Annotated in this window: 90 protein-coding genes, 1 rRNA gene, 1 pseudogene and 1 riboswitch; of the genes and pseudogenes, 60 read left to right on the top strand and 32 right to left on the bottom strand. The window is 37.5% G+C overall.

Annotation, left to right across the window (positions count from 1 at the left end):
• Positions 1-92, top strand: a 5S ribosomal RNA gene (gene rrf / locus ACOZBY_RS19910); the annotation flags it as partial.
• Between the two features lie 91 nt (positions 93-183).
• On the opposite strand, the gene ACOZBY_RS19905 is transcribed toward rrf, so the two are convergent.
• Positions 184-855 carry a LytTR family DNA-binding domain-containing protein gene (locus tag ACOZBY_RS19905; protein ID WP_422762626.1) on the bottom strand — a complete coding sequence of 224 codons (672 nt, stop codon included), beginning with the start codon at positions 853-855 and terminating at the stop codon, positions 184-186.
• Between the two features lie 214 nt (positions 856-1,069).
• Here ACOZBY_RS19905 and aceA point away from each other — a divergent pair, with 214 nt between their 5' ends.
• A complete protein-coding gene (aceA, locus tag ACOZBY_RS19900; protein ID WP_036217981.1) occupies positions 1,070-2,353 on the top strand; it encodes an isocitrate lyase in 1,284 nt (427 codons plus the stop codon).
• A gap of 103 nt (positions 2,354-2,456) precedes the next feature.
• Positions 2,457-4,055, top strand: coding sequence for a malate synthase A (aceB, locus tag ACOZBY_RS19895; protein WP_031418044.1), 1,599 nt, complete (start codon positions 2,457-2,459; stop codon positions 4,053-4,055).
• Positions 4,056-4,277: 222 nt separating this feature from the next.
• On the opposite strand, the gene ACOZBY_RS19890 is transcribed toward aceB, so the two are convergent.
• Positions 4,278-4,946, bottom strand: coding sequence for an O-methyltransferase (locus ACOZBY_RS19890; RefSeq protein WP_012292406.1), 669 nt, complete (start codon positions 4,944-4,946; stop codon positions 4,278-4,280).
• A 127-nt stretch (positions 4,947-5,073) separates the two neighbouring features.
• Here ACOZBY_RS19890 and ACOZBY_RS19885 point away from each other — a divergent pair, with 127 nt between their 5' ends.
• From ACOZBY_RS19885 to ACOZBY_RS19860, 6 genes are all read left to right on the top strand, one after another.
• Entirely contained in the window at positions 5,074-5,964 is an 891-nt protein-coding gene (locus ACOZBY_RS19885; RefSeq protein ID WP_422762627.1) for a LysR family transcriptional regulator, read from the top strand.
• A gap of 73 nt (positions 5,965-6,037) precedes the next feature.
• Entirely contained in the window at positions 6,038-6,433 is a 396-nt protein-coding gene (locus ACOZBY_RS19880) for a GntR family transcriptional regulator (protein ID WP_012292408.1), read from the top strand.
• A 3-nt stretch (positions 6,434-6,436) separates the two neighbouring features.
• On the top strand, positions 6,437-7,531 hold the full coding sequence (locus ACOZBY_RS19875) for a DUF1648 domain-containing protein (protein ID WP_031418049.1): 1,095 nt from the start codon (positions 6,437-6,439) through the stop codon (positions 7,529-7,531).
• A 73-nt stretch (positions 7,532-7,604) separates the two neighbouring features.
• Complete coding sequence (locus ACOZBY_RS19870) at positions 7,605-8,276, top strand: response regulator transcription factor (protein WP_012292410.1); 672 nt, start codon at positions 7,605-7,607, stop codon at positions 8,274-8,276.
• Positions 8,273-9,646, top strand: coding sequence for a HAMP domain-containing sensor histidine kinase (locus tag ACOZBY_RS19865; protein WP_198695991.1), 1,374 nt, complete (start codon positions 8,273-8,275; stop codon positions 9,644-9,646). Before ACOZBY_RS19870 ends, ACOZBY_RS19865 begins: the two co-directional genes overlap by 4 nt.
• A gap of 73 nt (positions 9,647-9,719) precedes the next feature.
• Positions 9,720-10,124 carry a hypothetical protein gene (locus tag ACOZBY_RS19860; RefSeq protein ID WP_012292412.1) on the top strand — a complete coding sequence of 135 codons (405 nt, stop codon included), beginning with the start codon at positions 9,720-9,722 and terminating at the stop codon, positions 10,122-10,124.
• A gap of 52 nt (positions 10,125-10,176) precedes the next feature.
• Here the strand turns inward: ACOZBY_RS19860 and ACOZBY_RS19855 are convergent, their stop codons facing one another.
• The gene (locus ACOZBY_RS19855; protein ID WP_422762625.1) at positions 10,177-12,096 is read right to left on the bottom strand and encodes an SEL1-like repeat protein; all 1,920 of its coding nucleotides are present in this window, start codon (positions 12,094-12,096) and stop codon (positions 10,177-10,179) included.
• Positions 12,097-12,262: 166 nt separating this feature from the next.
• On the opposite strand from ACOZBY_RS19855, the gene ACOZBY_RS19850 reads away from it, so the two are divergent.
• From ACOZBY_RS19850 to ACOZBY_RS19835, 4 genes are all read left to right on the top strand, one after another.
• On the top strand, positions 12,263-12,976 hold the full coding sequence (locus tag ACOZBY_RS19850; RefSeq protein ID WP_036166515.1) for a glycosyltransferase family 2 protein: 714 nt from the start codon (positions 12,263-12,265) through the stop codon (positions 12,974-12,976).
• Between the two features lie 85 nt (positions 12,977-13,061).
• On the top strand, positions 13,062-13,322 hold the full coding sequence (locus tag ACOZBY_RS19845) for a metal-sensitive transcriptional regulator (protein WP_004233098.1): 261 nt from the start codon (positions 13,062-13,064) through the stop codon (positions 13,320-13,322).
• Between the two features lie 217 nt (positions 13,323-13,539).
• A complete protein-coding gene (locus tag ACOZBY_RS19840; RefSeq protein ID WP_422762624.1) occupies positions 13,540-14,679 on the top strand; it encodes a transglutaminase domain-containing protein in 1,140 nt (379 codons plus the stop codon).
• A gap of 89 nt (positions 14,680-14,768) precedes the next feature.
• Entirely contained in the window at positions 14,769-16,064 is a 1,296-nt protein-coding gene (locus ACOZBY_RS19835) for a transglutaminase domain-containing protein (protein WP_031418055.1), read from the top strand.
• A 25-nt stretch (positions 16,065-16,089) separates the two neighbouring features.
• On the opposite strand, the gene ACOZBY_RS19830 is transcribed toward ACOZBY_RS19835, so the two are convergent.
• The 7 genes from ACOZBY_RS19830 to ACOZBY_RS19800 form a co-directional block, all read right to left on the bottom strand.
• Positions 16,090-17,037 (bottom strand): N-acetylglucosamine kinase, encoded by a 948-nt coding sequence (locus ACOZBY_RS19830; protein WP_036160585.1) that lies wholly within the window; start codon positions 17,035-17,037, stop codon positions 16,090-16,092.
• Complete coding sequence (gene argH / locus ACOZBY_RS19825) at positions 17,034-18,548, bottom strand: argininosuccinate lyase (RefSeq protein WP_012292418.1); 1,515 nt, start codon at positions 18,546-18,548, stop codon at positions 17,034-17,036. The genes ACOZBY_RS19830 and argH overlap by 4 nt, the downstream gene beginning before the upstream one ends.
• 27 nt (positions 18,549-18,575) lie before the next feature.
• Positions 18,576-20,297 carry an ABC transporter permease gene (locus tag ACOZBY_RS19820; RefSeq protein WP_031418059.1) on the bottom strand — a complete coding sequence of 574 codons (1,722 nt, stop codon included), beginning with the start codon at positions 20,295-20,297 and terminating at the stop codon, positions 18,576-18,578.
• Between the two features lie 12 nt (positions 20,298-20,309).
• A complete protein-coding gene (locus tag ACOZBY_RS19815; RefSeq protein ID WP_036160587.1) occupies positions 20,310-21,380 on the bottom strand; it encodes an ABC transporter ATP-binding protein in 1,071 nt (356 codons plus the stop codon).
• A 95-nt stretch (positions 21,381-21,475) separates the two neighbouring features.
• Complete coding sequence (locus tag ACOZBY_RS19810) at positions 21,476-22,582, bottom strand: extracellular solute-binding protein (protein ID WP_031418061.1); 1,107 nt, start codon at positions 22,580-22,582, stop codon at positions 21,476-21,478.
• A 199-nt stretch (positions 22,583-22,781) separates the two neighbouring features.
• Complete coding sequence (locus ACOZBY_RS19805; protein WP_036166527.1) at positions 22,782-23,699, bottom strand: EamA family transporter; 918 nt, start codon at positions 23,697-23,699, stop codon at positions 22,782-22,784.
• A 15-nt stretch (positions 23,700-23,714) separates the two neighbouring features.
• Positions 23,715-24,278 carry a GNAT family N-acetyltransferase gene (locus tag ACOZBY_RS19800; RefSeq protein WP_031418063.1) on the bottom strand — a complete coding sequence of 188 codons (564 nt, stop codon included), beginning with the start codon at positions 24,276-24,278 and terminating at the stop codon, positions 23,715-23,717.
• 145 nt (positions 24,279-24,423) lie between these two features.
• Here ACOZBY_RS19800 and ACOZBY_RS19795 point away from each other — a divergent pair, with 145 nt between their 5' ends.
• From ACOZBY_RS19795 to ACOZBY_RS19775, 5 genes are all read left to right on the top strand, one after another.
• Positions 24,424-25,371, top strand: a complete 948-nt coding sequence (locus tag ACOZBY_RS19795) for a carbohydrate kinase family protein (protein ID WP_012292424.1) — start codon at positions 24,424-24,426, stop codon at positions 25,369-25,371.
• A 20-nt stretch (positions 25,372-25,391) separates the two neighbouring features.
• On the top strand, positions 25,392-25,823 hold the full coding sequence (locus ACOZBY_RS19790) for a protein-tyrosine phosphatase family protein (RefSeq protein ID WP_012292425.1): 432 nt from the start codon (positions 25,392-25,394) through the stop codon (positions 25,821-25,823).
• 212 nt (positions 25,824-26,035) lie between these two features.
• Positions 26,036-26,239 (top strand): PLDc N-terminal domain-containing protein, encoded by a 204-nt coding sequence (locus ACOZBY_RS19785; RefSeq protein WP_012292426.1) that lies wholly within the window; start codon positions 26,036-26,038, stop codon positions 26,237-26,239.
• Positions 26,236-27,120 (top strand): ATP-binding cassette domain-containing protein, encoded by an 885-nt coding sequence (locus tag ACOZBY_RS19780; protein WP_375827953.1) that lies wholly within the window; start codon positions 26,236-26,238, stop codon positions 27,118-27,120. The genes ACOZBY_RS19785 and ACOZBY_RS19780 overlap by 4 nt, the downstream gene beginning before the upstream one ends.
• Entirely contained in the window at positions 27,117-27,893 is a 777-nt protein-coding gene (locus tag ACOZBY_RS19775) for an ABC transporter permease (protein WP_422762623.1), read from the top strand. The genes ACOZBY_RS19780 and ACOZBY_RS19775 overlap by 4 nt, the downstream gene beginning before the upstream one ends.
• Before the next feature lie 219 nt (positions 27,894-28,112).
• Here ACOZBY_RS19775 and ACOZBY_RS19770 read toward each other — a convergent pair whose 3' ends face one another.
• Both ACOZBY_RS19770 and ACOZBY_RS19765 read right to left on the bottom strand, forming a co-directional pair.
• Positions 28,113-28,559 carry a GNAT family N-acetyltransferase gene (locus ACOZBY_RS19770; protein WP_422762622.1) on the bottom strand — a complete coding sequence of 149 codons (447 nt, stop codon included), beginning with the start codon at positions 28,557-28,559 and terminating at the stop codon, positions 28,113-28,115.
• A 198-nt stretch (positions 28,560-28,757) separates the two neighbouring features.
• Positions 28,758-28,976, bottom strand: a pseudogene (locus tag ACOZBY_RS19765) (MerR family transcriptional regulator); the annotation flags it as partial.
• Positions 28,977-29,135: 159 nt separating this feature from the next.
• Here ACOZBY_RS19765 and ACOZBY_RS19760 point away from each other — a divergent pair.
• Complete coding sequence (locus ACOZBY_RS19760) at positions 29,136-29,840, top strand: CBS domain-containing protein (protein WP_012292431.1); 705 nt, start codon at positions 29,136-29,138, stop codon at positions 29,838-29,840.
• A gap of 17 nt (positions 29,841-29,857) precedes the next feature.
• Here ACOZBY_RS19760 and ACOZBY_RS19755 read toward each other — a convergent pair whose 3' ends face one another.
• Entirely contained in the window at positions 29,858-30,577 is a 720-nt protein-coding gene (locus ACOZBY_RS19755; protein ID WP_012292432.1) for a YetF domain-containing protein, read from the bottom strand.
• A gap of 106 nt (positions 30,578-30,683) precedes the next feature.
• Between ACOZBY_RS19755 and ACOZBY_RS19750 the strand changes: the two genes are divergently transcribed.
• Positions 30,684-31,889, top strand: a complete 1,206-nt coding sequence (locus ACOZBY_RS19750) for an MFS transporter (protein WP_422762621.1) — start codon at positions 30,684-30,686, stop codon at positions 31,887-31,889.
• Between the two features lie 209 nt (positions 31,890-32,098).
• On the opposite strand, the gene ACOZBY_RS19745 is transcribed toward ACOZBY_RS19750, so the two are convergent.
• Positions 32,099-32,785: a universal stress protein gene (locus tag ACOZBY_RS19745; RefSeq protein ID WP_012292434.1), complete on the bottom strand. Its 687-nt coding sequence runs from the start codon at positions 32,783-32,785 to the stop codon at positions 32,099-32,101.
• A 549-nt stretch (positions 32,786-33,334) separates the two neighbouring features.
• Here ACOZBY_RS19745 and ACOZBY_RS19740 point away from each other — a divergent pair.
• From ACOZBY_RS19740 to ACOZBY_RS19690, 11 genes are all read left to right on the top strand, one after another.
• Complete coding sequence (locus ACOZBY_RS19740) at positions 33,335-35,746, top strand: Na+/H+ antiporter subunit A (RefSeq protein ID WP_031418069.1); 2,412 nt, start codon at positions 33,335-33,337, stop codon at positions 35,744-35,746.
• Positions 35,736-36,158 carry a Na(+)/H(+) antiporter subunit B gene (locus ACOZBY_RS19735; RefSeq protein WP_012292436.1) on the top strand — a complete coding sequence of 141 codons (423 nt, stop codon included), beginning with the start codon at positions 35,736-35,738 and terminating at the stop codon, positions 36,156-36,158. The genes ACOZBY_RS19740 and ACOZBY_RS19735 overlap by 11 nt, the downstream gene beginning before the upstream one ends.
• 3 nt (positions 36,159-36,161) lie before the next feature.
• Positions 36,162-36,500 (top strand): Na(+)/H(+) antiporter subunit C, encoded by a 339-nt coding sequence (locus ACOZBY_RS19730; RefSeq protein WP_012292437.1) that lies wholly within the window; start codon positions 36,162-36,164, stop codon positions 36,498-36,500.
• Entirely contained in the window at positions 36,493-37,998 is a 1,506-nt protein-coding gene (locus ACOZBY_RS19725; RefSeq protein ID WP_031418072.1) for a Na+/H+ antiporter subunit D, read from the top strand. The genes ACOZBY_RS19730 and ACOZBY_RS19725 overlap by 8 nt, the downstream gene beginning before the upstream one ends.
• Positions 37,998-38,480 (top strand): Na+/H+ antiporter subunit E, encoded by a 483-nt coding sequence (locus ACOZBY_RS19720; protein ID WP_012292439.1) that lies wholly within the window; start codon positions 37,998-38,000, stop codon positions 38,478-38,480. Before ACOZBY_RS19725 ends, ACOZBY_RS19720 begins: the two co-directional genes overlap by 1 nt.
• Positions 38,480-38,764, top strand: coding sequence for a Na(+)/H(+) antiporter subunit F1 (locus ACOZBY_RS19715; protein ID WP_025116881.1), 285 nt, complete (start codon positions 38,480-38,482; stop codon positions 38,762-38,764). Before ACOZBY_RS19720 ends, ACOZBY_RS19715 begins: the two co-directional genes overlap by 1 nt.
• Complete coding sequence (locus ACOZBY_RS19710) at positions 38,742-39,101, top strand: Na+/H+ antiporter subunit G (RefSeq protein WP_422762620.1); 360 nt, start codon at positions 38,742-38,744, stop codon at positions 39,099-39,101. Before ACOZBY_RS19715 ends, ACOZBY_RS19710 begins: the two co-directional genes overlap by 23 nt.
• 304 nt (positions 39,102-39,405) lie before the next feature.
• Positions 39,406-40,197: a transporter substrate-binding domain-containing protein gene (locus ACOZBY_RS19705; RefSeq protein ID WP_012292442.1), complete on the top strand. Its 792-nt coding sequence runs from the start codon at positions 39,406-39,408 to the stop codon at positions 40,195-40,197.
• A 120-nt stretch (positions 40,198-40,317) separates the two neighbouring features.
• Positions 40,318-40,977, top strand: coding sequence for an amino acid ABC transporter permease (locus ACOZBY_RS19700; RefSeq protein ID WP_031418079.1), 660 nt, complete (start codon positions 40,318-40,320; stop codon positions 40,975-40,977).
• Positions 40,970-41,692 carry an amino acid ABC transporter ATP-binding protein gene (locus ACOZBY_RS19695; protein ID WP_012292444.1) on the top strand — a complete coding sequence of 241 codons (723 nt, stop codon included), beginning with the start codon at positions 40,970-40,972 and terminating at the stop codon, positions 41,690-41,692. The genes ACOZBY_RS19700 and ACOZBY_RS19695 overlap by 8 nt, the downstream gene beginning before the upstream one ends.
• Positions 41,693-42,014: 322 nt before the next feature.
• The gene (locus ACOZBY_RS19690) at positions 42,015-42,830 is read left to right on the top strand and encodes a metallophosphoesterase (RefSeq protein ID WP_031418081.1); all 816 of its coding nucleotides are present in this window, start codon (positions 42,015-42,017) and stop codon (positions 42,828-42,830) included.
• Positions 42,831-42,851: 21 nt separating this feature from the next.
• Here ACOZBY_RS19690 and tatC read toward each other — a convergent pair whose 3' ends face one another.
• The 4 genes from tatC to ACOZBY_RS19670 are packed head-to-tail and all read right to left on the bottom strand — an operon-like array spanning position 42,852 to position 46,427.
• Entirely contained in the window at positions 42,852-43,697 is an 846-nt protein-coding gene (tatC, locus tag ACOZBY_RS19685; RefSeq protein ID WP_012292446.1) for a twin-arginine translocase subunit TatC, read from the bottom strand.
• 11 nt (positions 43,698-43,708) lie between these two features.
• Entirely contained in the window at positions 43,709-43,912 is a 204-nt protein-coding gene (gene tatA / locus ACOZBY_RS19680; RefSeq protein WP_012292447.1) for a twin-arginine translocase TatA/TatE family subunit, read from the bottom strand.
• Positions 43,913-43,952: 40 nt separating this feature from the next.
• Positions 43,953-45,665 (bottom strand): GMC family oxidoreductase, encoded by a 1,713-nt coding sequence (locus tag ACOZBY_RS19675; RefSeq protein ID WP_031418085.1) that lies wholly within the window; start codon positions 45,663-45,665, stop codon positions 43,953-43,955.
• A 12-nt stretch (positions 45,666-45,677) separates the two neighbouring features.
• Positions 45,678-46,427, bottom strand: coding sequence for a gluconate 2-dehydrogenase subunit 3 family protein (locus ACOZBY_RS19670; protein ID WP_031418087.1), 750 nt, complete (start codon positions 46,425-46,427; stop codon positions 45,678-45,680).
• A gap of 327 nt (positions 46,428-46,754) precedes the next feature.
• On the opposite strand from ACOZBY_RS19670, the gene ACOZBY_RS19665 reads away from it, so the two are divergent.
• The gene (locus ACOZBY_RS19665) at positions 46,755-48,752 is read left to right on the top strand and encodes a methyl-accepting chemotaxis protein (RefSeq protein WP_422762619.1); all 1,998 of its coding nucleotides are present in this window, start codon (positions 46,755-46,757) and stop codon (positions 48,750-48,752) included.
• A 47-nt stretch (positions 48,753-48,799) separates the two neighbouring features.
• On the opposite strand, the gene ACOZBY_RS19660 is transcribed toward ACOZBY_RS19665, so the two are convergent.
• Positions 48,800-49,978: a serine-tRNA(Ala) deacylase AlaX gene (locus ACOZBY_RS19660; protein ID WP_031418091.1), complete on the bottom strand. Its 1,179-nt coding sequence runs from the start codon at positions 49,976-49,978 to the stop codon at positions 48,800-48,802.
• 156 nt (positions 49,979-50,134) lie between these two features.
• Here ACOZBY_RS19660 and ACOZBY_RS19655 point away from each other — a divergent pair, with 156 nt between their 5' ends.
• From ACOZBY_RS19655 to ACOZBY_RS19625, 7 genes are all read left to right on the top strand, one after another.
• Positions 50,135-50,422 (top strand): DUF6509 family protein, encoded by a 288-nt coding sequence (locus ACOZBY_RS19655; protein WP_031418093.1) that lies wholly within the window; start codon positions 50,135-50,137, stop codon positions 50,420-50,422.
• 253 nt (positions 50,423-50,675) lie between these two features.
• On the top strand, positions 50,676-51,821 hold the full coding sequence (locus ACOZBY_RS19650; RefSeq protein ID WP_031418095.1) for a VanZ family protein: 1,146 nt from the start codon (positions 50,676-50,678) through the stop codon (positions 51,819-51,821).
• Between the two features lie 13 nt (positions 51,822-51,834).
• Complete coding sequence (locus ACOZBY_RS19645; RefSeq protein WP_012292454.1) at positions 51,835-53,169, top strand: FAD-dependent oxidoreductase; 1,335 nt, start codon at positions 51,835-51,837, stop codon at positions 53,167-53,169.
• Between the two features lie 17 nt (positions 53,170-53,186).
• Positions 53,187-53,660 carry a glutathione peroxidase gene (locus tag ACOZBY_RS19640; protein WP_036160600.1) on the top strand — a complete coding sequence of 158 codons (474 nt, stop codon included), beginning with the start codon at positions 53,187-53,189 and terminating at the stop codon, positions 53,658-53,660.
• A gap of 173 nt (positions 53,661-53,833) precedes the next feature.
• On the top strand, positions 53,834-54,601 hold the full coding sequence (locus tag ACOZBY_RS19635) for an ABC transporter ATP-binding protein (RefSeq protein WP_012292456.1): 768 nt from the start codon (positions 53,834-53,836) through the stop codon (positions 54,599-54,601).
• Positions 54,588-56,456: an ABC transporter permease gene (locus ACOZBY_RS19630; protein WP_012292457.1), complete on the top strand. Its 1,869-nt coding sequence runs from the start codon at positions 54,588-54,590 to the stop codon at positions 56,454-56,456. The genes ACOZBY_RS19635 and ACOZBY_RS19630 overlap by 14 nt, the downstream gene beginning before the upstream one ends.
• Position 56,457: 1 nt before the next feature.
• Positions 56,458-56,817, top strand: coding sequence for a YxeA family protein (locus ACOZBY_RS19625; protein WP_012292458.1), 360 nt, complete (start codon positions 56,458-56,460; stop codon positions 56,815-56,817).
• Positions 56,818-56,842: 25 nt separating this feature from the next.
• Here the strand turns inward: ACOZBY_RS19625 and ACOZBY_RS19620 are convergent, their stop codons facing one another.
• Together ACOZBY_RS19620 and ACOZBY_RS19615 are read right to left on the bottom strand one after the other, a co-directional pair.
• The gene (locus ACOZBY_RS19620; RefSeq protein ID WP_422762618.1) at positions 56,843-58,231 is read right to left on the bottom strand and encodes a sensor histidine kinase; all 1,389 of its coding nucleotides are present in this window, start codon (positions 58,229-58,231) and stop codon (positions 56,843-56,845) included.
• Positions 58,228-58,950, bottom strand: a complete 723-nt coding sequence (locus ACOZBY_RS19615; RefSeq protein ID WP_422762617.1) for a response regulator transcription factor — start codon at positions 58,948-58,950, stop codon at positions 58,228-58,230. Before ACOZBY_RS19615 ends, ACOZBY_RS19620 begins: the two co-directional genes overlap by 4 nt.
• A 214-nt stretch (positions 58,951-59,164) precedes the next feature.
• Here ACOZBY_RS19615 and ACOZBY_RS19610 point away from each other — a divergent pair, with 214 nt between their 5' ends.
• The 4 genes from ACOZBY_RS19610 (at position 59,165) to ACOZBY_RS19595 (ending at position 63,664) form a co-directional block, all read left to right on the top strand.
• The gene (locus tag ACOZBY_RS19610) at positions 59,165-59,779 is read left to right on the top strand and encodes a PH domain-containing protein (RefSeq protein WP_031418105.1); all 615 of its coding nucleotides are present in this window, start codon (positions 59,165-59,167) and stop codon (positions 59,777-59,779) included.
• 121 nt (positions 59,780-59,900) lie between these two features.
• Positions 59,901-61,256, top strand: coding sequence for an acetamidase/formamidase family protein (locus tag ACOZBY_RS19605; protein WP_012292462.1), 1,356 nt, complete (start codon positions 59,901-59,903; stop codon positions 61,254-61,256).
• 192 nt (positions 61,257-61,448) lie between these two features.
• The gene (locus tag ACOZBY_RS19600; RefSeq protein WP_012292463.1) at positions 61,449-62,003 is read left to right on the top strand and encodes an HPP family protein; all 555 of its coding nucleotides are present in this window, start codon (positions 61,449-61,451) and stop codon (positions 62,001-62,003) included.
• Positions 62,004-62,218: 215 nt separating this feature from the next.
• A complete protein-coding gene (locus ACOZBY_RS19595; protein ID WP_227256957.1) occupies positions 62,219-63,664 on the top strand; it encodes a hypothetical protein in 1,446 nt (481 codons plus the stop codon).
• A gap of 46 nt (positions 63,665-63,710) precedes the next feature.
• Here ACOZBY_RS19595 and ACOZBY_RS19590 read toward each other — a convergent pair whose 3' ends face one another.
• On the bottom strand, positions 63,711-64,895 hold the full coding sequence (locus ACOZBY_RS19590; protein ID WP_031418107.1) for a CaiB/BaiF CoA transferase family protein: 1,185 nt from the start codon (positions 64,893-64,895) through the stop codon (positions 63,711-63,713).
• 486 nt (positions 64,896-65,381) lie between these two features.
• On the opposite strand from ACOZBY_RS19590, the gene ACOZBY_RS19585 reads away from it, so the two are divergent.
• Entirely contained in the window at positions 65,382-66,959 is a 1,578-nt protein-coding gene (locus ACOZBY_RS19585) for a sensor domain-containing diguanylate cyclase (RefSeq protein ID WP_422762616.1), read from the top strand.
• Between the two features lie 434 nt (positions 66,960-67,393).
• Positions 67,394-71,647, top strand: a complete 4,254-nt coding sequence (locus tag ACOZBY_RS19580; RefSeq protein ID WP_012292468.1) for an S-layer homology domain-containing protein — start codon at positions 67,394-67,396, stop codon at positions 71,645-71,647.
• Between the two features lie 379 nt (positions 71,648-72,026).
• Here ACOZBY_RS19580 and ACOZBY_RS19575 read toward each other — a convergent pair whose 3' ends face one another.
• The 5 genes from ACOZBY_RS19575 to ACOZBY_RS19555 all read right to left on the bottom strand — a co-directional run bounded on the left by ACOZBY_RS19575 (position 72,027) and on the right by ACOZBY_RS19555 (position 77,749).
• Positions 72,027-72,818 carry an alpha/beta hydrolase gene (locus ACOZBY_RS19575; RefSeq protein ID WP_099806270.1) on the bottom strand — a complete coding sequence of 264 codons (792 nt, stop codon included), beginning with the start codon at positions 72,816-72,818 and terminating at the stop codon, positions 72,027-72,029.
• Entirely contained in the window at positions 72,815-73,807 is a 993-nt protein-coding gene (locus ACOZBY_RS19570) for an ABC transporter substrate-binding protein (protein ID WP_422762615.1), read from the bottom strand. The genes ACOZBY_RS19575 and ACOZBY_RS19570 overlap by 4 nt, the downstream gene beginning before the upstream one ends.
• A gap of 45 nt (positions 73,808-73,852) precedes the next feature.
• Complete coding sequence (locus ACOZBY_RS19565; protein WP_422762614.1) at positions 73,853-75,040, bottom strand: AraC family transcriptional regulator; 1,188 nt, start codon at positions 75,038-75,040, stop codon at positions 73,853-73,855.
• Positions 75,041-75,066: 26 nt separating this feature from the next.
• Positions 75,067-76,695, bottom strand: coding sequence for an AraC family transcriptional regulator (locus ACOZBY_RS19560; RefSeq protein WP_422762613.1), 1,629 nt, complete (start codon positions 76,693-76,695; stop codon positions 75,067-75,069).
• 97 nt (positions 76,696-76,792) lie between these two features.
• On the bottom strand, positions 76,793-77,749 hold the full coding sequence (locus ACOZBY_RS19555) for an ABC transporter substrate-binding protein (protein ID WP_099806266.1): 957 nt from the start codon (positions 77,747-77,749) through the stop codon (positions 76,793-76,795).
• Positions 77,750-78,334: 585 nt separating this feature from the next.
• On the opposite strand from ACOZBY_RS19555, the gene ACOZBY_RS19550 reads away from it, so the two are divergent.
• The gene (locus ACOZBY_RS19550; protein WP_012292475.1) at positions 78,335-78,922 is read left to right on the top strand and encodes a hypothetical protein; all 588 of its coding nucleotides are present in this window, start codon (positions 78,335-78,337) and stop codon (positions 78,920-78,922) included.
• Positions 78,923-79,620: 698 nt separating this feature from the next.
• Here the strand turns inward: ACOZBY_RS19550 and ACOZBY_RS19545 are convergent.
• On the bottom strand, positions 79,621-80,577 hold the full coding sequence (locus tag ACOZBY_RS19545; protein ID WP_031418119.1) for an ABC transporter substrate-binding protein: 957 nt from the start codon (positions 80,575-80,577) through the stop codon (positions 79,621-79,623).
• A gap of 98 nt (positions 80,578-80,675) precedes the next feature.
• On the opposite strand from ACOZBY_RS19545, the gene ACOZBY_RS19540 reads away from it, so the two are divergent.
• Both ACOZBY_RS19540 and ACOZBY_RS19535 read left to right on the top strand, forming a co-directional pair.
• Positions 80,676-82,241 (top strand): ABC transporter substrate-binding protein, encoded by a 1,566-nt coding sequence (locus ACOZBY_RS19540; RefSeq protein ID WP_012292477.1) that lies wholly within the window; start codon positions 80,676-80,678, stop codon positions 82,239-82,241.
• A 100-nt stretch (positions 82,242-82,341) separates the two neighbouring features.
• On the top strand, positions 82,342-83,286 hold the full coding sequence (locus ACOZBY_RS19535; protein ID WP_099806264.1) for an ABC transporter substrate-binding protein: 945 nt from the start codon (positions 82,342-82,344) through the stop codon (positions 83,284-83,286).
• A 513-nt stretch (positions 83,287-83,799) separates the two neighbouring features.
• Here ACOZBY_RS19535 and ACOZBY_RS19530 read toward each other — a convergent pair.
• The gene (locus ACOZBY_RS19530) at positions 83,800-85,098 is read right to left on the bottom strand and encodes a hypothetical protein (RefSeq protein ID WP_036166572.1); all 1,299 of its coding nucleotides are present in this window, start codon (positions 85,096-85,098) and stop codon (positions 83,800-83,802) included.
• Positions 85,099-85,556: 458 nt separating this feature from the next.
• Here ACOZBY_RS19530 and ACOZBY_RS19525 point away from each other — a divergent pair, with 458 nt between their 5' ends.
• Positions 85,557-86,711, top strand: a complete 1,155-nt coding sequence (locus ACOZBY_RS19525) for a response regulator (RefSeq protein ID WP_031418123.1) — start codon at positions 85,557-85,559, stop codon at positions 86,709-86,711.
• A 300-nt stretch (positions 86,712-87,011) separates the two neighbouring features.
• Here ACOZBY_RS19525 and ACOZBY_RS19520 read toward each other — a convergent pair whose 3' ends face one another.
• The gene (locus tag ACOZBY_RS19520) at positions 87,012-88,655 is read right to left on the bottom strand and encodes an S-layer protein (RefSeq protein WP_422762612.1); all 1,644 of its coding nucleotides are present in this window, start codon (positions 88,653-88,655) and stop codon (positions 87,012-87,014) included.
• Positions 88,656-88,909: 254 nt separating this feature from the next.
• Between ACOZBY_RS19520 and ACOZBY_RS19515 the strand changes: the two genes are divergently transcribed.
• The 3 genes from ACOZBY_RS19515 (at position 88,910) to thiC (ending at position 94,474) form a co-directional block, all read left to right on the top strand.
• Positions 88,910-91,009: a methyl-accepting chemotaxis protein gene (locus tag ACOZBY_RS19515; RefSeq protein WP_422762611.1), complete on the top strand. Its 2,100-nt coding sequence runs from the start codon at positions 88,910-88,912 to the stop codon at positions 91,007-91,009.
• A 427-nt stretch (positions 91,010-91,436) separates the two neighbouring features.
• Positions 91,437-92,366 carry an AEC family transporter gene (locus ACOZBY_RS19510; RefSeq protein ID WP_422762610.1) on the top strand — a complete coding sequence of 310 codons (930 nt, stop codon included), beginning with the start codon at positions 91,437-91,439 and terminating at the stop codon, positions 92,364-92,366.
• A 73-nt stretch (positions 92,367-92,439) separates the two neighbouring features.
• Positions 92,440-92,554, top strand: a riboswitch (TPP riboswitch).
• Positions 92,555-92,695: 141 nt separating this feature from the next.
• Positions 92,696-94,474, top strand: coding sequence for a phosphomethylpyrimidine synthase ThiC (gene thiC, locus ACOZBY_RS19505; RefSeq protein WP_012292485.1), 1,779 nt, complete (start codon positions 92,696-92,698; stop codon positions 94,472-94,474).
• 170 nt (positions 94,475-94,644) lie between these two features.
• Here the strand turns inward: thiC and ACOZBY_RS19500 are convergent, their stop codons facing one another.
• Both ACOZBY_RS19500 and ACOZBY_RS19495 read right to left on the bottom strand, forming a co-directional pair.
• Complete coding sequence (locus ACOZBY_RS19500; protein WP_012292486.1) at positions 94,645-96,150, bottom strand: catalase; 1,506 nt, start codon at positions 96,148-96,150, stop codon at positions 94,645-94,647.
• A gap of 298 nt (positions 96,151-96,448) precedes the next feature.
• On the bottom strand, positions 96,449-97,903 hold the full coding sequence (locus ACOZBY_RS19495) for a response regulator transcription factor (RefSeq protein WP_012292487.1): 1,455 nt from the start codon (positions 97,901-97,903) through the stop codon (positions 96,449-96,451).
• A 277-nt stretch (positions 97,904-98,180) separates the two neighbouring features.
• Between ACOZBY_RS19495 and hutH the strand changes: the two genes are divergently transcribed.
• From hutH to ACOZBY_RS19455, 8 genes are all read left to right on the top strand, one after another.
• Positions 98,181-99,695, top strand: coding sequence for a histidine ammonia-lyase (gene hutH / locus ACOZBY_RS19490; RefSeq protein ID WP_031418128.1), 1,515 nt, complete (start codon positions 98,181-98,183; stop codon positions 99,693-99,695).
• A gap of 154 nt (positions 99,696-99,849) precedes the next feature.
• A complete protein-coding gene (hutU, locus tag ACOZBY_RS19485; protein ID WP_012292489.1) occupies positions 99,850-101,520 on the top strand; it encodes a urocanate hydratase in 1,671 nt (556 codons plus the stop codon).
• A 38-nt stretch (positions 101,521-101,558) separates the two neighbouring features.
• A complete protein-coding gene (gene hutI / locus ACOZBY_RS19480; protein WP_206701070.1) occupies positions 101,559-102,794 on the top strand; it encodes an imidazolonepropionase in 1,236 nt (411 codons plus the stop codon).
• Positions 102,795-102,990: 196 nt separating this feature from the next.
• The gene (locus ACOZBY_RS19475; RefSeq protein WP_031418130.1) at positions 102,991-103,791 is read left to right on the top strand and encodes an NUDIX domain-containing protein; all 801 of its coding nucleotides are present in this window, start codon (positions 102,991-102,993) and stop codon (positions 103,789-103,791) included.
• Between the two features lie 83 nt (positions 103,792-103,874).
• Positions 103,875-104,426, top strand: a complete 552-nt coding sequence (locus tag ACOZBY_RS19470; RefSeq protein WP_031418131.1) for a cysteine hydrolase family protein — start codon at positions 103,875-103,877, stop codon at positions 104,424-104,426.
• Positions 104,427-104,435: 9 nt separating this feature from the next.
• Complete coding sequence (locus ACOZBY_RS19465) at positions 104,436-105,914, top strand: nicotinate phosphoribosyltransferase (RefSeq protein WP_036218016.1); 1,479 nt, start codon at positions 104,436-104,438, stop codon at positions 105,912-105,914.
• 26 nt (positions 105,915-105,940) lie between these two features.
• Positions 105,941-106,555 carry a nicotinate-nucleotide adenylyltransferase gene (gene nadD, locus ACOZBY_RS19460; RefSeq protein WP_031418133.1) on the top strand — a complete coding sequence of 205 codons (615 nt, stop codon included), beginning with the start codon at positions 105,941-105,943 and terminating at the stop codon, positions 106,553-106,555.
• A 144-nt stretch (positions 106,556-106,699) separates the two neighbouring features.
• Positions 106,700-108,553, top strand: a complete 1,854-nt coding sequence (locus ACOZBY_RS19455; protein WP_012292495.1) for an SLC13 family permease — start codon at positions 106,700-106,702, stop codon at positions 108,551-108,553.
• Positions 108,554-109,109 lie beyond the last annotated feature (556 nt).

The raw sequence follows: 109,109 nt of genomic DNA, 5'->3' as shown, positions 1-109,109 counted from the left end.
ACACCCGTTCCCATACCGAACACGGAAGTTAAGCTCTTTAGCGCCGATGGTAGTTGGGGGCTTCCCCCTGTGAGAGTAGGACGTCGCTAGGCACTAGAAAGACCAGAGAATCTTTTCTCTGGTCTTTTTTCGTTTTCAACAGAAAAAATTAAAGCTGTCTCTTGAGTAAGACAGCTAATATATTTAAAACTCAAGCGCACTTCTCAGGTTATTAATATACGATTGACTCACTGGTAACTCACTACCATCCATTAATGTAATAATAAAGTTTGATGTCAAATCACGCGCCATTTTTTTTATAAAATAAATATTTACGATATAGGATCTATGAATACGAATAAAGTATGATGGCAATCTTATTTGAAGTTCTTTAAGGGTGATGTTTGTTTTAAATTGTTCGCGCTCTACATAAAACCATGTCTTTTTTTGAAGACTTTCAATATGAGATACTTTATTAATGGCTACAGGATTCCATTCTTCATCTTGTTTTCCTGTTATAAACTCAAATGCTTCTGTCTTTTTAGTAGTGAAAGTAGATGGCAGTATGACTACTAGAGCAGCTGGTTCATCCTGAATGAGTATCGGATAGCCGATACCGTAAAAGGGTGTATCGCATGACAAATTATCTAAAATTGTTTCTGTTTTTTTCTGTGTGCGCAAGACTTGATCAGCAATACTTCCAGGTAACACTTGTTGACCCACCTCTAAATGGACACTATGATGCCTAGGATGAATAAAGGTATAAGAATTATCGACAGCAATTGCAACGGATGAATCAGTAGGAATCCAGTCTCTTAACATTGTAATATATTGTTCTAAAATATCTTTTGTGCAAGAATTTAACTCATTGCTCATTGTGAATTTCCCCCTTGTTTGTAAATAATCATCCAAATTTCGTCGCGGAAAAGAATAGCTTTATCATGGAAATTTGGTCTTTTATCAAAAAATAATGAAAATTCAAATACTCTGTTATATATTAATTTACAACAAATAAACCTGTTATGGAACAGTTATTTAAAAGTTTTTTAACAGAGTATATTGTACACAAAGGGGAAGGTGGAATTTCAATATGTCAACTCGTCAAGAAAGAATCCAAGCTTTAGAAAAACAATGGGCTGAAAACCCTCGCTGGGCTGGTATTGAACGCACATATTCGGCTGAAGAGGTTGTTAAACTACAAGGTACTGTAGTAATTGAACAAACTTTGGCAAGAAAAGGTGCCACTCGACTATGGAATTCATTACATGAGGAACCGTTTATTAATGCACTGGGTGCATTAACAGGTAATCAGGCAGTACAGCAAGTTAAAGCTGGACTCAAAGCTATCTATCTATCGGGCTGGCAAGTAGCTGCGGATGCAAACCTTTCGGGTCAAATGTATCCAGATCAATCACTATACCCAGCCAATTCTGTACCAGCAGTAGTTAAACGAATAAATCAAGCACTTCAACGAGCAGATCAAATTGATCATGCTGAAGGACGTGTCGATCAATTTGACTGGTTTGCTCCAATTGTAGCAGATGCAGAGGCAGGTTTCGGAGGACCTCTTAATGTATTTGAGCTTGTTAAAGGCATGGTGGAAGCAGGGGCAGCTGGTGTTCACCTTGAAGATCAGTTAGCTTCAGAGAAGAAATGTGGTCATCTAGGCGGTAAAGTTTTACTTCCAACACAAAACGCTGTACGTAATTTAGTAGCTGCGAGATTAGCAGCTGACGTTATGGGTGTTGATACAATTCTAATCGCTCGTACAGATGCTGATGCTGCAGATATGGTTACTTCAGATATCGACCCACGTGATGCAGAGTTTATTACTGGTGAACGTACTCCTGAAGGTTTTTTCCGTACAAAGGCAGGCATCAAACAAGCAATTGCTCGTGGCTTAGCTTACGCACCATACGCTGATTTAATTTGGTGTGAAACTTCTAAACCATCACTTGAGGAAGCTCGTGAATTTGCAGAAGCTATTCATGCGGAATTCCCAGGTAAAATGCTTGCATACAACTGCTCACCTTCATTTAACTGGAAAGCAAATCTTTCAGAAGAGGAAATTGCAGAGTATCAGCGTGAGCTTGGTAAGCTAGGTTATAAATTCCAGTTTGTTACTTTAGCAGGATTCCATGCATTAAACCACTCTATGTTTGAGTTGGCACATGATTATAAAGATAATGGTATGGCTGCATATTCTAAGCTACAGCAAGCTGAGTTTGCTTCCGAATCTAAAGGCTATACAGCGACACGCCATCAACGCGAGGTAGGTACTGGATACTTTGATGAAATTTCTCAAGTTATTTCAGGTGGTACATCTTCAACAACGGCAATGGCTGGATCGACAGAAACTGAACAGTTCGTATAAAAAATGCGTGTCTTCCTAAATTCATAATCATAGAGTCGTCTCCTCCGCTCCTCCTAAAGCGGAGGAAGACAAAACTAAAATCGCAAAGGTGGGTAAACAACTAATGAAACAAGCAACGACAGGTAAGCTTAAAATTGTTGGAGAACAAAATGAGCAAACAAATGAAATTTTAACACCTGAAGCTCTTGAGTTTGTTCTTGCCCTGCACGAGAAATTTGATGCTCGCCGTAAAGAGTTATTGAATGCTCGGCAGAAACGCCAAAAGCGTCTAGATGCGGGAGAGAAACTAGATTTCTTACCTGAAACAAAGCATATTCGTGAAGGAGATTGGTCAATTGCACCTCTTCCACAAGATTTGCAGGATCGGCGTGTTGAAATTACAGGGCCGGTTGACCGTAAAATGGTTATTAATGCTTTAAACTCTGGAGCAAAGATGTTTATGGCTTGCTTTGAGGATGCTTCTTCTCCAACATGGGAAAATATGATTGGTGGTCAAATTAATATGCGTGATGCTATTAATAAGACGATTGAATTTACACAAGCATCCAATGGTAAAACGTATAAGCTAAATGCTGAAACAGCCGTGTTACTAGTTCGTCCTCGAGGCTTACATCTGCTTGAAAAGCACGTACTTGTTCAAGGTGAACCGATTTCCGGAAGTTTCTTCGACTTTGGTTTGTATCTATTCCATAATGCTAAAAATGCACTGGCAAAAGGAACAGGACCTTATTTCTATCTACCGAAGCTTGAAAGCCATTTAGAAGCTCGACTATGGAACGATGTCTTTGTATTTGCGCAAGATTATATTGGCATTCCACAAGGTACTATAAAAGCAACTGTATTAATCGAAACTATATTAGCGGCATTTGAAATGGATGAGATTTTATATGAGCTACGTGAACATTCGGCTGGCCTGAATTGTGGACGTTGGGACTATATTTTCAGTTACATTAAACGCCTTCGTAATCAAGCTGATGTCATTTTACCAGACCGAGGTCAAGTTACAATGACCGTTCCATTCATGAAGGCTTATACATCTTTATGTATTCAAACTTGTCATAAGCGTAATGCACCAGCAATGGGTGGAATGGCTGCACAAATTCCGGTTAAAAATGATGATGAGGCGAATGCAGTGGCATTTGCAAAGGTTGCTGAAGATAAGCGACGTGAAGCAACAGAAGGTCATGATGGTACTTGGGTAGCACATCCAGGTATGGTGGCAACAGCAATGGAGCAATTTGATGCCATTATGCCGACACCTAACCAAATTCATAAAAAGCGAGAGGATGTACACGTTACTGCGGAAGATTTAGTAGCTGTACCAGAGGGCACGATTACCCTTGAAGGGCTTCGTGTTAACTGTAGTGTTGGTGTACAATATATTGCTTCATGGCTTCGTGGTAATGGTGCTGCACCCATTAACAATTTAATGGAGGATGCTGCAACAGCAGAAATTTCTCGTACACAAGTGTGGCAATGGATTCGACATCCAAAAGGTATTTTAGATGATGGACGCGGTATTACTTTAGCGTTTGTCCTTGAAATTCTGGAAGAAGAGCTTACGAAAATTAAAGAGGCTGTTGGGGAACAAGCCTATAACTGCGGTCGCTTTGACGAAGCTGCTGAACTGTTTAAATCTTTAATTGCGCAAGATGAATTCGCGGAATTCTTGACACTTCCAGGCTATGAAAAATTAGCGTAAATGTAAATCTACTAAAGCACATTCAGCTTTCCTATTAATAAAATGTGACGGGGTCTGTTCCCCCGTTACTAAAGAGATGAGCACTATTGTATTAAAGGGGTCTACTTATAAAAGTAATTTATAGGAAAAAGATGTCTTACAAGCTTAGATGGGGAGCTTAAAAGACATCTTTTTTAATTAATCCGCGTAACTGTTTTTCAAGCTACGCGGATTTTGCTTATATCAGTCGACTATGGCTAGGACAAAGCCATCATAGCCCTTGACGCCAACCGTTTGTATAGCTGTTGCTTCAATACGGGGCTCCAATTTTAGCAGATCTATAAATTGCTGTACGCCTCTAACACGTTCATCCTCACTATTTATATCTGTGACAGCTCCATTCCGCACTACATTGTCTGCAATAATAATAGCACCTGAATTCGCTAGCTTTAATGCCCACTTCAAATACTCAGGATTATTGGGCTTATCTGCATCAATAAAAATAACATCAAAAAATTGCCCTCTTTTTTTCAAATCTGGCAACGTATCCAATGCATGACCAACGATAATTTCAACCTTTTCCTCTAAGCCTGCATGTCGAATATTTTGCCGAGCAACAGAGGCATAGTCTTCATTTATTTCTAAAGTCACCACTTTCCCTTCTTTTGAGAGAGCTTGTGCTAAGCAGATACTGCTATAGCCACCAAGTGTGCCAATCTCTAATACATTAACGGCTCCTTTCAATTTTGTGAGTAAATACAAAAATCTCCCTTGAGTGGGGGATACATCAATTTCAGGTATACCGGCAGCTTTATTAGCTAGTAGTGCAGCATTAAGACAGCTGTTTTCTGGTAGTAGCTTATTGGTAAAATAATTATCTACATTATGCCAACTATTCAACTCTGTCATCATTGAGCCCTCATTTCTATATCGTTTAAAAGTGCAAGCTTGCATATAGAGTGTATGATAAAGTGAATCATAAAAAAAATATATTATAATTATTTATATATAACTAAATGTTATGGAAAGGGGTTAAATGATGAATATTCATGGCTTAAAATTGTTTTATCATGTTGCTACTACTGGTAGTTTCACAAAAGCGGCTGAATTATTATGTATTAGCCAGCCTGCTGTTTCGAGCCAAATTAAACGATTTGAGCATGAAATAGGTGTACAACTTTTTAAGCAGCAGGGGCGAGGGGTCGTACTTACGGAGTTTGGCAAAGCTCTAGCAGAGAAAGCTCAACATTTTATGGCCCTCGAACAGCATATAAAATCATTTGTAGAAGATTACCGCCTAGCAAAAGCGGGGGATTTACATATAGTAGCTACTTACCTACCAGCTAATTTTTTAATTCCCAGATGGGCGGCTGCATTTAAGGCTATGAATGAACATGTAAATTTAATGATTACAACAACGAATACCAAGGATGCCTTCGAGCAGCTTATACACTATAAAGCTGACATTGCCATATATGGTGGAGGAATTTCTGAGAGGCCTAAAGAAATATGGTGGGAGGAGATATACGAAGATGAATTATGGTTTGTAGTGTCGCCCCATCATAGGTATGCTCATCAAACCATTACATTAATTGAAATGTTTCAGGAGCCATTTATTATGAGAGAGAAAGGGAGTTCGATGAGGGAGCATCTTTTTTCCTTATGTCAAACGTACCAAGTAGAGCCCCCTAAAATTGCATTACAATTTAATGGGATTAATGAAACAATACGTTCCGTTATAGCAGGATATGGTGCGAACTTTATTTCCTCTCTTGCAGTTAGGGAATATGTGGAGAGTGGTCAATTGGCAAGAGTTATTATTAAAGATATACATCCGGTTAAACATAAAATTTCCATTTGTACGAGGAAGAATGAAAAGCAAAATTTACTGGTGCAAAATTTTATCGAGACGATTAAGCGCTCACTATAAATAATTTGTACTTCATGTACATTTAATAAATATTTGTTATACTAAGCATATAACAAATATGGAGCTGATAAACATGTTTATTCAAATAGAGACGCAATCGGAAGTTCCCATCTATGAACAAGTGACACGTCAAATCATTGAAGGGATAGCAAGAGGTGATATGAAGCAAGGGGAGACCTTACCATCTGTTCGGAGTTTAGCTGCTGACTTAGGTGTTAATATGCATACTGTTAATAAAAGCTATCATGAATTAGAGGCTAAAGGAATAATAGTTATACGAGCGAAATCGGGGGCCATTATACGTTCAACGGAGGAGAGGGCTTTGACGCCTGAGCAGCTACGACAAATTGAAAAGAATTTAAAGCCTGTTGTGGCAGAAGGTATGGTGCTCGGCGCAACAGTAGAACAAATTGAGCACATGATGAAAAAGGTGTTCGCAGACTTGCATATTCCAGCAGAGGGAGTGTAGCAAATGCTACTTGGTGTTTTTATATCTATATACATCATGACATTAGTTTTACAAATGATCGTTCCTTTTATCGTACGTGATACCATTGTTTTCGGTGTCACTGTGCCCGATCAAAACATTAAGCACCCTGCTCTAGCTAATTTGAAAAAACGTTATGCTCAAATAGTCGGAGGCACAGGTATTGTGTTTTTAATCGTTATGATTATTAGCTACAACTTATTTACCTCTGAATCCGTTCGAGGTATATTTTTACTCGGGTGTTTATGGAGCATGCTTACAGTGAGTATGGGGCTATACTGGGTATATCATCAAAAGATATCAGTCCTAAAAAGGCAGGAGCAGTGGGGCGTTAATATTAAACAAGTGCGTGCAGTCGATCTCACAGCAAGAAGCCGTGATGAGATGCTTCCTTGGTCATTCTTTGCTGTGCCTTTAGTGATATCAGGATTTTTAATTATTTATACAATCCTTCATTACGATAAAATGCCAGCTAATATAGCCGTACATTGGGGACCAAGTGGAGAAGCAGATGCGTGGAGAAACAAGACGTATTTAACAGCCATTTCTTTGCCCCTTATTATGCTAATGATACAATTCATGATGTGGGGCATTATTGATTCAATAAAACGTTCTGCCATCAAAATTGCGGTAAATCGCAAGGAGGAATCGCTGGAGGATCAGCTAAAGACTCGAAAATATATAAGTTGGCAAATTTTATTGGTAAGCTATGCTATAACAGTGTTATTAACGGTGTTGCAACTTAGTAATATCTATCCTGCTATGACTGTAGGCTATAAGCTACTACCGCTATTTATTTTATTTTTAGCTGTTGTGCTTGGTTCACTCTTAATTTATGTGGTGAAAAAGCGCAAATATAGAGTTCGGTACGAAAAAAATAGTGATTCACAGGTCATGGATGTGGATGAAGATCGTTATTGGAAGGGCGGTTTAATTTATATGAATCGACAAGATCCTTCAGTTTTTGTAGAGAAACGATTTGGGGTAGGTTGGACGATGAACCTTGCCAATCCAAGAGGATATATTGTCATTGGATTACCCTTTCTCTTATTACTGTTGATTTGTATATTTTCGTTATAAAATAATAGGGATCTATGATAAAAAATTCGTTCCAAGTGAGCGGGTTTTTTTCATATTGACTGGAGGTAAGTAGATGAGAATTCTTGTTGTCGATGACGATGTACATATTTTACAGCTAGTAAATATTTATTTAACAAGAGAAGGCTATCAAGTATTACGTGCAGAAAATGCCCAGCAAGCACTAGCATTACTTAACGGGAATTTACCCGATTTAGCAGTTGTAGATGTGATGATGCCAGGAATGGATGGATTCACACTAACCGAAACGTTAACACAAGATTACGATATCCCTGTTTTATTATTAACAGCAAAGGGTGAGCTTGAAGATAAAGAGCGAGGTTTTTTAGCTGGCTCAGATGATTATGTTGTGAAGCCCTTTGAGCCAAAGGAATTATTGTTTCGTATAGCAGCTATATTACGTAGAATGGATAAGAAAAATCAAATCACCATCCAAGTTGGCCAATTAGTCATTGATCGTCGTAGCTTCGAGGTTATTATTGGAGAAGAGACTCTTATCCTACCTTTAAAGGAATTTGAATTACTGGCCTTATTGGCATCACGACCTAATCAAGTATTTACAAGGAGCTATATCATGGAGCAAGTATGGGGCTATGATTATGATGGAGACGAACAAACATTGAATACGCATGTGAAGCGGGTTCGAGAGAGATTAAATCGTTTTGATACGGCTGTGGAAATCATCACGGTACGAGGCGTTGGCTATAAGCTAGAGGCAACGTCATGAAAACTTTATACAGTAAATTTGTAATGACAACATTGCTAGTGATGATTGGGAGCTTGTGTATTGGTTTTTTAGCGACGAATACCTATTATCATCAAGTTGTAAAAGAAAAAAATGATACAAAAAACGTTATTATCGCACAGGGGATTGCGCAATATATTGAGACTGCGAAGCCAGAGGACTTAAATAGTTATTTCATGACACTTGGCGAAATTGGTTATCAAATATATGTAACAACTGGAGAACAAGGAAACTTCTTTGGTGGAGAATATCGTGATAAGACATTATCAGAATCGGTTGTAGAGCATGTTCTAAACGGTGAAGTCTACCATGGTATGCGAGATTTCCCAAAAGAAACTTTTATGACAGGCTTTTTTGCTAATGAGTTGGTTAATACAATCGGTGTGCCATTTACGTATGAAAATAAGTCCTATGCATTGTTCATAAGACCAGATATTCGCTTATTGTTTTCGGAGGTGCATACATTGCTTGGTGGATTAATGCTTGCGATGATAGTACTGAGTTTACTGGCTATGCTGCTATTTGCGAAGGCATTAATTCGTCCCATTACAAAGCTAACAGCGGCGACTCGACAGCTTGCACATGAAAAGTTTGATACCGTTTTAGACATTGATCGTAATGATGAATTAGGCCAATTGGCTACTAGTTTTAATATAATGACAGAAAAATTACAGGAAAATGATCGCGTGCGTAAGGAGTTTATAAGTAATGTATCGCATGATTTTCAATCCCCTTTATTAAATATTCAAGGATATGTTGACTTACTAAAAAATCCTTTACTGAAGGAGAGGGAACGACAGGAGTATGCAGCCATTATCGAATTAGAAACTAAACGCTTATCAACTTTAACGAAGCAATTATTGTTATTAACATCGCTTGACCAATCGACACGAATTGTCAAACGTGAGCGCTACCGATTAGATGAACAGTTAAAGGAAAGCGTACGAAAATATCGCTGGCAAATGGAAGAGGCTCAGCTCCAAATCACATACAAACTGGAGCAGGTTATTTTTAATGGGGATGCAGGGCTTCTACAAAATGTCTGGGACAACTTGCTGACAAATGCGATTAAGTACAATATCCAGGGAGGTCAAATACATCTATATTTACAGCAAAAACCTGCTTCGCTTGAAATCCTTGTTGAGGATAATGGAATAGGTATGACTGCAGCTCAATTAGCAAAAGTCTATGACCGTTTTTATCGAGCAGACACTTCTAGAACGAAGCAAGGGACTGGATTGGGGTTAGCGATAGTTAAACAAATCGTAGAGCTACATGGAGGTACTGTGCATATAGAAAGCACAGTCAATGCGGGGACAAAGGTTTATATAGATCTCCCCATTTTGTCATAAGGAGTTCATGTAAAGTTCATGTTCTCCCGATAAACTGCTACTTAGTTGAAACAAACTAAGGGGGAGTTTTCTTATGGAACAGAAGTGGAGCATACGCCTTATTCGATTGGCAGCCATTTTTGCTTTAATCGGGACCTATTTAGGCTCACATATGTCTGGTTCAGGTAGCTACGAATATAGACCGATACATGCCCATATTTTACTTGTTGGTTGGCTGAGTATGTTTGCGTGGGGTATTTTTTATCGAGCTTTTAAAGTCAAATCACAAAAATTAGTGAATATACATGGTTGGACAGCTATTCTTGGCGTTTTTGGCTTAACATTAGGGATGTGGTTTTACAATATCAATCCATTTCATTTTGGCAGCACATTTACTTTAGTGTTCTTTATTGTAGGTGGAACTACATTATTGATTAGCTTTGCTTTGTTCATTGTAGTAACATTTATGATTAAACAACAAGAGGATTTAAAAAATTAAAAAAACCTACCGTGTTACATAAGCTAGTCGTGACGCGGTAGGTTTTTTATGTTTATTGGATATCTTGCAGCGATTTTTTCAGCCATTTTGTAGCTTCTTGATAATCTTGGGCAACACCTTGTCCTTTTTTATAGAGCAGACCGAGTTGGAATTGTGCCTTTTGGTGCCCCTGATTAGCAGCTAATCTATAGAGTTGGGCAGCTTTAGCAAAGTCCTTTGGGACGCCTTGCCCATGAATGTGCATTTGTGCTAATTGGTACTGTGCCTTTATATGCTCTTGTGCCGCAGCTTGCTCAATCCATTTGGCAGCTTCTGTGTAATCCTGTGTAACACCCTTGCCTTTATCAAATAAATTACCAAGCTGATATTGGGCACCAGCATGCCCCTGAATAGCAGCTAAGCGATAGCATCTGCGTGCCTCTTCAAGATCTATAGAAACCCCTAATCCTTGCTCATATACTAGGCCTAATTGATATTCAGCCTGAATATGCGACTGGTCAGTTGCCGCTCTCCACCATTGTACTGCCTCTGGATAGTTAACCGGAACACCATCTCCTGCAGTTAATAAAAGTCCTAGCTCATATTGAGCATCCACATAGCCCTTTTCAGCCGCAGCCTTCAGATAGGGTAGAGCTTTATCTGGTTGATGAAGTTGATAAACATATAGACGCCCAAGCTCGAAGCCAGCGCTAATATGTCCTTTTTCAGCAGCTAAGAGTAGCCATTTCTCAGCTAACACCATATCCTGTTCTTTTTCATAGAGAAGACCAAGGTAAAATTGTGCATGTAAGTGTCCTTTATGTGCTGCTAGCTTAAACCATTTTAAAGCCTCAAGGTGATCCATAGGTATTCCTTGGCCAGTGTTGTAGAGCATGGCAATTTGAAATTCTGCATTCATATGGTCTTGTAAAGCGGCCATATGAAACCATTTGGCTGCCTCTGTAAAGTTTTGAGGAATGCCACGACCTTTCAGATGCATATAGCCCAGATTATATTGAGCACTTGCATCTCCAGCTAAGGCAGCCATTTCAAAATAAGTGCTGGCCTCCACATAACTTTGTTCTACACCTGTACCATTATGATAAAGAAATCCTAAATTGTTTTGTGCACTGGTATTTCCTTGATCTGCGGCTAAGGTGTACCATTTGGCTGCCTCGAGGAAATTTTGCGACATGCCTAGCCCTTGATTATAAAGAACACCAAGATTGTACTGAGCATCTGCATTCCCTAAATCTGCAGCTATTTGGTAGTGATGGGCGGCTTCTGTATAATTTTGTTCTATACCTTGTCCTAGATGAAAGAGTACGCCGAGACTATAGTGTGCATTGGGATCGTTTTGAGCTGCGGCTCGTTCATACCACATTTTCGCAAGCGCATAATCTTTTTTAACCCCTCGACCTTGGTTGTAAAGAGCCCCTAAATTATATTGGGCACTTGCATCTCCATTTTGTGCCGCAATTTCAAACCATTCAGCCGCATGCTTATAAGCATCTGGTGAGTGGTCTCGCTGATATAGGGTGTTATCCAACATCAAATCTTTCTCTTCTGCGACATTCGAATTAAAGCTACGATCATAGCGCTTTATAAACCATTCAACAATATCACTTGTATAATCGAGAACAATTTTAGCCGCCTTTGCCTCCACAAGTTCATTACTAGTATGGCTCGTCATTTTATATACGAGATTCATTAATAGGGAAATCCGTCGAGGATGAATATGAGCTGTAAAACTCCGATTATTTAACAGCATGCGAACATTTTTTAGTTTGGGCGTAGTATGCATTTCCAATTGATAAACCTCATATAAAATTTCCTCTACTACTAGAAGAGATTTCTGTAAAGAAACTTGAGGGTTTGAAATGGCGAAAAAACTAGCTTCCTGTAAATTTTTAGCTAATGCCGCGTCCGACAACTGTCTTAACTTGTGACATTGTTCTTCAAGAATTCCGTAGTGTATGACGATAGTGCTCACCCTCTTTCGTGGTACTCTCTTTTTTCATATATCGGAGAAATATCGATATTATTGATATGTTTTCATGGGATTCATCAGTTGAATTGTTGCTGTTACATGATACTATTTGATATAAGGGAAATTCATAAATATGAAGAGCCTGACAGCCTATAGGTGGAGGATAGAAATGAAAAATATTGCAGCTATTATTCCAGCATATAATCCGCAACAATCACTCATTACCTATGTACATCAATTACTAGCAACGACCATTACACAAATTATTATTGTCAATGATGGAAGTGATCAGAAATATAAAGAGATTTTTGAAGATCTAAACAATATAGAAGGATGCCAAGTCCTTCAGCATCGAGACAATATTGGAAAAGGTGGTGCACTAAAAACAGCCTTTACATATATTCGAGAGCAAAAGAGAATATTTCATGGGGTACTCACAGTAGGGGCACATGGTCAGCATACATTACAAGATGTGAAGCTTGTTTTAACGATGACGAAGGTCTTTTCAGAGGGTATTGTGCTAGGCGTACGAAACTTCCATTCAGTTGATAGTACCTTTCTTTCATATTGGGGAAATCGTGCAACAAGCCTCTTTTTTGAACTGCTATATCACAGGAAATTAATGGATACTCAAACCGGTTTACGTTATATTTCGATGAATGAATTGCCGTGGCTAATGAAGGTGAAAGGTGAACGCTATGATTATGATACAAATATGCTAATTGCTGCACTTAAAAGAAAATGCCCTATTTTCGAGGTAGAGATTGGGCAGTTACGAATAAAAAAGAATTCCATTATTCAGTATGATGAAGTAACTAATGCAAGGTCCATTATAACGAGGATGCTTATGAATTATTTACGACCAAGAAACAATAATAATTAGCGTTTAAAATTAAAATAAAGAGCTAGGATAAAGTATAACAATTACTCAATAGAACGTAGCGAGTATAGAAAGAAGGAGCATATTTATGGAATATTCAGATCAAGTTAAAAATCGTGTAAAACGGATGGAAGGTCAGCTACGTGGTATTTTAAAGATGATGGAGGAGGAAAAAGACTGTAAGGCAGTAATTACGCAACTATCAGCCGTTCGCTCAGCTGTAGACCGAACAGTTGGTGTGATTGTTAGTACAAATTTATTGGAATGTGTGCAAAATGCTGAAGGAGATGGCGAAAAGATGAACGAGGCCATTCAGGAAGCGGTTAACTTAGTAGTGAAAAGTCGTTAATCATCGTAAAACTCACTGGAATGTAGTGAGTTTTATTTTTTTACAATTTAATAGTTATAATCGACGCCTATATTCTATTTTTAGGTAATTATTATTATAAGGTTAATCTTATTTTTATAGTTGAAGGTCTTAGTTGGGGAACTTGTCTCATAGCCTAGTAGTCACTTTCTTTGTTATGCTAATAATAACGATAGCGTAAAGGGAAGGTGATAGTGTTATGAAGAAATGGTTATTATGTGGCGCTACTTTACTCATGTTAAGCCCTAATGCTGCTTATGCACAGCAAAGGGAAACTACTTCCGTAATAAATCCTGTTATAGCAAATTCAACAGTAACAACCTGGGAGCAGTTTACAAAAGAACTAATAAAGAAAATTAATAGTTTTGAGACAGATATAAATATTACATATACTGGGCCGATGAGCGATTTCAAAAAAGAGATTATGGAAGCCTTAGATCAAGCTAAAAAGCAGACTGTATATGCAAGTGGACATATGGAAAGCATTAAAATTTCGGCAGATTCTGTAGGGAACGTATCCTATAAAATAAAGTATCTGACAAATCAAACACAAGAAGCAGCTGTACAAAAAAAGATTGGTCAAGTACTGAAAAATATTATAAAACCGTCTATGACTGAATTTGATAAAGTAAAAGCCATTAATGATTATATTGTATCGAATACTAGTTATGGGACTAAAACAAAAGCAAGCCCCCATAGTGCCTATGCATTGCTATTTGAAGGACAAGCTGTTTGCCAAGGTTATGCCTTAGCTGCACAGGCAATGTTATCACAGAGTGGAATTGAAACAAAATATGTGGTGGGATTTGTAAATGGAAATGAAGCCCATGCTTGGAACTTGGTAAAAGTAGATGGTAAATGGTATCATTTGGATACAACATGGAATGATCCACTACCAAATCGCATTGGTGCTGCATCATATGATTACTTTTTAGTGACGGATGAAGTGCTTAAGAAGGATCATTCTTGGATTCAGACAGATTATCCTGCTGCCTTAAGCACTAAATATAACTTTATGCAAAATGTTCATTTTGCGTATCCATTAAATAATGTCGTCTATTTTAGTAATACGGCTGATCACGATAAATTATATAAGCTAGAAATGGCAACTGGTAAAAAAACAAAAGTGTTGGATAAACGAGCGTTGTATATTACTGGAATGGGCCAAAATCTATATTACAGTGATTATAGTAACAGCGGTTATTTAACAAAGCTAAATCTGAAAACATTAAAGGCTGAAGTATTGGTTAAACAGCCAGTAACGAATCTAAAGATTAGTGACAATTATTTAATCTATAACATGAATGCTAAAGAGCATAAACTTAAATTAAATCAATAACAATTATTAACAGGCATAAAAGGACTTTGAACGGGTTCTTTGTGCTTGTTTTTGTATATAATGAAAGAAGAAGGTTGGAGGTGAGGAGTTTGTGGAAGAAATTAGCTATTATTGTGATAATCATTATTTTCATTGACCCCATTTATACGGCTGGTAAAGCAGTTGTCCGGCAGGTGGCGGACTGGACAAATAATGATGAAATAGAAACAATGCTTCTTTCAACAAAGGACAAAATCGTTGATGTTACTGCTAGACTTTCAGACAATGCCTCAATAGAAACGGCCATACCTATAGAAGACATGCATGATATGGAGGTAGCACCTACTGCTCAAGCAATTCAGAAGCCAGAGACGAAGTTAGTTGTGACAAACGTTAAGGAAATGACTGATGCAATGTATGCGTATTATAGTAGTTTCTCACCGAAATTTGAAATTCAATATAAAGGGAATACACAACGAATTGAACAAATTGTAGAAGAGGCCTATAACAATGCAATCGAACGAGATGATTATGTGTATGGCCATATTAGTAAACATTCAATTCGTTTTGAATATGGAAGAAACCAGGCAACAATATTTGGGGAGCAAAGCTATTTAATGACGCCAGAACAAGCTGCCTACGTCGAGATGAATGTCCAAGAGATCATCGCCAAAATCAGTAATAAATCTATGTCAGACGTAGAAAAGGTACGAGCTGTTAATGACTACATTGTGGCGAATACGGCCTATACCGATCAAACGAATTCTAGTCCCCATAGTGCCTATACTGTTCTTGCAGAGCAGGGAGGGGTTTGTCAGGGCTATGCATTACTTGCTCACTCCATGTTACAAAAGCTTGGGATTGAGACTAAATATATTGTAGGATATGTAGGTCAAGAAGGACATGCGTGGAATTTAGTGAAGTTAGGTGGTCAATGGTATCACCTCGATACGACCTGGAATGATCCAGTCCCAGATCGTAAGGGTGCGATTCGTTACCAATACTTTTTAGTGGATGACCGCACAATGGCAAAAGATCACTCATGGATTGCTGAAGATTATCCAAAAGCAACGAGCACACTTTATAGCTACTATCATGATATAGACTTCCCAGCACAGGTTGACGATCAATTATATTTTAGCAACATCTCTGATGACAATAAGCTATATGTGCTTGATATGAAGACAGGTAAGACGAAACGAGTAACAAATTCACGTGTACAATACGTCGTTTATGCAGATGGATGGCTCTATTATAGTAATTATTCCCGAGGCGCTTATTTAACAAAGATTCGTCCAGATGGTAGCGGGGAACAGCCCCTAAACCGCGAAGAGACAAAGGATTTATTTGTGAAAGATGGCTATCTTTATTTCACAACGAATGAGTTAAAGAAAATGGCCCTATAAATGGGGACATAAAAAAGGGCAGGACTTATAAACAGTCAGAGGCCCTTTTTGTTCGTTCAATTAAATAAGCAATTGGTGGCTGCTCACAAAGAGAAATGGAAACCTGCGGATAGGTTAATGCTAAAATATCTGTAAATGTTTTTAAAATAAGTGGATTATGCTTGATGGCACCTCCATTACAATATAGAGGAAACAGTCCATTCTGATAGCCTACTTTTTTTAAGACGGCTTTTGCTAAAAAAGCTAATTCTTGAGCTGCCTGTCGGGATATATGAATGGCACAAGCATCCTGTTGTTCAACGGCTTGAGCAACAAATGATCCCATTTTGGCTAACTGTGCATTTGTATAGGATGGATGAAATAACCATTCAGCCAGCTCGGTTACATTTTGTATACCTAAAGAATGAAAGACAGCCTCCTTTAAAATGGTTGTCTCACCTCGACCATCCTCCATTTTAAAGATGGCTCTTACCACCTCTTGCCCTAGCCAAAAACCGCTACCTTCATCCCCAGCTCGGTGTCCCCATCCACCAGCACGAACCATTTGCTGTCCATCATAGGCGTAAGCAATAGCTCCTGTTCCAGCAATAAGTAATGCACCTGCCTGTCCAGCGGTCACCCCAAGTAGTGTGGCTTCAGCGTCATTTTCAATAATAAGATTAGCAATAGAAAGCTGTGTGGCTGATAGGGCATTTTGAATAATGGCTGTAACCATTTCCTTGTCTTTTGGTGAATCAATACCAGCTAAGGCAAAGGTAGCTACAGCAATTTGAGAGCCGGCATGTTTTTGTAAAAAAGTATCTACCTTTGCTAAAAGCTCTTGTAATATTGCTGTAGCTGCTTCCATACCAATGGCTTGATAATTGGAGCCCTTTGTTGAAGCTGAATATTCCATAATACCAGTTTCTGCGTGAACGACTGCACATGCCGTTTTTGTCGCACCGCCATCAATAACTAGAAGCCATTTCATCATTGGCTCCATTCCTCAAGAAAGACTGTTAATTCTTTCTCCGCTTCAATAATGGAGTTTTCCTTTAATTGAATCCATTCATAAAGATTTTTCGTATTCATTTTTGCCTGTTCAAGTGCCGCTTTCATTGTGGCTGGAGCTGGACCACCTGGTAGTGTACGAACACCAACAAAAGATTCTGGTTGTAAGGTTTTATAAAAGTCCTCTTCTGAAATATTTAATTCTTTTCCTGTAATTAATTTAGATTGAGTATTAACGAGTCCCCATGTAAGGCTTGCTAGTGATTCCTCACTATGTGCAAGTAATACTTTAATACACTTACTAACAATGCTATGTGCTTGGCGGAAGGAAATATCCTCTGAACGTACTAATGTATCAGCCAGCTCGGTAACATTAGCAAAGCTATTCTCTGCACGATTTCTTAATTTTTTTTTGTTCACATCCATTGTGACAACAAGTGAGCCAAATAATTTATAAATCCCAACTAAGCGGTCGATGGCACGCCATAAATAGGGTTGCATATCATCCTCAGTATCTACAATATCTCCAAACGGTGTATTATGTACCATCTGTAACACAGTGCTTGCATCTCCAACAACAGCCGATAGTAATGAACGGGTATGCTCAATTGAAACAGGGTTACGCTTTTGGGGCATAATAGAGCTTATTTGAACATATGGACTTGCGAGTGTGAAGGCATTGAACTCCTGGGTAGCCCATAATAAAAAATCTTGTGAGGTACGACCAAGGTTGAGTGCCGCAAGCTGTACAATACTTGCTGCTTCAGCAATATAGTCAGCCCCTGCCACTGCATCCCACGCATTTTCGATAATATCGTCGAATGCCAACAAATCGCGCATTCGTTCTCGGTTTATATTAAACCCTGTTGTAGTTAAGGCTGCAGCCCCCATACTGCTACGGTTAACAGTTTTATAGACGTGCTGCATGCGCTCAAAATCTCGTTCAAGCTGGTCGATGACAGCCTTTAAATAATGGGCAAAGGTTGTAGGCTGAGCCTGCTGCGTATGTGTGTAGCCAATCATAATAGTATCTACATGCTCTTCAGCTGCAGCGATTAAATCATCTCGCAATGTTAGTAACTCTCGCATTAATAGCAGCAATTTTTGTCTGAGTGTCATACGATAAATGGCGATGCCCATATCATTACGACTTCGTCCAATATGAAGATTTCCAGCAACATCACCAGCAAGCTCTATTAATTTATTTTCAATGCGGAAAAATAAATCTTCGTATTGGGGGCTATAATCTTCTAAACGATAATAATTTAAATCTATTTTCTTTAGTGCTGCCCCAATCTGTTTCGCTTCCTCTTTTTTAACAAGTCCTTGTTCCTCTAACATTTTTAAATGAGCTATATTGATTTGCAGCATAATAGTTAGAAAATTTTTCTTTGCCTCTTCATAAGCTGGCTGTAACACAATTTTCCGATAGATGTTAGAAGGGAAAATCATCCCATCTTCCTGCTGCGTTTTGTTGCGAAAATCTTCAAACATTATCATGGCCTCCTAATAGATTAGCAGTTAAATAGCTGTACCAGCACTGCCTTTTGATAGTTTTTCAGAAATAATAAGGACAACTAAAATTAAGCAAATTTGTAAAACACCATAGGCACAGGCGGTCCCAAACTTAAATGCATACAATTTTTGAAATATAGCAACAGACAATGGAATAGTAGATGTACTGTATATAAGGATGGATGCAACAAATTCACCAAAGCTTTGTACTAGGGCTAATAGTGTCCCCGCTAATATTCCGGTGAATGTTAATGGTACGACGATACGTCTAAATGTATACCACCAATTGGCTCCTAATCCCCGTGATGCCTCTTCAATTGACGGATCCAGTTGTACAAGAGAGGCAGATGTTGACCGAAAAACAAGTGGCAAATGTCGGATGAAATAGGCTAATGGCAAAATCCAAAATGTACCGATTAATACTTGATTAAAGGCAAAGATGTTTTCCGTGCTAAAGGCGGCGATTAAATTGACTGCCACAACTGTCCCTGGTAAAGCCCAAGGTACCATTATTAACATATCGAGCAATGTCTTTCCTTTAAAATTTAAACGGACCATCGCATAAGCGGCGGCAACACCAAAGATAATATTGCCAAATGTTGCGACGATACCCATCTGTATAGAATTCCAAATAGGTCGCCATGTACGCTCATCGGTAAAAAGGGCCATGTAATGATCCATTGTATAGTCTGTAGGGAGTATTTGAGTCTTCCATGCCCCATCAACAGAAAAGGATATTAATATCAGCACTAATATTGGTAAAATCAAAATCAAAGTGCCGATAAAGGAGGCAATAGTTGCCGCTATTTTTATTTTCTTGGAGGATACCTCCGAGCGGTGGACACTGATCCCTTTACTGAGATTTTGATAATTTCTGCGATTTTGATACCAACGCATTATAATTAAAAATGTAATAGAGACAAATGACAGTATCATCGACTGAGTTGCGGCCATCTCAAGATTGCCATTAGTGCGCGATAAGTAGATTTGCATGGTCATAGTTCGTTCCACACCAAACATTAAGGGTGCTGTGTAAGAGGCCATGGATATCATAAACACTAATAAGGAGGAGGCAACAATGGAAGGGGTCAGCATGGGTAAAATAACCTTTGTCCACACGCGAATACGCCCTGCACCTAAACTAGTTGCAGCTTCCTCAAGAGCAGGGTCTAGCCCCTTGATGGCAGCTGATGCGGTTAAATAAAAATAAGTATACATGGTGAAAGTATGAACAACGATGACTCCCCAAATGCCTTTCAATGAAAAAGGTACATGATCTAAGCCGAATAAATGCTGAAAGATTCGAGGGAAAATACCACTATCTCCGTATAAAAAGGAAAAGGATAGCACACCGACTAGGGGGGGGAGTGCCATAGGGACCAATACTAAAATGGCAAGTATTCGTCTCCCAGGGAAGTTATAGCGTTCAAGTAAAAAAGCCATAGTTACCCCAACGATAGCGCAGCATAGGACGCTAATAATAGAAATATAAATACTGGTCCACAAAGCCTCTAAATTTGCTGGGCTTGCTAAATTGAAAAATTTTTTATAGTGAAGGAACCGTTCATCCCCAGCAAAGCTTTGAGTAAATGTTTGATAGAAGGGATAGACGACATAGGCGAACAACACTAAAAATAATGGCGATATTAATACATAGATAAACCAATTGGAATGAAAAATTCGTGTCCGTATACTTTCTTGAGAAGCATTGGGAGTTTGCTTTTTCATATCGGCTTCCTCCTATTCCCCTAAAAAATACAGCGAGTCATGTGAAATAGTAATGGTAATATCCTCGCCAATCTTTTTTATTTGGTCATAAGAATTAATAAGCATTACTTTAAGGGAAAAGGCGTTACAATCTACAATATAATTGACGCTAATGCCTGTGAATTCAACAAAGGTTATTTTTCCTGTTAATGTATTATCCCCAGTCCCTAAATGAATAGATTCTGGACGAATTGAAATAAATACTTTGTCTCCAATCATATGCGTTAATGCTGGAGAGCTCTGTTGCTTTCGCCCAGTAAAAATATGTCCATTTGCTGTTTTCACTTGTAGTTCTTCGTCTTCCATTGCTTCTATTGTGCCTTCAATTAAATTGGTTTCGCCAATAAAGTTAGCTACAAAGCGATCTACAGGTCGGTGATATATTTCCTGAGGAGTCCCAATTTGCTTGATATAGCCGTTTTCCATGACCATGATTCGGTCAGACATCGCCATGGCCTCCATTTGATCATGGGTAACATAAATCGTCGTGACACCAAGCTCAGATTGAATGCGTTTGATTTCAATACGTGTTTCCTCACGTAATTTTGCATCTAGATTGGATAATGGTTCATCAAGTAATAAAATATCTGGCTCAATGACTAGTGCTCGAGCCAAAGCTACCCGCTGCTGTTGCCCACCAGAAAGCTCATTTATTTTTCTGTTTCCGTAATTTGACAGTTTTACTTGTCCTCTAATTCGATCAACCTTGTGCTGGATCTCTGCTTTAGAAAATTTACGAACCTGTAAACCAAATGCGATGTTTTCATCAACAGTCATATGGGGGAAAAGGGCATAGTTTTGAAATACCATACCGATATTGCGTTTATTGGGCTGAAGCCGAGTGACATCTTGTTCATCAAATAGAATCTTACCTTTAGTAGGATAATAAAAACCAGCAATCATTCTTAATGTAGTGGTCTTGCCACAGCCGCTAGGGCCGAGAAAAGTGAAGAATTCACCAGCTTTTATTTCGAGATCTACATCTTTCACACCATACAACTGACCAAATTGCTTTGAGACATTTTCGATTGTGACTCTTTTCAATAAAAAGCTCCTCTCTAACAAAGGATTCATAGCTATATAGGGGATGAGATTGTAGATGAAAATCCACTAAAAAAGCTGGATTTTCACCCGAATACTTATTTACCACGGCCTTTAATATTGTTATCCCAGTATTCCATCCATTCAGTCTCTTTGTCAGACATTTGCTGCCAGTCTATATCGAATGTTTTTAAATCTAATTCTTGATACCACTCAGGCATGGAGGCCTTATCGATATCAGATCGTGTAGGAATTTGATAATAATCATTTGCTAATTGTGTCACCATCTCTTTTTCAAATAAAAATTCGACAAATAGTTTGGCATTCTCTAGATTTTTCGCATGGTTGACAACTGCAACACCATCTACCAAAATAGGTGCTCCGCTTTTTGGATAAATATAATCAAAGGGATAATCAGTTGTGTATTTTTTTAATAAAATATCTTGTAGATTCCACAAGGAGACACTGCCTTCTTGTCGTGTTAGCTTTAAGTACAGAGCATTAGGATCTTGCGTATATTCCTTCGTATTAGCATCTAATTTTAATAGCCATTCATAGCCTTTATCAGGTGAGTGGGCATCTTGTCGTACAATCATTGAAGAATATATGGTGCGCATTGTACCTGAAGCTAGCACGCCCCGAATTAAAATTTGATCCTTCCATTTAGAATCCAGGAGGTCATCCCAATCCTGTGGTCCATCTTCCTTTGTCAATAAATCACTATTGATCATAATGACCTCTGGTAGCAGCATCTCTCCAAACCAGCGGCCTTCTACATCTTTATGTGTAGCATCAATAGAGTCGATAAAGCTAGGCTGCCAGGCATGTAATAAGTCTTCATTTGCCCCAACGATAAGGGCTGATTGTGTGCCACCCCACCAAAAGTCAGCTTGAGGATTAGCCTTTTCGCCACGTAAACGCTCTAAAATTTGCTGGGCTCCCATTGTTAGAAACTCTACTTCAATGTCTGGATATTTTTTATTAAACTGGTCGATTACATTTTGCACCATTTCTTCGTCACGCCCTGTGTAAATAACAAGCTTACCGGATGGCGTTGTTGCCGCTACTTCTGTTTTGTCGCCATCTGTCGTTTTATCGTTATTGGCAGCATCATTTGTAGTTTTTTGGTCATCATTCCCGCTACATGCGGCTAAAACAAACAATATAAACACAAGGAAAAAACTAAGAATATGTGTTTTTTTCATCCACTTCCCCTTTCTTAAAGTAAGGTACTTACATAGTGCAGTATAATACGAAGAGGTAACTTTAATGTTAGAATTTTTAAAAAATTACTTTTTCCTTTATCATAACGAAGTGCCAATCCATTAGCAACGGGATTTCAGTAACATTCAAAAAAACTCCTTAAAAAGGAATACTTCCATTTTTAAGGAGTTGTCTAGCTGTTTAAGTTTGTACATCCAATAAGCTATCATTTTGTCGCCTTTGTGCAATAATTGTCGGCAATAACATACCAACTATTACTAGAACAATCCCCATAATTTGCATTGCAGTTAAAGGTTCATGTAGGACAATAACGGAAACGGTAACCGCAACAGGTAATTCGATCGCGCTTAAGATGGACGCGAGTGCACCACCAATTTTCGGAATGGCAATGGAGAATAAGTATATAGGTAAAATGATACCGAATAAACCGAGGGCTAATCCGAACTTCCATAAGCCTTCCATAAACAATTTGCCGTTCCAAATCACTTCTGGACTTAAGAAAATACTAATCATCATAAGGGCTACAAAGGAAACAATTAATACCCTTGATGTGGTTGTAACACCTTCTACTGGTCGAGAGTTGAATTGAATGAAGCAGGCAAAGGTAACGGCAGCAGCAAAGCCGAATAACCACCCTTGGAGAGGGATTCCACTTAAATCAACATTTAAAACCCCGGCAGCTAAAATCGTTCCTACAAATAAGATGATGATAGAAATTACTTCAGGTCGACTTGGTAATCTTTTATGTAGAGCACAATCAATTAACAAACCAATCCATGTAAATTGGAACAGCATTACTACCGCAAGAGAAGCGGGTAAATATTTGAGAGATTCTCCGTACACTATACCTGTGGTCCCGGTAAAAATACCAGCGAATAATAATATAAATATGCCTTTTTTAGATGGCTTAGGTAGTTTTCTATCTGTCAACATAAACATAACTAAAACGAGTATAAAGCCAATAATATATTGGCTCGATACAGCCTCAGCAGATGTAAAGCCATGCTGCATCGCTACTTTGACAATAGTCGACAAAATTCCGTAGCTACTAGAGGCAATGACAATCAAAAGAGGATAAATTAAATTTGTTTTCTTCAATACAATCTTCACTTCCTAAAACTGTTTCACCATATGATGAAATGGTTCATCGATAATGGACCATGGCTCAGTTATAACAAAGCCTAAACGTTCATAAAGACGACGAGCATCTTCTTTTTGAATTTCTACATTTAAGGATAACTTTGTATAGCCACGCTGCTTTGTCAGCTCTTCAGCATATTGTAAAAGTAATGTGCCAATGCCTTTACCTCGTGCTTCTGGTGTTACACAAACCGTATCGATATAAGCTTCATCTTCGTGGGCTTCTTGATCGACGATGATGGATGGAGCATTTTTAGCCTCTAACCATTTCACTAGGTTAGCGTCCATAGCAATGGCATGTGAGCCGTAATAATAAACGAGAATTCCTAATATTTGCCCATCTTCCGTAGCGACATAGGTATTTAAATAAGAATGTCGATTGTCATCTCGCTGAAAAAGAGTTGTCAGTTCTTGATGAACAGCTTCTGTCGATTGCTCGCCAGTTAAACGATTAGCAATATCACCAATCGCATCAATAATTAAAGGCACAACGGCATGGGCATCTTGTGGTTGCGCTTGTCGAATTGTAATACTCATCTTGAAAATCCCTACCTTTCTATAGGCAAGTATAACAAAGTTAATGGATGACACAAATTTTCGGACATACTCTCAAAAGTTAAACCTTTATAGAATGACAATTTTCGTGTTAATCTATAATGACTAGACTTTCAGGAGGACAATCATGACGAAGCAAGATAAGGATTTTATTTTAGTCTATGGAGATGCATTTATTGACTATATTGCTGATGATGTAACAAATACATCATTTACAAAATATATGGGTGGTGCAACAGTGAATGTTGCAGCAGGTATTAGCCGAATTGGGGCGCCTTCTGCCTTAATTACAATTACAGGGGATGATGAGGGTTCTCAGTTTGTGCGTGATGGGCTTGTAGAGGAAGGTGTTAAGCTGGACTATGCCATATTTGACCCAGCTAAGCGAGTAAGCGGTGTTTATGTGCATTTGACAGAAGCCTGTGAACGAATTTTTAAAGATTATGTGGATGAAACACCTGATTTACAAGTGGAGCCACTACAGTTAAATGAAGCCGCATTTAAACATGCTTCTGCTTTAACGGTATGTTCAGGGACCATGTTCCACCCGACGGCTCTAGCAACAACTCGAGCTGCTGTAGAAATGGCGAAGGACAAAGGTGCAATCATTGCGATGGATGCGAATATTCGTCCATTACGCTGGAGTAGTGAAGAAATTTGTCGAGAAACAATTACGTCGTTTTTTGAGGATGTAGATATTTTAAAAGTAACAGATGATGAGTTATTCTTCCTGACGGAAACGACTAGTTTAGAAGAAGGAATTGAACAATTAAGTAGCTATTTAGTGCCTATTATTTTAGTAACAGTAGGAGAAAATGGCACTTATGCCGTGCTGAATGGAGAGGTCATCCATGTACCAACTGAAAAAGTGATACCTGTGGATACTACTGGTGCAGGGGATGCATTTATGGCAGGGGTATTACGTGATGTTCATTACAATGGCTTACCTACAACAAAAGAAGAGCTTGTTCGCTGTACAAGCTTCGGCAATAAATTAGGAGCATTTGCAGCAACAAAGGCAGGAGCTTTAACGGCTTTACCATATTACGAGGATATTAAGCATTTACTGAAATAATCCTATGGAGTGTGACCAATATGGAAAAAAACTATGATGTTTTAGTAAAGGATCAAATCTTCTTTGGTGGTGCAAAAGATGCAGAGACGGCTTTTGAGCAAGAAGCTGTAGATGTTGTAATAGATGTTCGTGTGCAGGGACTTACTTCAGAAGAGCAAGGGGCCATTTCTTATTCATACAAGCATATGCCAATTGCAGATGAAGAAATTGCGGTAGCATCATCTATTCAGCATGTAGCTAAGGAAATTGCTTCGTCCTATGAGGCAGGACAGAAGGTGTATGTTCACTGTGGAAGTGGCGGTGGTCGTGCTGGTGTAGCAGCTACTGCTGCGCTAATAGAGCTAGGGCTGGCTAATTCCCTAGAGGAAGCGGAGGCAGCGGTCAAAAAGGCTCGTCCACAAGTAACAATTCGTCCTAAAATGGAAGAGGCTCTACAAAAACTTTATAAATAAAGGTAAAGATGTACTGATTAAGGTACATCTTTTTTGTTTTTAAGAGAAACAGCGCGTATAGAAGATAAATAAGAGACTACATTATCCTTTGAAAAATAGCGAGAATATTTAGGAGAGCTGTTTTAGAGTTTGAAAAAAACAACAATTTTGTTCTATACATGTTAGAACAAAATTGTTATAGTTAATGTATAACAACTAATGGGGTGATCTGTATGATGGAGGAATTAGCAAAAGTTCCATGGGCAGTGATAGCACCGCTCATCGTCGTTCAATTAATATTAATGATCGTAGCACTTATTGATTTGCGAAAAACACATGCAACAAATGGACCTAAAATTTTATGGGTATTTATTATTTTATTTACAAATATAATAGGGTCAATTGCGTACTTTATAGTTGGGAGAAAGCAGGCATGACAACATTACTTCAAGTAACTGGTTTGACCAAACGATTTGCAGAGCACAATGTTGTAGATGATGTTCAATTTATGTTAGAGGAAAAGACTTCAACGGCGTTAATAGGCCCAAATGGTGCAGGTAAGACAACCACATTATCCATGTTAACAGGGCTCTTAACACCGACTGCTGGAAGTGTGAAAATGCTAAATGGGGACTTACGTGAAAATTTAGGTTTTTTACCCCAATATCCACAGTTTCATCCTTGGCTAAGCGCATTAGAATTTACTGAGATGGCTGCTCGGTTAAATGGTGTATCAGCAAAAAATGCTAAATTAGAAGCGCAAAAAACATTAGAGTTTGTCGGGCTAGGAAATGCCCAACATAAAAGAATAGATACTTTTTCTGGTGGGATGAGGCAACGCCTTGGTATTTCCCAGGCAATTGTGCATAAGCCAAAATTACTGTTATTAGACGAACCTGTTTCAGCATTAGACCCTGTTGGTCGTAGGGAGGTTCTTGATTTATTAAAAGGCTTACAACAAGAGACAACCATTTTATATTCAACTCATATTTTAAACGATGCGGAAGAAATGACGGATCAGTTGTTATTCTTACAAAATGGAAAACTAGTAGAGCAAGGAACATTACGAGAGGTACGACAGCGTTTTGATGAGCAAAATTATATAGTTGAGTTCTCTAGTGAGGAAGAGGCAAAGCTTTTTGCAAGCTCGACTGATCATGTAGTAGGCTGTTATGTCTATATTGAGATATTGAATGAGGAGCCAACGATGAGGGAGCTGCTCCATCGTTTAAGTAATTGTCCTTATACAATAAGAAAGGTAGAACGACAAACAGCATCGTTGGAAGAAATTTTCATGAAGGTGGCGAAAAAAGCATGAGAGGATTCAATGTACTTCTACAAAAGGAATTTAGAGAGGCATGGCGAAGCTGGAAATTTTTGTGGATACCTCTTGTGTTTGCACTGCTGGGAATGAATGACCCCCTAATAAATTATTATATAATGGATATTTTAAATGCTGTTGGAAATGTGCCAGAAGGCTTTGAAATGTTGATGCCCGAATTAATGCCCGTTGACCTATTACAGGCATCTATAGGACAGTTTCAAACGATAGGGTTATTGGTGATAATGGCTTCTTTTGTGGGGATCATAAGTAAAGAACGTGCAAGTGGTATGGCTACCTTATTATATGTAAGGCCGATTTCCTTTGGAGCCTATTTTATGAGTAAATTTATTGTGATGAGTGCAGTTTGTTTTGTGAGTATTTTAGCAGGCTTTGCAGCAAGTGTGTATTACACTAGTATTCTATATGGAACATTAGAAATTGGACCTTTGCTTGCGAGCTTTTGTACGTATTATGTTTGGTTGTTATTTGTAATTGCTGTCACATTAATGATGAGCGCTAGTTTTAAAACGATTATAGCTACTACATGTGCCTTTATGGTTATCTTTGGCGGACAAATAGTCGATATGGTAGTAGGCCTATTCTGGACTATATCCCCTTGGAAGCTAGCAAACTATGGACCTTTACTAGTCCGTGGAACAATGGAGATGTCTGATTACTGGTGGAGTTTAATCATGACATTAGCACTGATAATTCTTTGTATTTGCTTGGGAATCATCATGATGAAAAAAAAATGCAGCTATGACTAAAATTTAGAAAATATAGGACGGAAAATCTGGTACGTACTGATTTTTCCGTCCTTTTGTGTTAGAGTATTCCACCATTGATAATTGATAAGCAGAATAAGCCCAACAAAGAGCATGATCCTAATAACGTTGATAAAGATCATGGAAAAGAGCGTATTTTGAAAAATGATTGATCAAATTTACTTTAAAAAGACTATTAGTCATTGTGGTAAATTCATGTGCTTACAAGGAATACTTAGCTAATTGTTCTCCCCAAGATGATAATTCAGTCTCAATAAATCCTGCTCTTTTATAGGCAAATTTTGCTGTAAGATTTTTAGGATCATATCCAATCATGATAAAAGGAATGTTTGCATGATTATTTTTCCTTATCTCTTCTATAACCAGATATATAGCTTGTTTGCCTATACCTTTACCTTGAAATTTTTCGTCAATCATTAGTCTATAAATCCAATAATTATTGTCATCAGGGTCTATTCCAAACATAGTAAATCCTATCATTTTATTATTAAGATAAATACCTTTTGCAAGGAAATTATCTAGAAACTGAACTTCTGCGATAGAATAAAGGTTGGATGCAATAAATGCTTGTTGTTCCTCTTTAACAGATAATCTAATTGCTTCTTCCCAATTACTTTTGTCAATAGGCTTTAAACAAATTTCCTTCAATTTGGTACTCTCCCTTTGAAGGGGAAACACGTAGTTTATGGGCTATTGAAACGCTATCCCCTTGTTTTTATGCCCAATCAAGTATAAATAATTTCTCATCGACAACGCCTCCTTAAAAGTACAGTTAATTACAAATTTATTATATTCGATACAATTAAAATATGCCCTCAAGCTCTCTTTCAATGGCTGAAGTGTTCTTTAAAACCGAGTATAGCCCTCTAGAATCCTTTGCTCCACTACAAGAAAAGCAAGCTGTTGATCTATGCTTGCCTCCCACTCCCATGTAGTATTAAGAAGCGCTTGAATTTCCTTATCTCCTTTAATTTGAATCCTAATGTTTAAATTTAATTCATTCTCACTGTAAACCCTATGTCCATCATTTGTCTTACTTGCTGGGAAAAATAGTCCATTTTCTTCGTAATAACGTAACTTTCAAGGGAGAATGTAAAAATAAATGACAGCAAAAACTGCGTTCTTGGAATATTCATAAATTAGGAATATAATGGTTGTGTAACTAAAAATTTGTCAAATAACTCGGAAAATACATAAAGTTACTAAGAAAGAAGGTACTTAAAAGTGGAGACTGAAAATTCCGATCGTTTCCTGACAGCATTTAATCGAATAGACCATAGATTACGAGATATTGTAGGTATAAAGGATTTTACGCCCTTTTATCGACTCATTGATCAAGCGAAGAAAAAAGAGGTATTAGTGAAGAAATACGAAGATGATTTACGGTCATACGCTGATTTGCGAAATGCAATTGTCCATCATCGTACTTCTATTAACTATGTAATTGCAGAACCACATACCGATGTAGTCGAAAGAATTGAATACATAGATGCTACGCTCGCTAAGCCTACTCTTGTCGGGCAAATGTTCAGAAAGAGAGTATTAGTTTTTCAAGAGAATGATTCCCTTAAACATGTGTTAAAGGTTATTCACCAACGAAAATATACGCAGTTTCCCGTTTATTTTAATAAACAATTTAGGGGCCTTATTACAACTGTAGGAATCACGAATTGGCTTGCCTCTAAGATGGGTGGCGACTATTTACCTAAAGGGATTCCTACGTTGCATGATATTTTAATGCATGAGAAAAATAGGGTGAATTACAAATTTGTTAGCAGGTACATAACGATATATCAAGCAGAAGAGATTTTTAAACAAGGTGTGGAAAGGGGTAGGCGTTTTGAGGCATTACTAATCACTGAGCATGGCAAACCACATCAAAAATTAATAGGAATCATTACACCGTTAGATATTGTAAAAATTGATTAAAAAAACGAGACAAGCATTTACGGGCTTGAATGTCTCGCTTTATCTTTTAAGCTAATGTATAATGACCCATTTGTTTGAACTTGTGCAAAAAAGACATCTTCAACGGAATGTACATTTTGTTTTTTCAACTTCTTCATTACCCAGTCCTCTGTTAATTCAAGCTCAACAATGTTTTCCTTGATAAGTTGACCATCTGATATAACCTCTGTAGGCAGATAAGTAGGTGGGGTAACATCTGCCTTAACATCCTGCTTTGTGGCAACTTGTTCGGAAGTTTTTTGCAGGACACTTAGTTTTCCATTTGTTTCAAGTAACGCATAGTGTATATCTTGTACAGAAAAGATGGCTTGCTCACGTAGCATCATTGTCAGCTCGTCCATATGCAAACGGTTTTTCCTTAAGGCAGATTCTAAAATAAGTCCATTTTGTACGACAATGGTAGGTTTGTCATCAATAAGTACACGAGCTTTTTTGGATTTAATCGTAATAATCGTCATTAAGTAGGTTAAGGCGCTCCACCAGACAAGCGATATTATTCCATCTAAAAAGGGTGTTTCCTCCTGTGAGGCAATTTCTGCAGCAATTGATCCAAATGTAATACCAGTAATATAATGGAAAAATGTTAATTGGCCCAATTGCTTCTTTCCAAGAATACGCGCCAAAATAAGTAATATAAAGAATGAAAGTGTTGTTCGAAGAATCATTTCCCAAAAGTTAGCATGAATAAAGCTTTCCATGCATACATCAACTCCTTTTACAGCTGTCGAAACATAGCTTGTGCAAAATAGTTAATAGTATGCGACAATCGTCAATAACAAAAACTAAATAGAGCGAGGTGGCAGCATGAATAATCAAATAAATGTCGCAAATCCAATCTACCCAATTATGATTTTGATAGGTGTTGCTCATCTTATCAATGATACGATGCAAGCTGTTATTCCAGCTATGTTTCCAATTTTTAAAAGTGAGCTAGGACTTACCTTCACACAAATTGGTCTCATATCATTTGTCTTAAATATATTTGCGTCTGCATTACAGCCTATTGTAGGGTTTGTCAGTGATAAAAAGCCAATGCCCTATGCTTTACCAATAGGTATGGTAAGTTCTTTTATTGCTATTACAATAATTTCTTTTACTACTCAATATTGGATTATTCTTATTGCGGTATTATTTTTAGGCTTCGGTTCAGCAATATTTCACCCTGAGGGTTCTAGAGTATCCTTTATGGCAGCAGGTTCTAAAAGAGGACTTGCTCAATCGATTTATCAAGTTGGGGGAAACTCAGGACAAGCGCTTGCCCCACTAATTAGCGCCTATATATTTGATATTTTCGGTCAGCGAGGTGCAGCGATTGTATTAGTAGCGGCAACATTCGGTATTATTCTATTAACTAAGATTGCAAGATGGTATAAAAAGCAATTAGAGCAAGAGCGTGCAGCGAAGAAAAAACGGGTGTTGGTTTCGACATTGCCACCACTAACAAAGAAGCAGGTAGGGGTAGCTTTAACCTTACTATTTACGATTATTTTTGCACGATCATTTTATACAACAAATATAACTAGTTTCTATGTGTTTTATTTAATGGATCATTATGATGTGAATCTTCGTCTAGGACAAATCCTTATTTTCCTCTTCATGGCATTTGGGGTAGTAGGGACATTTTTCGGAGGCTCTTTGTCGGATCGTATTGGAAGAAAAAATGTCATTATTCTTTCCGTTGTAGTACCAATGCCATTTTGCCTAGCATTGCCTTATGTACCGTTATGGGCTGCTATGATATTTTTAGTGATCATTGGTACATTGATCATGATTAGCTTCTCTGTAACGGTGGTATACGCACAAGAGCTAGTTCCATCTAAAATTGGCACAATGGCTGGTTTAACAACTGGCTTTGCCTTTGGTATGGGGGCCATTGGAGCCATGGTTATTGGTGTTTTAATGGACCACAAAGGTATTGATTTTACAATGATGGTCGTCTCATTATTGCCGTTATTATTGTTAATTGCCTTTTTCCTACCGAAGGATAAGCCAGCATCTTCAGCAGCTTAGTAAAAACATATCCTGACGGTAGCGAACGCAAAAAATTGAGTTTGCCTACAGTTTTTTTACAATGAAATAAAGTTTTCCACTACAGTCAAATTGTGATTAATCTCAGTCCAAAGAGTTAAATTGAAATGACAAATGCCATCGAGAGTAAACTTCCCGATGGCATTTGTCAACAGTGTGAACGCATCCTTTAAAAAGAGGAGCGCGTTTTTTTATTGTCTTAATGGGGATAAAAATTCTGCAGGAAGCTTCTCTTGATCAATCACATAGCCCTCTGAAATATGAACCTCATGCATTTTATCATTGTAAGTGAATTTAAAGACACCATTATCAAAATCTGTGCCGATTTCCTTGAAGAAGATGCCTTCGATGGATACGTATTTCGGACATGTAAATGCTACTTTAAAGTTTTCCTGTTCTTTGATTAAATAAGCACGAACACCTTTTTCGTATGTCTCGTTTGCATCATCATCAGTAGGACGTTGAACAGCAACAATATGAAAATCTACAAATGGAACTTCTTTTAACAGTACATTAAGGAACGATCCTTTAGTGATCTCTTCCCAACGGCTTTGTGCGCTTTGACCTACAATAATTTGTGAAATGCCATAGTTTTTCGCGACTTCTGCAATGACTTTCTGAATGGGGCGTTTTTCATTATCTTGCAATATAAATTTTTCGACCTCAAGTTCGTCTGATAACTTTTCCCATTGCTCAATGTAACTAGATTTCTCAGCGTCAAATGCATCAAGGGGTTGCGAATCAACTGAAAGAATATAGAGTGGGCAATCTAGCATTGTCGCCATTTTGTGTCCTCTACGTATCAAACGCTCACCATTTAAGCCATAGTAAACACAAACTAATATACTTTCGTCTAAACGCCCTTTTACATGCCTCATAAAAAATGTACACCTCTTATCTGTTGGTATTTTGTTAATTTCACTGTTAATTATAAAAAAATATCCTAAAACAGCTAAAATTGATGCTGTTACAGTGCATTATGCTCATTTATATTGTATACTTAAAAATGTATAAAAGTTAACGAAAATATATTGGAAAACCCTTGAAGTAATAAGCTTATATCAATAATTTAAAGTTATTTAATTTATGCATTACGTGCATCTATGCTAAATTGATTTCATATGCCACACTATTATGCAGTGTGTTAAATAGATAGTCAAGTGTCTTTATAATGCTGATATAATTGAGTTGTAACTGTATAAATTATCTGAATTTCCACAAGTTATTTAGGCTTGCATCGGGTTAGAGGTGACTAAATAACTAAACATACCAATGACAAGACACTTTAACACCCCAACACTTTCCATTTGCAAAATTTCAAGAATAAATCTGATATGTTAGCTTAAACAAATTGCTATAATCTTAGCATTTACCATTCCAATACCACAAAAATTTGCTTGATGATTTTGATAGTAGGAGGTTTTCATTTGGTTACAGTACTTATCGCGATACTTTTGCCATTTGTCTGTGCTGCACTTATCCCATTGCTGTATAGGCGACTAAGGCATATAACACATCTTGGCTGGTTTGTTTTTTCTGTTCCATTCATCTTGTTTCTTTTACTTGCGCGCTATATTCCTCAAATTGCCGGAGGTAAAACATTTATCCATACATATGAGTGGATTCCCTCTTTTAATATAAATATTACAACATACCTAGATGGGCTCAGTATGATTTTTGGCTTACTGATTACAGGTGTAGGTAGTTTAGTCATTTTATATTCTATTTTTTATTTGTCAACGAAAGAATCTCTTCACCATTTTTACTGCTATTTATTACTATTCATGGGCGCTATGCTTGGCGTTGTTTTTTCAGATAACCTAATGGTATTATACACATTTTGGGAATTGACAAGTGTGTCATCATTCCTATTAATTGCATTTTGGCATCATAGAAAGGCATCACGTGCAGGTGCTAAAAAAGCAATGATGATCACAGTATTTGGCGGTCTCTCTATGCTTGCGGGTTTCCTGATGCTCTATGTAGCTGCTGATACATTTAGTATTCGGGACATTGTAGCTCATGTAGGGGTTATCCGTGATCATGCCCTATTTACTCCAGCATTAATCTTAATTTTACTAGGTGCTTTTACAAAATCTGCACAATTTCCATTTCATATTTGGCTACCTGATGCCATGGAAGCGCCAACACCAGTTAGTGCTTACTTACACTCAGCCACAATGGTAAAGGCAGGTATTTATTTAGTTGCCCGTTTTTCTCCAGTTTTTGGAGGAGAAGCGATTTGGTTTTGGCTAGTAAGTGTCATTGGTCTTGTTACACTTTTCTGGGGGTCATTTAATGCGGTTCGCCAAACGGATTTAAAGGCGCTATTAGCCTTTTCAACGGTAAGTCAGCTAGGCTTAATTATGAGTCTTTTCGGTCTAGGGTCTGTTGGTCATTACTATGGCTACACGAAAGACTCTATTGTATATACACAAGCAAGTTTTGCGGCATTGTTTCATCTCATCAACCACTCCACTTTTAAAGGAGCCTTATTCATGATGGTCGGGATTGTCGACCATGAAGTGGGGACGCGGGATATTCGCCGTTTAGGTGGCTTAATGTCCTTAATGCCTATCACATTTACAATCGCAGTCATTGGCAGCTTTTCAATGGCAGGATTACCACCATTTAATGGTTTCTTGAGTAAAGAAATGTTCTTTGCAGCGGTCTTGGCTATTCGCGATGTAGAGGCCTTTTCCATTGCTGATTTAGGGTTATTTTTCCCATTAGTAGCGTGGGTAGCCAGTATCTTTACCTTTGTCTACAGTTTGATTTTAATTAGTCGAACATTTTTGGGTAAACTACAGCCTGAGAAGATGGATAGAAAACCACATGAAGCTCCATTGGGTATGCTCCTATCACCAATTGTTTTGTGCCTGTTAGTAGTCGGTATCTTTTTCTTCCCAAACGTGTTAGGCCATTATATTTTAGAGCCTGCTATGGCAAGTATTTATCCTACATTCCCAACAACCTATGAATTAACACCACATATTTCTGCTTGGCATGGAATTAATGCGGAATTGTTAATGACATTAGGAGTCATTGTGCTTGGATTCATTTTATTCAAGACATTGAAAAGCTGGAAGCCGGTGTATCGAATTTTTTCACAAAAGTATACGTTTAATACGTACTACAATCGAATGATAGAAATAAGTGAGAGTGGTTCAGAGAAGCTTACTCGCAAATATATGACAGGTAATTTAACACATTATTTTGTCTATATATATGTATTTTTTGTTGCACTTATTGCTGGTTATTTTATTTGGTCAGACGCAATGACTTTTAATTTTGATATGGACTCTACCATTGAATCATACGAATTAATTCTTGTATTTGTTATGGTATTCGCTGCGGTTTGGATGATTTTTGCAAAGGGTCGTGTTACAGCTATGCTATTAAATGGCGTATTAGGCTATTCAATTGCCTTCTTCTTCGTCATTTTCCGCGCACCAGATTTAGCGCTAACACAATTAGTTGTAGAATCCGTAACAACTGCATTATTCCTTTTATGCTTTAAGTATTTACCTGATTTAATGCCTGAGGCACCTCGCAAAAGGGTGCAATGGTCTAAAGCCATGATTTCTATATTTGTCGGCGCAACAGTCACAATGGTTGGTCTAGCTGTTGTGCACTACGAGCAATTTGAGCCTGTTTCCAGTTATTTTAATGATGCCTACGAGTTGGCAGGTGGTTCAAATATTGTTAATACAATTTTAGGGGATTTTCGTGCCTTTGATACAATGCTTGAGGTTGTTGTGCTTCTTATTGCTGGCTTAGGGGTTTATACACTAACAAAGCTTAAGCCTCGAAAGGAGGAAGCAGATCATGAAAATTAATGATGTGATACTACGGACAGTCACTAAGGCAGTCGTCTTCATTATTTTAACACTTGGCGTGTATTTGTTCTTTGCAGGACATCATGCTCCAGGTGGTGGCTTTATTGGCGGCCTCGTGTTAGCTTCTGGCATTGTTTTATTGTATCTTGCTTACGATATAGAGACTGTGCATAAGGGAATGCCGTTTGACTTTAAAAAGGTTGCAGCTCTTGGTGTTTTGCTTGCGACAAGTACGGCAATAGGTTCTTTGTTTTTTGATGTACCATTTCTAACACAGGCCTATACGTATATAAATGTCCCGATTTTCGGGAAAATGGGTTTTTCAACCGTAACCATTTTTGAAGCAGGTGTAGCTTTAACGGTAGTTGGTGTTGTCGTGACAATAATTTTAAGCATAAGTGAGGATGAGTAGCTGATGGAATCTTTGATACTTGTTTTAGTAGGTATATTAGTAGCTGTTGCAACGTACTTAATCCTCTCTAAACAGTTATTACGTGTTATTTTAGGTACTGCTGTTTTATCACATGCTGCCCACTTGCTGATTCTAACAATGGGAGGTCTTAAAAAAGGGGATGTCCCATTATTAGGTGAATCAGAGGGGCCTTATACAGATGCATTACCGCAAGCCCTAATTCTAACAGCTATTGTTATTAGTTTTGCTGTGACTGCGTTTGTTCTCGTTTTAGGCTATCGAGCGTACAAAACAAATGGTTCAGGGAATCTTGATGAATTGAGGGGTACGCCGGATGAGTAATATGATTGTTTTACCATTAATAGTCCCAGTAATTACGGCTATTTTACTGGTGTTTTTAAAAGAGCATGTCTTTTTACAACGTATTATTAGTTTATTGACATTAAGCTTTATCGTTATTATTAGTGTTATTTTATTAGTAGAAATTCAAGAACAGGGGATCATGCGCATTGACTTTAGTGGCTGGGCACCGCCTTTTGGTATCTCATTTGTGGCAGATTCCTTCGCTACACTACTCGTGTTAGTGGCAAATCTTGTAGCGGTTATTTGTATGCTTTATGCAATTTTTACAATGGAATTAAGATATGAAAAAATGTATTTTTATCCGTTTACCTTACTTATGGTAGCTGGTGTTAACGGTTCATTTTTGACAGGAGATATCTTTAACTTATTTGTATGCTTTGAAGTGATGCTGCTGGCGTCATATGCCCTAATTAGCTTAGGTGGGGAAAAAATTCAGCTTCGAGAAGCATTAAAATATGTGCTTATTAATATTGTTGCATCTTGGATTTTCTTAGTGGCATTGGCTTTTCTTTATGGAACAGTCGGTACATTAAATATGGCCCATATTTCTGTGCGTGTGATGGAGGCAGGTGCTAATCCCCTTATTACAACAGTGGCACTCATTTTCTTAATCGTCTTTAGCTTAAAGGCCGGACTGTTATTATTCTTCTGGTTACCAGGCTCTTATAGTGTACCTCCCACAGCCATCGCTGCTTTATTTGCAGCCTTATTAACAAAGGTTGGGATTTATGCACTTGTAAGGACATTTACATTGCTTTTCCCAAATAATACGGAAGTCACACATATGGCACTTGGCATAATGGCCGGTATTACAATTGTAGCTGGTTGTATTGGTGCTCTTTCAGGGCGTGATGTTAGAACAATCGCTTCATATAATGTATTAATTGGTGTTGGGTTTATAGTAGCTGGCCTAGCAATGGGTACAGAGTCCGCCTTACAGGGTGTTGTCTATTATTTAATGCATGATATGGTGGCAAAGGCTATGCTATTTATAGCTGTCGGTATGATGATTTATGTAACTGGGGAAACGGTCATAGATAAAATGAGTGGGCTTATTCGGAACTATCCGTTCTTTGGCTGGCTATTCTTTTTAGCTATGTGTTCACTAGCGGGTATCCCGCCATTGAGTGGCTTTTTAGGAAAGGTTTTAATTGGACAGGGTGCTATAGAGGGCGGCAATTTTGTTCTATTAGGTCTAGGATTTTTCTCTAGTTTAATTGTTTTGTATTCATTACTGCGGATCTTTCTTTCCTCCTTTTTTGGCGAGACCATTATTAGCTTGGAGGATGAAAAGCCTTTACCCAAACGTGTGATACTGCCGTTAACTTTACTAGCTGCATGTACTATAAGTTTAGGAATCGGGGCTGAGAAATTGGCTCCCTTTGTCACCGATGCAGCAGAAACGTTATATACACCATCTATCTATATAGATGCTGTTCTTGATGGTGAACAATGGCAAGGTGAGGTGAATAAATAATGGCGATGCAGTTTATTTTAAATTTATTTATCGCAGCACTTTGGTTACTCTTGCAAGATGAAGTGACACCACAATTTTCAACGTTTTTAATGGGGTTTATCGTAGGAATGGGCATATTATATGCGATGCACCGCTTTTATGGCACTCAATTTTACTTGCGGCGAGTCTTTTCGATTATCAAGTTATTATGGCTATTTAATTGGGAGCTGTTTTTATCAAGCTATAGTGTATTAAAACAAATTACTACACCAAAGCTAAACATTACGCCTGGTATTTTCACTTATAAAACCGCACTCAAGGGAGATTGGGAGATTACGGCACTAGCATTACTGCTAACATTAACACCCGGTTCTGTCGTCATGGAAGTTTCTGAAGAGGGCGATGTCTTTTATATTCATGCCATGGACATCGAGCAGTCTAAGGATGCTGTCATTCGCTCTATTGGGAAATTTGAACAAGCAATAATGGAGGTGACACGTTAATGATAGAGAATATTTTACTTCTGGCTCTCGCCTTCTTTAGTATTTCCATCGCGCTGTCGTTATATCGGGTTATCCGTGGCCCATCTATGCCTGACCGAGCCATTGCTCTTGATACAATTGGTGTAAATCTTCTATCCGCTATTGCGATTGTTTCGATTATATTAAAAACAAAGGCTTATCTAGAAGCTATTCTTATATTAGGTATTTTAGCGTTTATTGGGACTATTGCCTTTACAAAATATATTGAAAGAGGTGTGATTGTTGAACGTAAATCAAATGATTGAATGGGCGGCAGTCACCCTAATTCTGATCGGTTCTATTGTGAGTGTTATTAGCGCATTTGGCATGATTCGTTTACCAGATGTTTATACGCGATCACATGCTGCTACCAAAAGCTCCACGTTATCCGTGTTAACTTGCTTATTAGGTACATTTATTTACTTTTGGGTGCACGATGGTTATGTTAGCGTCCGCTTAATTTTAGGTATTCTATTCGTCTTCGTTACAGCTCCAGTTGCCGGACATTTAATCTGTCGTGCGGCTTATCGTTCTCATGTTCCATTAGCAGAAGGCTCTGGCGAGGACGAATTAAAAGATAAATTATTTACGGAAAAAAAATAAGCACTAGACCTCCAAATGGGGGTCTTTTTTGTTTCCTTAGAAATTTTGAAGGGATAATTATTAAGTTTTCGGAAAATAGTAAAGGAAAGTGGAATTGAAAATAGTAAATTGACTAATCTGAAAATTTTGTATATAATATTTCATTTAAAATTTTCTTGTTTATCTTGATTATTATTTCAAAAGAGTATATCTTAATTAGCAGATAGTTTTTTTATTCTCTTATATGAATAAATATCCAATTTGCTATTTTTGAGAAATGTATTCTCATACACAATAACTTATAAATAAAAGGAGATGCTTAATAATGAAGAATAAATTATTCATGATGATTCTTGTACTAGCTATTGGCGTACTAGCAGCTTGTGGCGCTAAAGAGGATGACGCAAATAATTCTAATGCTGATAGTAGTACAGACAAACAAGTATTAAAAGTTGGTACTTCAGCAGACTATGCGCCATTTGAATATGTTGACGCAGCAAAAGGTGAGGAGATTATAGGATTTGATATTGATTTAATTAAATTGGTTGGGGAAAAAATAGGTGTAGACATGCAAGTGCAAGATATGGACTTCAACAGTCTTGTGCCAGCGTTACAAGCAGGGAAAATTGATGTAGTAATTTCTGGTATGACACCCAATCCTGAACGTGAAAAGGTAGTAGATTTTTCTGATCAATATAATGAAACAGAGCAGGTAATTATTGTTAAAAAAGATAGCGGTATTAAAAAGGAAGCTGATTTAGCTGGTAAAAAAGTCGGTGTGCAAACAGCCTCTATTCAAGAAAATTTAGGTAATGAAATTGCAAAAAAAGTGGATGTTTCAGTTGAAGGACGTACACGAATTCCTGAAATTATTCAAGATATGATGTCTAAGCGCTTAGACGCAGGTATTTTAGAGGGTGGCGTTGCGAAGGGTTATTTAAAAACAAATGATCAATTAGCAGCCTTCCCTGTAGAAGAACAGCCTGAGGATTTCAAAGCGATTGCTGTGCCAAAGGGTAGTAATCTAAAGGAAAAAATTAACAAAGCATTAAAAGAACTAGCTGAAGAAGGCAAAATCCAAGAGTTAGAAGAAAAATGGTTAGAAAAAGTTGAATAATACATGTATGCGATAGCTCCTATTTGAGCTATCGCTTATGCTTTTCAGTTCAATATAATACGCTTCGGCATGATTTCAAACAAATGCTGAATCAAGATGAAAAAGAAAGGAGGGAGCGCTGTGAACTTGGATTTTACAGCAATCGTTCCCTCTATTCCTTATATTTTAAAAGGGATAGGTGTTACACTCCAAATTGCAATTGGTGCATCCATTATTGGGTTTATCGTCGGTATATTACTAGCCTTATGTAAAATTGGAAAGGTAAAAGTTTTACGTTGGTTTGCTGATTTTTATACGTCGATTTTCCGTGGTACACCACTAGTATTACAATTATTAATTATTTATTATGCAGTACCACAATTATTAGATATTCAAATCGAGCCTATTCCAACGGCCATTATTGCATTTGGATTAAATTCAGGTGCTTATATTTCGGAAATTATTCGTGCAGGTATTAATGCAGTGGATAAAGGGCAAATGGAGGCAGCACAAGCCCTTGGCATTCCTTATGCAAAGATGATGAAGGATATTATTATTCCGCAGGCAGTAAAAAATATTTTGCCCTCTCTAGTTAATGAATTTATTACACTAAATAAAGAAACAGCAGTTGTCACAGTAATTAGTGCCCTTGATATAATGCGTCGTGCTTATATAGTAGGTGGTTCGACATATCGATATCTTGAGCCTTTACTATTTGCTGGTATTATCTATTACCTCATGACACTTGTTTTAACGTTCCTTGGTAAACGAATCGAGAAAGGAATGAGAAAAAGTGATTAAAATTGAAGATTTACACAAATCATATGGACAGAATGAAGTACTAAAAGGTATTTCAACCGAAGTTAAAGAAAAAGAAGTTATTGCTATTATCGGACCTTCGGGATCTGGTAAATCAACGTTCCTTCGTTGTCTAAACTTATTAGAAATCCCTACGAGTGGAAAGGTAACAATAGCTGGGGATGTTCTCACAGATAAAGGGACAAATATTATGAAGATACGGGAAGAAGTAGGGATGGTATTTCAGCATTTTCATCTTTTCCCACATAAAACAGTACTAGAAAATTTAACGTACGCTCCAATTAATGTAAAGGGAATGGATAAAGTAGTTGCGATACAAAATGCAGAAGAGTTACTTAAGAAAGTAGGTCTCTTCGAAAAGCGCCAAGAGTATCCCAACCGTTTATCTGGTGGACAAAAACAACGTGTTGCCATTGCCCGAGCGCTTGCCATGGATCCAAAGGTCATATTATTTGATGAACCAACCTCAGCACTTGATCCAGAAATGGTTAAAGAAGTATTGGCCGTTATGAAAAACCTAGCAGATAGTGGCATGACAATGTTAATTGTTACACATGAGATGGGCTTTGCACGTGAAGTTGCTGATCGCATACTTTTCTTAGATGGTGGCAAGCTCATTGAGGATGCCCCACCAGAGCAGTTTTTCACAGCTCCTTCAACACAGCGAGCAAAGGATTTCTTAGAAAAGGTTTTATAAATAAACAAACAAACGCATTAAGCTCTCTTCGAGAAGGGAACTTACTGCGTTTTTTATTCAGAACGCAAAAGTATAAGGTTATCCCCCTATTATGATGTAATTACATAATTATGAAATTATCCCCATACTATATCATGTGTAAGTTAGCTACGAATAGAAAAAACGCGCATGATTTCCTTTAAAGGGTGTCGGGGTATGGTTGGATTTTGTGCATTCTATGTAATTAAAGTGCATATACTTACAATCAATTTGTTTTTTGCTTATAATAGGGAAGTCAGAATTTTTTTCTGAAAAAAAGTAGCCGCAAAGTGAGCGATTGCGATTGAAAAAATTATTATATGGTGTTTTTTTCGTTGTTTTTATAGTCATTTTTTTGTACGTAAACAATCACTGGCTAGTCGTTAGTAAGCATGTGTTCGAATCAGAAAAGGTGCCTGCCAGCTTTGATGGGCTACGCATTGTACAAGTATCGGATTTACATGATGCCCTCTTTGGTAATAATCAGGAAAAGCTGATTGCTAAAGTTAAGGAGACAAATCCTGACTATATTTTTATCACAGGTGATGTGATTGATAGCAATCGCTATGATTTAAACCAAAGTCTACAGGCAGTTAAGGGACTAGTAGACATTACGGACGTTTATTATGTACTAGGAAACCATGAAGTAGCGACGAATAAGGTAAGTGAAATTTATGAGGCGCTATCATCGTTAGGGGTACATATACTGGCCAATGAATCGACCGTCTTAGAGCGCGACGGGGAGCGCTTGGCGATTGTTGGGATAGAAGATCCGTTAATGGGTAGATCAACCGAAGACATGTTGGAGTTGGCTACAGCCTATTTACCAGATGATATGTTTAAGATGTTACTGGCGCATCGACCTGAAGTGTTTAATACGTATGTAAATGATGGCATAGACTTAGTATTTTCTGGGCATGCACATGGAGGGCAAGTTCGTATTCCAGGACTTGGAGGACTTGTTGCCCCAGGACAAGGGCTGTTTCCGAAATATACGGCTGGTGTCTACGATGAAGGAATCACTAAAATGGTGGTTAGTCGTGGCTTAGGCAATAGCTCGGTACCATACCGCATTTTTAATCTTCCAGAGATTGTTGTGATGGATTTAAAGAAAAAATAAGCACTGTGTAAAAATTAAAATTTACGCAGTGCTTTCAATTTGTTTTCGTTCTAGACGTTTGACAAGGTAAATGCTTATTTCATACAGAATAATCATTGGGATTAATACGAGGAGTTGGCTAATAAAGTCGGGCGGTGTAATGACAGCGGAGCATATACCCATTACGATATAGGACCATCCCCGTATTTTTCTCATGGATTCAGCACTCAGTACCCCGATAGCTGATAAAAATAGGGCAACGATCGGTAATTCAAATAATAGCCCAAGCGGTACTGTAGTCATAATTAAAAAATGCATATATTCACTAGCGGATACCATGACATCAAAATTGGTAGCACCTATGCCGACTAAAAACGAATAGCTTAGCGGGTTTACTACAAAATAGCCAAAAGCGATTCCTAATAAGAACAGTGCCAGCATAACGGGTGCATAGAGTCCTAAAAATCGACTTTCCGTTTCCTTTAGCCCTGGTTTTACAAAACTCCACAGAAAATGAACAAGAAAAGGCATGGCAAGACCAAATGATAAGGTAGTTGAAATGGTCATATAAAATTTAACGACCTCAAGTGGTCCTAAAATAATAAGAGAATGACCACGAGTTACAAAGGGAAACCAAATATTAATAGTAGAAAAAACAACAATAAAAAAAAGAATAAAAACAGTTAGCCCTTTTATTATTTGTTTACGTAAATCCGAAAGATGTTCCAATAATGAGGTAACAGGTATAATAGGCTCTTCTGCTACTTGTTGATCTTCCATTTTTACTGCTTGTATTTCAACTAAAGCCTCCATAGGTAACGGAGGCTCAGCTTGTGGTTTATCAAGAGGGCTTAAAAACTTTCTTTTTCCATCCTCATAAGGATCCATAGGAAACCCTCCTACGAAACATCAGATTTTTTTTCGACCTTTTTCACAGAATCATCATCATCTTCCATCAGCCCTTTGGTAGATTTTTTGAATTCTGCAAAAGTTTTACCTACCGCACCGCCGATTTCCGGTAATTTTCTCGGCCCAAAAACAATTAATACAATAACTAAAATAATGACTAATCCAGGTACTCCAATTGCTCCAAGACCACCCATATGCCTTGCCTCCTTAAAATAAAATTATTAGATTAAAAAATTAAACTAAGGAACCACCTGATTGACTATATTTTATGACACCTTCTGCACAACGATAGGCTAGTGCTCCCAATGTTCCAGTCGGATTGTAGCCGCTATTATGTGCAAAGTTTCCAGCGCTTACAGCGAAGAGATTATCAACATCCCAGTGCTGTAAGTAATTATTCACGACACCTTGCTCTGGCGTTAAACTCATAACAGTCCCGCCAGTGTTATGCGTTGTTTGGTAAGGAACGATATTATAATCGGTAATTTCAGCATTTGGCACGATTGTTTTTGCGCCCATTTGCTTCATAATGTCTGCTGCACGCGCAGAAATAAATTTATGAAGTGCACGATCCTGATCCGTAAAGTTGTACGTTAGTTGCATTAATGGAAGACCGTATGCATCCTTGTAGGTTGGATCTAATGTTAAATAATTTTGCTTATGTGGCATGGATGCGCCTTGCGCACCAATCCCGAATGAACGTGTATAGTAATGAATAGATTGCTTTTTAAATTCTGGTCCCCATGTAGGTGTATCGGGAGGAGTTGGATTTGACCCAATTGGTCGTGTCCCTGTTTGTGTAAGAGCAATGTTCCCACCATGAATAAAATCTAAATCACTATGGTCGAAATTGTCGCCATTATAATCGTCTACACACATACCTAAAGAGCCTGCTCCCATAAATGTATTGTATTGTTCGTCAAAGAAACCAACAGCCCCAGGTAAGATTTGATAACAATAATTTCGCCCAAGTGTCCCTTTGCCAGTAGTTGGATCATATCTTTCACCTATGTCAGAGACCATTAGAAGCTTGGCATTATTAAAGACGTAACTAGTTAAAACGACAGCGTTGGCAGGCTGAATAAATTCTTCTCCTGATACAGTATCGATATATCTTACACCAGTAACTTTATTGCCCTGTTTTAAAATTTCAACAACGTTTGAATTGTAACGTAAATCAAAATTACCTGTTTTTAATGCAGTAGGAACAACTGTAATTTCTGCTGAGGATTTTGCGCCATATTCACAACCGAAACGTTCGCAGAAACCACAATATTGGCAAGCGTTAATCGTTTCACCATCAGGGTTTTTATAAACCTCAGAGACGTTTGCTGATGGTACCATGTAAGGTGTTAGCTTTAAGTCCTGTGCCGCCTTTTCAAATTGCATAAGCATAGGAGTTTTCTTCATAGGTCCGGTTGGATAAGGGTTTGAACGTTTTCCACTAAATGTATTTTTATCATCTCCCGAAATGCCAGCTGTTTTTTCAAACTTGTCCATATAAGGCTCAAGTTGATCATAAGTTAATCCCCAATCCTGAATGAGATATTCTGGCCCAAGCTTGTTTGGACCATAATGTTTATCTGTTAGCGTTTTTATTTGGAAATCATAGGGTAAAAAACGGAACGTCATTCCATTCCAATGTGTTCCTGACCCTCCCAGCCCCTCTCCAAGTAGAAAGGAACCTAACTGGCGCATTGGTAATGCCTTCATATTACGATCATTTCGAAAAGTAACTGTTTCTTTGGACAGATTTTGCATTAAATCATAACGAATGGCATAACGGTATTCATCATGAACGTTTAAATAATCTTCAGTACCACGCTTTTGTCCTCGCTCTAAACCTACTACCTTTAAACCGGCTTTCGCACATTCAGCAGCAACGATACCACCTGTCCAGCCTACACCAACTGTTACAACGTCTACACTTGGTAATGTTTTGGCCATGTTTTACCCCCCTTAGTGGTTGCCCAAAGATTTAGGCTCAATTTTTTGGAATTTCGAATCTTCAATTTGTGATATATAAGCCATTTGGTGGCCAGGGAAGTTCTTCATGCGCCAGCCCTCCATATTACGATTCCCTCCGTACATTGGGTCCGAATAGGCGCCCTCTAATGTAGCAGCTCGTAGCAGTGTAAAGAAGAATGCTGATTGCACACCGACCATTTCAACTTCCCCCTTTTGAAAGGCTGTTAAAATTTCGTCAATCTGTTTACCATCCAAATCGTTGAAGCTTTTTTTATAACGCTTTTGAGCTTCATCTTCCATTTTTTGAATACCTTGTCTGAAAATCTCAGCTCGTGTTAGGCGGCTTTGATAGCCTTGAGTAGGGGTACCTACATCAAAGGGGCCTTGCATATATTCTTTAGAATTACTACCATAATTTCCTGCTAATTGGTGATCGATAAAATAAGGGACATCTAATCCTATAGCACCTGGACCTAAGTCATCTTCTGGAAAAATACGTTCTGTTGCCTTTGATAAAATACTAAAATCTCTTTCATTTCTAAAAAACATTTTTGCTTTCGGCGAACCAAGAGCCTCATTCGTAGTACCGTGTCCACCATGCTCCAGAGTAGAAGTACCTTTACCATTGATGTTGTAGCCTACTAGTCCTCCAATTAATCCACCACCGACTAATGTACCAGCAGCAATACCAGTTGTCTTTAAAAAGTCTCGACGTGAAACATTGTTCTTGTCTGAACTCATAGTAATCCTCCCCTCAAATTTTTGAATCTATCCTAATTCTAATAATCAGCAAAAAATATGAATTATAATCAATTTCTGTTGGAAAAAGTTTTAATTTCATCCATTAAAGCCAATGAATTTTGTCAATCAATAGCGAAAGATACCGATAACTTAGAAAAATGTAGAAAATTGTTAGCACTATAACAATAGGGAAAATGGTATTATTATACATTAATTAATCTTATTGGAAAAGTTTTGTTGACTTCTTCTTTTGCTGACTTTACTCTGAAAGTAATGCATAAATAACTGAATTTTATAGCTAAAAATGGAAGAAGTGAGAATAAGGAAATGTGGATAAAAGGAATTGGCGGTAAATTAGTCGTTGCAATTATTGCTCTTGTATTTGTGACGTGTGGAACGCTGGGACTGTCTACTTGGATAAATAGTACTAAGGCAATGAATGAACAAGTGGAAACAAACTTGGTTTCTAGAGCTGGGGATGTTTCACAATACATAGAAGAACATTTTCAATTAACATTAGTAGAGGTTGAGGCAATAGCAGAGCAAGAGGCTGTACGTAGTATGGATTTTGAAAAGCAAAAACAATATTTATCGAAACGTCTTGCGGATAATAAAAACTACCTTGGCTTTGGTATTATTAAAGCTGATGGAGTAGCCCATTATTTGGATGATACAACTGCTGATTTAGGTGATCGTGATTATGTAAAGGAAGGCTTTACGGGTAATTCAGTTATGTCTGAAATTACGATTAGCCGCGTAACTGGTGAACCTGTTATTTTAATTGTGTCTCCAATCGACACTGTGTCAGGTGAGAAAGCATTATTACTAGCCCGTATAGATGGTTATTATTTATCCAATATTGTCGAGGATATTAAAGTTGGAAACCGTGGGTACGCATTTATGTTAGACGCTAACGGAACCATCATTGGACATAATAATCACTCCTATGTGAAAGAGCAAAATAACCCCATTAAGGAAGCGGAAGAAACAGGTGTAATGACTGGTAGAGCATTGGCTGCTAAAGAGATGATTGCAAATAAAAGTGGTTATTTTTCTTTTGAAACAGAGGATGCAGGTACTAACTTGATGGGCTACCATACGCTTGATAATGGTTGGAAAATGGGAGTTGTAGCTTTAGAAAATGAGATGTTTTCAGGGCTTTCTAAGCTCAAGACGAACTTTATTGTCACAACTATTATTGTCTCATTATTAGGGCTAATCATTTCGTTTGCTATTTCACGATCTGTTAGTAGACCGCTTCGTCATGTTCTTCGCATTAGTGAAGGCTTATCAGAGGGTGACTTTACACAAGAGATTCCTGAAAAATATTTAAAACGCATTGATGAGATGGGGACAATGTCGCGTGCATTGGATCGCATGACTGATAATATGCGGGAAATGATAGCAAAGGTGAGCCATGAAGCTACTACTGTGAATGAAGCTTCTTGTGACTTAATGGGAGATGTCATGGCTGTAACAAAACATTCTGAACAAATAGCAGGTGCCATAAATGAAGTAGATAGAGGAGCACAAAGCCAAACCGTGATGGCAGAGGAAAGTGCATCTGCTATGGAGCAAATGGCTTTAGGGATACAAAATGTAGCTGAAGTAGCCTCAACCATTGCTTCAAATACAGATTTTATTTCCCAGAAAATTAGTGAAAGTAATCATGCTGTCCAACAATCAATTTGTCGGATGAATGAAATTCAGGAAGGGACTACTGCTGAGCTGATGATTATTCATAAATTAGAAAAGGAGTCTGAGGAAATAAACTTAATTTCTAATATGATTACAGCTATTTCTGAACAAACAAATTTATTAGCACTTAATGCATCTATTGAAGCTGCACGAGCTGGAGATGCAGGTAAGGGCTTTGCAGTTGTGGCAGAAGAGGTTCGCAAGCTATCAGAGCAAACAGCCGAGTCTGCTACTAAAATTAATGTGTTAATTGAACGAGTTCAATCGTACACCTTAGAAGTCGTGAAGGCAGCAGAATCAGGTGAAGATAACGTGGAACGCGGATTAGCATCCATTGAGGCAGTGGGCGAACGCTTTGAGGAAATAGTTCGAGCTGTTGGGGAAATAGCTGGCCAAGTTGAAGAAATGAATGCTTCAGCTGAACAAATGTCTGCCAATACTGAGGAAGTTTCAGCTTCTATGGAAGAAATGGCTGCCACTGCACATGCTGCAAGTGATTATGTACATGAGGTAACAGATGCCACAACAGAACAGTTAAAAACAGTTACAACGATGAATAATCAAACTGAAAAACTGTCAGAAATGGCGAAACGTTTATATGAGGCCATTCAAACATTTAAATATTAAAGAAGAGGAGCTGTCCAATTTTGGCAGCTCCTCTTTGGTTAGCGGGCTTAAATGTTTTGTATAGCTTCTAAAAGTTCTTCTTTAGAAATAATACATTCACCGCCTCCTTGTACCATTTGATCGCTTCCACCACCCTTACCATTAATGAGCGGTAATGCCTTTTCAGCAATAGCCTTCATGCTTTTAGATACATTTTTCCCTCTAGCTGCAACGAACTGTAGCTTGCCTTCACTTTCAGAAACAAGCAAAGTGATCATGTCGTCATGTTCAGAAACAATGGTACGAGCTAATTTTTGTAGTTCTTGCATAGTTCGTTGTTGAAAAGCAGCCGTCACAAGATTTCCGCTATTTGAAACGAGTGCTTTTGCTTCGTAGGTTAATAGCTCCTCTTTGGCTGCAACAAGTGCTCTTTCTGTATGTTTCTGAGCGCTTAGTATTTTAGTGAGGGCTGTAGCAGCTTCTACTTCAGGAACGCTTAGCTGGCGAGCTACATCGCCTAATACTTTTTTACGCATAGCAAGTTCATGCAAAACACGTTGTCCACAAACAAATGATACGCGAACATTGCCCTTCATTTTTTCAGTACCTAGAATTTTTATGGCATTGACCTGCCCAGTAGATGTTGGATGAGTGCCACCACAGCCGTTGTAATCATAGTTAGGAATGATAACAAGTCGAATATCTCCGGCCACTGCAACCTCTTTACGCAGATGATAATGGACCAGTTCATTTTCTGTAATCCATGTAGTTTCAATTGGACGATTTTCCAAAATGACTTCATTAGCTCGTGCTTCGGCTGCAGCAAGCTGTTGTTCCGTCAAAGTATCGACAGCAATATCAATTGTGACGTGCTCGCTTCCTAGATGAAAACTAACCGTCTGAGCATCAAAAAGTTCTACAAATGCGGCTGTTAAAATATGCTGACCAGCATGTTGCTGCATATGGTCGAATCGTCTAGACCAATTTAATGTGCCGTGCACAATGCCTTTCAACTCCGATATATCACCCTGCATGTAATGACGAATCTCTTCTCCGTTTTTCTCTACATCTATGACGTCAATTCCATTCAATGTTCCAGTATCATGGGGTTGTCCTCCGCCAGTTGGATAAAATGCAGTATTAGATAATACAACATAATGACGACCTAATTCGTCGATTTCTTTACTAACAATATGAGCATCAAACTCACGTAACATAACGTCCTGATAATATAATAAATTTTTCAAGAAAAAGCCTCCTTTTATGTAGATACGGTTTATGCAGGGTTGATTCCATTTTATTTTGGCATAATTACTTACAGGTGTATATGGCTTTTCTAGTTGACCCATGCTGAAATTGATTTAATATAGAAAGGAACAGCTAAAGATAAAGGAGCTAGTATGATGGAAATTACACAATTCTCAATGGAAGAAATTTTAGACCCAACCAATATTATGGAAGGGAAGCGGTACGAATTTATTTTAGATATTGAAATTGATGAAGAAGATGAGCTATATCACGAAGCAGGTATTGAAATTCGTGTTCTCATTGGTGAAAAGGCAGAGGAGCCCTATATTTTAAACTACTTCATAATGGAAAAGGCAGAGGGTGAATACTTAGATTTTGCTCTAGAGGATGATGAGCTAGAAGAAATTTTAGTATTTTGTAAAGAGGAAATAGCAAAGGCATAGAACGAAACAGGTAGAGAGTATATTCTTTACCTGTTTTTTTATTTGATGAAGTAGAGGCCTTTATCTTCCAAAATGCTTTATGGACAATGGATTTATGTTGGTGTGATTAACATCGCACTAATCAAAAATCTGGGGTGAAGGGACGGACTTAAGGATAATGTAAGCTTATTGATATATTCTCGTAGAGTGAGGGAATTAAACTGAGTTTTAGGTTTCATCAATTCGGGCAATTTAAATAGAGAGGTGCTTATCTATGTCAACTTACACGCAATCCATTCTTATTGCATTTTTTATAACGATTATTTTATCATTTGTTCTTTTTATTCCATGGCTTATTTATACGTATCGAAAATATAGTTATTTGTCTATGTCTAAAACCATTATTATGTTCTCCTTTATTTTTTACTTTTTATCTGCACTTTGTTTAGTATTACTTCCGTTCCCATCTACAAGGGATACTTGCTCACTTCAATCGCCAGATACAGTCCATACAAATTTACGACTATTTCAATTTATTGAGGATATTTTAAAGGGTAGTGGTGTTGTCTTAACCAGTCCATCGACATGGCTTGTTATCACGAAACAGCAAGCATTTTATCAAGCGTTTTTTAATTTCTTATTATTGATGCCATTTGGTGTGTACTTACGATATTTTCTTCAAGAAAGAAGGTACTGGAAACGTGCATTTTTATTAAGCTTTTTGCTAACATTGTTTTATGAGATCACACAAAGAACAGGTATTTATGGCATTTTTAATTGTGCCTATCGCATATTTGATGTGGATGATTTATTGCTAAACAGCGTAGGTGCATTACTAGGTTTCTTTTTAGCTCCTATCGTGTGGGCACTATTTCCTTCTCATGAAGAAGTCGAGGCTAAAGCTGCTGAAATGGAAAAAAGTGATATTGTAAAACCAATATCTGTTTTACTGGCATTAGTCATTGATTTATTTATAGTTCAGGTGATTTGGTTCATTATTGGCACTCTAACTGGGTATAGTGGCACTTTCGAATTCTTAGTCATTATTGCACTATATATGGCCATCTTTGGCTTCATACCAAGTTTAATGAATGGTGCAACGTTGGGTATGAAAATTATGCGCTTTACAATGGTCAATAAGAAAGGCAAAAGTATTGTAAGACAATCCTGGAAACGCTGTATAGCAATTGTTGCTACAGTATTGCTATCTGAGGCCATTACAACGGTCGGTAACATTCAATTAGATATGGATTCACCATTCTATGTTCTGCAAATTGTCATTTCTTTACTAGCCTCATTAGGAGGTTTTGCACTTACAATGATAATAGCTATTCATGTTATACGCGTCATTGTAAGCGGAGGAAAGCGTCGTTTGTATATCGATCAATATGCTGATTTGATGGCAACAAAGAAAAAATAAGGGGGCAAGTGGAATGAAATACGTCATCATTGGGGGAGATGCTGCAGGTATGTCTGCAGCTATGGAGATCTATCGTAATGTACCAGGAGCGGAAATAACGACTTTAGAACGTGGTTTTATTTATTCATATGGACAATGTGGATTGCCGTATGTTGTAGATGGTCGTATTTCATCAACCAAACGCTTGATTGCAAGAGATGTTGAAACTTTTCGGGGTAAATATGGCATCGATGCACGAGTAGGCTATGAGGTGGAAAAGGTAGATATAGAGAATAAGGTTGTTTCAGGTATACAGGCAAGTGGCGAAGTATTCGAGATTTCCTATGATAAGCTGCTTATAGCAACAGGGGCCGACCCAGTTGTACCTGTCAGAAGTGGAGTCAATCTAGAAGGAATCCACACCGTCAAAACAATCCCTCAGTTAGAAGATTTAATGGCTGATTTAACACCTGATATTGAACAGGTAACTATTATCGGCGGGGGCTATATCGGATTAGAAATGGCTGAAACATTACAAACCTGTGGGAAAAAGGTAAGACTTGTTCAACGAGGAAGCCATGTGGCAAAGATTTTAGATGAAGAACTTGCTCAACATGTTCATGAAGAAGCAAAAAAGAACAATGTAGAGCTTTTATTAAATACAGATGTAGAAGCATTTGAAGGAAATAAACGAGTTGAACGGGTCATCACAAATAATGGCATCTTAGAAACAGATTTAGTCATTGTTGCATCAGGTATTAGACCAAATACAAAGTTTTTAGAAGGCACTGGTATAGCTTTTGCAAAAAATGGGGCAATTATCGTCAATCGTCATTTAGAAACTTCCGTAGAGAATGTTTATGCGGCAGGAGATTGTGCCACTCATTTTAACATTGTGAAGGAGCGTATAGATTATATTCCTTTGGGAACAACTGCCAATAAACAGGGCAGGCTAGCAGGACTTAATATGTCTGGAAAGTTTGCACCGTTTAGAGGGATTGTCGGGACATCTATTTTAAAATTTTTCAACTTAACAATTGCTACAACTGGTATAAATGAACGCCATGCAAAAGAGCTTGGCTTTGATTACGAGGCCTTTAAATTATCAGCTCGCCATATTGCGGGCTATTATCCAGGTGCACAACGTATGTATATTAAGGTAGTTGTACGTAAACGAGATCAGTTGCTATTGGGTGCACAAATTGTTGGGCCAGCTGGTGTTGATAAGCGTATTGATGTGTTTGCAACGGCATTGTATAGTAAAATGACATTACCTGATTTGCTAGACTTAGATTTAGCTTATGCACCACCATTTAACGGTGTGTGGGATCCTTTACAGCAGGTAGCGAGAATGAATGGACGTTTATAAATAGGAGGTATAGAGCAATGAGTATTTATGATATTAACGTGACTTTAGAAGATGGTACTGACTATAGCCTAGAGCGATATAAAGGGAAGCCAATGTTAATTGTCAATACTGCTTCAAAATGTGGCTTTACACCACAATTCGAAGAATTAGAAGGTCTCTTTGAAAAATATCAGGATGAAGGTCTTGTTGTACTAGGTTTCCCGTCCAATCAATTCAAGCAAGAGCTGGCCACTGCTGAAGAAGCTGCTTCACAATGTCGGCTGGAATATGGGGTAACCTTCCCGATGCATAAAATCGTTAAGGTGAATGGTAAGGAAGCGCATCCGATTTTTGATTATCTCACTTCTCATTCTAAAGGGTTTTTAGGCAACAGCATTAAATGGAATTTCACCAAATTCTTAGTGAATCGAGATGGCGAGGTTGTTGGACGCTACGCATCGGCAGATAAACCAAGTAGTTTTGAAGATGATATTAAAAAAGTTTTAGCATAATAGTTAGAAGGATTCATGCACAGACTGTGTATGAATCTTTTTTTATTAATTAAAGCAGTAAAAACACGTTCATTGATTGAGAATAGATGATTTAAGGTTGCTGTAAGCTTACGACAATTTTGCTGTAAGTTTGAGGGCGTATACTAAAGTCAGAAAGAAGAGGAGGAGCGTATATGACGCCATTATTAAAGGTACAAAACGTTGAGAAAACATACGGCAAGGGCGCTAATACTTTTACAGCGTTATCTAATATATCATTTGAAGTAAAAAAAGGTGAATTTGTGGGCGTAATGGGTCCTTCAGGGGCTGGGAAATCTACGCTTCTCAATGTGTTAGCTACAATCGATACACCAACGACTGGTGAAATAATTATCGGTGATACGAACTTAGCACGTATGAAAGATGCTGAATTAGCGGATTTTCGTCGTGATAACTTAGGATTTATATTCCAAGACTATAACTTACTTGATTCTTTGACAGTACGAGAAAATATAGTTTTGCCACTGGCTATTGCAAAGATGCCAACAAAGGCTATTAGCGCTAGAGTCGACCGTATTGCTTCATTGTTCGGCATTAGTGATTTACTAGATAAATATCCTTATCAAATATCGGGTGGACAAAAACAACGTACAGCTTCGTCACGCGCGTTAGTAACAGAGCCAAAATTAATCTTTGCTGATGAGCCTACGGGTGCACTTGATTCAAAATCAGCAACTGATTTGCTGGAAAGCTTAAGTGACTTAAATCAATCTCAGGCAGCTACCATTATGATGGTTACCCATGATGCTTTTGCAGCGAGTTTCTGTCAGCGAATACTATTTATTCAGGATGGGCAGTTATCCAAGGAAATTCATCGTGGGACTCTAACAAGGAAACAATTTTTCCAAGAGATCTTACAGGTGCTGTCAAGCATCGGGGGTGGAGTAAATGACGTTATTTAGTTTAGCGCGTAAAAATATTCAGCGTAATTTGTCCAACTATTTTTTATATATTGCCTCGATGGTATTTAGTATCGTCATTTATTTTACATTTGTGACATTGAAATATAATGATGATCTTTCAGCCTTAAAACAATCCTCTCAGCAAATTAAAGGGTTGATGAGTGCATCGTCTGTAGTCTTATTGTTCTTCATTGTCATCTTTATGGCATATTCGAATTCATTTTTTATGAAGAAACGAAAAAAGGAAGTAGCACTCTATTCACTATTAGGCGTGCGAAAGCAAAAGATCGGCCTCTTGCTCTTCTTTGAGAATCTAGTCATTGGGTTAGTCTCTCTAGTATTGGGGATCGTTTTAGGATTCTTTATGTCACAAGGATTGTTAATGATATTAGTCCGACTCATGGGGTATGAAATTGTTGGAAACCTGACATTTTCGATAGAGGCACTGGTGAATACAACAGTCATTTTTACAGTATTGTTTTTATTCACGTCGTTACAAGGCTATCGTGTTATTTATCAATTCAAATTGATTGACTTATTTCATGCAGAAAAACAGGGTGAACAAATTCCCCGTGCCTCTTTAGTAGCTGCGGTTTTAGGAACTGCACTCATCGCATTTGGATATTATACAGCTGCGTCTGATATGTTTACGAGTGAAATTTGGCGATTCTTCACGGTTTTAGGTACGCCACTAATGGTCATTGGCGTAACGATCGTGGGGACATATCTTTTATTCCATAGTGTAAGTGTTTTTGTGTTAACAGCTTTAAAAAGAGCCACATCTTGGTCTTGGAAAGGTTTAAATTTAATTGGGGTTTCTCAGTTATTGTATCGTATTCGCGCAAATGCTAAATCATTGTCGATTATTGCCATTTTAAGTGCCACGACAATTACAGCAGGCGGTGGCGTTTTCGGTATGTATTATAATGCAGAAGCAACTGTACGTCAGATGCTGCCAAATACATTTATGTGGAAAGGCGATCCCGTTGATTTTTCACAGAAAGACGTTATCTATAATGAATCACTGTCTGTGAAAAACTTACGTGTCGATAATGAATTTTCATTTTTCGAATATACATTACTTAAGGAATCTGATTATAATCGTTTAGCAAAATTACAAGGTAAGGATCAAAACTTGCATATTGCTGATGGATCGACGGTGTTGCTGGATGCCGCATATGATGAAAGATTTTCGCATGATTTTACTGGGGAAAACTTTAAGTTAAAGAATGGTGATTCTTTCCATGTAGAAAAAATGTACACAGAGAGCGTTCTAAACTTTATTCCTGCGGGAACGGTACTTGTCGTGAATGATCAAGAGTTTGCTGCGACTAATGCAGAAGAGATAAAGATGCAGGCTATTGGATTAGACAATGATTTGAAACAACAGGTCGTTTCACAAGACATTATCAAGCAATTGTCGACAGAACAACAAGAATCCTTCTCTAGTGTTCCTCAAAGCTATGAGGATAGTATAGCAACTGTAGGAGCATTACTGTTTGTGGGTAGCTTCCTTGGACTAGTTTTTCTAGCGGCAACCGGTAGTATAATTTATTTCAAAATTTTAACGGAAGCTGAGGAAGATCAGGCGAAATATGCGATTTTAAATAAAATTGGTGTCAACAGTAAGCAAATCTTAAAGACTGTAGCAGGACAAGTAGCTGTTATCTTTAGTGCACCACTTATCGTAGGTATTGTGCATAGTGCATTTGCGTTACTAGCATTTTCACAGTTATTTGGTATGAATATTACGAAGCCAGTAATATTATGGATGATTGCATATTCAGCTATTTACTTCATCTATTATATTTTTACTGTACGTTCGTTCTACAAAATTGTAAGACAGGGGAATTAATATGAAAAAAGTATTTTTTGGAATAGGTGCATTGCTTATCTTATTTGTAGCAGGGTTAGTTGTATTGATGACTGTAGACTTTAACCGTTTAAATAAAGACACTTACTATGTCCATATCACGGCTGATGGTGAGGTAGAGGAGTATAAGGCAAGTAACGGTGAAATTTTTAAAATGTATTGGTATGAGCTTCCTGCCTACAATAAAAATGGCAAAGAAAAGACATTAAAGTTCTCAGCTCATAAAAATTTACGCCATGATGCTTATTTAAAGCTTTATGTTAAAAAAGAGACGGAAGTCACTTCCTATGATGAGGTGAAATTCCACGAGGTACCTAATAAAGCGCAAGATCAAATGAAATAGCTAAAAGGAGCATTCACTAGTCAAACTAGTGCTGCTCCTTTTTTAAATTAATGGAAACGATTGTACCCTTTCCTTTTTCAGAGGTTATAGTAACAAAGCCTCCATGGGCCTCAATAATATCTCTAGCAATGGCGGTCCCTAAGCCAGTACCAGCCGTATTGTCGGTATTGGTGCCGCGGTAATAGCGCTCAAAAATATGCTCTAAATCCTCTGAGGAGATACCCTTTCCATTATCTTCTATCGTAATGGAATCTTTATCGACAGACACATGGACAGATACATCAGGTGTATTATGAAGCAGGGCGTTGTGTAAAAAGTTTATGATCGCTCTGTGCATAAAATGTTCGTCAATGAGCTGGTGATGGTTCTCTGAGATTGCTTCAAAGTCTATATTGGCAAGTTCAAACTGTGGTGTATTTAATGTATCAATTACAATTTCCCGAATAAATGGCACCATGTTCACTTCTTTTAAAGTGAGCGGGAGCTGCTGATGTCTTAAGCGCATCGTTAAATTTAAGTCATCAAGCAGATTTTGCATATGCAATGACTGTTTCTCGATAATTTGTGCATACTCGGCCTTTTCTTGAGAGGTGAGTGTCTCGTCATCTAAAAGCTCTGCATATCCCCGAATAGAGGCAAGCGGTGTTTTCATATCATGAGAGACATTGCTAATCCATTCCTCGCGCATCAGTTCAAGACGCTTGCGTTCCTGCTCATGTGCAGCGAGTTCCCTGGATACTTCATTTAAATTTTCAAAAACAGTTTTATATACACCACCAGGCGTTTTAACTGGCTGATGCTCATGATTTTTTAAATGACGAATGCGTTCGATCAAGGCATAGAGAGGCGTCGTTAGCGTACGACCAAATAGCCAGCCGACCAATGCAGCGACTATTAAATCAGCAATAACAATGAATAACCCGAATTTACCAACAAACTGTAAAAAAGAGGTGCCAGAAATATGCATGACTAATCTCTCAACTTCACTCCCTTTTACACCAACTAGATAACTAATCTCATCCTTGACTCCTACATAAACCGTCGTATCAGCATCAAATTCTTTATATTTGTACACTTGTATCAAATCAACGGGTGCGTAATGGGAAGGTGCTTCCTCTGGGGCAAAATGAGAATCAATGACTTGACCATTCACATCAAGTAATTGAATCCAAGCATTTCGCATATGCAACTGTTCTAGTCCTTCTGCACTTATGGAGGTTTCGCCATTTTCTATTTCAATGTACTGCTGAAAATTCCGTACGAAGTCCTCTTCTTTCGATTCAGTCGCTCTATCAGAATCATTATTAAGTTTATACGACAGGAGACCAATGAGAATGGCCGTATTGACGAAAATAACGATGATCACAATGGATAGAACAGAAAAGAGAAAGCGAGCAGTCAATTTCCACTTCATTCTTGCGCCTCTTTTGGTATGATAAACTTATACCCAAGACCTTTTACAGTGGTGATAAAAATAGGTTTAGAGGCATCCTGCTCAATTTTTTCTCGCAAACGTCGAATATGCACCATGACAGTATTATCAGAACCGAAAAAATCTTCTCCCCAAACACGCTCAAAAAGGGTTTCTTTACTTAAAATGCGATGAGGATTGTGCATAAAACATGCCATTAAACCAATTTCCTTAGCTGTTAACTCCAATAAAATCCCATCCTTGTGGACTTCTGTTTCGTCAGCGTTTAGCTGGAAGGGTCCAACTTGTATTGTTTTTTCTGCCATGCCTGAAGTTGTTTCGTGTGTTTGATAACCAACTCTACGTAACTGTGCCTTCACACGATAGGCAACTTCCTTAGGACTAAATGGTTTTGTAATATAATCGTCGCCTCCGATGGCAAGCCCTAAAATTTTATCAATTTCTTCATTTTTAGCAGACATAAAAAGCACAGGTACATGCGATATTTCGCGAATGCGTCTACATAAATCATAGCCTTCTCCATCAGGAAGCATGACATCTAGAAGCACAATATCTGGACTTGTTTGCTGAAAGCTTGTCCAAGCATCGTGAATGGAGCCGGCTGTATAAATTTGTTTATAGCCTTCTTTTTGTAGGCTTACCTTTAGAAGATTAGCTAAATCTGCCTCATCATCCACTACTAATATGGTTGGCTCTTGCATTATTCACACACCCTTTCTTATGATGAATACTTTCTTATCGAAAGAATCCTTATATGTTATGAAAATCATTATAAATGAAATGTACTGGAAAGAGGAAATGAAGTATTACTAATAAAAGCCCTTGTATACTTACATTTAAAATTGAAGATGGAGAAGTGAAACCTTTACAGCTACTAAACGTAAAAAGAGTATAGACAAATGAGGAGGAATGGCAATGTTTAAAAAAATAGCTGCCGATGCATTAGGATTATCGGATATTGGAGTAGTCGTTCAAAGAGAAGACTATGATAAAACTGATGCTGATGATTTTATACTACATGAAATAGATGAAAAAATTTACTTTTTAATTAAAACAAAGGCAGATGAATACTGCTTTACAAATCGTGCTATTCTCCATGTAGATGGCGAAAGCGCTATGAGTAAGAAACGATTACTACGTCGCTATGATTATTCTATGTTCGCCATTACAGATGTTTTTCTCGAAACAGCAGGAACAATTGACCTTGATGTCGAAATTAAGTTTACAATCGGTAATTCTCCACTTTCCATCGACATTCATAAACGCTTTATTGATGACATTAAAGATTTATATAAAGCGCTACATGCGATTAGCTACGAACAAAAGAACAATGCCTATAAGTTAGAAGTAGCAGAAAAAAGCTTACATATTGCTTCTTCATCACTTGGACGAATTGGCAATGATAATATTTCTCCGTCCGCATCATTTGAGGCAATTACCCGCTTTGCAAATACTTGGATGATTGATCATAAAGATCAGTACAAAAAAGAAGATTTCTCACATATTTTTGATTTATATATGAATAATTAACGGTTCAAAGTAGTTTTGCCTGCTACTGAAAGAAGAAAAAAATAGCTCTCTGCAAATGTGGAGAGCGTTTTTTTACATATAACTTCATACATAAAAAGACAAACTAGGAGCGTGACGAAAAATGACAAACGAATTGCATGTGCTTGACAAAGAGGGACTAGAAAGTGACTTTATACAGCAACCGCAAGCCGCTGAGACATTGTTCGTAAATGAGTTCATAGATGGTATTTTAGATCCTTCACAAGAAATGCTTGGACCAGTTAAAGATGGTGGAACAATCATTGCCAATACTACACCTGGATGCTGGGGACCCATGCTAACACCAACTATACGTGGTGGACATGAAGTAACGAAGCCCGTTTTTGTGGAGGGGGCTGAGGTGGGTGACGCGATTGTCATAAAAATTAAGTCTATTCAGGTTACTTCAATGGCCACTTCCTCTGGTCACGATGAGCCCATCACAGATCGCTTTATTGGTGATCCGTTTGTTTCCGTAAAATGTCCAGGTTGTGGCAAGCTCCATCCAAGCACTGTTGTTAAAGGTATAGGACCTCAAGCAATTCGCTGTTCGACATGTGATACAGATACGGCACCATTCAACATGACTAATGGCTACACAATGGCGTTTGATCATAAAGGACATATAGGTGTAACGGTTGGACGAGAGGGTGCCCGTCGTATTGCTCTTGATGCCAAAAATTACATGAGAACGCCCGAAAACTCTATTCAAAATCCTGTTGTAGCATTGGCACCAAGTGACATAGTAGGTGTCATGGCTAGAATGCGTCCATTTTTAGGTCAGCTTGGTACAACCCCTTCAAAGGCAATGCCCGATTCTCATAATGCAGGTGATTTCGGTTCATTCTTAATTGGGGCACCACATGAGTATGCCTTCACACAGGATGAATTGGATTTACATCGTACCGATGGACATATGGATATTAGCAGAGTTCGTGAAGGTGCAACGATTATTTGCCCTGTAAAAGTTCCTGGTGGCGGCATATACATTGGAGATATGCATGCTATGCAGGGAGATGGTGAAATTGCAGGACATACAACTGATGTAGCAGGGATTGTACAGCTTCAAGTTCATGTCTTGAAGAAAGTAGCATTGGAAGGCCCTGTGTTACTACCAAATGAGGAAGATTTACCATATACAGCAAAGCCATTTACAAAGGAAGAAAAACGTCGTGCACGCGAGCTAGCAGAGGAATTCGGTGTAAAACAGATAGAAGAGGCTTTACCCGTATCAATAGTTGGTACTGGCAAAACGTTAAATGAGGCAACTGATAATGCTATTCGCCGTGCATCCAAGCTATTTGAATTACCTGAATCAGAAGTATTGAATAGAGCAACCATCACAGGCTCTATAGAAATTGGTCGTCATCCAGGAGTGGTCACAGCAACTTTCCAAGTACCTAAAACGATACTGAAAAAGGTTCGAATTTTTAAAACGGTGAAAAAACAATACGATTAAAGAATCAATTTGTATGAAGGCAAACTTTCAAGGGTTTGCTTTTTTTGTATGAGTTGTGAGTAGAAAAAGTGAGTATTTGTCGGAAATTTGAAGTTAGAATTGAAATCTTATGATGGGTTGATATAATGATAAAAGTTTAATGTCCACCAAGGTGTAAGTATTAAAATAGAGAAATAGTAAAGTCGGTGCTGAATGTCAGAATTAGTGCGAATAGGAAATAAAATTGAAAAAAAGAATATCGTAAAGCCCTTTCTTTTAAAGATGAAGGGAGGCGGACATGCACCTTCTCGAACAAATTTTGCTGATGCCTTTACAGGAGCGGTAGGAGGCCTAATCTGTATTTTTGTATTGCTTTTGTTAACAAATTATACAGATGCCCCTTGGTTAATGGCATCTCTTGGGGGGAGCTGCGTTCTAGTATTTGTCGTTTGGAATGCGCCATTGTCTCAGCCTCGAAATATTATCGGTGGACATTTGGTTTCTGCATGTATTGGGCTAACGCTGTATTCAACATTAGGTTCGAATATATTGTCCATCAGCCTTGGCGTTGGTTTAACCATATTTTTCATGGCCCTCTTAGGCATTATCCATCCTCCTGCAGGTGCCAATCCTATCATTATTATTCTAGGAGGCTATAGCTGGAGTTACTTAATCCTGCCTGTATTAATTGGAGCAGTCATTATTGTTTTCTTTGGTTTGTTAATTAATAATTTAAGAGAAACACGAAAATATCCACAATTCTGGTGATTAAGATTCCATCTATGAAGTACTCACTTCATAGATGGATTTATTTATTTGCATGTGGCATACCACTATTTTTTTAGCATATGTTAGTTAAGATTTGTTATATTGAAGAAAGAGTGTTAAAAACATGTATTTTAAAGATAGGGGAAGATCTTTGTTGGTCGAACTTGATGGGAGGCTCCAATTGTATGCTGTTGGACTGTGATGAGCAATTATTCATGACATATAAACAAAGTAATGTAGAGGGTGCTGAAAATTTACTTGCAACATGGCTAGAGGCAGAGGTAGATCTGCAAGAAGATCCAAAAATACTTGGTACTTCGCTCTCACCTAAACTATTTTTAGTAAACGAAGAAATGGCTATGAATATTGCCTTTTCCACAGCACGTAAATACTGGGGCCGTGCATCAACAGACATGCAAATGTATTTTGACAAGTACGGGTTAGATGCAAAATTTGTGAATGATCGGCTCAATGCCTTTTTTTACACACAAAAAGGAAAAGAAACTTTTTTTGAACAGCTTTTTGCTCAACATACAATAGATTTGGAACGGTTAATTTGGTTGGTTTTTGGGAAAAGAATGCAGATGGAAATGCCAGTGAATGAGCTACAGACAATTATGTTATATAAATTTCAAGATGAGTATTTAGTGCATATGATGTATAAGGAACATACACCATTTTGGCATTGGCTGTTCACAAAAAAAGTTTATTCACTTTTTATCCACAGACCTTTAGAACAATTCACATTTCTTTATGAAATAATGGGACATTTCGAGCATTCTATGAAAATGAGCTGTGAACATGTGGATAACTTTGTGAATAACTATAAATTGATACTGGATAAGTGTATAACTCATGTGGATAAAAATAAATCTAGCTGTTTGGCTAAGAAACAGCTACGACTTTACCAAATTGTTACACATTATTGCTTATCGGAGGGTGATTATAAACGCGTCAAAGACTTTATTACTTCATTTGAAGCGGAATGGCGCTACTCCATGTATGCTTTAACCGAGAAGGAAAAAGTGTTAATTGCCTATATTTTATTTCATATAGCAAATAGAGAACAGCAAAGTGAAAAAGTTATATATTATGGTGAATATTTATTAGAGGATGAGCGCTTAAATAATTACGCTATTGAAATTCTATTGGAATATAAAGACCTTTTGCCAAATCGTAAACCTACACCACCAGCAATTATAAAAAATTATCAATTAAATTATTTAGAAAACTTATATGCGATTTTACTTGATCATTATGTAAAAGCGACACGCTATGAGGATGGCTTACTACTTTTAAAGGAGCATGTACTAGCGTCTAACAAAAAGATAAATACCTCTTTAGTACAAAAGAATTATAGCAGTGAACAACTAATTGCAATTGAGGCATACGTTCAACAGGATATTGCGCTACAGGTTAACAACTCATTACAGCATATTGGTTTGTCGGTAGAAGAGTGGCGACAGAATTATCGTCAACCGGAAGTACCTTACTATATCGTGGCACAGAGTGCATCCTGGCATATGTTAAATATTTTAAGGGTTTTATTTGTAACGGAGCAGTTTGAGCTTTTTGAGAAATTAATGGAAATCTATAAAAAATATTTATTAATTGATGATCATTTTGAAAATCTACGCGTATTTATTAGTGCCTATGTATAAAAAAAGTGTCTAATACGTCCTTTATCGACGGTATTAGACACTTTTTTTATTCCAAAACGCCTTTATCTTTCAAAGCCTTGATTTGTTCAGTACCATAGCCTAATGAACTTAGAATTTCCTCATTATGCTCACCTAGCTTAGCACCAACATGCTTATATTCTGGTTCAGAGCCATCAAATTTAAGAGGAGAAGCAATTTGTTGTTGTAATGTGCCATCCCCTTTAGGAATGGAAACAATCATTTCTCTTGCCTTTAGCTGCGGATGCTCGCAGGCTTCCGGGAATGTGAGAACAGGCTCCACACAACCTTCAAAATCTTCATTAAATACTTCTAGCCACTCCTCATACGTTTTCGATAAAAATGCATCATGAACAGCCTCTTTAAAGCGAATTTGTGTGTAGTAGGAATCATTGAAAGTATTATCAATCAATTCAGGAATATCGAGTGCTTCACAAAGCAATTTCCGAAATTGAGGCTCTAGACTACCGACTGAGAAGAAGCGACCATCCTTGGTTTTATAAAAATCATAGTAACTGCCACCGTTTAAAATTTCCTGTTCTGGCTGTGGTACACGTCCACCTCCAATAAAGGCAGAACCATACATAGCATTTAGTGAAAATACAGCATCTGTCATGCTAATATCAATGAATTGACCCACACCTGTTTTCTCACGATGAAGGGCAGCGGCCAATACCCCAATTGCAGCATGCATCGTTCCACCTGCAATATCAGCTAGCTGTATTCCCATAGAGACAGGCTTTTTATCTTTATGGCGTGAATAATCAAGGACACCTGCTAATGAAAGGTAATTATTATCATGTCCAGGTCGATTGCTATATGGTCCTGTTTGTCCATAGCCTGTAATCGCACAATAAATTACCCGTGGATTTATTTCTTTAAGCGCTTCGTAGCCGATCCCAAGTCGTTGCATCACCCCTGGTCGGAAACCTTCAATAATTACGTCATATTCTTGTACAAGAGATTTCACAATTTCAATAGCTTCCGATGATTTCAAATTGAGCGTGAGCGATTTTTTAGAGCGATTTAAATGCTGATGGATGTATGCTTCATGATCATCATCGTAAGGAGGCATGATTCTTGTTAAATCAACCCTTTTTGAAGATTCAACATGTATGACATCGGCTCCTAAATCAGCAAAAATCATTGTCGCCATTGGTCCTGGTAGTAATGCAGAAAAATCGAGAATTTTTAATCCCTTTAAAATACCCAAATCTTCCAACCCCTTTTTGTGTAGGCTACACGACCATGCAAGATGGTTGAGTAGCGCTTTTCTCATAATCCCAGTTATGCACAAACTGTAATAATACAGAATATTTAATTTTAATCAGTATTATAACAGAATGGAACTTCCCTTGCCTATGTTATTTTTATTATAGAATAAACAGTTCTACTTTTATATGTCAGAATAACAATAAAAGTAAAAAAATTCCGAATTTAGATGACTAATCAACTGTCAGATAATCGTTGTCAAATATCAGAAAATTTAGCAAAGGGGGATGGACTTGTTAGAGAGAGAAAGTTTACTGTATATCCATATTATTCACCTCTCATTATTGATACAATCCTAGAGATATGTTCTAGTGTTTAAGGGAAGGTGTTTCTTCAGGAATTTCCTTTTCTCAAGATGAGCTGTTGCTTATTATAGGCACTAATTGTTAAAAATTATAAACATACTAACACATTTAGGTGGGAAGTAATGAAATCACTTCAATTAAAATTAAAGCATTTAATTATGGGAGTAGCTATGGCTGCATTCTTCTTTACAATCATAGGTAGTGTTTGGGGCGGGTACAGAATGAATGTTGACTCCATAAAGGAAAATACACTTGAAACAAATCATGTGTATGCGCAAAAATTGGCTTCAACCGCAGATGCCTATCTTCATGAAGCCTTTCAAATTTTAAGCTATAGTGCCAATCAAGTGAGCGAAAATTTAGGTGATGAGCAAATTTTAAATAGGGAAACAGACCGTCTCAGATTACAAAATGAAATGTTTAATTCAGTCGTCATAACAAATGCTGAAGGACTTGTCTTATCCGTATCACCTCCCTCCATTGAAATTAAAGGTGAGGTTTTAACATCTCTTGGCGCTCAAGAGGCATTAGCTAAAAAAATACCACTTGTTTCTAAGCCGTACGAAGCGATGACAGGGCGTCTTATTATTTTTATTTCCCATCCTATATTTTCAGCATCTAACGAGTATTTAGGGATGGTAGCAGGAACGATTTATCTAAAAGAACCAAATGCCTTTAAAACGTTATTAGGAGAACATTATAGTAAGGATGGCTCCTATGTATATGTTGTAGATTCAGATGGACGCGTTATCTATCATCAGGACCCAAGCCGTATCAATGATGTTGTCACAAAAAATAAAGTCGTTCAGGCTGTGATGTCTGGTAAGAGTGGGGTTCAAATCGTTGACAACACAAAAGGAGTGAAAATGCTTGCTGGTTTTAGTTCAGTGTCCTCCACAGGTTGGGGAGTTGTCGCGCAGAAGCCTTTAGAAGTAGCACTGGCTCCTTCCTTCGATAGAGTGCAGGAAGTTATTATTAAATCTGTACCGCTTATGATCGTTTCAGTTGTCATTGTACTTTGGGCAGCGGCTCGTATTGCTAATCCTTTACAACAATTAGCGATGTTAACAGAAGAAAGTCTCGATAAGAAAAATGTAGAAGGTTTAAAATCTGTCAGTGGTTGGTACTTTGAAGCCTATTCGTTAAAGTATGTCTTAATTCGTAGTCTATCGTTTTTACATGGACAGGTTACATTTTTCAAGGATCAATCAACTGTAGATCCATTAACGGGTGTTACCAATCGACGAACGATGGATGCTATGCTGGCGGAGTGGTTTGAGAATAGGGTACCACATGCCATCATTTTGCTAGATTTAGATCACTTTAAAAGCGTGAACGACACATACGGTCATGCTGTTGGCGATAAGGTCCTGCAGTTTTTAGCAAAACATATGCAATCTGTAGCGCGAGAAGGGGATGTATGCTGTCGTTATGGTGGTGAGGAATTTGTGATGCTTCTGCCAAACACAACAGTAATAGAGGCTGAGCAAGTAGCGGAACAATTACGGGGAAATTTAGCTGAGACGGATAGCCCTTGTGGTAGACCAGTAACATTATCCGCAGGTATAGCTTTATATCCTGAAATGGCAGCTACGCCCGAGACATTGATTGAAGCGGCGGATGGAGCCTTGTATGAAGCGAAACAAGCTGGACGTAATCAAGTTAAGGTTGCTGTAAAAAATAAAGTAAAAATTAATTAAAATAAGCTTATATTTTTGATTTTGGGGTAATTGTTTAATGCAAACAACATTTGGGCAAGCTATTTGTAAGTCATTCGTCAAATGACTATAAATCCTGTTCAGATGATATGTAATTCGGGTCACATCTCTCGATCGACTTGACCAGACGTAAGGTTATCCCCCTTTCCCTTATGACACCACAAGTACGACTAGATGTATGCCTATATATCGTGAAAGTCAAGTGAGCACCGATGCTCCTTGGCTTTTTTGTTGTTGGAAAATGCCATAGGAAATTTTTTCAGTAAGACTTGTATGGAACTACTATGTGTATCAATAAATTTACTTGACTATTTTAGATTTATCTATGAAGATTCAACTGTTCTTGGTCGATATAAAGGGTATGATGAAAATGATATTTGTACGTATCAAAATACATAAGTGAAAGGAAGAGTGGAATGGATAAATCTAAAATCCAAAAAGTAAATAAAGCATTGATTGCAACAGTATTTGCTTCAAGTGGGATTGCGGTTGTAGTGCCTTCACCACAAAAAGCGGCAGCGGCTACTTCTCCCTTTACAGACATCGACCAATACTCGGTTCATTATAACGATATATTAAAGCTCTATTCTCAGGGCGTAATTAATGGGTTTGCCGATAATACCTTCCGACCAGATGTCAATGTAACTCGTGGACAAGCAGCAAAAATGCTGGCTACAGCCTTAAAATTGGATACTAGAAATGTCCAAGATCCTTATTATAAAGACGTGCCGAAAGGGAGCGAATTTTATAAGTCAGTGGCTGCACTACAAAATGCAGGCATTATGTCTGGTTATTCAAACGGCACATTTATGCCTAATGAGGTAATGACTCGCGGCGAATTAGCGAAAATATTAGTGTTAGCATTCCATCTGGAGGTTTCTCCTAGTTACAACAATATTTTTAAAGATGTAGATAGCAAATCAAGCAATGCAATCTATATTCAAACACTAATTGATTTGAATATTACGGAAGGCACAACGCCTGTAACATTTTCACCGTTTGATCCTGTAAATCGCGGACAGTTTGCTTCTTTTGTTGTCCGTTCACAAGAGAAAAAAAATAATGAAACATCTTATAAAATCACAAGTGTTGATGATGATGCCGTTTATATAAATGGGAAAGCTTATACAGTTTCAGAAAATTTGTCACATATTTTTAACGACTATAATGCACCAGTCTTAAAGGGTGCTTATATTGAAGGGAATCTTTCTAGTAAGAAGATTCTATCCATTTCTAAATTAACTATAAATGCTAGTGGTACAAGCAAGGATTTCCTTGATTTTGATGGGGACCATGGCTCATTAGGAGCTACCATTGAGGTGAATGGTAATTATATTGAATTTAATAATCTAAAGATGACTGGGACTATGTTTGTCAATGAAACAGTTCGTCCACCATTACATTTAGGTGCTATAAACAATCAGCCTTTATCAATTGGACGTGTGGCAAGTAACAATATCTCATTTATCAACTGGTCAGATCCTGATAATTCTAAGGGCGACGATTCATCCATTAATAATTCGACAAACGATCTTCAGAATTGGACGAATCAAAATCCTGATAAAGACAAGCCTTTTGTCAACTGGTCTAACGAAAAACAGGAAATGAAAAATGTTGAAAAACATCTTGAGTTTTATAACAGTACCGTTTCAAGACTAGTCGTCTCACAAACAGGTACAAAAATCGAATCCAATATGAAACTACCACGTGTAGATATTATCGGAAGTGTTCGCGAATTTGAAATTCAAGGTTATATTGGCACGTTAAATCTCAATACTGAAACACCGCTAACAATTTACGGTTCAGGAAATATTGATTGGATTAACTACAATAGCCGCACAGACCTAGAATTATATATTTATGGTCGAATTGGCACATTATTTGTTGATAATGTATACGGCAAGATTGATATTGGAGATTATACGTATATCGATAAAGTCATCTTACCTAAGGATGGGTCGCCAAATAATATCTTCGACGATTTCCTTGATGATAAAGATAATATAGGCAATATTACTGATCCAGATGGCAAACCAATCGATAAAGATGAAAACGAGAATCAAAATCCTGATGATAAAACAAAACCTATCGTTAGCATTACAAATGTCAAAGTGCTAAATGGCAGTGAGATTCAAGCAGACTTCACATCAGATGAAGTTGGTACGTACTATTATATTGTCCGTGAAAAAGGAGCAGAAGCTCCAAATAAACGTGAAATGGTCAATCATCTGTCAAATGAGAATATAGCTTACGGAAGTGGTGCCGCAGTAAAAGGCACAAACTCTGTTAAGGTATCTAATCTAGGTGAGAAAAAAGAATATGTCATCTACATCATGGTTGTAGATGGCTCGAAAAATGCATCCGATATCGTGTCACAATCATTCCAAATGAAAGATGCAACACCACCAGTAGTAAAATCTTTACAAGTTACACCATTACACGGAGGCACAAGGGCTGAATTCAAGTTTGCAGCAAGTGAACCTGGAGATTATTACTACTATGTACGTAAGAAAACAACAGCTGCTGATCCGACAACGGCAGACATCGTCGCTAATCCAACAGGTAAAGGAAAGGCAAAAGCTGGTGAGCTAGGTATAACAGAAATCTTAACGGGCTTAGATGCTGAAACAGATTACCAGCTGTATGTCGTAATGAAGGATGATTCAGGAAACTACTCTGTAGATCCTGCTGTTGTAAAGGATTTTAAAACTAGTGAGCTTGATAATGTTCCTCCATATGTTGTTGGTGGCCAACTTGTTTTACTAGATGAGATTAAAAATGAATTTTATATAACTGTGAGTGAGGAATTAGATCCTATTTCTGCTGAAAAAGTAGAGAACTATGACCTTTCTGGTACAGGGATAGTCAATCAGGGTGCTCAGCTACCGATACATCCTACAAAGGTTGTCTATAATAAAGCTCAGAAAAGACTTATTTTCACCATCCCATCGCTAACAGGCTTTGTAAATGGGGATAACCTAGTTGTTACTATTTCACCGAATGTTAAAGATTTAGCTGATATTGAATTTGAAAATATTAATAATATCCCTATAAATACTGTTCCGCGGAACACAGCTGAATATATTCATAATGATATTGAATTACCAGTGCTTACAATTATAGGGGAGCCTGCTATTAATAATGCAAAGGATCAAACACTTTTAGAGTTTAATGCTTCAAAAGCTGGGACATATCATTATTTAATTATGGAGTCAGATTTAACACTTACGCGTGATGATCGCTTACGCTTAATTGAAGCTGTCCAATTAAATGAGACGACATTTAAAGTAGGAACACAGGATGTTGCGATTGTTGGTAGTGGAGGAAATAAACCTGCACAATTAGGAAAGCAGAAGGTTACAATTCCTTTACCAAATACATTCCCACCATTAGATCCATTTAAGAGCTATTCCATTTATATGGTCTTACGTGATCGTTCAGGAAATGTTTCAGATATACAAACTAAACATGTGATTGATGATAGAACTGCACCAAAGATTGAAAATACTTCGATTAAAATAGCTGAAGGTGATAAAAAAGCTACCTTTAAATTTATGTCAGATGAAGCTGGTACGTATTACTATATTCTTCGCAAAGCTGGTGATACCACAGTTCCAGTACCAGCAAGCGCTGAAGAGGTTATCGAAAGAGGAAGAGCAAGTGCTATGCGAAAGGATACAAATGAAATTAACCTTTCCCCTCTTGAACCACATGAGAATTACGAGCTGTATGTTGCTGTTAAAGATAGATATAACAATTCAACAATGGTACAAGTTGGTACAGAGTCAACAATCTATACTCATGATGAAAAGCAAAATAAACCAATTAGTTTGACACCAAGCCTAAATAATACGGGGATTATGGCATATAAATTCTTTTCTGATGGTACACCACCGAAGGTCGAAGATCCAATCGTTAAACAGCTCGATGGAAAAACATTAGAAGTAACTTTTTCTGAGGCTGTTGAATTAAAAGCTTCAGACTTCCAATTAGTGAATCCTGAAACAGGCACTGCAATTACCCCTACTTATGCTTCATGGAAGTGGCAGGACAAGGTAGACGAAATTGATGAATGGAAGCCACGCAAAATGATACTAACATTTGCAAACGAAGTTACACAAAGCTTTGATATGACAATCAATGCCACAGCTAAGGATAAAGGGGAATGGACATTCAGTAAATTAAAAGCAGAATACAAGTATCCTGCAAAAGTGAATACAATTACTTCAGCAACATTAGTACCTGATATACAGTACCCAGGTGACTTAAATATTTCTAAACAGGTTCGAGTGATTGCAAACTTAGATGCAGATATAACATGGAATCAGCATTACTATTATGCAGTTCTTTCTAAGAACCAAGGTGATCTAACAATCGCTAATATTAAAGATATTATAGAAAGAGCTGATAGCAATAATTACACAGACATCCCTGGTGGGGGAATAATATCTTATGGTAAGGGGCAAATAACAAAACCATCAGATGCAAGTTCTGAAAAAACATTTACTGCTATCCAAACAAGCACTGATCCAAATTCTACAAACATATTCCAGAAGGATCAAAAAATATATTTATTTACGAAGGATAAATACGGAAATATAGTTTATGCGAAAGAATCTACATCTCCAACAGCTCCAAACTATGTATTAATTCAACCTAGAACACAGTAGAATATAAGAACACTAGCTATAAATTATAATAGCTAGTGTTTTTTTATTTGCCTAAATACTAAATTCATCGATATTCCGGCCAGCCTTGAGTCAATAGGAAGCACTTGAATACAAAGAATGGAGAATATAAAAGTAGCTTGATGTTGTAGGAAAAGATAGAAAAATAACATAAAATCGAGGAATTAAAAACAAGAGCCATTGTCGAACTCTTTATCTGCTATAAAAAACAATAAAATACACTTCGTTGGGGATAAATGGAATTGTGATAATATGAAAAAGACCATGCTGTTAAAGGGATTTCCAAATATATAGATAAAATAAGAAAGAAGAGGTGTGTTACAAAAAGCCAAAGTGAAATAAATCCACTTTGGCTTTTCAACTAACCATCTAAAAAGCGGGGCAGACGACTAAGCATGCAAGGTAGTACGCTCACATGGTCCTCATCATCGAACTTCACATAATTAGTATAAATATTTTTAACTCTTAATGGTTTCATTCGTTCAGCCGCTAGGTCAGCACCTTCGAGCATATCGGGCAGCTCATTAGCACCGATTGTGAGTAAAAGATTTATAGCATGCTGACCGTTCCAATCTCCAAAAAATCTGTCCATTTCTTTTAATATCGCATTGTCTGCCCACCAAATAGAGGGACTGCTAGCTACAATATGACTAAATAAATGGGGTCTCTCACATAAAGCATATAGAGTGAAAAGACCGCCTAAGGAATGTCCAACAACGGCTTGTTTCTTTTTGTTAATGGACCATTCCTTTTCGACAGCAGGCATTAGTTCATATTCAATAAAGTCTAGAAAATCATTGGCTTTGCCGTTTGGAGGCCAAGGTGTACCATCTGGACGTGGTGGCAGCTTTGCTTCACTAACAGGGAGAGTAAAATCGTTACAGCGTCGTTCCATATCAAAAGGCTCCTTTGAGGGATAGCCAATCCCAATAACAAGAATGGGCTCATAGCCTTTTGGCTTGCGCGTTTGTAATTTTACTGCTTCTGCAAGTGTTGGGAAAAGGGCATCTCCATCTAATGCATAAATAACGGCATAGCCATCTACCGGTGGTGCGTCTGTTGGGTTAGCAATTAATATTCGATAGTCTTGCTTGTAGGACGTCATGGCATACTCAAAATTGGTTTCTGTTATATAGGGTTTCTTTGCTGTCATGGCGCTAAAAACTCCAATACATCATCTATCACTTTTTCTTGTGCATGAATACCACCATTTAGCCAATAATCCTCAGATGTTTCAAATACCTGATTGTTTTTAAAGGCATTTGTACTTTGCCAGATAGGACTGTTCTTCAGTTCATTTATAAATGAATCTCCAAGATTACCATCATTGATCAGGAAAATATAATCAGCATCTAATTCGGGTAGAATTTCCAAAGATACTTCGAACGCACCATTCTTCACGTAGCTGCTTTGCTCAAACCCTAATTCATGTGTTAATACATACCCACTGAAATATTCATCCGTCATGAAAAACATCCCTTTTGCGTTAAAGCGAATTAACGCTACTTTTTTCCCTTTCGTTGTGGAAGCCAGCTTTGATTTTGCTGCATCCACCTTTTCCTGATAATTCTGTATGGCGTGTTGTGCTTTATGGGGCTCGTCTAGTAATTGCCCTAACATTTTAATAGAACCTTCTATATCAGTTGCTGCATTTTTAAACACATAGGTTGGTGCAACTTTTGCGTATTTTTCATAGGTGCCATTTTCAACATAAAAGGAATTATGTAAAACAATTAAGTCTGGTTTGTCTGCCATAATTGCTTCAGGAGATGGGGGACCACTGGCAAAGCTAATTTCCGGTACGCCTTGTAGCTGTTTCTGTAAATAGAGCTGTGGTTTAACTCCATTCGACCATTGCATAGTAGGCTTAATACCAAGAGCTAGTAAGGAATCCTCCAAAACAGGTGCGAATATTTTAGTGGGCTTAGCTGGTAAAGTCACAACATTGCCAACCTCATCTTTTATGGTTAATGGATAAGCACTTTGCTCTTTAATATTGTCTGAGTTTGCCTGTGTTTCTATCTTTTTTTCTTTACTGCTTGATTGGGCATTGCAGGCAGAAAGTAATCCAATAGCTAGCATGAAAGTGGCCAGAATATAGACAGATTTTATAATCGTTTGATTACGACCATTGTGTGTCATTGTAGTTCAATGTCTCCTTTCGTTGATAATCATTCTCAAATGGAATTATAATTCACTATCGGATACGATACCATGGACGGGAACAGGAAAAGAGTTTGGATTTTTTCCGGTTAACATAAGCAACATTTCATCCAGCATCCGGTTTACCGCAATAGCAGAGTATTCAAACCAAGGATTTGATGGCAAAACATAGACATATCCATTTTTTATAGCTTGGAGCTCTTTCCAACGATCAAGGTATTGTAAAGTGAGCCAATAATTTCGAGTCTGAGAATCTGGACAAACGATAAATAGTAAACGATCTGGGTTTATGTCTCCTAGCTGATCAAGCGTAATTGGCTCGTTACATGTTTGCTGTTGTGCATCAATAGGGAAGAGCTGCAAATCGGTAAATAGGACATCCTGAATTCCTTTATTGCAATATAAAAATAATTGGTCGCCACATAAACGTAGAACGGCAAAGCTATCTTCCTTGGTTACTCGTTTAATTTCTTGCTTTGCTTCTAATGCCTTTTGTTCGTACGATTGAATGAAATGCTCGCACACGCTTTGCCTTTTGACAGCAACAGCTATTTCTCTTAGTTGTGTTCGCCAATCCTTTGCCTCAATATATACACTTTTAATACCAACTGTTTGAAGCCAATCAAGCATGGAAAGAGAGGGCTCCTCTTGAAAAATATGAATATCAGGCTTTGCTGAGGCTAATTTTCTAAAGTTATCCTCTGATTCTGAATCAAATATATTCACATGCACTTGGATTTGGTCTTGATAATGATTGTAATAATAAGGACTCCATTTAGCATTTAATGGGGCCGCAACGGGAATAATGTCAAGAGCTAATAAGTTTCCAATAGTGGACACAGAAAAGGTAGAAATACGCTGGCGGGCTATTTTACTAAAAGCAGAAGGCGAAACCCCAACCTCCTTTTTAAATTTACGACTAAAATAAAATTCGTCATTGTAGCCAACTTCTCTAGCAATCTCACGTAGTAATAGGTCGGTATCACGTAATAATTGTTTGGCATGTCCAATACGTAGCTCTGTTAAATAATCTGTGGCACTTTGTCCAAATGCCTTTTTAAAGGCCTCTCCAAAGTAGCTAGAGCTTAGACCAGAAATAATTGCGAGATGCTCAATTGTGAGAGGTTGATGATGATTTTTAGCAATATAATCTCGTATATCCTTTAATGATATTTGAGTGGTCTTTTTATCTGTCATATTTTCTGTCTTCATATAAAGTGTCACCCCTTGAATTTATGTTACTTTGCAGTAATTAATAATCTAGGTAAAGCGCCAAGTAACTTTTCTCTCGTAAAGGCATCGTTATAATTCCATTTTGTTGCGTCCACTAAATAAAAGTGGTTGTGCTGTACAGCCTTGAGATTCTTCCAAATATCACTATTCATCAATTCCATCGTGGCCATTTGCGATTCGGGCTTATCAGATAAGAGCAGGAAGATTCGATCACCAACATACTTTGGTAAGTGATCTATTAGTATTTCTTTATAGCCCTTGCCTGCTTGAAGCAATTTTTTAACTTGCTGGTGTGGCGTAAATCCATCGGGATGAAAAAGAGCAGGGGATAGACCTGTACAGCCCATGACATAAAGGCGTTGTCCATGATCAAAGGTCAAAACAGTTGCAGTTTCACCCGGGGCTACAACTGTTTGTAGCTGTTGCCACATTGTTTTTTCTTGGACTTTATAGCGCGCTAGCCAATCTTCTGCACGTTGTTGCTGGCTAAGCCATTGTCCTAATAAAAGGATGCGTTCCTCTAAAGAATCCCAAGAATTTAAGGTAATAGTGGGAGCAATTGATGATAGTGCTTGATATTGCTGCTCATCATTATTTGTAAAGATAATTAAATCTGGGTTTAGCTTCGAAGATTTTTCAAGATTGATGGGAAAGGCCACATCTTGAATGTAAGGAACATGGTTTTTATAAAAGGATTTACTAATAGACCTCTTGTCACCGCCTATTGGTTGAACATCAAAGATCAGCATATCCCCAAAGGTTTCTCCGTGATAAATGATCCGGTGGGGGGCGGATGGGATGGTGACTTCATGTCCAGTCCAATCTTTTACCACTGTTCGTTGCCTATATTGTCGTGCAAACTGTTTTGGCGGAATACCGATCACCTGTCGGAAGCGGCGATTAAAATAATACTCATCATCAAATCCGACTCGTTGAGCAATTTCCTTTAATGGCACATTAGTTTGTAGTAATAATTCTTTTGCGTTTGTAAGACGTAAGTCTGTAATATAATCTAATGGCTTCTTCCCTGTTAAAGTTTGAAAGATTGAACTATATTGCCATTGGGCGATATGAGCAAGTTCAGCTAACATTTTAACTGTTAAAGGCCGTTGAAAATATTTATGTATATAGTTGATTGTTTCTTCGACTGCCTTCGTCATAGTTAATGGGGCGTTGTTATGAAGCTGATGTTCAAATAATAAATTTAATAGTTCATATAAAGCTCCTTGCTGTTTAAAATAATTTGATTTGGTCTTTAATTGATACATGTCTTCTGTAAGACGGATAAATCGTGTATTCGGATAAACGGTATGCTCCACTTCATCAGAAAAAATTGGTCCTAGATAAGGAGAAGGGAGCTCCTGCTGTAGCTGGAAAGCTGAAAAGGTTATTTTATAGAAACAGAATTCATTAGTTAGATTCGATAAATCGATCATAGAATGAGGTTGTATAAGAAAAATCTTTCCTTTGGTCACCAAATAGGGAATGTCATCTATCGTTAATGTCCCACAGCCATCCGTAAAAAGTATCATTGTATGGTGTGATGGGCAAATAAAAGGATAGCTCTGTGAAATACAGTCAATATCTTCTAAATGAAATAATAAATTATGTCTAAAAGAATGATTGTCTTCCATTTATTCACACCCTTTCTAAATGAAAATGATTATCAATTAACTTTATTGTATAAAAAGTAAAGAGACATTTCAACAAAGATGAAATGTCTCTTTAAATCTATTTTTTTAACATAGTAGGTAATTCTGTTAATAGCCATTCTCTAGTTGAGGCATCGCTATCACTTTTCTGAATATCAATCATATATACATGCCCATTTTTAACAGCAGGTAGGTTCTTCCAAATTGGGCTATCCATCATCTCTTTTGTCGACTGTTTCGCTTCATCATCTACTGGCGTTAGGATGAAAATACGATCGCCAGCATATTCAGGAAGAAGCTCTGTGGAAATTTCAGCAAAGCCTGTGCCATCATCAAGGATTTTTTGAATTTTATTACCAGGCTTAAGTACATTTGAATCGTATAAAACTTGAGAAAGCCCAGCGCGTGCCATTACAAATAATCGATCCCCTGGATAGTATGTTAGTACAGATGCAGTTTCATCGGCTTTAACAGTCCCATCAGCCACAAGTGACTCCCACATGTTATCAGCTTTTTCTGTATAATCAGCTATCCATTGAGTTGCTTCTTCTTTTTTATTAAGTATATCGCCCAGTTCCGCTAAACGTTCATTCAACGGTGCAAACGTATCAAACACTATAGTTGGAGCGATTTTAGATAGCTGTGAATATGTTTTATCATCAGAAGTACCAATAATAATAAGGTCTGGCTTTAATGACAATGTTTGCTCTACATTAATCGGAAAACCAACGTCCTCCACATCTTTTACACGATCTTCCCAAGCATAATCAGTAATCCAGGAGAAACCCGCACCAACTGTTTTGATATTTAATGCGAGCACATCCCCATATCCTTCGCCATGATAAACCACTCTCTCAGGATTTACAGGGATTTCTACCTCATGACCTAAATAATCCTTATAAATACGTGTTGTTGGTTCTGCTGTTGCTGTCTCTTTTTGACTAGTCTCTTGAATGTTAGAACCACAAGCAGTTAATAGGATTCCAACCAGTAGTAAAAGGCTACAAATGAGCATATGCCGATTTAATTTTCTCATATCTTTTCCTCCGTAATTGATAATCATTATCATACGTTAGCATAAATTAAACCTTATCTTAGAACAATGGACAAACTAAAAATAGTACATTGAGGTTTATCCAAAAATTGCATTGACGTAGGCTGATGCATCGAGACATTTTACAATATTGGACCATTGTCTGGAAGGAAGTTTTACACTTCGTAGACCAAAATTTTAATGGGGGCAAAATAGTAACATGATGAATATTTCTTCAAAAATCTATGCGCATAGTTACATAGACAATTTGTTTGAAGTACTGATGTAGATATTGAAAAGATTTATAAAAAACGCATAGAACATGGAACACTTCATTTAAACATAATTTTTCAAAGTTCAATAGCTAACCGACAATGTAAAAAAATTTGTAAATACAATAACTTGCTTTAGTGAAAAGGCAGTCATGACAAGAGGTGAACCTTAATCGTTACTGCTTTTTTCATGTGTTATAACGTAAATTTGTATACGGCATAGGCTTCTTGGATAAGAAACAAAAGTGCACTTCTTTATTTGGGAAAAATATGGTAATATAAAAATGTACCAATAATTTACAAAGGGGATGATTTTATGTTTAAAAGGATAATATTACCATTTTTAATTTTATTATCTGTAGTTACTGCTGTTTTTACAATGGATTCGAAAACAGCAACAGCAGAAGAAGTAGTTGATTTAGAAGAGGTAGTTAACTCAGAAGAAGTAGTAGTTGATTCAGAAGAGGTAATTAATTCAGAAGAGAATGTAGAAGTTGATTCAGAAGAGGTTACACCTTATTTTGTTAATGATTTTCGATATCGAAAGGTAAATGTTAAAACATACAATGAATGGTCGGACTACAAAAGAGCTTCTGATAATATAACGACAGGCAAAGGAGGCGGTTCTATTACAGCAACCAAAAGTGTCACTTTCGGAACAGATGTATCTGGAGCAATAGATGGACTAGGGATATCAACATCAAAATCTATTACTAGCTCAATAGGGTATACATTGAATGCTGACCCTAATAAAACCGTTTATATGGGATATAGAGTATATTATAAAGTGGAAACGGGTACTAGAGAGTATTATGATTTAGTAACTGGTAAAGTGCTAAAAAGTAATAGCTATACTGTTAAGGTTCCACAACATGGAGAGTTTAAATTAATAACTGCTAAGTAAAAATTAATTAAAAAACAAGACTAGCTAATATAGTTAGTCTTGTTTTAATTTTGTGGAGAGAAAGTACCCTAATTTTGAAAGTAAATATAGTAAAAAAATAACCATTAAATTTCTGGATATTACATATCCATCAATTGCAAGATTATAACCTTTTGGTATTAAAATATTGCTATTTAACAGAATGTATATGGCAGATAATATAGGAATTATAATACATAAAAGTCCTAATAATTTATATTTATTGTCCATCATTTTACTCATCCCCTAACTGTTATTCATATTATTTTAACATTTTTCTTTGTTAATTAAAATTGTAATTTTAGTTATTATTTAACATTTTTTATTAGCGTTCCGCTTCACCTACCACGACGAAATATTAGTGTGACTTAAAATTTTACGGGATTTTTAAATGCATAAAAGTCAATGGTCTTCAGAAGGCGAGTGTTTAAAGCTATCTCCAACATTTCTAATACAAGAGAATAGGTTGGAGGAGAAGCATATTGAATATGTAATTTCTATTAAATAAACTGGTGATAAACAAAATTTCTCACCAAATAATTAAACTCTTTAATATCTGTCACCCATTTTTGATTGGCGTATCTGCTCTTAAAAAACATTTTTCCCTATAGAAATACTACACCCTCAATTGTTAAAGTGTGCCTAACGATTGAAGTGCAGTTCAATGCCACTGAAGGTTTTTACTTAGCGATACTATCTAAGACATTTTCAATGATTTGGCGATTGGCAATGGCCCCGGAATATAACCAGCTTGAGCTTTGGTCAAATTCATAAACGTGGCCATTTTTTATGGCAGGTATATTTGCTAGGAGAGGATCGTTTAGTAATGTAGAACTGCCTGCACGATTATTGTTAATAACAAAGAGATAGTCTGCATCTATTTGTACGAATTTTTCTAAAGATACTTGTGACCAATCACCAGCAGCAGAGGCGGATATTTCTTTCACTAGGCTAGGAGTTTTTAGCCCAAGATCCTCATATAGAACAATACCACTCGAGGCTGTATCGCTTACCATATAAATTGTATTGTTAATATTCCAGATGACAGTGGCGGAAGGGTTCCCCACTTTATTGTGAATATCCTCCTTTGCCTCTTTAGCAAATTGATCATAATCTGTAAGGACTTCCTTTGCTTTATCTACTTGATTAAAAATTTCTCCCACTTTCAGAAGCTTGTTACGCCAATTATTATCTTCTGCTCCCATTACATATGTAGGCGCAATTTTTCTATATTGCTCGTATTTTCTCCCTTCTGCGATTTTTGATGAACCGATGACAATTAAATCTGGATTAAAGCTTGTAACTGCTTCGAAGGGAAGGTCAAACCCAATTGTTGGAACGTCCTTTAATGATTCCTGAAGGTAGTCTTGAATAGAAGCCCCACCTTTTACTGACCATTGTGCTACTGGCTTAATGCCTAAAGCAACGAGGTGATCTTCTAGGTAGGGTGCAATGATACGCTGGGGACTTTCGGAGACTGTTACTTCATTACCTAATGAATCTGTTAATACACGATTTGAGTGATCAACGTTAGCCTTATCTGCTGATGGAACTGATTGATTTCCACATGCAGTTAAGAGAATCGAAAAAATGAGAATACCTGTAAATAAGGAATTCTTTTTTGAAAAATCTATCAAAGCTATAATCCTCCAATATAATTGATTTCTAATATTCTATTCCATTATAATGAAAATGATAATCAATATCAATTTGGAGTTTAGGAGATAGAACTAGAATGTACAAAGATAATGAGGTACTGTGCCAATTTTTTTATCAACCTATTCAAATTGTGAAATTAGAAGAACTATTATGCGATAAAAGAGGGCGTTTGGCATACCCATTAATCATCGTAGTTTACGAGGGTCATGCCATCTATACGCTACAAGGTCGACAGCTTCAGCTTAGCTCAAATTCTATTATGTTTGTGGATGATGTAGACGATTTTCAACTACTTAAAGCAAATGAATGTACAGGGGTTGTCATTATATACCGTGCATATGGCCCGAATATAATTAATTTATTACAAGACACCACTTTAATGGAACATTGCTCATATCGTCTCATGAATTTAGTCAAAGAGATAGAAAGAGAAGCGAAGATTACAGTCGAAAGTAATCCGTTTCGTTTACAAAAACTATTTAGTGAAATGTTAGAAGAACTATACAACCATTTATGTATTCACAAACAACAAGAAGGTTTGTGGATTGATAGGGTACTTGATTATATGAATTTAAATTTCAATGAAGACTTAACAAGAGAGCAAATGGCTGAAAAAGCGCAGGTAAGTCCCGAACATTTTTCTCGTACGTTTCATAGGTACACTGGATATACGTATAGCGAATATTTAACATTATTAAGAATAAGGGAATCTCAGAAAAAACTATTACTAGGGATGCCAAAATTAGATGATCTAGCCCAAGTAGTAGGCTACAGAGAGGGGACCTATTTAAGCCGGAAATTTAAAGAAATTGTCGGTGTATCGCCTACAGTTTATTATCAAAAATCAAAACGTCTTATTGTACTGAATGCCAATCATACTGCCTGCTTACTGGCCTTAGGTATTACGCCAGTGTTGGGAGTGTATTCCCCATTTTTAGAGGATATCAAGTCTGTTCCTTCCTCACAGAAATTGAAGGGCTATGAGTATGATATTACTTCAAATTATCAAGAGATAGCAGTAGCACGTCCAGATGTCATTATTAACTACAGCAGCGGCAAAGAAAAACAAACTTTACTGTCTTTAGCCCCCGTATTCGAGCTGCCATGTAGACAGTTAAGTTGGCGAGAGCAATTTGAGCTTATTGCCAATTTAGTAGATAGACGAGAGGTGTATAATAATTGGCTTCAGCAGTATGATGCCCAGGTAGCTCAGTGCAATCAACTTCTTGATCAACAGCTTGGGGCAAGGGGGACTGCTATTGTTTGGGAAATAGGTAGTCAAGCAGCTTATTGTATAAATAGTAGTCATGGAAGGGGGAGTCATATCTTATACGAAGATTTAGGGTTTAGTCGACCAGATGAGATTGTCACACACAATATAGAAAAAACAGGATATTTAACAGTTAATATTGAAGAAATCGTTCATTTTCCAGCTGATTATATATTTGTAACGGCTCTTCCTACAAAAGATTTCGGAAAAGAGTGGCTTTTAACAGCATTACACTCAGAAAAATGGCAGTCACTTGTGGCTGTGCAAAAGAAGCAGGTCTATTTTATTAATCAGTATGAATTATTTTATGGATATGATCCTTTATCTACCACAGCTCAATTGCAAAAACTTATGGAAGTACTGACATCATAAAATTACAAGGCAATACATCACTTTCATGCATAGACAGATAATTTGCATTCTTCTACAATTATTGAGAATGATTATCAATTGATGTATATGGAGGGAAAAAATGCTTAAACAAAATAGAAAATTCATAACGCCACTGTTTCTTCTATTACTTCTTCTGTTAACGGCTTGTGGAGAAAAGGAAAAGACCGATAGTCCAGCTACGGAGCAAGATACTAAAGAAGCGGAGACAAAAACGGTTCAGACGACAAATGGTGAGATTGTTATTCCGACTAATCCTCAGCGTATTGTAGCAGAAGAATATATTGCAAGTTTACTTGTATTGGACGTCAAACCAGTGGGAGCTCCTGGCCTAGCTCTTGAAAACTATTATTTAAAGGAAGCATTGAAAAGTGTAGAGGATATCGGTGTATATGGGAAACCATCGAGTGAGAGGATTTTAGGACTTAAGCCTGATTTGATTATAACTGGTAATGGAGAAAATTATGATGCTTTAAGTAAAATTGCTCCAACTGTAGTTATCCCATACGGGGAATTAAAAAATGCACATGAGGAGCTTACATTTTTCGGTGAGTTACTTGGAAAAGAGCGAGAAGCAAAGGATTGGCTCTCCCAATATGATCAGAAGATTGCTGATGCTAAATCACAGGTAGATGCTATTATCCCAGAAGATGCAAGCTTTTCTATTATGGAAGATGCAGGTAAATCTATTTATGTTTATGGTGATAACTTTGGTCGTGGAGGACAACCAGTTTATCAGTCATTTGGTCGAAAGCCACCTGCCAATGTAGCTGAAGAAATTATTCAAAAGCAGTGGGCTGAGATTTCCGAAGAGGTACTGGCAGATTATGCAGGAGACTACATTATTTTGACTTCAAATGATAGAACTGTTGAAGATTTTAAGAAAGATCCAATATGGGGCAGCCTGCCAGCTGTAAAAAATAATCATCTTTATGTTTGGCCTGAGGAACGTTCATGGTACTATGACCCAACAGCAGTCTTGGCTCAGGTTGAGGAATTGACAAACTGGCTAACGAATAAAAGATAGTAGAAAAAGGTGAGCGATAATTTAATTTAATAGTCTCAATAACGTACTATAGAAGCATCTTTCCTAGTGAAGGTGCTTCTTTATGTTACATTTTAAGATTTTATTGAGAATATATTATTTATAGTATTTACAAGGGGACCATTCTACAGCATCTAAATCACAAACAAAGGTTGTATCCACTATTAAAGGGGACGTTGAAATACCCATTAATCCTAAGTGAGTAGTTGTGATGTATTATACTGGCGACGTCCTAGCATTTGGTGTAACACCTGTGGGTCGCTTCTAAGAAGCAATGTATGAATATTTAGGAATGCGTGCGCCAGAAATTATTCAACAGAAAATAGATGATAAGAATAATACTTAGGAGGCGATAGATGTATCCTTAGAAGTATTAACGGAGTATACAGCAAATTAAATAAATGGTGCCTCGTAAATGGACAACAGGTTAATGGGTTGCTTTAAGAAAGCACTAAAGAAACCTTTGGAATGGGTATCTTTAGTGCTTTTAAATGTTTAATTTCTAATAATTTGGAATGTCCCAGGTGTCATTGTTTGGATAATATGACGGTTTCCACTAACGATATAGTTAGCTGGTACTTGCTTGCCAAAGTCATTTAAGTGGTTGATTGACGAGTTTGCTGATAAACCTTCAATAATAATCTCCATGTTCGCATCGAATGTAACTTGCTTTTTATTTAGTGTAGCCTGAAGCGTAATGCGATCTCCCCTTTTTGTTACTTGAATGTCGATGACACCTTCATCTTCATTAACTAATGTATAAAGTGGAGGAATGATAATTGTTATTTTATCCTTTGTTGTTAAAATAAAGCGCTCCGTATCAATCTCTGAGTCAGAAACATTTATTTTGGTTTTATAAATATTCTTGCTTTTCGTCATAGCCGTTGTCTTACCTGGTATAGCTACCGTATCGGATAGTACAGGTATTTTAGGGACGTTACCTTTTGAAGGGAGTGTATATTTCCCTTGGACAAAATCAACTAAGGTCCAAACATTTGGCACGAGTTGCTGCTGTACAGGTGTTAGAGCTTCAAAAGCTGTTTTTACTTCTTGTACATCTTGAGGAGTAGATGTTTTTGGTGATAGAGCTGTAATTGCACTTTCTACTGCCTTAGCAGCAGCCTTATCCTTCAATACAAGCTGTTCAGCGTCAAGCAGAAGCTGCTCAACGCCAGTAGGTAAAGAAACATATGAAAACCTACGTAAGGCATATAGCTCTGCTCGAGCATCGGCTACATCTTTATGGAAAGTTGGACGAGATGAATTAATTAGTTGAATTTTATTTACTACTTTATCAACGGATGTATTAGGCGCAATATACGATGTTAATATCTTTTGCGCGGCTGCACTTACAAAAGTTTTTTGGGCTGCATTTAAGGTATTATACCAATCTCTTGTTTCCATGACATTTTGATAGTAATTAACAGCTGTAGATTCTACTGAATATAACTTTTCCTCAATTTGTGCCGCCAGCTTACGGTAAGAAATTCTTGTCTGTTGATGTGCTGATAATGTTGAGTAGTTTGTTACATACTGTTTTTCCAGTTCTGTTAGAGCATTGTAGGCTTTAAGTGCTGCCTCCAAATTTGCTTGGAAGGTAGAGGTTGTGTAGTTAATATTGTTAATCAATTGCACAACATTTGACACGTTAGAATTATAGTAAGAAGTACTGTATATGTATGCCATGCTCGGTTGTCCGCTCACATTAGCAGCAGATGCTGGTGCTGGTGAACTATAAAGGAGCGAAGGGACCGCCACTAACGATAGCAGGGCTAACTTTTTTTTATTTTTCATACATGAGATGCCTCCTAATTATATTTTTGTAAACGGAAATCTATCCAATAAATGGTGTTATATCAATTTTATCATAGCCTAGGATCTTTTTATGCATTTTTTGGTCGAATAGGTAGATTGGTTATGTTTTTTTAGTGAGGGTTTAGAACTTCAGTACCTATTTAAAGCGGTATTAACAAAGAATTGACTTTTTGGTGAGCAAATTCCTGCTGGATAATCTGATGGAGATAGTTCCAAAATGAACGATTAGAGCAGTCTGTTTCAATTTTTTGGAACAAAAAAATAGAAGCACTATAGTTAAAGTACAGTAATTTTTTAGGAGATACGTTCTTTTTCATTCTATAACAGTAGATGTCTATAAATTGGTTTATTTATCCTTCAAAAGTAATGCAATCTCTCAATTTTTTAAAAAAATAAACGATAATAAGTAAAGGGGTAGTTTTTAAGGAGGAGTAATAATGAGAATTGTGCTAGTAGATGATGAATATTTATCATTAAAAAGATTGAAAACCTTGCTTGAAGAAAGTCATGTTCCTGGAATAGAGATAGTTGGAGAATACACCGATTCTCTAAAAGTGATTGAAGAGATACAGAACCTACAACCAAGTGTTGTATTTTTAGATATAGTCATGCCGGATATGGACGGCTTAGCATTGGGAGAAAAAATTCAGGAATTATTGCCAGATGTAGAAATTGTTTTTACAACTGGGTTCGATCAATATGCGCTAGATGCCTTTAATTTACATGCTGTCGATTATTTATTAAAGCCCATACAAATTACACGTTTAGAAAAGACATTAGACCGTCTTGAACAGATCAATAATAAACATAAAAAAAGGGTGGTGAACTCTACAATTATAAGTCTATTTGGTGGTCTCCAGGTTATTTCACCAGACGGCCATACACAAATTCTAAAATGGCGAACATCTAAAGCGAAAGAGTTATTTGCCTACTTACTCAATCACCGTGATGAAATCATTTATCGTGATACTATTTTAGAGTTATTTTGGCCAGAGTCTGATAGAGATAAAGCATCGAAACAACTTTATACTGCCGTTTATACAATACGCCAAACATTAAAAAACTACGGGCTGGATGGGGTGCAGATTTCAAGTCCATTGCTCAATTCAGGTTATAAACTCCTGTTGGAGCAAACCATTGTTGATGTAGAACAATGGTTGGCTAGCTTGAAGTCTTTACCTACACTAGAACAGGCAAACGTAGAAGAGCATGAACAAGTATTCCAAATGTATACAGGCGACTACTTAGAAGATTGTGATTATCTATGGGCAGAAAGCGAAAGAGAGCGTTTAAGGCGACTATGGTTACACCATGCCCATCAGCTAAGTGAATTTTATATAAAAATTGAAAACTACTCGGCTGCTATTAAGGTACAGGAAACAGTTCAAGCTCTGTTTGCGGGTGAAGAGGAAAACTATTTCACCTTGATGAAGCTTTACGATTTACTGAATAATGTAGCGGCTGTCGAGGAACAATACTTGCTGTTAAAAAAAGCACTTCAGGAGCATTTTGCTGTGGAACCAAGTGAGGAAATTGAGAATTGGTATAAAAGATGGAAGAAGACCAAAACACTAACACACATGAATGTTTAAAGATATAGCATTAGCATTATGAAAAAGGACTCTTGCAGTTTGCGGAGTAGATAGAAGATCAAAGCCATTGAAGTCAACACTCAATGGCCTTTATCATTCTGGAACATTTCCTGTTTAGATGGGCTTTACTTGAATAGGGATTTTCAACTAATAGATAATAAACGATAAAATTTATAGCTATTGGTCAAATGTTATGCATTGATTTAATGCATCGCCATCAACGTTTATCCCTCTATGTAGAAATTGATTAGAACGGAGGACAAGCCCCCGCCTATAGTGAAAATCCCCGTTCATGATGAATTAATCTTTCCCTTTTTTATACTGGCCTTTATAGGTTGAAATAGCATTGTTTAAATAATTAATGACATATGTGACTTCGTAGTCAGAGAAATAATTATTAGATAAAAACGTTTCAGCGTATGATACTGCCGAATCGAAAATGTACCATTCCATATATGTTGTCCAATTGGTATTTGAAGATAAATCAGCCCCATCCTCTGAAACAGTCACATATATACTTTTTGCTTGATTAACGAGCGTTTGTAAGTTGTATTTATTACCATAATAATTATTATTATACTTATAAGCATTCTTATAGGTCCAAATGGCATTGTTTAAGTTATTGATAGCACTGGCAATATCTGCTTGAGTGGCGTAATAATTATTAACAACTGCTTGAGCAGCTGAAACAGCGGAATCTATAGCGTTCCTCTCAGCTTGCGTTGTCCAGGGATTATTATGGTAAACATCTGAGCCCCAAGAAACCGTTACATATTGAATTGAATTAATTAAAGATTGAAGAGTAGCTTTATCGCCATAGTTGTACCCATAGCCATATTTTGAGCCACTCTTTTGGGCATTTTGGTAGACTGCTAACGCATTTCTGTATTGTGAAATAGCATTCTTTACTTGTTCTTGTGAGGCGCTATTATTGTTTGCTATCGCTCTGGCACTTGTCACGGCAGAGTCAAAAATATTCCGATCAACCTGTGTTGTCCATTTGTCAGTTGTTAAAATATCGTATCCATTTATAGAAACCTGCACGTAAGGGGGGGATGCTAGTAGCGTAGTTAGTTCTTTTTTATCAATAGCTGGTAGGATAACAGAGATCTTTTTATTGTCTACTTGTACTTTACCCACCTGATGTCCTGAATTTAATGCTACTTTTGTGCCGTCTTTAACAATGATTTGTTCAATTTTCCCTTCGCCGAAAAGGTTGAAATTTTCCTCCACATTGATCGTCAGTTTTTCCACATTTGCCTTCAACTCAAAAGTGGGAACTTTACCAATTATATCGATTTTAGAAAGTGCTTGGTCAGAAGATATATTTACCTTCGTGCGTGCCAAATTAATAGTAGATGATTTCATATCCCTTAGCGTAACATACAGCCAGTCATTCTTCTTTATGATAAGTGGTTTTAATGTAATCGTATCGCTAACGGAAACGTCATCAAGTGTTATAGCTTTTTTTACTCTGTTTGTAATAATTAACTGACCATCAACCGTAACGTCTTGTATATTTACATAATCTGCGTTCACAGTGAAGTCACCAGAAATATGAGTGTGACCACCATCAAAGTATACTGATTTTTTGCTCGTACCAGCTTTGTTTAATGTTAAGGATGTCACGTCTATAATTTGCTTGTTTTTTACGACAATGGTGGCTAATGCATTCGTTAATGCTGTTTTATTTGAATGATCAAAAAGGGGCTTTAAATCTTTGTGGATTCTAAATGTACCATTTGATGTAATAACCGTATCGTTTGTGATGTTTTTAATCGTTACGGCATTGCCTACCATTTTTTTTGTTGCTGCAACCTGAACCTGTGTTTCATATAAATTCGATTGATTTAGGGAAAAAGAGGCTTGTGCAGTTGACACAGGTAATACTAGTGTCGCTGTAATCGCCGTGGCTATTAATGTTGATAGCGCTTTATTTGTCATGCAAGTCACTCCAATCATTTTATCTACTAGATAATATACCATAATTTACTATAATTTAATATTTTAAGTGTATGTTTTACTAATCATTTCAACTCAAATGAGCCATAAGTACTTTTAATTATAATAAACAAATCTCTTAATATGCCTGTATTTTTATCTATAATTATGTAAATTTCTACTTTATTCGCTAAATATTTTATTGAGATACGACCTTTCATCTATTATGATTATTTATAAAAGTGGGGGTGTTTGTGATGAAGAAATCAAGAGGAATTGCATTGAAACTATCTTCCCTAATCATAGGATTGTTTCTAGTTTTATTTTTATCCTATACAGTGACAACAGGGATTATTATAAAAAAGCAAAGTGTCGAAGATGCAGAGTATGGAACATTGCAAACGGCTGAATCATCAGCGGCTATTATGAGCGAGCGCTTTAAAAAAGCCAATACAACTTTACAAACAACGAAACGAATCGTTGAAAGTATGGAGAAAAATAAGACGCTATCTACCAAAGGCATTTTAGACATAATGGAAAATAATTTAGCTAGTAATGATGATTTATTAGGGGTAGGGGCTATCTTTGAGGAGAATTCCCTTATTGTAAACCCAAATGAGGCTACATTGGTAGATTCCCAAAAACGTTTTGGACCATACTTGAGCAAAAATGATAATGAAATAACGACCACTCTTATTGAGGGTTTAGATGATAAAAATGTTTCTCAATGGTACTGGGTGCCAAAAGAAGAGGGACGGACAGTTTTAACGGAGCCCTATGATTATAGTGTAAACGGACAAACGGTACTAATGACAACAATTTCTGTACCATTAGTTAATGCTTCCGGGAAGTTTTTCGGTGTATTAACAGCAGATGTGTCCATAGATTATTTAAATGAGTTGACAAAGTCAGTTGCACCAGAAGGCGGCTATGCAGCCATTATTACAAATAACGGTGTATTGACAGCTAACAGTTTTGGTAAAGAGCTAGATGGGCAAAATATGCAGGACGACCCCGCTTGGACAAGCATACGTAAGACAATGGAAAATGGCGAACTAACAAGTATGTACATAGATTCTAATGAACTGAAGGATAAAGCCTATAATGTATTTGCTCCCATGATTTTAGAGGACATTGACGAAACTTGGACCGTTCAAATTGTATTAGCTGAATCAAAAATTTTAGAGACGTATAACCATGTATTCGTCTATACAATTATTGCATCCATTATAATGGTAGCTTTGATGACTGCTGCAAGTGTACTATTCATTTACAAACAACTAAAGCCGCTCAAGTTTTTACGCTCATCCATTGAAACAGCAGCGGAAGGCGATTTAACACAAAAAGTAGAGGAGAAATATATTAAACAGGATGAAATTGGTGCGGTTGCATTGGCCTATAATAATATGTTGGATAAAACCAATAGTGCTATTAAAGCCGTGTTAAACTCTACAACTCTATTGAATCAGTCTTCTAACCAGGTACATGAGGCATTTAATGAAATCGTGTCTTCAAGTCAAGAGGTATCAGTAGCCATAAATGAAATTGCACAGGGAGCATCGAAGCAATCAGAGGATACTGAAGAAACGAATTACCGCATGATGGATTTATCGGATCAAATAGATGCCATTACTGCGCTTTCGAATGAAATGGACGAGTTATCGCTCAAAACAAATGTAACAACAGAAAAAGGCATGCAAGAGGTTCAAAGTTTACATGAACATAATATAGGGACAAATGAGATGAATGGCCGTATTCAACAGCAAATGGAATTACTAGCTTCTAATATTGCTAATATTAATCAAATTATTGCCTCTATTCAAAGTATTACGGAGCAAACTAATCTATTAGCTTTAAATGCAAGTATTGAGGCTGCGCGTGCTGGTGAGCATGGAAAAGGTTTTGCGATCGTGGCGGAAGAAGTAAGAAAGTTGGCGGAGCAATCAAAAAATGAAACAGAAGTTATTAAAAGCACGGTAGAAAGCATTTTAGAAAATTCTCAGCAAACAGTTGCTGTCATTGCCTCGAATGCAGAATTAATGCAATCGCAAAATGAGTCCGTACAAAGCACGCAATTGGCTTTTAAAGATAATAGTGATTTGTCACGTGCAATTGCAACTTCTATTAGTGAGCTAATGACTCAGTTATCTACTATGTTAGAGCATAAAAATCAAGCAATTATGTCTATCCAAAGTATTTCGGCTATATCAGAGGAAACAGCTGCCTCTGCTGAGCAAGTAAGTGCCTCTGCAATGGATCAACAAGCAGAATTGCAAAAAGTGGCAGAGTCTATGCAAAACATGAATGATATCTCTAATGAACTGCAAGAGGTTGTTAATCGATTTAAACTTGCGTAAAGAAAAAACTGCTTAGAACCTTTAAGTAGTCTCAGACTGTTGATAAAAGGAATCGAGAAGTTGATGCTCGATTCCCTTTTCATTTTTTACTTATTTCAAATGGACCTTTGTTGCTCGATCATGTACAGCTCAAGCATAAAAAGCTTACCACGTCCAAGCTGACAGTATCTTCAAGTCTCCTTTAAGACAAGTTCAATTGTTCTGCATTTTGGCATACCAATCCTAAATGACGTTAAATAAGTTTTGATGATTCTTATATTCTGGACATTGCTCGAGTTCATTGATTTGAGCTTTTGAATTTTTGCAACCATTAGAACGAAGCGCGACCCCGCCCATAGTGTAAATCAACGGTTTTAATTATGAAAGTAAGTGGCATTGACCTAGTGCAATATCGACACTACTATTAAAAGGGAGGGGGGACATCAATATGGTGTATCTTGGAATGATTTTTTTTCAAATTGTTGCACCTATTTTAGTATTACTTGTACTAGGGGCCATTCTACAAAAGAAATTTCGCTTTAACTTAAAAGCATTATCACAGCTAATTACATATTGCTTTATGCCAGCGGCTGTGTTTATAAATTTATATGAAACGAGTATAAAGCTGTCTGTGCTAGGGGAAGTCGGGTTGTTTATTGTACTTTTTATTGGTAGTCAAATGCTACTCAGTCACTTTTTAGCGAAAGGGCTTGGACTAGCTAATACGGAGGCGGCTGTTTTTAAAAATAGTGTAGTACTCATTAACTCTGGAAACTATGGTATTCCAGTAGCTCAAATGATTTTTGCCTCTCAACCTATTGGTGTAGCCATCCAGGTTATACTCGTTATCTTTCAAAACATGACTACGTATACGTATGGTTTATATAATTTAATTTCGTCTACTAAATCAGGCATGACGATTCTAAAAGATTTTATAAAAATGCCAATTATTCACGCTTTAATAATTGGTGTGGCAATGAATTATTTTGATATTGGCATTCCTCCGTTTATTAAAATACCAATAGACCATGTAGCGGATGGTTTTATTGCCGTTGCATTAATCACGCTGGGCGCGCAATTGTCTCAGCTGGAAATTAAAACTATGTTTAATAAAACAGTCTTCGTCAGCTGCTTGACTCGATTAATTATCGGACCAGCTGTTGCTTTAGTCATTATCTTTGCACTGGGATTAAATGGGGTCGTAGCACAATCATTATTTATAGCGAGTGCTTTTCCCACATCCCGCAACAGTTCAAGTCTAGCATTAGAATATGATATAGAGTCGGCAACAGCTGCACAAACCGTTTTATTTTCTACCATTGTGAGTTGTATAACGGTCACGATTGTGATTTATATCGCTGATGTATTGTTTACTTAATAGAATGGCAAAAATATTTAAATGATAGCTTCCATCTCTTAGCAATATCTGCTACACTAGCATCAAACTGAATAGTATTAACTAGGGGAGTCTGATGAGTCAGGCTGAGAGGGAAACGCATAGAGGTTTCTTGACCCTTTGGACCTGATCTGGCTCATACCAGCGTGGGAAAGTTAAGAAGCTATTGCCTATTACGTGCAATCAATAGACCCTTTACATTCATGGCCGGATCCAATCATTATGTTGGATTCGGCCTTTATTTATTTTCCTTTTGGGGTGAGCTAGATTCGGTCCTTACTTAAAATACATTTAAGGGAGAGAAGTAGCTCATGTCAGCGATTAGTGAAAAGAACATTATGATTATGTCTAACTTTGAAGGAAGTAAAAAGGTTTATGTGGAAGGATCACGTCCAGATATTTTAGTACCAATGCGTGAAATTACATTAAGTCCGACGACGGGTAGCTTTGGAGATGAAGAAAATGCCCCTATTCGGGTGTATGATACGAGTGGCCCGTATACTGATCCTGCATTTCATGTGGATATTACAAAGGGCTTACCGGCTTTACGAAGTACTTGGATACAAGAGCGAGGAGATGTGGAGGAATATGAAGGGCGTACCATTAAACCTGAGGATAATGGCTTCCGTCGCGCAGATGATCCACGTATCCAAGAAAATGTCTTTCCTGAATTGATGAGAATGCCTTTACGTGCAAAAAGAGGGAAAAATGTAACACAGTTGCATTATGCTAGAAAGGGAATTATTACACCTGAGATGGAGTTTGTAGCGATACGAGAAAATATGGACCCTGATTTCGTGCGTTCAGAGATTGCAGCAGGTCGAGCTATTATGCCCTCCAATATTAATCATCCGGAGGCAGAGCCGATGATTATCGGTCGTAACTTCCATGTGAAAATTAATGCGAACATTGGAAATTCAGCCGTATCATCTTCGATTGCAGAGGAAGTCGAAAAGATGACATGGGCTACACGCTGGGGTGCAGATAATATTATGGATCTATCAACTGGCAAGCATATTCATACAACGAGAGAATGGATTATTCGAAATGCCGCAGTACCTGTTGGAACAGTACCAATCTATCAGGCATTAGAAAAGGTAAATGGTGTAGCTGAAGATTTAACGTGGGAGGTATACCGTGATACGCTTATTGAACAAGCAGAGCAAGGGGTAGATTATTTCACTATTCATGCGGGTGTTCTTTTACGTTATGTTCCTCTTACAGCAAACCGGGTAACGGGCATTGTGTCTCGGGGAGGCTCCATTATGGCGCAATGGTGTTTATACCATCATCAAGAAAACTTCCTCTATACTCATTTTGAGGAAATATGTGAAATTATGAAAACTTATGATGTAGCCTTCTCATTAGGAGATGGCTTACGCCCAGGGTCAATCGCGGATGCAAACGATGAAGCGCAATTTGCGGAGCTTGAAACATTAGGTGAGTTAACCCAAATAGCATGGAAGCATGATGTTCAAGTAATGGTGGAGGGGCCAGGTCACGTTCCAATGCATTTGATTAAAGAAAATATGGACAAGCAATTAGAGGTTTGTAAGGAAGCGCCCTTCTACACATTAGGCCCATTGACAACAGATATTGCTCCAGGTTATGACCATATTACATCTGCTATTGGAGCGGCAATGATTGGTTGGTTTGGTACAGCTATGCTCTGTTATGTGACACCGAAGGAACATCTAGGATTACCTAATCGGGAGGATGTTCGAGTAGGGGTTATTACTTATAAGATTGCTGCACATGCTGCAGATTTGGCAAAAGGGCACCCAGGTGCACAACAACGCGATGATGCACTGTCAAAAGCGCGCTTTGAGTTCCGCTGGCGCGACCAATTTAACCTTTCTCTTGATCCAGAACGTGCAGTAGAATATCACGATGAAACATTGCCAGCAGAGGGGGCCAAAACTGCACATTTTTGCTCAATGTGCGGTCCTAAATTTTGTAGCATGAGAATTTCACAGGATATTCGTAATTATGCTAAAGAAAAGGATTTAAATACAACTGAGGCCATCCATGAAGGTATGAGGGAGAAGTCAGTGGAGTTTAAAAAGGCAGGTAGTCAAATCTATCTATAATAATAAAAGGCTTGTGTTAATTTACTAGACACAAGCCTTTTTTATGTTGCTTCTATGTTGCAAATTGAGGTAAGCAGTTGGAGGCTAGACGAAGACAAAAAAGCTCCATGTGATGATTAAATTCACATGGAGTAAAAATTGGATTTGGATATCAATAATTAAATGGAATATTAAACGTTTGTTGGTTGTTTTACGTATGGGTTTGTAAGATCCATACCTTCTAATGAAAGACCCATTGCTTTTGCAACACCGTCACCATATGCTGGATCAGCTAAATAGCAGTGTAGGATGTGACGTCGTTTGATGAACTCCTCGACAGAAGCCATATCATTAGCCGTATTTTCAAATAGACGTTGTTGTTCTTCCGCAGTCATTAGGCGGAAAAGTTTACCTGGCTGCTCGAAGTAATTATTATCGTCTTCACGGAAATCATGAATTCCTGCATGACCATCAATGCGTAACTCTGGCTCTTTATGGTCTAAATTATGCTCCCATTCACCATAGCTATTTGGTTCATAGCCTAGTGTTGAACCAAGGTTGCCATCAAAACGCATAGCACCATCACGGTGGAAAGTGCGGAATGGACATTTTGGTGCGTTAACAGGAAGCATATAGTGGTTTACTCCTAAACGGTAGCGTGCTGCATCCGCATAGGCAAAGATACGACCTTGTAACATTTTATCTGGTGAGAAGCTAATACCTGGAACGATGTTAGATGGTGCAAATGCAGCTTGTTCCACTTCTGCAAAGTAGTTGTCCGGGTTTTTATTTAACTCAAACTCACCTACAGGAATTAATGGGAAGTCTTTTTTATACCATACTTTTGTTAAGTCGAATGGGTTGTATGGTAGCTCACGTGCTTGCTCCTCTGTCATAACCTGAATATACATTTTCCATTTAGGGAAATCGCCTTTTTCAATGGCTTCATATAAATCACGTTGTGAAGATTCACGATCTTGACCGATTACCTCAGTTGCTTCAGCACCTGTTAAATTTTTAATGCCTTGTTCTGTACGGAAGTGGAATTTAACCCAAACTCGCTCATTATCAGCATTGATAAAGCTATAAGTGTGGGAACCAAATCCGTGCATATTACGGTAACCAGTTGGAATACCACGGTCAGACATTACAATCGTTACTTGGTGAAGTGCCTCTGGTAATAGAGTCCAGAAATCCCAGTTAGAATTAGCGTTTTTCATATTTGTACGTGGATCACGTTTTACCACGTGGTTTAAATCTGTAAAGTGTAGTGGATCACGGAAGAAAAATACTGGTGTATTGTTTCCTACTAGATCCCAGTTGCCTTCTTCTGTATAGAACTTAAGGGCAAAGCCACGGATATCGCGCTCAGCATCTGCTGCACCACGCTCACCAGCAACTGTGGAGAATCGTGCGAACATTTCAGTCTTTTTGCCCACCTCTGAGAAGATTTTAGCTTTTGTATATTGAGTTATATCGTGCGTTACAGTAAAAGTACCAAATGCACCTGAACCTTTGGCGTGCATACGACGTTCAGGGATTACTTCACGATTGAAGTTTGCTAATTTTTCAACTAGCCATACATCTTGAAGTAAAAGAGGGCCACGTGGACCTGCTGACATAGAGTCATGGTTACTTACTACTGGAGCACCACCTGCTGTTGTAAAACGACGGCTACGATCATTTGCGTTTGTCATATTAGTTACCTCCTGAAAATAATGTAAGTCGAACTCTTCGTCTATAACTATAACAAATATAAAATAGAATTGCTAGTACATTATAATAATTATTGTTAAAGAATTTTTATAGTGAGATACAAAGTATAAATATATGCATCGGAGAGGCTGTATATGCTTAATTTTTGTGTAAAATTTGTTGTTTAATAAACTAGATTTAAACAGTATTTGTACTGTAAATGAAAAGAAGTATAAAGTTAAACACCCATAATAAAATCCTTGATTGAAAATGAAAACAACTAATTGAAAATATTCTTGATTAGTTTTTTCGATATCGATGAGGGGTCATACCGATTTGTTGTTTAAATATTTTAATGAAATAATTCGGGTCATCAAAACCGTTTAAATGAGCAATCTCACTAATTGCAAAATCAGTTTCTAGTAGCATCTTAAGGGCGTTTTGAATTCTAACTTGCTGTATATAGCGCTTAAATGGCAAGCCTTGTTTTTTTGAAAAAATCGTACTTAAATAATTGGGGCTGATGCCAAGCTTACGCGCGACAAAGGGGAGAGACAAGGAACTCTCTTTAAATTGCTGATCAATAATTTCTAAAGCTAACTCAACATAATCGGCTCTTTTCTCCATGCGAGCTTCACGTGCAAGTTCAATTAATCTCTGAGTGAATGAAATAATGCCATTGAGAATCGTATAAAAAATAGGATGCTCAATAATTAAATGAAATAGCTGACGGTAGTTTTGTTCAATGACTGCTTTTTCGTGTAGTTTATATTTCAACATAAAGCGCCGAATTTGTGCTAAGACACTTGTTAGATGGATACGTAAATCATCCTGCTCATAATAGATGCCTTCATTAGAAAGTCGATATAAAAATGTTTTTACGGCTTCGAGATTACCTTCCTCCAGGCTACTTATTAATAATTGCTGTTCCTCTGGTGTTAGTAATGGATCGAAGGGGTGTATTTCAAATTGTTTACTTGCGTAAAAAAGGTGACCGAATCCTTCGTAAAAACTTTGGTGAAGTACACGCTTTGTTAATGTATACATATTTTTAATGCTTGTAGCAGGTCCATCATATATCCCGATATTTAATGAACTATTGCTAAACAAACGCCATTCCTTCATAAGAGTACGTACATCCTTCTCTACCACTTTTATGTCTTGCGTTTGAAAAAGGCAGACAATTCTATTCGATAAAGGATAGGTTTTCATATGAAAGTATATAGGTGTTTGTTGAAGCCAATTGTAAAGCTTGTTATAGGTCTCGGCGTGCTCAGGCTCAATTATTGTAAAATGAATGCCAGTTTCAATAGAGTTTGATTTAGTATCTAAAAATAAATGATTATAAAATGATTCATTTGCTGTCTCCTGCGCATCATCTATGATTTGTGGTGAGCGCACGGAAATAACCGTCAGTTTTTGCTTTAATACTTCTAAATCAATGGGCTTTATGAATAGATGAGCTACCTGTAAATCAATGGCTTTCAATGCGTTTTTAAATAAGGGCTCTGTTGTTACGGCTAAAATAGCACCTGAAAATTTTTGTAGATCTCCATAAAGAGAAGTTAGGCCATTATTAGGGATCAGGTCGATATTTAATAGTATGGCATCCGGTTTAAATTGTCGGATGTATTGAGATGCATCTGAAATAGTAGTGCACATGTCAATAAGAACGTCGCCTGGAAAATAGGTATGTAAAAACCACTTAATGCCTGCTAGTTCAGTGGGGTCTCGGTCGATTAATAACAGCTTCATAACATTTAACCTCGCTTAAAATATTCTAGTTTCATAAAAAAATACGATTATATTATTAAAAATAACATAGGAATCTGAAAAAAATCATGTTTTCTCTTTTAAAATTCTCTATATTCTGAAAAAAGTAGTTAGTACAATGGAAATAGAGTAATTGATCTTCATTCAGCGGAAAATTTATTTACTATGAAAACGCTTAAATGCAGTTGAATGCGGATGCTTTAGTGATTACGTTAAAATGAATTTTACATAAGCCATAAAGGGAATAGGGGGATGTCATGTGAAGTCGATCATCGAGCTTGATGGCAATACATTAACAAGACAACAAATTGAGAAAATCGTTAAAGGGCATGCAACGGTTGAACTTGCTGAAGATAGTATAGAACGTATTCGTTTAAGTAGGGAACGTATTGAAAAGCGTTTAGCGGAGGGGCAAACTATTTATGGTGTGAATACAGGTTTTGGCAAACTAAGTAATATAAAAATTGAGGAAGAAGATATAGAGCTTTTACAACTGAATTTATTACGATCAGATGCAACAGGTGTGGGTCAGCCGTTTCCAACTGATGTTGTACGTGCCATGATGGTTTTACGTGCAAATGCCTTAGCTCGTGGATTTTCAGGTATTCGCGAGGAAACTGTACAGCTATTATTAGATTTTATTAATAAAGGCGTACACCCAATTGTTCCGTCACAGGGTTCAGTTGGAGCAAGCGGAGATTTAGCGCCATTATCACATTTAGCTTTAGTCCTAGTGGGAGAAGGTAAGGCTGAGTTTAATGGAGAAGTGATGAGTGGTAGTGAGGCGTTACAGCAAGCGGGATTATCACCTGTTCGACTCCAAGCTAAAGAGGGGCTGGCACTTGTAAACGGTACACAGGCTATGACAGGTATCGGTGTCTTAACGGTTAATGAGGCTGAACGAATTGGGCTTGCGGCAGATATGGCTGCTAGTTTAACACTAGAAGCATTGAAGGGTATCACATCTGCGTTTGACCCAGCCCTTTTAGCGGTAAGACCACATCCAGAGTTAGAGCTTGTTGGTGGTCGTATTCGTAAGTGGCTTGAGGGAAGTAAGCGAGTGACAAAGCAAGGAGAAATTCGTATGCAGGATGCATATTCATTGCGCTGTATTCCACAAGTGCATGGTGCTTCCTGGCAGTCTTTCTTTTACGCGGAGAACCGAGTACAAACGGAAATGAACGCCACGACCGATAATCCGATTGTTTTAGAAAACGGTGAAGTACTATCAGGTGGCCATTTTCATGGTCAGCCCATTGCTTTAGCAATGGACTTTTTAAAAATTGGGGTAAGTGAATGGGCTAATATTTCAGAGCGCCGTACAGAGCGAATGGTGAATCCACAATTAAATGAAGGCTTACCACCATTTTTAGCGACAAACCCTGGGATTGAGTGCGGTCTGATGATTGCTCAATATACAGCAGCATCTATTGTCTCAGAAAACAAAGTGTTGGCGCATCCTTCCAGTGTAGATTCAATTCCTACATCAGGGAATCAGGAAGACCATGTAAGTATGGGGACAACTTCGGCTCGTCAAGTACGTCAAATGGTCCGAAATGCTGCCCTAGTTATAGCAATAGAAATGATTTGTGCATCACAGGCTATATATTTAGATAAAGCAGAAGAACAATTATCACCAACCACACGAAAGTACTTAGAGAAAGTTCGTGAGTTTTGTCCACCACTATTAGCAGATCAGCCAATTGGTGATGAAATAGAGGCGTTGGCGGAATATTTATTAACGAGTGATGCTCTAGTAAAGGAATATGTGTAAAGTTGATTAAACGATTTTAAGTGGGAAGAGCTGAGGCAAGACTTAGTTTTTTAAGTCGCCTCTGCTTTATAAGTGATTATTCATTTATATATCTGAATATTCAGTTTAATAGAATGCTACTAACGTTTTTATCATTTTAAAGGAGGGTTTTTTTATGGTATTTAAAACAAGTATTCGTGCACCACGTGGAAACCAACTAACTTGTAAAGGGTGGACACAGGAAGCAGCAATGCGTATGCTAATGAACAATCTTGATCCTGAGGTAGCGGAGAATCCAGATGAGCTGATTGTTTACGGAGGTATTGGAAAGGCAGCTCGTAATTGGGAAAGTTATGAGCAAATAATTGCTTCATTAAAGAAATTAGAGAATGATGAGACTTTATTGATCCAATCAGGGAAGCCGGTAGCTGTATTTCGTACACATGAACATTCTCCCCGTGTTTTAATTGCCAATTCCAATCTTGTACCAGCGTGGGCTAATTGGGACCATTTCTATGAATTAGAAGATCGAGATTTAATGATGTATGGTCAAATGACTGCCGGTAGTTGGATTTATATCGGTGCACAAGGTATTTTACAAGGCACTTATTTATCCTTCGTAGAAGCAGGGAAAAAAGTATTTGGCTCTGCAGATTTACGCGGTAAATTTATCCTTACAGGTGGTATGGGGGGAATGAGCGGTGCACAACCTCTAGCGGGGAAAATGGCTGGCGCAGTCATCCTAGTTGTAGAAGTAGAGCGTGCCCGCATTGAACGTAAAATAAAAGAAGGCTATTGTGATTATCTTGTAGAAACTGTGGATGAAGCGGTTGCATTAGTAAACAAATTACGTGACCAAAAAGAGCCAGCATCGATTGGCCTTGTTGGAAATTGTGCAGACGTTAATCGTGAACTGTTGAATAGAGGGATCATTCCAGACTTTGTCACAGACCAAACTTCTGCACATGACCCGATTAATGGCTATATACCAAATAACATGACATTTGAGGAAGCTTTAGCACTTCGTAAATCAGATGTAAAAACATATGAACGAAGAGCTAAGGAAACTATGGCAGAGCATGTTCGTACAATGCTAGAATTCCAAGAGGCGGGTGCAGAAGTATTTGATTATGGCAATAATATTCGCGCCTATGCTAAAGAAATGGGTGTAACCAATGCCTTTGATTTCCCAGGCTTCGTACCAGCCTATATTCGCCCGTTGTTCTGTGAAGGAAAAGGGCCATTCCGCTGGGCTGCACTTTCGGGGGACCCTGAGGATATTTATAAAACGGATGCACTTGCAAAAGAGATGTTCGCAGAAGATGAAGGTCTTGTTAATTGGATCAATATGGCTCAAAAAATGGTTAAATGGCAAGGTTTGCCAGCTCGTATTTGTTGGTTAGGCTATGGTGACCGTCATCGCTTTGCATTAAAAGTAAATGAAATGGTAGCGAATGGTGAGTTATCAGCTCCAATTGTTTTTGGTCGTGATCATCTGGATTCAGGTTCAGTGGCATCCCCAAATCGTGAAACAGAAGGCATGTTGGATGGTTCAGATGCAGTATCGGATTGGCCGATTTTAAATGCGCTAGTTAATACAGCAAGCGGCGCCAGCTGGGTAAGTGTTCACCATGGAGGTGGCGTAGGTATGGGCTATTCACAGCATGCCGGGCAAGTGCTAGTAGCGGACGGATCGGAGCTAGCAGCGGATAAAATTGCTCGCGTGTTAATTTCGGACCCTGGTATGGGTGTAGCTCGTCATGCAGATGCCGGCTATGACATTGCTATTCAGACAGCTAAAAACAAAGGTGTGCATATACCAATGCTAAAGGATGATGTAAAGTGACCATCTTAATCAAAAGTGCCAATGAAGTGATTACATTAATGAGTAATGTACGAGGACCTCGCACAAAGGAGAAAATGCGAGAAATAGCTATAGTGGAAAATGGTAGTATTCTTATTGAAGAAGATCGAATTGTTGCTGTAGGTGCTTTTGAGCAGCTAGAGGTAGATTTTCCTGAACTAGTAAAGAAAGCAAAAATAATTGATGCTTCAGGTAAGGTCGTTATGCCAGGATTAGTGGACTGTCATACGCATCTCGTACATGGAGGAACCCGTGAAGAAGAGTTTAATATGCGACTCAATGGTTCTACCTATATGGAAATTATGAATGCGGGTGGCGGCATCCACGCCACAACAAAGCTTACACGAGATACTAGCTTTGATGATCTGTATGAAAAAACAAGGCAGCACTTAGATACATTTTTAAAGCATGGAGTCACAACCGTTGAAGCCAAATCAGGCTATGGATTGGATTGGGAGACTGAGAAGAAGCAACTTGAAGTAGCGAAAAAGTTACAAGCAACGCATGATGTGGATGTTATTAGTACTTTTATGGGTGCACATGCAGTGCCTCGCGACTATAAAGGGCGTGAGGATGAGTTTGTGGAATTGGTTATTCTTGATATGCTACCCAAAGTTGCAGAGCAAGAACTGGCTGAATTTAATGATGTATTTTGTGAAAAAGGTGTCTTTACACCAGAACAATCTAAGCGTATTTTAGAAGCTGGCAAAGCCCTTGGACTAACACCGAAAATACATGCCGATGAAATTGAGCCTTATAAAGGTGCTGAACTTGCTGCGGAAGTCGGAGCCATTTCGGCAGAGCATTTGTTAGTTGCTTCTGATGAAGGTATTCAAAAAATGGCTGAAGCAGGTACAATTGCTGTCTTGCTGCCAGGAACTGCTTTCTTTTTACGTGCACCGTTTGCAAGAGGGCGTCTAATGATTGATGAAGGGGTACCTGTAGCCATTTCAACGGACTTTAACCCAGGATCGTCTCCGACTATGAGTCTACCATTTATTATGAATTTAGCTTGCATGCATATGGGAATGACACTAGAGGAGGTACTAACGGCAACAACAATTAATGCGGCATATGCATTGAATCGAGGCGAACAAATAGGTTCCCTTGAAGTTGATAAAAAAGCTGATGTTATTATTTTAGATGTTGCTAATTATAAGCAGTTACAATACTTCTATGGCATGAACCATACAAATACAGTGATTAAAAATGGGCAAGTTGTTGTACAAAATGGCATTTTGCTGAAAGAACAATAAAGTAAATGGGCATAAATAAGGCATCAAAGCTTTATTTATGCTTTTTTATCTAAATTGAAAAAATCTGACCATATAGGCTCTTTGGCGGACTGAATAAAAGCTTGCATTTTTTAAAGTGAAGGAGTATAATTCAGTTAAATAGTAATTCGTTAATTACAAATTACTCAAACCTTGTAGTGAATAAAGGGGTTATCAGATGTCAAAATTTCGTACGGAAGAAGAAATGCTAGCGCATTACGATTCTTCAAAATATAAAACGCCTGATGGATACACAGCAGATATCGCAATTTTTACGATTACTTCGGAGAAAACGGAAGAAAAGGCGCCGCCAAACATGACACTTAAAATTATGCTAATTAAGCGTGCTACTAAAGATGCTGATGGCAATGCCAATATTGAAGGTGGAAAATGGGCGCTTCCAGGTGGGTTTGTTGATGCTCATCAAAAAGAATCAGCGTATATTGCAGCAAAAAGAGAATTAAAAGAAGAGACGAATGTAGAAGGGTTACATGTTCAGCACTTTGGTGTTTACGATGATATTGATCGAGATCCTCGTGGTTGGATGATTTCAAATGCTTTTTATGCGATTGTTCCTGAGGTGTATATGGAGCAGCGACAAGCAAATGATGATGCTGATGATGTAGAGTTATTTGATATTGAAGATGTATTTACACTTCAGCTAGCCTTTGATCATCGTAACATCATTGCAGATGCCCTCGAATTTATTAAAAGAGATATGGTGCAAACAACAGTTGCTAAAAATTTTTTGCCGCAAGAGTTTACCTTATCAGAGTTACAACGGGTACTACTGACAGTTGAAGAAGATCCACGAATCGCTAATGATTCTGTATTTTTTACAAAAGCACCTAAATTACCTTTTATCGAAAAAGTTGTGGATGCGGAAGGAAAGCCGAAGAAAACAAAGCGTAATTCGTTTAGGCCTTCTCAGCTGTATACCTTTAATGATTTTGAAGTGGTAGAATCGATTTACCATTAGGAAAGATACGTCTTTCCTGATTATTTTAAAAATAGTAATTTGTAATTTAGGTATTACTAATTAAAAAACGGAGTGATAAAACGATGAAAAAGAGAGCATTAATTAATATTGATTACACAGTTGATTTTGTTGCGACTGATGGAGCTCTAACCTGTGGAGAGCCAGGACAACTGCTTGAACAAGCGATTGTAAATTTAACAAATGAATTTATATCAAATAAAGAGTTTACGGTTTTCGCTATAGATGTTCATGAAAAAGAAGATCTTTATCATCCTGAAACAAAGTTATTTCCTCCACATAATCTTCGTTATACAAAAGGGCGGGATTTATATGGTGCTTTAAAACCATTGTATGAAGCTAATAAAGAGCTAGAATATGTTTATTTTCTAGATAAAACTCGCTACTCGGCATTCGCAGGGACAGATTTGGAGTTGAAATTACGTGAAAGGGGAATTACAGAGCTTCATTTAATTGGAGTTTGCACAGATATCTGTGTTCTTCATACAGCTATGGATGCTTATAATAAAGGATTTGATCTTGTCATTCATAAAAACGCTGTCGCATCCTTTAATCAAGCAGGACATGAGTGGGCTTTAAGTCATTTCGAGCAGACACTTGGTGCCTCTGTTATTTGATATTAAGAAATGGAGGGAAATGAAGTGAAATACGCAGATGATAGTTTCATGTTACACACCGATTTATATCAAATTAATATGGTTCAGACTTACTGGAAGGACGCTGTTCATCAACGAAAGGCTGTTTTTGAGCTATATTTTAGAAAACTTCCATTTGGTAATGGTTATGCGATATTCGCTGGCTTAAAAAAAGTAATGGAGTTTATTAACAAGTTTGGGTTTTCTCAAAGTGATATAGATTATTTGCGAGAAGAAGGGAAATATCCAGAGGAATTTCTCCACTATCTCCAGAAGCTAAAGTTTACAGGAACTATAAGGGGTATGAGAGAAGGGGAGCTGGTTTTTGCCAATGAACCTATTCTGCGAATCGAGGCACCGTTGGCTGAAGCACAATTAATTGAAACGCCTTTGCTGAATATTATTAATTACCAAACGCTAATCGCGACAAAAGCTTCGCGTATTAAAGAAGTGACGGGTGAAGATGTTGTGATGGAGTTTGGTACCCGTCGTGCTCACGAATTTGATGCGGCTATTTGGGGAACTCGTGCTGCTTATATCGGTGGCTTTTCTGCAACAAGTAATGTACGCGCAGGCAAGTTATTTGGTATTCCAGTTTCGGGAACGCACGCGCATGCAATGATTCAAACCTACAGAGATGAGTATACGGCGTTTAAAAAATATGCAGCTGCACATAAAGACTGTGTATTCTTAGTGGATACTTATGATACGTTACGGTCAGGTGTTCCAAATGCCATTAAAGTAGCGAAGGAATTGGGCGATCAAATTAATTTTATTGGTATCCGTTTAGACAGTGGTGATTTAGCCTATTTATCAAAAGTGGCAAGGAAAATGCTAGATGATGCAGGTTTTAAGAAAACAAAAATTATGGCATCCAATGATTTAGACGAATATACTATTATGCATTTAAAATCTCAAGGGGCGAAAATTGATGCTTGGGGAATCGGCACAAAGCTAATTACGGCCTATGATCAAGCGGCACTAGGTGGGGTTTACAAGTTAGTCTCTATTGAAAATGAAAATGGGGAAATGGTCGATACGATAAAAATCTCTGCGAATCCAGAAAAGGTGACGACTCCAGGGCGTAAACGAGTCTATCGTATTGTTAATAATGAGAATGGTCATGCTGAAGGTGACTATATTGCCCTTGATGAGGAGAATGTCCTGCAAACAGACCGGTTAAAGATGTTCCACCCTGTTCATACGTATATAAGCAAATTTGTGACGAATTTTACAGCGATTGAGTTGCACAAAAGCATTGTAGAAAATGGGAAAGTAGTATATGAGGAACCCACTATTCAAGAGACACAAGCATATGCAAAGGAAAATTTAAAATTGTTATGGTGTGAGTACAAACGAACGATGAACCCAGAAGAGTATCCAGTTGATTTAAGTAAGGCTTGCTGGGATCACAAGAGGGCCATCATTCACGATATAAAAGAAAAAATTTCGAAAAAAGATGGATACTAGATAGAAAATGACGGGAGGAAGATATGATGGCGAGAATAGGTGTTTATGGTTCATCCTTTGATCCTATTACCAATGTTCATCTTTGGACTGCTAGCACGGTTGCACACCGTTGTAAATTAGATAAGGTCATATTTTTACCCTGTTCAAATAAGCGTAAAGATAAAACCATAAAAACAGAAGATATACATCGGTGGAATATGCTACATTTAGCAATTGCTAAGGATGATCGTTTTGTGGCGGATTCCTATGAGATGGATCAAGAGGGCTGGAATATTTACACGTATGACACAATGAAATACTTTAGAGAAAAAAATCCAGAAGATGAAATCCACTTTATTATGGGTGCAGATTTGTTAGTAGACATTGGTGCAGGATTATGGAAAAAGGGTGACGCATTAGTTGCTGAAAATAAATTCATTGTTATGGCAAGGCATGGGATTGATATGTTGTCTACCATTAGCCGATCCCCGATTTTAAGAAATAATGATGATGGGAGATTTCATCTTATTGATAAGGGCTTAGCCATGGAAATTAGCTCTACCTATATTCGTGAAGAATTTGCAATGGGTGGAGAGCCGAGATATCTTTTGCCTAATGCTTGTTATGACTATATTAAAGAACATCATTTATATCAAAAATAAAAGTGTGGTTACATGCCACACTTATTTTAATTTTGAAAAGATGGTGACTTTTACTATTTTTAGCCTTCGTAAGCTATAATAGAAATAGCAAAGGTGACGACTTTTTTGTCAATAAATTTAATAATTAATGTTAGAAAGGAATTCATGAATGTGCAGCTTACGTTAACATTTCTTATTTTAGGTGCAACAATTTTTGCATTTGTGACCAATAAAATACGAGCAGATCTTGTAGCGATTGTGTCACTTTTAGCATTTATTATTGCAGATATTCTAACGCCCACAGAGGCATTAGCTGGATTTTCGAACTCTGTAGTTTTAATGATTGCAGGGCTTTTTGTCGTGGGTGCAGGAATTTTACGTACGGGTCTTGCGGGAATGGCGGGGCAGTTATTACTTAAATGGTCGGGCAATAGTGAGTTGAAATTATTTATATTACTGCTCATCATTGTAGGGTCTGTTGGTGCCTTTATGAGTAATACTGGTACAGTAGCATTAATGATGCCAATAGTAGTGAGTATGGCAATTAGTATGAAAATTAGCCCTTCTAAATTTTTATTGCCACTCTCATACGTAGCTAGTCTATCCGGTCTTATGACATTGATTGCCTCCCCAACTAATTTAATTGTCAGTCAGCTATTGGTGGATAGAGGCTATAACAAGCTTGGATTTTTTGAGATAACACCAATTGGTATAGTGGGTATGATTGCAGGAATTACCTATCTAGTGCTTGTGCGCAATATTTTATTACCAAAAGATCAACATCGTACACAAACAAATGAGGGCTATAAGCTTTCACCGAAGAAAATCATTAAGCAATATGATTTAAATAATCGACTATTTAAAATCTCTGTTCCTGAAGATTCTCCTATTATAGAAACGTCGTTAGCAGAGTTAAAGCTACCAGCTAAGTACACGCTCTGTATGATGAAAATTCACCGAAAGTCACAAGAAGGCATCAACTTACTACCTATGACGTATCAAGAAATGGCTGGTCCAACAAGTGTAATTCACGCAAAGGACGAGCTGTATGTTCAAGGAGAAGAAGAGGATATTCGTCACTTTGTTGAGGATTATCACCTCGAAATGCAAGGATTAGTGGAAGGGGAAGCTGATGAATTGATTTCCAAGCATCTCGGTATTGCAGAGGTACTGCTCACGCCAAATTCCAGCTTTATCAATGAAACGGTTAGCTCGTTAGGGTTTAGAGAAAAATACAACCTAAATATAATTGGTATTAATCGTAAAGGTGGTTATAAACTCCAAGACATGGTTTCGCATAAGTTGAAATTTGGAGATGCTATTTTAGTGCAGGGAGCTTGGGATGAAATTCTTTTATTAGCAAGAGAGACCCAAGATGTTGTGGTTGTCGGTCAGCCAAAAGAACACGCAAGTGTAGCAGCAGCTACAGGAAAAGCTGGTATTGCGGGTATTATTATGCTGTTTATGATTATATTAATGGCATTCGAAATTTTCCCTGCTGTTATTTCTGTTATGATTGGTGCCGTTTTAATGATATTAACGGGTTGCTTACGTAACATGGAAGATGCGTATAGCAATATGAATTTTGAAAGTATAGTGCTAGTGGCAGCCATGCTACCTATGGCGACAGCTTTAGAAAAGACAGGAGGCATGGCTATATTATCGGACGGGATTATTAAAGTTCTTGGTGACTATGGTCCCTATGGTGTGCTTATAGGTGTTTATATTTTAACAGCTGTATTTGGACAATTTATTAGTAATACGGCGACGGCTGTATTGTTTGCGCCGATTGCTATGAGTGCTGCAATAGCAATGGAGGTTAATCCTACAACATTTATGATTGCAGTAGCAGTAGCTGCAAGTATGGCGTTTGCAACACCAATTGCATCCCCAACTAATGCCCTAGTAATGACTGCCGGTGGCTATAAATTTATGGACTTTGTAAGAATAGGGATACCATTACAAATTGTTATGTTTATTGTCATGATGATAGCTATTCCATTCTTTTTCCCATTGTAAAACTTATTTTACAACGATGGACCAATTCAAAATTTTGAGTTTGTCCATCGTCATTTTTTACAATGAAATCAAGTACAGCCGTTGTTGCTATTAAGCGTTAAGCTTTGAATGTGGTCGCTGCTTCCTTTGGTTTGTTGCTACTGTCTTGCTTTCGCACTGAAAGCATCCGCTCATTTCAATTATACAATGAAGGATTGGTTATATATTTTTTTCCTTCTTTCAAAAAATCTATTAAATTTTTCTAGAAAGATATGATAAAATTATATTTTAATTAGTGGTATAACATAGACGTTAAGGGTGAAAATATTATTTGTAGTCAAAGTTTTATTTTGATTATTAATATAGGAAGTAATGCAATGTCGAGAAAAAACTTAAAGTTTTTTTTGAAAAAGTGTTGACCTTTTAAAAATATGGGTGTAGTATTATACAAGTCGCCACGGTGACACGCTAAAACAAAGCAAAACATGAACCTTGAAAACTGAACAAGCAAAACGTAATCAATAAAGTTTTAAGTAGCTAGATTTACTAGTGAACGAAACAAAATTTTGGACATCAA

The sequence above is a fragment of the Lysinibacillus sp. NPDC056220 genome (assembly GCF_049315265.1).
Lineage (GTDB): Bacteria > Bacillota > Bacilli > Bacillales_A > Planococcaceae > Lysinibacillus > Lysinibacillus pinottii.
The sequence above is the reverse complement of the archived record's forward strand: the minus strand, read 5'-3'. Positions and strand labels throughout refer to the sequence as shown.

Excerpts from the sequence above, each read along its gene's own strand:
- ACOZBY_RS19555 (WP_099806266.1), bottom strand. The coding sequence starts at position 77,749 with ATGAGAAAATTAAATCGGCATATGCTCATTTGTAGCCTTTTACTACTG.
- ACOZBY_RS19720 (WP_012292439.1), top strand. The coding sequence starts at position 37,998 with ATGGCGATGCAGTTTATTTTAAATTTATTTATCGCAGCACTTTGGTTA.
- ACOZBY_RS19870 (WP_012292410.1), top strand. The coding sequence starts at position 7,605 with ATGAGAATTCTTGTTGTCGATGACGATGTACATATTTTACAGCTAGTA.
- ACOZBY_RS19500 (WP_012292486.1), bottom strand. The coding sequence starts at position 96,150 with ATGACAAACGCAAATGATCGTAGCCGTCGTTTTACAACAGCAGGTGGT.
- ACOZBY_RS19795 (WP_012292424.1), top strand. The coding sequence starts at position 24,424 with ATGACGAAGCAAGATAAGGATTTTATTTTAGTCTATGGAGATGCATTT.
- ACOZBY_RS19475 (WP_031418130.1), top strand. The coding sequence starts at position 102,991 with ATGTCAAAATTTCGTACGGAAGAAGAAATGCTAGCGCATTACGATTCT.
- ACOZBY_RS19810 (WP_031418061.1), bottom strand. The coding sequence starts at position 22,582 with ATGAAAAAAACACATATTCTTAGTTTTTTCCTTGTGTTTATATTGTTT.
- ACOZBY_RS19775 (WP_422762623.1), top strand. The coding sequence starts at position 27,117 with ATGAGAGGATTCAATGTACTTCTACAAAAGGAATTTAGAGAGGCATGG.
- aceA (WP_036217981.1), top strand. The coding sequence starts at position 1,070 with ATGTCAACTCGTCAAGAAAGAATCCAAGCTTTAGAAAAACAATGGGCT.
- ACOZBY_RS19650 (WP_031418095.1), top strand. The coding sequence starts at position 50,676 with ATGTCAACTTACACGCAATCCATTCTTATTGCATTTTTTATAACGATT.
- ACOZBY_RS19890 (WP_012292406.1), bottom strand. The coding sequence starts at position 4,946 with ATGATGACAGAGTTGAATAGTTGGCATAATGTAGATAATTATTTTACC.
- ACOZBY_RS19465 (WP_036218016.1), top strand. The coding sequence starts at position 104,436 with ATGGAGGGAAATGAAGTGAAATACGCAGATGATAGTTTCATGTTACAC.
- ACOZBY_RS19470 (WP_031418131.1), top strand. The coding sequence starts at position 103,875 with ATGAAAAAGAGAGCATTAATTAATATTGATTACACAGTTGATTTTGTT.
- nadD (WP_031418133.1), top strand. The coding sequence starts at position 105,941 with ATGGCGAGAATAGGTGTTTATGGTTCATCCTTTGATCCTATTACCAAT.
- ACOZBY_RS19515 (WP_422762611.1), top strand. The coding sequence starts at position 88,910 with ATGAAGAAATCAAGAGGAATTGCATTGAAACTATCTTCCCTAATCATA.
- ACOZBY_RS19495 (WP_012292487.1), bottom strand. The coding sequence starts at position 97,903 with ATGAAGCTGTTATTAATCGACCGAGACCCCACTGAACTAGCAGGCATT.
- ACOZBY_RS19640 (WP_036160600.1), top strand. The coding sequence starts at position 53,187 with ATGAGTATTTATGATATTAACGTGACTTTAGAAGATGGTACTGACTAT.
- ACOZBY_RS19875 (WP_031418049.1), top strand. The coding sequence starts at position 6,437 with ATGCTACTTGGTGTTTTTATATCTATATACATCATGACATTAGTTTTA.
- ACOZBY_RS19510 (WP_422762610.1), top strand. The coding sequence starts at position 91,437 with ATGGTGTATCTTGGAATGATTTTTTTTCAAATTGTTGCACCTATTTTA.
- ACOZBY_RS19540 (WP_012292477.1), top strand. The coding sequence starts at position 80,676 with ATGTACAAAGATAATGAGGTACTGTGCCAATTTTTTTATCAACCTATT.
- ACOZBY_RS19790 (WP_012292425.1), top strand. The coding sequence starts at position 25,392 with ATGGAAAAAAACTATGATGTTTTAGTAAAGGATCAAATCTTCTTTGGT.
- ACOZBY_RS19840 (WP_422762624.1), top strand. The coding sequence starts at position 13,540 with ATGAAGAAATGGTTATTATGTGGCGCTACTTTACTCATGTTAAGCCCT.
- ACOZBY_RS19905 (WP_422762626.1), bottom strand. The coding sequence starts at position 855 with ATGAGCAATGAGTTAAATTCTTGCACAAAAGATATTTTAGAACAATAT.
- ACOZBY_RS19735 (WP_012292436.1), top strand. The coding sequence starts at position 35,736 with ATGAAAATTAATGATGTGATACTACGGACAGTCACTAAGGCAGTCGTC.
- ACOZBY_RS19785 (WP_012292426.1), top strand. The coding sequence starts at position 26,036 with ATGATGGAGGAATTAGCAAAAGTTCCATGGGCAGTGATAGCACCGCTC.
- ACOZBY_RS19745 (WP_012292434.1), bottom strand. The coding sequence starts at position 32,785 with ATGAGGCATGTAAAAGGGCGTTTAGACGAAAGTATATTAGTTTGTGTT.
- ACOZBY_RS19730 (WP_012292437.1), top strand. The coding sequence starts at position 36,162 with ATGGAATCTTTGATACTTGTTTTAGTAGGTATATTAGTAGCTGTTGCA.
- ACOZBY_RS19615 (WP_422762617.1), bottom strand. The coding sequence starts at position 58,950 with ATGCAAGAGCCAACCATATTAGTAGTGGATGATGAGGCAGATTTAGCT.
- ACOZBY_RS19620 (WP_422762618.1), bottom strand. The coding sequence starts at position 58,231 with ATGAAGTGGAAATTGACTGCTCGCTTTCTCTTTTCTGTTCTATCCATT.
- ACOZBY_RS19550 (WP_012292475.1), top strand. The coding sequence starts at position 78,335 with ATGTTTAAAAGGATAATATTACCATTTTTAATTTTATTATCTGTAGTT.
- ACOZBY_RS19715 (WP_025116881.1), top strand. The coding sequence starts at position 38,480 with ATGATAGAGAATATTTTACTTCTGGCTCTCGCCTTCTTTAGTATTTCC.
- ACOZBY_RS19670 (WP_031418087.1), bottom strand. The coding sequence starts at position 46,427 with ATGAGTTCAGACAAGAACAATGTTTCACGTCGAGACTTTTTAAAGACA.
- tatC (WP_012292446.1), bottom strand. The coding sequence starts at position 43,697 with ATGGATCCTTATGAGGATGGAAAAAGAAAGTTTTTAAGCCCTCTTGAT.
- ACOZBY_RS19525 (WP_031418123.1), top strand. The coding sequence starts at position 85,557 with ATGAGAATTGTGCTAGTAGATGATGAATATTTATCATTAAAAAGATTG.
- ACOZBY_RS19610 (WP_031418105.1), top strand. The coding sequence starts at position 59,165 with ATGTTTAAAAAAATAGCTGCCGATGCATTAGGATTATCGGATATTGGA.
- ACOZBY_RS19565 (WP_422762614.1), bottom strand. The coding sequence starts at position 75,040 with ATGAAGACAGAAAATATGACAGATAAAAAGACCACTCAAATATCATTA.
- tatA (WP_012292447.1), bottom strand. The coding sequence starts at position 43,912 with ATGGGTGGTCTTGGAGCAATTGGAGTACCTGGATTAGTCATTATTTTA.
- ACOZBY_RS19750 (WP_422762621.1), top strand. The coding sequence starts at position 30,684 with ATGAATAATCAAATAAATGTCGCAAATCCAATCTACCCAATTATGATT.
- ACOZBY_RS19605 (WP_012292462.1), top strand. The coding sequence starts at position 59,901 with ATGACAAACGAATTGCATGTGCTTGACAAAGAGGGACTAGAAAGTGAC.
- ACOZBY_RS19520 (WP_422762612.1), bottom strand. The coding sequence starts at position 88,655 with ATGACAAATAAAGCGCTATCAACATTAATAGCCACGGCGATTACAGCG.
- ACOZBY_RS19570 (WP_422762615.1), bottom strand. The coding sequence starts at position 73,807 with ATGACACACAATGGTCGTAATCAAACGATTATAAAATCTGTCTATATT.
- ACOZBY_RS19655 (WP_031418093.1), top strand. The coding sequence starts at position 50,135 with ATGGAAATTACACAATTCTCAATGGAAGAAATTTTAGACCCAACCAAT.
- ACOZBY_RS19580 (WP_012292468.1), top strand. The coding sequence starts at position 67,394 with ATGGATAAATCTAAAATCCAAAAAGTAAATAAAGCATTGATTGCAACA.
- ACOZBY_RS19575 (WP_099806270.1), bottom strand. The coding sequence starts at position 72,818 with ATGACAGCAAAGAAACCCTATATAACAGAAACCAATTTTGAGTATGCC.
- hutI (WP_206701070.1), top strand. The coding sequence starts at position 101,559 with ATGAGTAATGTACGAGGACCTCGCACAAAGGAGAAAATGCGAGAAATA.
- ACOZBY_RS19560 (WP_422762613.1), bottom strand. The coding sequence starts at position 76,695 with ATGGAAGACAATCATTCTTTTAGACATAATTTATTATTTCATTTAGAA.
- ACOZBY_RS19725 (WP_031418072.1), top strand. The coding sequence starts at position 36,493 with ATGAGTAATATGATTGTTTTACCATTAATAGTCCCAGTAATTACGGCT.
- ACOZBY_RS19625 (WP_012292458.1), top strand. The coding sequence starts at position 56,458 with ATGAAAAAAGTATTTTTTGGAATAGGTGCATTGCTTATCTTATTTGTA.
- hutU (WP_012292489.1), top strand. The coding sequence starts at position 99,850 with ATGGTATTTAAAACAAGTATTCGTGCACCACGTGGAAACCAACTAACT.
- ACOZBY_RS19800 (WP_031418063.1), bottom strand. The coding sequence starts at position 24,278 with ATGAGTATTACAATTCGACAAGCGCAACCACAAGATGCCCATGCCGTT.
- ACOZBY_RS19630 (WP_012292457.1), top strand. The coding sequence starts at position 54,588 with ATGACGTTATTTAGTTTAGCGCGTAAAAATATTCAGCGTAATTTGTCC.
- ACOZBY_RS19530 (WP_036166572.1), bottom strand. The coding sequence starts at position 85,098 with ATGAAAAATAAAAAAAAGTTAGCCCTGCTATCGTTAGTGGCGGTCCCT.
- ACOZBY_RS19595 (WP_227256957.1), top strand. The coding sequence starts at position 62,219 with ATGACATATAAACAAAGTAATGTAGAGGGTGCTGAAAATTTACTTGCA.
- ACOZBY_RS19845 (WP_004233098.1), top strand. The coding sequence starts at position 13,062 with ATGGAATATTCAGATCAAGTTAAAAATCGTGTAAAACGGATGGAAGGT.
- ACOZBY_RS19645 (WP_012292454.1), top strand. The coding sequence starts at position 51,835 with ATGAAATACGTCATCATTGGGGGAGATGCTGCAGGTATGTCTGCAGCT.
- aceB (WP_031418044.1), top strand. The coding sequence starts at position 2,457 with ATGAAACAAGCAACGACAGGTAAGCTTAAAATTGTTGGAGAACAAAAT.
- ACOZBY_RS19880 (WP_012292408.1), top strand. The coding sequence starts at position 6,038 with ATGTTTATTCAAATAGAGACGCAATCGGAAGTTCCCATCTATGAACAA.
- ACOZBY_RS19455 (WP_012292495.1), top strand. The coding sequence starts at position 106,700 with ATGAATGTGCAGCTTACGTTAACATTTCTTATTTTAGGTGCAACAATT.
- ACOZBY_RS19865 (WP_198695991.1), top strand. The coding sequence starts at position 8,273 with ATGAAAACTTTATACAGTAAATTTGTAATGACAACATTGCTAGTGATG.
- ACOZBY_RS19535 (WP_099806264.1), top strand. The coding sequence starts at position 82,342 with ATGCTTAAACAAAATAGAAAATTCATAACGCCACTGTTTCTTCTATTA.
- ACOZBY_RS19585 (WP_422762616.1), top strand. The coding sequence starts at position 65,382 with ATGAAATCACTTCAATTAAAATTAAAGCATTTAATTATGGGAGTAGCT.
- ACOZBY_RS19675 (WP_031418085.1), bottom strand. The coding sequence starts at position 45,665 with ATGGCCAAAACATTACCAAGTGTAGACGTTGTAACAGTTGGTGTAGGC.
- ACOZBY_RS19665 (WP_422762619.1), top strand. The coding sequence starts at position 46,755 with ATGTGGATAAAAGGAATTGGCGGTAAATTAGTCGTTGCAATTATTGCT.
- ACOZBY_RS19830 (WP_036160585.1), bottom strand. The coding sequence starts at position 17,037 with ATGATGAAATGGCTTCTAGTTATTGATGGCGGTGCGACAAAAACGGCA.
- ACOZBY_RS19635 (WP_012292456.1), top strand. The coding sequence starts at position 53,834 with ATGACGCCATTATTAAAGGTACAAAACGTTGAGAAAACATACGGCAAG.
- ACOZBY_RS19600 (WP_012292463.1), top strand. The coding sequence starts at position 61,449 with ATGTCAGAATTAGTGCGAATAGGAAATAAAATTGAAAAAAAGAATATC.
- ACOZBY_RS19885 (WP_422762627.1), top strand. The coding sequence starts at position 5,074 with ATGAATATTCATGGCTTAAAATTGTTTTATCATGTTGCTACTACTGGT.
- argH (WP_012292418.1), bottom strand. The coding sequence starts at position 18,548 with ATGTTTGAAGATTTTCGCAACAAAACGCAGCAGGAAGATGGGATGATT.
- ACOZBY_RS19820 (WP_031418059.1), bottom strand. The coding sequence starts at position 20,297 with ATGAAAAAGCAAACTCCCAATGCTTCTCAAGAAAGTATACGGACACGA.
- ACOZBY_RS19705 (WP_012292442.1), top strand. The coding sequence starts at position 39,406 with ATGAAGAATAAATTATTCATGATGATTCTTGTACTAGCTATTGGCGTA.
- ACOZBY_RS19850 (WP_036166515.1), top strand. The coding sequence starts at position 12,263 with ATGAAAAATATTGCAGCTATTATTCCAGCATATAATCCGCAACAATCA.
- ACOZBY_RS19755 (WP_012292432.1), bottom strand. The coding sequence starts at position 30,577 with ATGGAAAGCTTTATTCATGCTAACTTTTGGGAAATGATTCTTCGAACA.
- ACOZBY_RS19860 (WP_012292412.1), top strand. The coding sequence starts at position 9,720 with ATGGAACAGAAGTGGAGCATACGCCTTATTCGATTGGCAGCCATTTTT.
- ACOZBY_RS19780 (WP_375827953.1), top strand. The coding sequence starts at position 26,236 with ATGACAACATTACTTCAAGTAACTGGTTTGACCAAACGATTTGCAGAG.
- thiC (WP_012292485.1), top strand. The coding sequence starts at position 92,696 with ATGTCAGCGATTAGTGAAAAGAACATTATGATTATGTCTAACTTTGAA.